The 115,343-nt window shown below is 62.5% G+C and carries 90 protein-coding genes and 1 tRNA gene (2 of these 91 cut by a window edge); 48 read left to right on the forward strand and 43 right to left on the reverse strand.

Annotated features, from left to right (window positions below; all coding sequences use genetic code 11):
• Window positions 1-1,725 carry the 5' portion of a DNA mismatch repair endonuclease MutL gene (gene mutL / locus ACWYRN_RS12415; RefSeq protein ID WP_488692684.1) on the reverse strand. It extends 195 nt beyond the left edge of the window, so 1,725 of the gene's 1,920 nt are visible here — the first part of the coding sequence; its start codon is at window positions 1,723-1,725; its stop codon lies beyond the left edge, outside the window.
• 46 nt (window positions 1,726-1,771) lie between these two features.
• On the reverse strand, window positions 1,772-2,704 hold the full coding sequence (locus ACWYRN_RS12420) for a peptidylprolyl isomerase (RefSeq protein ID WP_488692685.1): 933 nt from the start codon (window positions 2,702-2,704) through the stop codon (window positions 1,772-1,774).
• A gap of 168 nt (window positions 2,705-2,872) precedes the next feature.
• Here ACWYRN_RS12420 and ACWYRN_RS12425 point away from each other — a divergent pair, with 168 nt between their 5' ends.
• Both ACWYRN_RS12425 and ACWYRN_RS12430 read left to right on the forward strand, forming a co-directional pair.
• Complete coding sequence (locus ACWYRN_RS12425) at window positions 2,873-3,517, forward strand: VTT domain-containing protein (protein ID WP_488692686.1); 645 nt, start codon at window positions 2,873-2,875, stop codon at window positions 3,515-3,517.
• A gap of 187 nt (window positions 3,518-3,704) precedes the next feature.
• Window positions 3,705-4,886 (forward strand): carbonic anhydrase, encoded by a 1,182-nt coding sequence (locus ACWYRN_RS12430; RefSeq protein WP_488692687.1) that lies wholly within the window; start codon window positions 3,705-3,707, stop codon window positions 4,884-4,886.
• Window positions 4,887-4,991: 105 nt separating this feature from the next.
• On the opposite strand, the gene ACWYRN_RS12435 is transcribed toward ACWYRN_RS12430, so the two are convergent.
• On the reverse strand, window positions 4,992-5,786 hold the full coding sequence (locus tag ACWYRN_RS12435) for a D-hexose-6-phosphate mutarotase (protein WP_488692688.1): 795 nt from the start codon (window positions 5,784-5,786) through the stop codon (window positions 4,992-4,994).
• Window positions 5,787-5,881: 95 nt separating this feature from the next.
• On the opposite strand from ACWYRN_RS12435, the gene ACWYRN_RS12440 reads away from it, so the two are divergent.
• The gene (locus tag ACWYRN_RS12440) at window positions 5,882-6,394 is read left to right on the forward strand and encodes a hypothetical protein (RefSeq protein WP_488692689.1); all 513 of its coding nucleotides are present in this window, start codon (window positions 5,882-5,884) and stop codon (window positions 6,392-6,394) included.
• A gap of 18 nt (window positions 6,395-6,412) precedes the next feature.
• Here the strand turns inward: ACWYRN_RS12440 and ACWYRN_RS12445 are convergent, their stop codons facing one another.
• Together ACWYRN_RS12445 and tsaE are read right to left on the reverse strand one after the other, a co-directional pair.
• Window positions 6,413-7,801 carry an N-acetylmuramoyl-L-alanine amidase gene (locus tag ACWYRN_RS12445; protein ID WP_488692690.1) on the reverse strand — a complete coding sequence of 463 codons (1,389 nt, stop codon included), beginning with the start codon at window positions 7,799-7,801 and terminating at the stop codon, window positions 6,413-6,415.
• Window positions 7,768-8,250 (reverse strand): tRNA (adenosine(37)-N6)-threonylcarbamoyltransferase complex ATPase subunit type 1 TsaE, encoded by a 483-nt coding sequence (gene tsaE, locus ACWYRN_RS12450; protein WP_488692691.1) that lies wholly within the window; start codon window positions 8,248-8,250, stop codon window positions 7,768-7,770. The genes ACWYRN_RS12445 and tsaE overlap by 34 nt, the downstream gene beginning before the upstream one ends.
• 57 nt (window positions 8,251-8,307) lie before the next feature.
• On the opposite strand from tsaE, the gene queG reads away from it, so the two are divergent.
• A complete protein-coding gene (gene queG, locus ACWYRN_RS12455; RefSeq protein WP_488692692.1) occupies window positions 8,308-9,402 on the forward strand; it encodes a tRNA epoxyqueuosine(34) reductase QueG in 1,095 nt (364 codons plus the stop codon).
• Between the two features lie 6 nt (window positions 9,403-9,408).
• Here the strand turns inward: queG and ACWYRN_RS12460 are convergent, their stop codons facing one another.
• The 3 genes from ACWYRN_RS12460 to ACWYRN_RS12470 form a co-directional block, all read right to left on the reverse strand.
• Window positions 9,409-9,762: a DUF3052 family protein gene (locus tag ACWYRN_RS12460; RefSeq protein ID WP_488692693.1), complete on the reverse strand. Its 354-nt coding sequence runs from the start codon at window positions 9,760-9,762 to the stop codon at window positions 9,409-9,411.
• Window positions 9,763-10,165: 403 nt separating this feature from the next.
• Complete coding sequence (locus tag ACWYRN_RS12465) at window positions 10,166-10,747, reverse strand: response regulator transcription factor (RefSeq protein WP_488692694.1); 582 nt, start codon at window positions 10,745-10,747, stop codon at window positions 10,166-10,168.
• Between the two features lie 19 nt (window positions 10,748-10,766).
• Window positions 10,767-12,782, reverse strand: a complete 2,016-nt coding sequence (locus ACWYRN_RS12470) for a PAS domain-containing sensor histidine kinase (protein WP_488692695.1) — start codon at window positions 12,780-12,782, stop codon at window positions 10,767-10,769.
• 125 nt (window positions 12,783-12,907) lie between these two features.
• Here ACWYRN_RS12470 and ACWYRN_RS12475 point away from each other — a divergent pair, with 125 nt between their 5' ends.
• From ACWYRN_RS12475 to ACWYRN_RS12485, 3 genes are all read left to right on the forward strand, one after another.
• On the forward strand, window positions 12,908-13,900 hold the full coding sequence (locus ACWYRN_RS12475) for a TRAP transporter substrate-binding protein (RefSeq protein WP_488692696.1): 993 nt from the start codon (window positions 12,908-12,910) through the stop codon (window positions 13,898-13,900).
• A 77-nt stretch (window positions 13,901-13,977) separates the two neighbouring features.
• A complete protein-coding gene (locus ACWYRN_RS12480) occupies window positions 13,978-14,547 on the forward strand; it encodes a TRAP transporter small permease (RefSeq protein WP_488692697.1) in 570 nt (189 codons plus the stop codon).
• On the forward strand, window positions 14,544-15,824 hold the full coding sequence (locus tag ACWYRN_RS12485) for a TRAP transporter large permease (RefSeq protein ID WP_488692698.1): 1,281 nt from the start codon (window positions 14,544-14,546) through the stop codon (window positions 15,822-15,824). The genes ACWYRN_RS12480 and ACWYRN_RS12485 overlap by 4 nt, the downstream gene beginning before the upstream one ends.
• A 465-nt stretch (window positions 15,825-16,289) precedes the next feature.
• Here ACWYRN_RS12485 and ACWYRN_RS12490 read toward each other — a convergent pair whose 3' ends face one another.
• The gene (locus tag ACWYRN_RS12490; RefSeq protein WP_488692699.1) at window positions 16,290-19,184 is read right to left on the reverse strand and encodes an EAL domain-containing protein; all 2,895 of its coding nucleotides are present in this window, start codon (window positions 19,182-19,184) and stop codon (window positions 16,290-16,292) included.
• Between the two features lie 124 nt (window positions 19,185-19,308).
• On the opposite strand from ACWYRN_RS12490, the gene ACWYRN_RS12495 reads away from it, so the two are divergent.
• The 3 genes from ACWYRN_RS12495 to ACWYRN_RS12505 all read left to right on the forward strand — a co-directional run bounded on the left by ACWYRN_RS12495 (window position 19,309) and on the right by ACWYRN_RS12505 (window position 20,980).
• Entirely contained in the window at window positions 19,309-19,833 is a 525-nt protein-coding gene (locus ACWYRN_RS12495) for a methylated-DNA--[protein]-cysteine S-methyltransferase (RefSeq protein WP_488692700.1), read from the forward strand.
• Window positions 19,806-20,708, forward strand: a complete 903-nt coding sequence (gene xerD / locus ACWYRN_RS12500) for a site-specific tyrosine recombinase XerD (RefSeq protein ID WP_488692701.1) — start codon at window positions 19,806-19,808, stop codon at window positions 20,706-20,708. The genes ACWYRN_RS12495 and xerD overlap by 28 nt, the downstream gene beginning before the upstream one ends.
• 92 nt (window positions 20,709-20,800) lie before the next feature.
• Window positions 20,801-20,980 carry a hypothetical protein gene (locus ACWYRN_RS12505; protein WP_488692702.1) on the forward strand — a complete coding sequence of 60 codons (180 nt, stop codon included), beginning with the start codon at window positions 20,801-20,803 and terminating at the stop codon, window positions 20,978-20,980.
• Between the two features lie 248 nt (window positions 20,981-21,228).
• On the opposite strand, the gene ACWYRN_RS12510 is transcribed toward ACWYRN_RS12505, so the two are convergent.
• From ACWYRN_RS12510 to ACWYRN_RS12520, 3 genes are all read right to left on the reverse strand, one after another.
• Entirely contained in the window at window positions 21,229-24,348 is a 3,120-nt protein-coding gene (locus ACWYRN_RS12510; protein ID WP_488692703.1) for an efflux RND transporter permease subunit, read from the reverse strand.
• Between the two features lie 3 nt (window positions 24,349-24,351).
• A complete protein-coding gene (locus ACWYRN_RS12515; protein ID WP_488692704.1) occupies window positions 24,352-25,581 on the reverse strand; it encodes an efflux RND transporter periplasmic adaptor subunit in 1,230 nt (409 codons plus the stop codon).
• A 575-nt stretch (window positions 25,582-26,156) separates the two neighbouring features.
• Window positions 26,157-27,131, reverse strand: coding sequence for an endonuclease/exonuclease/phosphatase family protein (locus ACWYRN_RS12520; RefSeq protein WP_488692813.1), 975 nt, complete (start codon window positions 27,129-27,131; stop codon window positions 26,157-26,159).
• 51 nt (window positions 27,132-27,182) lie between these two features.
• Here ACWYRN_RS12520 and ACWYRN_RS12525 point away from each other — a divergent pair, with 51 nt between their 5' ends.
• The 3 genes from ACWYRN_RS12525 (at window position 27,183) to ACWYRN_RS12535 (ending at window position 29,112) form a co-directional block, all read left to right on the forward strand.
• Complete coding sequence (locus tag ACWYRN_RS12525; RefSeq protein ID WP_229437243.1) at window positions 27,183-27,674, forward strand: aminoacyl-tRNA deacylase; 492 nt, start codon at window positions 27,183-27,185, stop codon at window positions 27,672-27,674.
• A 69-nt stretch (window positions 27,675-27,743) separates the two neighbouring features.
• The gene (gene plsY / locus ACWYRN_RS12530) at window positions 27,744-28,364 is read left to right on the forward strand and encodes a glycerol-3-phosphate 1-O-acyltransferase PlsY (RefSeq protein WP_488692705.1); all 621 of its coding nucleotides are present in this window, start codon (window positions 27,744-27,746) and stop codon (window positions 28,362-28,364) included.
• An 85-nt stretch (window positions 28,365-28,449) separates the two neighbouring features.
• Window positions 28,450-29,112, forward strand: coding sequence for a DsbA family oxidoreductase (locus tag ACWYRN_RS12535; protein ID WP_488692706.1), 663 nt, complete (start codon window positions 28,450-28,452; stop codon window positions 29,110-29,112).
• A 240-nt stretch (window positions 29,113-29,352) separates the two neighbouring features.
• Here ACWYRN_RS12535 and ACWYRN_RS12540 read toward each other — a convergent pair whose 3' ends face one another.
• From ACWYRN_RS12540 to ACWYRN_RS12550, 3 genes are all read right to left on the reverse strand, one after another.
• Window positions 29,353-30,195 carry an endonuclease/exonuclease/phosphatase family protein gene (locus ACWYRN_RS12540; RefSeq protein WP_488692707.1) on the reverse strand — a complete coding sequence of 281 codons (843 nt, stop codon included), beginning with the start codon at window positions 30,193-30,195 and terminating at the stop codon, window positions 29,353-29,355.
• 121 nt (window positions 30,196-30,316) lie between these two features.
• The gene (tsaD, locus tag ACWYRN_RS12545; RefSeq protein ID WP_488692708.1) at window positions 30,317-31,357 is read right to left on the reverse strand and encodes a tRNA (adenosine(37)-N6)-threonylcarbamoyltransferase complex transferase subunit TsaD; all 1,041 of its coding nucleotides are present in this window, start codon (window positions 31,355-31,357) and stop codon (window positions 30,317-30,319) included.
• Window positions 31,358-31,631: 274 nt separating this feature from the next.
• Complete coding sequence (locus tag ACWYRN_RS12550) at window positions 31,632-32,693, reverse strand: 3-deoxy-7-phosphoheptulonate synthase (RefSeq protein ID WP_229437238.1); 1,062 nt, start codon at window positions 32,691-32,693, stop codon at window positions 31,632-31,634.
• A 109-nt stretch (window positions 32,694-32,802) separates the two neighbouring features.
• On the opposite strand from ACWYRN_RS12550, the gene ybiB reads away from it, so the two are divergent.
• The 9 genes from ybiB (at window position 32,803) to ACWYRN_RS12595 (ending at window position 42,673) form a co-directional block, all read left to right on the forward strand.
• The gene (gene ybiB / locus ACWYRN_RS12555) at window positions 32,803-33,762 is read left to right on the forward strand and encodes a DNA-binding protein YbiB (RefSeq protein WP_488692709.1); all 960 of its coding nucleotides are present in this window, start codon (window positions 32,803-32,805) and stop codon (window positions 33,760-33,762) included.
• A 128-nt stretch (window positions 33,763-33,890) separates the two neighbouring features.
• On the forward strand, window positions 33,891-35,099 hold the full coding sequence (locus ACWYRN_RS12560; protein WP_488692710.1) for a BaiN/RdsA family NAD(P)/FAD-dependent oxidoreductase: 1,209 nt from the start codon (window positions 33,891-33,893) through the stop codon (window positions 35,097-35,099).
• Between the two features lie 272 nt (window positions 35,100-35,371).
• Window positions 35,372-35,584: a 30S ribosomal protein S21 gene (gene rpsU / locus ACWYRN_RS12565; RefSeq protein ID WP_005665410.1), complete on the forward strand. Its 213-nt coding sequence runs from the start codon at window positions 35,372-35,374 to the stop codon at window positions 35,582-35,584.
• A gap of 133 nt (window positions 35,585-35,717) precedes the next feature.
• Window positions 35,718-36,167: a GatB/YqeY domain-containing protein gene (locus ACWYRN_RS12570; RefSeq protein WP_229437235.1), complete on the forward strand. Its 450-nt coding sequence runs from the start codon at window positions 35,718-35,720 to the stop codon at window positions 36,165-36,167.
• A gap of 101 nt (window positions 36,168-36,268) precedes the next feature.
• Window positions 36,269-38,065: a DNA primase gene (gene dnaG, locus ACWYRN_RS12575; protein WP_488692711.1), complete on the forward strand. Its 1,797-nt coding sequence runs from the start codon at window positions 36,269-36,271 to the stop codon at window positions 38,063-38,065.
• A 267-nt stretch (window positions 38,066-38,332) separates the two neighbouring features.
• Window positions 38,333-40,561, forward strand: coding sequence for an RNA polymerase sigma factor RpoD (rpoD, locus tag ACWYRN_RS12580; RefSeq protein ID WP_488692712.1), 2,229 nt, complete (start codon window positions 38,333-38,335; stop codon window positions 40,559-40,561).
• Window positions 40,562-40,692: 131 nt separating this feature from the next.
• A tRNA-Ile gene (locus ACWYRN_RS12585) sits at window positions 40,693-40,771 on the forward strand.
• 106 nt (window positions 40,772-40,877) lie between these two features.
• Window positions 40,878-41,951: an integrase gene (locus ACWYRN_RS12590; RefSeq protein WP_488692713.1), complete on the forward strand. Its 1,074-nt coding sequence runs from the start codon at window positions 40,878-40,880 to the stop codon at window positions 41,949-41,951.
• Window positions 41,952-42,127: 176 nt separating this feature from the next.
• The gene (locus ACWYRN_RS12595; RefSeq protein WP_488692714.1) at window positions 42,128-42,673 is read left to right on the forward strand and encodes a hypothetical protein; all 546 of its coding nucleotides are present in this window, start codon (window positions 42,128-42,130) and stop codon (window positions 42,671-42,673) included.
• Between the two features lie 883 nt (window positions 42,674-43,556).
• Here the strand turns inward: ACWYRN_RS12595 and ACWYRN_RS12600 are convergent.
• Window positions 43,557-44,537: a MarR family transcriptional regulator gene (locus ACWYRN_RS12600; protein ID WP_488692715.1), complete on the reverse strand. Its 981-nt coding sequence runs from the start codon at window positions 44,535-44,537 to the stop codon at window positions 43,557-43,559.
• 88 nt (window positions 44,538-44,625) lie between these two features.
• Here ACWYRN_RS12600 and ACWYRN_RS12605 point away from each other — a divergent pair, with 88 nt between their 5' ends.
• From ACWYRN_RS12605 to ACWYRN_RS12660, 12 genes are all read left to right on the forward strand, one after another.
• A complete protein-coding gene (locus tag ACWYRN_RS12605) occupies window positions 44,626-44,847 on the forward strand; it encodes a DNA-binding protein (protein WP_488692716.1) in 222 nt (73 codons plus the stop codon).
• A gap of 17 nt (window positions 44,848-44,864) precedes the next feature.
• The gene (gene trfA / locus ACWYRN_RS12610) at window positions 44,865-45,749 is read left to right on the forward strand and encodes a plasmid replication initiator TrfA (RefSeq protein WP_488692717.1); all 885 of its coding nucleotides are present in this window, start codon (window positions 44,865-44,867) and stop codon (window positions 45,747-45,749) included.
• Window positions 45,750-46,216: 467 nt separating this feature from the next.
• A complete protein-coding gene (locus ACWYRN_RS12615) occupies window positions 46,217-46,507 on the forward strand; it encodes a hypothetical protein (protein ID WP_488692718.1) in 291 nt (96 codons plus the stop codon).
• Window positions 46,508-47,704: 1,197 nt separating this feature from the next.
• Entirely contained in the window at window positions 47,705-48,043 is a 339-nt protein-coding gene (locus ACWYRN_RS12620; protein ID WP_488692719.1) for a hypothetical protein, read from the forward strand.
• Window positions 48,044-48,247: 204 nt separating this feature from the next.
• Complete coding sequence (locus tag ACWYRN_RS12625) at window positions 48,248-48,559, forward strand: AAA family ATPase (protein WP_488692720.1); 312 nt, start codon at window positions 48,248-48,250, stop codon at window positions 48,557-48,559.
• 157 nt (window positions 48,560-48,716) lie between these two features.
• The gene (locus tag ACWYRN_RS12630) at window positions 48,717-49,520 is read left to right on the forward strand and encodes a hypothetical protein (RefSeq protein WP_488692721.1); all 804 of its coding nucleotides are present in this window, start codon (window positions 48,717-48,719) and stop codon (window positions 49,518-49,520) included.
• Between the two features lie 1,025 nt (window positions 49,521-50,545).
• Window positions 50,546-50,635 carry a hypothetical protein gene (locus ACWYRN_RS12635; protein WP_488692722.1) on the forward strand — a complete coding sequence of 30 codons (90 nt, stop codon included), beginning with the start codon at window positions 50,546-50,548 and terminating at the stop codon, window positions 50,633-50,635.
• 16 nt (window positions 50,636-50,651) lie between these two features.
• Complete coding sequence (locus ACWYRN_RS12640) at window positions 50,652-51,617, forward strand: ABC-three component system protein (RefSeq protein ID WP_488692723.1); 966 nt, start codon at window positions 50,652-50,654, stop codon at window positions 51,615-51,617.
• On the forward strand, window positions 51,601-51,849 hold the full coding sequence (locus ACWYRN_RS12645) for an ABC-three component system middle component 8 (RefSeq protein WP_488692724.1): 249 nt from the start codon (window positions 51,601-51,603) through the stop codon (window positions 51,847-51,849). Before ACWYRN_RS12640 ends, ACWYRN_RS12645 begins: the two co-directional genes overlap by 17 nt.
• A complete protein-coding gene (locus ACWYRN_RS12650; RefSeq protein WP_488692725.1) occupies window positions 51,836-53,632 on the forward strand; it encodes a DUF2326 domain-containing protein in 1,797 nt (598 codons plus the stop codon). Before ACWYRN_RS12645 ends, ACWYRN_RS12650 begins: the two co-directional genes overlap by 14 nt.
• Window positions 53,633-53,942: 310 nt before the next feature.
• Window positions 53,943-55,211: an AAA family ATPase gene (locus tag ACWYRN_RS12655; protein ID WP_488692726.1), complete on the forward strand. Its 1,269-nt coding sequence runs from the start codon at window positions 53,943-53,945 to the stop codon at window positions 55,209-55,211.
• Window positions 55,201-55,818 (forward strand): hypothetical protein, encoded by a 618-nt coding sequence (locus ACWYRN_RS12660; protein ID WP_488692727.1) that lies wholly within the window; start codon window positions 55,201-55,203, stop codon window positions 55,816-55,818. The genes ACWYRN_RS12655 and ACWYRN_RS12660 overlap by 11 nt, the downstream gene beginning before the upstream one ends.
• Before the next feature lie 704 nt (window positions 55,819-56,522).
• Here the strand turns inward: ACWYRN_RS12660 and ACWYRN_RS12665 are convergent.
• The 9 genes from ACWYRN_RS12665 to ACWYRN_RS12705 form a co-directional block, all read right to left on the reverse strand.
• Entirely contained in the window at window positions 56,523-56,789 is a 267-nt protein-coding gene (locus ACWYRN_RS12665; protein WP_488692728.1) for a PAAR domain-containing protein, read from the reverse strand.
• Window positions 56,790-56,792: 3 nt separating this feature from the next.
• A complete protein-coding gene (locus ACWYRN_RS12670; protein ID WP_488692729.1) occupies window positions 56,793-57,785 on the reverse strand; it encodes a T6SS immunity protein Tli4 family protein in 993 nt (330 codons plus the stop codon).
• A 62-nt stretch (window positions 57,786-57,847) separates the two neighbouring features.
• Window positions 57,848-58,998, reverse strand: a protein-coding gene (locus ACWYRN_RS12675) for an IS3 family transposase (RefSeq protein ID WP_488690169.1) whose coding sequence is annotated in 2 segments (ribosomal slippage) — window positions 57,848-58,758 and window positions 58,758-58,998 — 1,152 coding nt in all. Because the reading frame shifts where the segments join, the coding sequence is not laid out codon by codon here.
• Between the two features lie 28 nt (window positions 58,999-59,026).
• Window positions 59,027-59,512, reverse strand: coding sequence for a hypothetical protein (locus ACWYRN_RS12680; RefSeq protein WP_488692730.1), 486 nt, complete (start codon window positions 59,510-59,512; stop codon window positions 59,027-59,029).
• Window positions 59,513-59,525: 13 nt separating this feature from the next.
• Window positions 59,526-61,271, reverse strand: a complete 1,746-nt coding sequence (locus tag ACWYRN_RS12685; protein ID WP_488692731.1) for an esterase/lipase family protein — start codon at window positions 61,269-61,271, stop codon at window positions 59,526-59,528.
• Window positions 61,272-61,316: 45 nt separating this feature from the next.
• Window positions 61,317-64,067 carry a type VI secretion system Vgr family protein gene (locus ACWYRN_RS12690; protein ID WP_488692732.1) on the reverse strand — a complete coding sequence of 917 codons (2,751 nt, stop codon included), beginning with the start codon at window positions 64,065-64,067 and terminating at the stop codon, window positions 61,317-61,319.
• Between the two features lie 275 nt (window positions 64,068-64,342).
• Entirely contained in the window at window positions 64,343-64,975 is a 633-nt protein-coding gene (locus tag ACWYRN_RS12695; RefSeq protein ID WP_488692733.1) for a hypothetical protein, read from the reverse strand.
• A gap of 32 nt (window positions 64,976-65,007) precedes the next feature.
• Complete coding sequence (locus ACWYRN_RS12700; protein ID WP_488692734.1) at window positions 65,008-65,643, reverse strand: hypothetical protein; 636 nt, start codon at window positions 65,641-65,643, stop codon at window positions 65,008-65,010.
• A complete protein-coding gene (locus tag ACWYRN_RS12705; protein WP_488692735.1) occupies window positions 65,640-70,829 on the reverse strand; it encodes an RHS repeat-associated core domain-containing protein in 5,190 nt (1,729 codons plus the stop codon). The genes ACWYRN_RS12700 and ACWYRN_RS12705 overlap by 4 nt, the downstream gene beginning before the upstream one ends.
• 397 nt (window positions 70,830-71,226) lie before the next feature.
• Between ACWYRN_RS12705 and ACWYRN_RS12710 the strand changes: the two genes are divergently transcribed.
• Window positions 71,227-74,118, forward strand: a complete 2,892-nt coding sequence (locus ACWYRN_RS12710; protein ID WP_488692736.1) for a trypsin-like serine peptidase — start codon at window positions 71,227-71,229, stop codon at window positions 74,116-74,118.
• Between the two features lie 210 nt (window positions 74,119-74,328).
• Window positions 74,329-76,956, forward strand: a complete 2,628-nt coding sequence (locus tag ACWYRN_RS12715; RefSeq protein WP_488692737.1) for an EAL domain-containing protein — start codon at window positions 74,329-74,331, stop codon at window positions 76,954-76,956.
• Here ACWYRN_RS12715 and ACWYRN_RS12720 read toward each other — a convergent pair.
• Entirely contained in the window at window positions 76,953-77,930 is a 978-nt protein-coding gene (locus tag ACWYRN_RS12720) for a ribonuclease Z (protein ID WP_488692738.1), read from the reverse strand. The genes ACWYRN_RS12715 and ACWYRN_RS12720 overlap by 4 nt on opposite strands.
• A 106-nt stretch (window positions 77,931-78,036) precedes the next feature.
• Here ACWYRN_RS12720 and ACWYRN_RS12725 point away from each other — a divergent pair, with 106 nt between their 5' ends.
• A complete protein-coding gene (locus ACWYRN_RS12725) occupies window positions 78,037-78,408 on the forward strand; it encodes a hypothetical protein (protein WP_488692739.1) in 372 nt (123 codons plus the stop codon).
• Between the two features lie 27 nt (window positions 78,409-78,435).
• On the opposite strand, the gene ACWYRN_RS12730 is transcribed toward ACWYRN_RS12725, so the two are convergent.
• Window positions 78,436-78,807 (reverse strand): YbaN family protein, encoded by a 372-nt coding sequence (locus tag ACWYRN_RS12730; protein ID WP_488692740.1) that lies wholly within the window; start codon window positions 78,805-78,807, stop codon window positions 78,436-78,438.
• Window positions 78,808-79,038: 231 nt separating this feature from the next.
• Here ACWYRN_RS12730 and ACWYRN_RS12735 point away from each other — a divergent pair, with 231 nt between their 5' ends.
• On the forward strand, window positions 79,039-80,931 hold the full coding sequence (locus tag ACWYRN_RS12735) for a diguanylate cyclase domain-containing protein (protein WP_488692741.1): 1,893 nt from the start codon (window positions 79,039-79,041) through the stop codon (window positions 80,929-80,931).
• Between the two features lie 90 nt (window positions 80,932-81,021).
• Here ACWYRN_RS12735 and ACWYRN_RS12740 read toward each other — a convergent pair whose 3' ends face one another.
• Entirely contained in the window at window positions 81,022-82,305 is a 1,284-nt protein-coding gene (locus tag ACWYRN_RS12740; RefSeq protein ID WP_488692742.1) for a cytochrome P450, read from the reverse strand.
• A gap of 435 nt (window positions 82,306-82,740) precedes the next feature.
• Here ACWYRN_RS12740 and ACWYRN_RS12745 point away from each other — a divergent pair, with 435 nt between their 5' ends.
• A complete protein-coding gene (locus tag ACWYRN_RS12745) occupies window positions 82,741-83,733 on the forward strand; it encodes a homocysteine S-methyltransferase family protein (RefSeq protein ID WP_488692743.1) in 993 nt (330 codons plus the stop codon).
• Window positions 83,734-83,843: 110 nt separating this feature from the next.
• Here ACWYRN_RS12745 and ACWYRN_RS12750 read toward each other — a convergent pair whose 3' ends face one another.
• Window positions 83,844-86,120, reverse strand: a complete 2,277-nt coding sequence (locus ACWYRN_RS12750) for a CHASE domain-containing protein (RefSeq protein ID WP_488692744.1) — start codon at window positions 86,118-86,120, stop codon at window positions 83,844-83,846.
• A gap of 210 nt (window positions 86,121-86,330) precedes the next feature.
• Between ACWYRN_RS12750 and ACWYRN_RS12755 the strand changes: the two genes are divergently transcribed.
• From ACWYRN_RS12755 to ACWYRN_RS12770, 4 genes are all read left to right on the forward strand, one after another.
• Window positions 86,331-86,795 carry a cupredoxin domain-containing protein gene (locus tag ACWYRN_RS12755; protein WP_488692745.1) on the forward strand — a complete coding sequence of 155 codons (465 nt, stop codon included), beginning with the start codon at window positions 86,331-86,333 and terminating at the stop codon, window positions 86,793-86,795.
• 78 nt (window positions 86,796-86,873) lie between these two features.
• On the forward strand, window positions 86,874-87,494 hold the full coding sequence (locus ACWYRN_RS12760; protein WP_488692746.1) for an LON peptidase substrate-binding domain-containing protein: 621 nt from the start codon (window positions 86,874-86,876) through the stop codon (window positions 87,492-87,494).
• Window positions 87,495-87,501: 7 nt separating this feature from the next.
• Complete coding sequence (locus ACWYRN_RS12765) at window positions 87,502-88,239, forward strand: anti-sigma factor family protein (protein ID WP_488692747.1); 738 nt, start codon at window positions 87,502-87,504, stop codon at window positions 88,237-88,239.
• A 23-nt stretch (window positions 88,240-88,262) separates the two neighbouring features.
• The gene (locus ACWYRN_RS12770) at window positions 88,263-88,481 is read left to right on the forward strand and encodes a hypothetical protein (RefSeq protein WP_488692748.1); all 219 of its coding nucleotides are present in this window, start codon (window positions 88,263-88,265) and stop codon (window positions 88,479-88,481) included.
• A gap of 87 nt (window positions 88,482-88,568) precedes the next feature.
• On the opposite strand, the gene ACWYRN_RS12775 is transcribed toward ACWYRN_RS12770, so the two are convergent.
• Window positions 88,569-89,228 (reverse strand): hypothetical protein, encoded by a 660-nt coding sequence (locus ACWYRN_RS12775; protein ID WP_488692749.1) that lies wholly within the window; start codon window positions 89,226-89,228, stop codon window positions 88,569-88,571.
• Between the two features lie 371 nt (window positions 89,229-89,599).
• On the opposite strand from ACWYRN_RS12775, the gene ACWYRN_RS12780 reads away from it, so the two are divergent.
• Window positions 89,600-91,096, forward strand: a complete 1,497-nt coding sequence (locus ACWYRN_RS12780; protein ID WP_488692750.1) for a DEAD/DEAH box helicase — start codon at window positions 89,600-89,602, stop codon at window positions 91,094-91,096.
• A 41-nt stretch (window positions 91,097-91,137) separates the two neighbouring features.
• On the opposite strand, the gene rfbA is transcribed toward ACWYRN_RS12780, so the two are convergent.
• The 9 genes from rfbA to ACWYRN_RS12825 all read right to left on the reverse strand — a co-directional run bounded on the left by rfbA (window position 91,138) and on the right by ACWYRN_RS12825 (window position 105,266).
• A complete protein-coding gene (gene rfbA, locus ACWYRN_RS12785; RefSeq protein ID WP_488692751.1) occupies window positions 91,138-92,028 on the reverse strand; it encodes a glucose-1-phosphate thymidylyltransferase RfbA in 891 nt (296 codons plus the stop codon).
• Window positions 92,025-93,068, reverse strand: coding sequence for a dTDP-glucose 4,6-dehydratase (gene rfbB / locus ACWYRN_RS12790; protein ID WP_488692752.1), 1,044 nt, complete (start codon window positions 93,066-93,068; stop codon window positions 92,025-92,027). The genes rfbA and rfbB overlap by 4 nt, the downstream gene beginning before the upstream one ends.
• Before the next feature lie 140 nt (window positions 93,069-93,208).
• On the reverse strand, window positions 93,209-94,888 hold the full coding sequence (locus ACWYRN_RS12795) for a histidine kinase famiy protein (protein ID WP_488692753.1): 1,680 nt from the start codon (window positions 94,886-94,888) through the stop codon (window positions 93,209-93,211).
• A gap of 171 nt (window positions 94,889-95,059) precedes the next feature.
• Complete coding sequence (locus tag ACWYRN_RS12800) at window positions 95,060-95,347, reverse strand: hypothetical protein (RefSeq protein WP_488692754.1); 288 nt, start codon at window positions 95,345-95,347, stop codon at window positions 95,060-95,062.
• Between the two features lie 67 nt (window positions 95,348-95,414).
• Window positions 95,415-97,475, reverse strand: a complete 2,061-nt coding sequence (locus ACWYRN_RS12805) for an ArnT family glycosyltransferase (RefSeq protein WP_488692755.1) — start codon at window positions 97,473-97,475, stop codon at window positions 95,415-95,417.
• Between the two features lie 71 nt (window positions 97,476-97,546).
• On the reverse strand, window positions 97,547-101,326 hold the full coding sequence (locus ACWYRN_RS12810; RefSeq protein WP_488692756.1) for a glycosyltransferase: 3,780 nt from the start codon (window positions 101,324-101,326) through the stop codon (window positions 97,547-97,549).
• A 3-nt stretch (window positions 101,327-101,329) separates the two neighbouring features.
• Window positions 101,330-103,147, reverse strand: coding sequence for a class I SAM-dependent methyltransferase (locus tag ACWYRN_RS12815; RefSeq protein WP_488687808.1), 1,818 nt, complete (start codon window positions 103,145-103,147; stop codon window positions 101,330-101,332).
• Window positions 103,148-103,245: 98 nt separating this feature from the next.
• On the reverse strand, window positions 103,246-104,466 hold the full coding sequence (locus ACWYRN_RS12820; RefSeq protein WP_488687809.1) for an ABC transporter ATP-binding protein: 1,221 nt from the start codon (window positions 104,464-104,466) through the stop codon (window positions 103,246-103,248).
• Complete coding sequence (locus ACWYRN_RS12825; RefSeq protein ID WP_488687811.1) at window positions 104,466-105,266, reverse strand: ABC transporter permease; 801 nt, start codon at window positions 105,264-105,266, stop codon at window positions 104,466-104,468. The genes ACWYRN_RS12820 and ACWYRN_RS12825 overlap by 1 nt, the downstream gene beginning before the upstream one ends.
• A 469-nt stretch (window positions 105,267-105,735) precedes the next feature.
• On the opposite strand from ACWYRN_RS12825, the gene ACWYRN_RS12830 reads away from it, so the two are divergent.
• Window positions 105,736-106,728, forward strand: coding sequence for a glycosyltransferase family 2 protein (locus ACWYRN_RS12830; protein ID WP_488687813.1), 993 nt, complete (start codon window positions 105,736-105,738; stop codon window positions 106,726-106,728).
• A 33-nt stretch (window positions 106,729-106,761) separates the two neighbouring features.
• Here ACWYRN_RS12830 and ACWYRN_RS12835 read toward each other — a convergent pair whose 3' ends face one another.
• The 3 genes from ACWYRN_RS12835 to ACWYRN_RS12845 are packed head-to-tail and all read right to left on the reverse strand — an operon-like array spanning window position 106,762 to window position 110,906.
• Window positions 106,762-109,722 (reverse strand): glycosyltransferase, encoded by a 2,961-nt coding sequence (locus ACWYRN_RS12835; RefSeq protein ID WP_488687815.1) that lies wholly within the window; start codon window positions 109,720-109,722, stop codon window positions 106,762-106,764.
• A 9-nt stretch (window positions 109,723-109,731) separates the two neighbouring features.
• Window positions 109,732-109,992 carry a hypothetical protein gene (locus ACWYRN_RS12840; RefSeq protein ID WP_488687816.1) on the reverse strand — a complete coding sequence of 87 codons (261 nt, stop codon included), beginning with the start codon at window positions 109,990-109,992 and terminating at the stop codon, window positions 109,732-109,734.
• Window positions 109,993-110,015: 23 nt separating this feature from the next.
• Window positions 110,016-110,906 (reverse strand): sulfurtransferase, encoded by an 891-nt coding sequence (locus ACWYRN_RS12845; protein WP_488687818.1) that lies wholly within the window; start codon window positions 110,904-110,906, stop codon window positions 110,016-110,018.
• Between the two features lie 229 nt (window positions 110,907-111,135).
• Here ACWYRN_RS12845 and ACWYRN_RS12850 point away from each other — a divergent pair, with 229 nt between their 5' ends.
• Window positions 111,136-111,510: a GtrA family protein gene (locus ACWYRN_RS12850; protein ID WP_488687819.1), complete on the forward strand. Its 375-nt coding sequence runs from the start codon at window positions 111,136-111,138 to the stop codon at window positions 111,508-111,510.
• A gap of 6 nt (window positions 111,511-111,516) precedes the next feature.
• On the opposite strand, the gene ACWYRN_RS12855 is transcribed toward ACWYRN_RS12850, so the two are convergent.
• Complete coding sequence (locus ACWYRN_RS12855; RefSeq protein ID WP_488687820.1) at window positions 111,517-113,757, reverse strand: glycosyltransferase family 4 protein; 2,241 nt, start codon at window positions 113,755-113,757, stop codon at window positions 111,517-111,519.
• Window positions 113,758-114,031: 274 nt separating this feature from the next.
• Between ACWYRN_RS12855 and ACWYRN_RS12860 the strand changes: the two genes are divergently transcribed.
• Together ACWYRN_RS12860 and dnaE are read left to right on the forward strand one after the other, a co-directional pair.
• The gene (locus ACWYRN_RS12860; protein ID WP_488687822.1) at window positions 114,032-114,784 is read left to right on the forward strand and encodes a PEP-CTERM sorting domain-containing protein; all 753 of its coding nucleotides are present in this window, start codon (window positions 114,032-114,034) and stop codon (window positions 114,782-114,784) included.
• A 170-nt stretch (window positions 114,785-114,954) separates the two neighbouring features.
• Window positions 114,955-115,343, forward strand: partial view of a DNA polymerase III subunit alpha gene (dnaE, locus tag ACWYRN_RS12865; protein ID WP_488687824.1) — the start only. 3,109 nt of this gene lie beyond the right edge of the window; only the first 389 of its 3,498 coding nucleotides appear in the window; the start codon lies at window positions 114,955-114,957; its stop codon lies beyond the right edge, outside the window.

Below are 115,343 nucleotides of genomic sequence, written 5' to 3' on the forward strand. Positions count from 1 at the left end.
GCGCTCGATCAGCACGCGCGAGCCGCCGAATTCGCGCACGTCGCGCAGCACGTCGCGCGCCAGCGTCTGCGCATCGGCGTTCTTCAGCAGCGTCGGCACCGCGCGCACGGCGAGCGTGGTCGGCGACAGGGCGGCGATGTCGAAGCCGAGCGCCTTCAGCGTGTCCTGGTGGTCGTTGGCGGTGGCCACCTCGATCGCATCGGCAAAGAAGGTCACCGGAATCAGCAGCGACTGCACCCCCATATCCTGGCCTTCGACCTGGGCGTCGAGCGCGTTCTTCAGTTGCTCGTACAGGATGCGCTCGTGCGCCGCGTGCATGTCCACCAGCACCAGGCCGCGCGTGTTCTGGGCCAGGATGTAGATGCCGTGCAGCTGGGCCAGGGCGAAGCCGAGCGGGAAATCGTCGTTGCTCGGCGCGCTAGACACGGCCGGCATCGGCGCCACCTGCAGCGGCGCCGATGGTGCCGAGGACGCCGCTGCGCCAGTGCGTTCGTTATCGGCAAACAGCGCGCCGTAGTTGGCCGTGGTTTGCGCCACGCCCTGCGTCGCCGGGGCATCCCAGCGGCTGCCCGGCGGATACGGCGACGGCGAGAAGGTCGGCGCCAGTTGCGCGCCGAACGAGGTCTGCTCGTGCGGACGGCGCCAGTTGGCGCTAGCGTTCGAGGCCGTCGGCGTGATCTCGGCGGCGGTGAGCGGCGCCGGCACGCTGCCGTGCGCCGTGGCCGAGGTTTGCGCCAGCGCGCGCTGTACCGCGTGGAACACGAACTGGTGCACGGCGCGGCTGTCGCGGAAGCGCACTTCGGTCTTCGACGGGTGCACGTTGACGTCGACCAGGGCCGGATCGAGGTCGAGCGCCAGCACGTACGACGGGAAGCGGTCGCCGTGCAGCACGTCCTGGTAGGCGGCGCGCACCGCGTGCACCAGCACCTTGTCGCGCACAAAACGCCCGTTCACGTAGAAGAACTGGCCGTCGGCGCGCGCCTTGGAAGCGGTCGGCAAACCGGCATAGCCGAACAGGCGCAAGGGGCCGGCGACTTCGTCGATGGCAATGCGCGCCTCGGCGAAATCATTGCCCAGGATCTGGCTGCTGCGCCGGGCCATCTCGCCCACGGCCCAGTGGTCGATCGTGCGGCCGTTATGCGTGAGGCTGAACGAGACGTCGGGCCGCGCCAGCGCGATGCGGCGCACAACCTCGGCGCAGTGGCCGTACTCGGTCTGTTCGGATTTCAGGAATTTGCGGCGCGCCGGCGTATTGAAATACAAATCCTGCACGTCGATGGTGGTGCCGAGCGGGCCGGAAGAGGGCACAACCTGGCCCAGGTGCGAGCCGACGATTTCCCAGGCATGCGGCGCGTCCTTCGTGCGCGAGGTGATCGACACCGCCGCCACCGAGGCAATCGAGGCCAGCGCCTCGCCACGGAAACCCAGGGTGGCCACGTTCTCGAGGTCGGTCAGCGAGGCGATCTTGGACGTGGCATGGCGCGCCAGGGCGAGCGGCATCTGGTCGGGCTCGATGCCGCGGCCGTTGTCGGTGATGGCAATGCGCTTGACGCCGCCTTCTTCCAGGCGGACAGTGATCTGGGTGGCGCCGGCGTCCAGCGCGTTTTCCAGCAGCTCCTTGACGACGGCCGAGGGCCGCTCGACGACCTCGCCAGCGGCGATCTGCGAGATCAGCTGGTCGGGAAGTTGCTGGATGGGGCGGTGGGTAGGGACGGGCGCGTTCATCGCTCAGATTATATCGCGCGCCGAAATCGCCGGTCCCCGTGTTGTCTTATTTTTGCTCGCCGCTTTTTTCACGCACCGGGATCGGCGCATTGCACAGATCGACGTGCCCGGCCGCCACCACGTTCCACGGGCCGCCGCGGTTGCGCTGGGCTTCCACCACTTTCTGGTACGTGGCGCTGTCGGTGCGCATCACCTCGAAGTGGCTGCGCTCTTCCTGCGGCACGTCCGCCGCCACGCGCAGGGACTTGATCGGCACCTGCATCTCCGGCTTGTCGTAGAAGCCCATCGGCGCCGGGCCGCGCGGCATCGAGGACAGGAGCGGCATGCCGGACACGACACGCCCGACCACGGTGATGTTGCGGTCCAGATGGCGCGGCGCCTGGCCGGTGACCACGTACAGCGCGGTGCCGCCGCCGCTGTCGGCCTCGTTGTCGCGGCCCACGCCGACCATGGCGTAGCAGTGGGCGAGCCAGGTTTCGCCTTTCTTCGGGTCGCGCCCGACCGGGAAGCCGTTCGAGTGGCCGACTTGCGGCGCGTAGCCGTCGACGTCCTTCAGGCGCGTGAAGTGGCGGTCGTTCTTGATGGGGGCGGTGAACTCGGCCTTCAGCTTCATCTTCGCGTCTTTCACGGGACGCGGATTCTTTTCGTCCGGGTCGCCCCACTGGACCACGAAGTTGTCTTGCGAACGCAGGACGACCAGGCCGTCGAAATAATGCTCGCGCGCCAGGGCCTTGATGTTGGCGGCATGGTTCGGCGCGAAGGGCGGAGCCAGTTCGATGACCACGCGGCCGCCCGGCAAGTCCATGTAAATCGTATTGTCGAGATCCAGCGGGCGCCAGTCGGACGCCTTCGATTCCTTGACGATCTCGCCCACGCTCGCCTTGGGCGGCAAGGGTTTTGGATCGGCTGCCAGTGCTGCCGTGCTTCCCAGGACGCCCGCCAACACCAGCGCGCCAATGGTCATCGTTCCAGCATTCATCTCCACCACCTTTGTTGTTTATATAAGGTAATTGTAGACCTGAACCTGAATGTTTCGGAAACTTAACACTGCCTTAAAAATGGTTGGCGGCGACAAGTCCCCTTGTCCGGCCAGAGGTTTTGGCGGGCTCACTAATGGTATGATGCGTCGTTACCGTTTAGGAAAATTATGGATCTGATGCAATTTTTCGACATGATTCTTCATGTCGATAAGACGTTGGGCGTCCTGCTGGCCCAGTACGGCGTGTATGTCTACATCGTCCTGTTTGCCATCGTGTTCTGCGAGACCGGTCTCGTGGTCCTGTTTTTCTTCCCGGGCGACACCCTGCTCTTCATCGCCGGCGCCTTCTGCGCTACCGGCGAAATGAGTTACCCGCTGCTGATGGCGCTGTTGATCATTGCCGCCGTCACAGGTAATACCCTGAATTACTACATCGGCGAAGCCGTCGGCCAGCGCATGTTCACCCATGACTACCGCTGGATCAATAAGGACGCCTTGCACCGCACCCACGACTTCTTCGAGAAGCACGGCGGCAAGACCATCATCCTGGCGCGCTTCGTGCCGGTGGTGCGTACCTTTGCCCCATTCGTGGCCGGCGTGTCGGACATGACCCATACCCGTTTCCAGTTGTACAACATCACCGGCGCCGTGCTGTGGGTGGCCAGCCTGGTAACTGCCGGCTACTTCTTCGGCAATATTCCAATCATCCGCGACCACCTGACCGAGATCGTGCTGGTGGGCGTGAGCGCGGCCCTCGTGCCGCTGATGCTGGGCGGCTTGTGGAAGTTCGGCCGCAGGATGTTGAGCCGATAAGCTGGATCGGCAACTTCCTTGTTCGAATGATCAAAGCGCCGGATTTGTCCGGCGCTTTTCTTTTGGCGCGACGCTTAAATCGGCAAAATCGCTCAAGTTTCCATGCGGAAGCGTCGTTAAAGAAGGGTAGATAACTTCCACCCACCCCATGCGCCACTTCATCGCCCTGTTCGCTTGCAGCCTCGTCATGCTCAACGCAAGCGCCAACGAACCGCCTGCCCACGCCGCCAAGCCGGAAGCGGACGCGGCCAAGAAGCTCGCGGCCGACATCGCCAAGCCGGCCAGCGCCAGGCCCGCAGCCGACAAGGCCGCGCCCGCCGCCGACAAAGCCGCCGCCGACAAGGCCGCCGCCGACAAAGCCGCGGCGCTGGCGATTGCACGGGCGGCCGACAAGACGGTGGCCGACAAGGCCGCTGCCGACAAGGAGCCGAAGGGCAAGGAAGCGGCTGACAAGCCGGGCAAGACCAGTGCCGCCAGCGCCGACAAGGCGGCTTCGGCCATCTCGGCCGCCAGCGAGGAAGATGCCGAAGTCGACCTGTCGGTGCGCATCGCCGAGCGCCTGGCCGAGATGCGCGCCAAGCAGGCCGCGCGCATGGCCGCCGCCGCCAAGGCGAAAAAGGCTGCCGAAGCCAAGCGCAAGAAGGAGGCCGCCGCAGCCGCCGCCGTGGCCGTGGCCGCCGCCGCGCCGAAGATCAGCAACCACTGGGACTACGAAGGCGAGTTCGGCCCCGAGAACTGGGGCAAGATCAACCCGGCCTGGTCGCAGTGCGGCGCCGGCAAGCGCCAGTCGCCGATCGACATCCGCGACGGCATGAAGCTCAACCTGGATGAGATCGACTTCAATTACCGTTATTCGGACTACACCGAAGTCGACAACGGCAAGACCGTGCAGGTCAACGTCGGCCGTGGCAACTTCATGACGATCGGGAACCAGAGCTACGAACTGGTGCAGTTCCACTTCCACCGTCCGTCGGAAGAAAAGATCAACGGCAAGGGCACCGAGATGGTGATCCATCTCGAACACCGCGGCCCCGGCGGCAAATTGGCCATCGTCGCCGTGCTGCTCGAGCGCGGCAAGGCGAATGACACCATCCAGACCGTGTGGAACAACATCCCGCTGGAGAAGAACCAGCAGGTGGCGTCCAGCGAGCCGCTCGACCCGCTGGAACTGCTGCCGGAACGCCGCGAGTATTACACCTACATGGGTTCGCAAACCACGCCGCCGTGCACCGAGAACGTGCTGTGGCTGGTGATGAAGCAGCCGATGACGGCCTCGCCGGCGCAGATGGCCCTGTTCTCGCGCCTGTATCCGCTCAATGCCCGTCCGGTGCAGGAAAGCGAAGGGCGGATGGTGAAGGAATCGAATTAAAAGAAAGCCGGCGCGAGCCGGCTTTTTTGTTTGGGCATTCGTGCATCCGCTCGATCAACGAACGTTGGCATGCGTAGGGTGGACGGGAAACCCGTCCACCCTACGTCAACTGACGTGGTACTCACCCACCCAGCGCTCGCCTGGCTGCAGCGTCGGCCCGTTCAGCAAGGCCGGCTCGACGCACACGAAGCGCCGGTATTCCTCGTCCGCCATGTCCGACAGCGCCGCCGCATCGTCCGCGCCCGGATTCCACACCACCGCATCGGTGAACCCCTCCTGGCGCACGGTCAGCATCACGCCACCATCGATCAGCGCCAGCGGCGGCGTGACGCCTTCATACACATGATCGAACTTGCCCGTGATGGCCAGTTCCTCGCGCTCGACGCCGTTGATGCGCACGGTCCCGATATCGCCCACCAGGTGATAGGTGTGCAGGGCCGCCGCGAACGCAAACGCATCCTGGCCGGCATTGCGCACTTCAAAGCGCATCCTCAGTTCGTTGGCATGGATGGCCACCCGCAGCGCCAGCGCAAAGCCGTGCGGCCAGGCGGCGGCGTATTCCGGCGCCAGGTCCTGCGGCTCCAGCGCCAGCACGGTAAAGGCCCAGCCGTTCTCCACGCCGGTATCCGCCACGCGCCAGTTGCTCACGCGCGCAAAGCCATGGCGCATGCCTTCGCCACGCTCCGCGAACTGCGGAAAGATCACCGGCACGCCGCCACGGATCGCGCGGCTGCCATCGAGCGCCGACTGGGCGCTGCAGAACAGGCGCTCGCGCCCATCGGCGCCGCGCCAAGAAATCAGGTGGGCGCCGTACAGAGTGACGCAGGCTTGGGCGCCGTCGGGCGCGGTGAGGAGCAGGGCCGGCAGCTGGCCGTAGGTGGTCTGGATCGCGGCTTCCATATCGATGGCTTGTCGATTCGTTACGTGGGCGGGTAGTATGCCATGTCCATCGGCCCGATGCGTCGATACAAGAACCATGCTGTCAAAGGATGCTCATGCTCGCCTTAAGCGATCCCCGCTGGAATGAACTGAACGATGCCTATGGCAAGGCAAGTGCGATTCCCGCACTGCTGGCGCAATTGGCGCGGCAACCGGCCGACGATGGCGATGCCGAGCCGTGGTACAGCCTGTGGAGTGCACTGGCGCACCAGGGCGACGTGTACCCGGCTTCGTTCGCGGCGGTACCGCACGTGGTCGAAGCCCTGGCGGCATCGCCCGAGACGGCCAGTGCCGTCTATTTTCACTTTCCGGCATGGGTCGAGATCTGCCGGCACAGGAACGCGCTTGCGGTGCCAGCCAACCTGGAAACGGCCTACCACGAGGCGCTGGCGCGCTTGCCCGCGCTGGTAGCCGAGGTGGCCGAAAAAGAATGGGATGCGGCCTTCAGCGCGTGCGCGCTGTCGGCAACGGCGGCCGCCAAAGGCCAGTACCAGCTCGCGCAGGCGCTGCTGGAACTGGCTTCACCCGAAGCCGTGGGCGAGTTCATGAATTGGATGGATGTGCGCTAGTAGCGCCCATCACCATGCTCAGGTCGTGCGGCTCTTGGCCATCGGCGGATTCGCCGAGAAGTAGCGCTTGATGCCCTTGGCAATCGCATTCGCCAGCTGGTCCTGATAGCCGTAGTCCTTCAGCTTGGCTTCTTCTTCCGGATTCGAGATGAAGGCCGTCTCGACCAGGATGGATGGAATATCCGGCGCTTTGAGCACCGCAAAGCCGGCCTGCTCGACGGCCGCCTTGTGCAGGCGGTTGATGCCGCCGATCTCGCCCAGCACGGCCTTGCCGAGCTTCAGGCTGTCGTTGATCTGGGCCGTGGTCGAGAGGTCGAACAGCACGCTGGCGAGCTGCTTGTCGTGCCGGGCGAGATTGACGCCGCCGATCATGTCGGCCTTGTTCTGGTCGTTCGCCAGCCAGCGTGCGGCGGTCGAGGTCGCGCCTTTTTCCGACAGCACGAACACCGAGGAACCACGCGCGGTCGGCACCGTAAAGGCGTCGGCGTGGATCGACACGAACAGATCGGCCTGCACCTTGCGCGCTTTTTCCACGCGCGTGCCGAGCGGGACGAAGTAATCGCCGTCGCGGGTCAGCATCACGCGCGTGTTCGGCAGCGCTTCGAGTTTCGTTTTCAGGCGCTTGGCCACCGCGAGCACGATGTCCTTTTCGCGCGTGCCGGTGGCGCCGATCGCGCCCGGGTCTTCGCCGCCATGGCCGGGGTCGAGGGCAATCGTCACCATGCGCACCACGTTGCTGACCGGGGGCTTGGGCTTGATCAGGGATTTGCCCGGCGCCGGCGGTGGCGCCACCGGCGGGGTGCCGTTCATGGCGGCGATCTCGGCCTCGATGCGGGCGACCGGATCGGGCGTCGGCTGCTGCACCGGCGTCGGTTCGGCCGGCACCGCGGTCGGCGTGCCGTCGCCGGGCGACCATTCGCCTTTGGCGATCAGGGCGGCAATCGGGTCCGCCTCGCGCACCGGATACAAGTCGAAGATCAGGCGGTGCTTGTACGTGCCGACCGGGGCCAGCGTGAACACCTGCGGCTTGATCTCTTCCTTCAGGTCGAACACCAGGCGCACGACTTTCGGCCGGTTCTGGCCGACGCGCACCTGCTTGATGTAGGGATCGTTCGGCTCGACCTTGGCCACCAGGCTTTTCAGCGTGTTGTTCAGGTCGAGGCCGTCGATGTCGACCACCAGGCGCGGCGGATCGGGCACCAGGAAGTGCTCGGTTTTCAGGTCGCTGTCGTTTTCCAGCGTCACGCGGGTGTAGTCGTCGGCCGGCCAGACGCGCACGGCCAGGATCTGGGCGGCGCTTGCCGGCAGGGGCGCGACGACAGACAGCAGCAGGGTGCCGCCGGCTTTCAGCAGGGTACGGCGCGCGCCGGACGTCACGGGGGAGGGAAGGAGAGACGGTCGAGGCATAGCAGGCCTAATTCGGACAACGCCTGCAATTCTACAGTACGCCCGAGGCCGCTTACCTTAAGCAAGACTTTAACGTCGGGCAATGGCAACACTGGCTCACCCTTTTCCGGCCATTCGACGATGCAGATATTCTTGCCGTCGAAGTCTTCGCGGAAGCCCGCATCGAGGAATTCTTCCGGGCTCGACATGCGGTACAAATCGTAGTGGATGATGTTCGCCGGCTGGCCGCCCAGCTGCACGCGGTAGGGTTCCGACAGGGTATAGGTCGGGCTCTTGACGTTGCCTTTGTGGCCGGCCGCCTGGATCAGGGAACGGGTGAGCGCGGTCTTGCCGGCGCCGAGGTCGCCGTGCAGGTAGATGACCAGGCCGGGAGCGAGGGCGCGCGCCAGGGCGGCGCCCAGGGCGGCGGTGGCCGCTTCGTCCGGCAGGTAGGCTGTGAAGTGCTGCATCAATTAAAATGGTAGGTTTCGCGGCGCGCCGGCGCCGCCAGTGTGATTCTTCTTGTCATGATTCCAGCTTCCCCCGACCTGCACGAACTCGCGCGCGCCATCAAGGCGTGGGGGCGGGAACTCGGCTTTGCCGACGTGCGCATTGCCGACGTCGACCTCGCGCATGCCGAGGAAGGCTTGCAGGCCTGGCTGGCGGCCGGGCACCATGGCGAGATGGATTATATGGCAAGCCACGGCATGAAGCGCGCCCGTCCGGCCGAACTGGTGCCGGGCACGGTGCGCGCCATCGTGGCGCGCATGGATTATCTGCCGAAGAATAATGAGCCGGGGTCGGCTTGGCGCGCCCGCGAGACAGCGCGACAAGCCGACCCCGGAGCGGCCGTGGTGTCGGTGTATGCGCGCGGCCGCGACTACCACAAGGTGCTGCGCAACCGCCTGGCCCAGCTGGCCGAACGGGTCAAGCGCGAGATCGGCGAGTACGGCTACCGCGTGTTCACCGATTCGGCGCCGGTGATGGAACTGCCGCTGGCGGCCAAGGCCGGCCTGGGCTGGCGCGGCAAGCACACGCTGCTATTGTCGCGCGAGGCCGGCTCCACCTTCTTCATCGGCGAGATCCTGGTCGATTTGCCGCTGCCGGTTGACGAGGCGACCAGCGGCCATTGCGGCCAGTGCAGCAACTGCATTGATCTCTGCCCGACGCAGGCCATCCTCGGCCCGGGGCGGCTGGATGCGCGGCGCTGCATTTCCTATCTGACCATCGAGCTGAAGGGCAGTATTCCGCTGGAGCTGCGTCCGCTGATCGGGAACCGCATCTATGGCTGCGACGATTGCCAATTGGCTTGCCCGTGGAACAAGTTTGCCCAGCGTGCGGTGTTGCCGGACTTCGACGAGCGCAACGGCCTGGGCGATGCTTCGCTCGTGGAACTGTTTGCCTGGGAAGAAGAGGAATTCAATCGCCGCACCGAGGGCAGTCCGATCCGGCGCATCGGCCACGAGCGCTGGCTGCGCAACCTGGCCGTGGGGCTGGGCAATGCGGCATCAAGCCGCGCCGGCGATCCGGCTATCGTGGCGGCCTTGCGTGCGCGTGCCGAGCACCCGTCCGCGCTGGTGCGCGAGCACGTGCGCTGGGCGTTGGAGCGGCACGGAGCCTGACGGGCGTCATGCCTCGATGCGTTTCGCGCGCAGGGCCGACCAGTCGCCGTCGATCGAGATCATGGCTACCGAAGTGATGCCCTGTTCCTTGAGGTAGGCGCTGATGGAGTCGCGGTTGATGTCGGTGGCTTTCGAGGCGGTCTGCTTCAGGTAGGCAATCCAGAGCGAGCCCTTGTCGCCCAGGCGTTCCTTGGCCAGCGGCACGGCCGCTTCCAGCTCCTTGCGGTTCAGGCAAAAGGCCATGATCACGTCGAAGGGGCCGTCGCCTTCTTGCATGAGTTCTTGCGGAAACTGCGCCACGACCGATGGGTGGGTGTTGCCGTTGATGACCTGCATCGATTTCGCGTTTCGCAAAAACATCCTGTCTGCAACTGTCTTTTCGTTCATCTGCTTTTCCTAAAAGAAGTTGGCGTCGCGTGGCGGGAAGGGGCGACGCGTTCAAATTGATTTTACAAGCGATTGGGGAATGGCGAAGATGGACGGGTGTCCGGTGCGCGCCGGGTGTGACCGGGCGTTGTGGCTGGGTTGGGGAAGGTTTCTTGGCGGACGTGGCGTTGTTGCGTGTTGGGTTATTGGTATGCGTAATCCGCGTGGGCACCAGTGCCCACCCTACGGTCACCGTTATCAGCGAGATCATACGCAACCCGGATACGCAGCGTGTCCTGTAGGGTGGGCTCTCGAGCCCACGCGGATTCAAGACACCACGAACGGCGCACGCAACAGCGCCACGTCCCGTTGCAAACCACCTTTTGCGCGGCAAAAACTACTTCAACAACCCCGCCAGCTCCACCGCCGTCTTCACCTGCATCTTGTCGAAGATATGCGCCCGGTGCACCTCCACCGTGCGCATGCTGATGCCCAGTTCGTCCGCGACGACCTTGTTCATCTTCCCCGCCAAAATCAGGTCCAGCACCTCGCGCTCGCGCGCCGACAAGGTCGCCAGCCGCATGCGCACCTGGTCCGATGCCGCTGCCGCGCGCGAAGCGGCCAGGGCCTGGTCGACCCGGTCCATCAGCTGGTTGTCGTTGAACGGCTTCTCGAAGAAATCGAAGGCCCCGCGCTTGAGCGAGTCGACCGCCATCGGCACGTCGCCATGCCCGGTCAGGAAAATCACCGGCAGGCGCGGCAGCAGCCCGCGGCCGATCAGCTGGTCGAACACGGCCACGCCGTTCATGTCGGGCATGCGCACGTCGAGCAGCACGCAGTCGCCCTCGAGGTCGGGTTCGCCCACGCTGTCGAGGAAGGCTTGGCCGCCCGCATAGCCGCGCGCCGCCAGCCCGCGCGACTGTGCCAGCCAGGCGAGTGCGTCACGGATGACTTCTTCGTCGTCGACGATGTGCAGCATGCGATACCTCCTCAATGCACTATTTTAGCTCAGGCGCACCCGTTGCAGATGCCGCCGCCGCCGCATCGCGGCGCGGCAGGCTGAAGGTAAACACCGTGCCGCCGCCCGGATTCGGCGCATGGGTCAGCGTACCGCCGTGGAATTCGATCGCCGTGCGGCAGATCGACAGGCCCATGCCCATGCCCTCGGCCTTGGTCGAGAAGAAGGGCGAGAACAGGCGCTCGGCCACGTCGGGCGGGATGCCGTGGCCATTGTCGATCACCGACACCGACACCTGGGCCGCATCGGCATCGGCGGCAATGCGCAGCAAGCGCCGTTCGGGCGGCACCTCGGCCATGGCCTCGATGCCGTTGCGGGTGAGGTTCAGCAGCACCTGTTCCAGCATCAGGCGGTCGGCCAGCACCGTGGGCAGCTGGGCCGGCAGCTCGAACTGCAGCGCCACGTAGGCCTTGCGCGCCTGTAGCTCGACCAGGGCGCGCACGCCGTCGACCACGCTCTTGATCGCCACTTCCTCGCGCTGCGGTTCGCTCTTCTTCACGAACTCGTGCACGCTCTTGATGATCTGGCCGGCGCGCTGGGCCTGCTGGCGCGCCTGCTCCAGCGCGCGCCGCAGCAGGCTGGGCTCGACCGGCACGCCCTTGTCGGCCCGTTCCAGCACGTTCAGGGCGCCGGCCGTATAACTGGAAATCGCCGCCAGCGGCTGGTTCAGCTCGTGCGCCAGCATCGACGAGATTTCGCCCATGGTCGCCAGGCGCGCGCTCGCTTCCAGCTTTTCCTGCTGCTGGCGGTTCAGTTCCTCGGCCTTCTTGCGGTCGGTGATGTCGAGGATGGAACTCATCCAGCCGGTCTGCTTGCCGCGACTGTCGACCAGCGGCGCCTCGAACACCAGCACCGGCACGCGCACGCCATCGGTGCGCTGGAATACGGTTTCGAACTGCGGCGTGGCGGTGCCGGCCAGGATTCTGGCGAAGCGCTCTTCGTAGTCGGTGGTCGCTTCCGGCGCCCAGTAGGGCATGGGCGGCTTTTTCCCGATCAGTTCTTCCGCCGGCAAGCCGACGATCTGGCAAAAGGCCTTGTTCACATACGTGACGCGCCCCTCCAGGTCACGCGCGCGCAGGCCGGTGAGCAGCGAGTTTTCCATCGCGGTGCGGAAGGCCATCTGCTGGCGCAGCGCGCTTTCGGCGGCCAGGGTGCGCGAGATGTGGCGCCACAGGCTCATCAGGCTGATCAACAGGCCGAGCGCCAGCACGATCACCGAACCGACCAGCAAATTCGGCAGCAGGCGCGGCGAGCCCTTCACGCTGTCGGTGGCCAGCACGATCGAGCTGCCCGGCAGGTCGAGCGCGCGGCGGTGGGTGTAGACGCCGCGTCCCGGCCCGCCGTCGGCGCGCGCGGCCACGGGCTCGTCGTCGCGGTCGAGCAGGGCCAGGGCGTTGTCCTGGGCGAACCACCAGGGCACGGTTTCGTCGAGCAGGACCTTCAGGCTGTAGGTGGCCACCAAAGCGCCGGCGTACTCGCCGCGCCGGAACAGCGGCAGGTAGTAGTCGATCATGCCGGGCGCGTGGGCGCTGGCGCCGTAGGGCTCGGTGTAGCGGCCGGCGCGGGTCAGGCGCGCCATTTCCATGGCCTCGGCGCCGACCGCGTGCAGGCCGCCCGGCGGCAGTTCCAGGCCGTGGTGGGCCAGGGTCGTGCCGTCGGCCCCGAGCCACAGCACGCGGCGCAGCTCGTGGCCGTTCTTGAACATCTGGTCCAGGCGCGCCTGCAGCTGCTCGGGCGCGGGCGGCTTGGCCAGCAGGTCGGCGCCGAGTACGGACAAGGCTTCCTCGCTGCGCGCCAGCTCGAAGCGCAGGGTCTGCTCGACCCAGAGCGTATCGGCGATCAGCTGCTCCTGGCGCTCGTTGGCCTCCATCTGGCGCGCCTGCCAGGGCAGCCAGATCAGCACCGCCAGGAATAGCAGCACCAGCAGCAGCGGCACCAGCCAGCGCCAGGGACGGGACAGGCTGGCGCGGCGCGGCAGGCGGATGGGATTTTTCATGCGGGACCGTACAAGTTTGCGTCGAGTGATGTTATTGTGGAATTCCACAAATGCAATGCAAAATGCAGCAGAGCAGAATGGTTCGAGCCGTCGTTCAAAAATAATCGAGACACCGAGGAGACACCATGCAGATCAAAGCCCTGGCCGCGGCCTTTGCCGTCGTCCTGTCCATGAATTCCGCCTGGGCCCAGGCGCCCATCGTCATCAAGTTCAGCCATGTGGTCGCGACCGATACGCCGAAGGGCCAGGCCGCCGAGCGCTTCAAGGAACAGGCCGAAAAGCTGACGAAAGGCCGGGTCAAGGTCGAAGTGTATCCGAACAGCCAGCTGTACAAGGACAAGGAGGAACTCGAAGCCCTGCAGCTGGGCGCGGTGCAGATGCTGGCGCCCTCGCTGGCCAAGTTCGGCCCGCTCGGCGTGAAGGAATTCGAAGCCTTCGACCTGCCGTACATCTTCCCCTCGAAGGCGGCGCTGTACGCCGTTACCGAAGGCCCGATCGGCAGGGGCCTGCTGAAGAAACTCGAACCGAAAGGCATCACCGGCCTCGCCTACTGGGACAACGGCTTCAAGATCATGTCGGCCAACAAACCGCTGCATGCCCCAGGCGATTTCCGCGGCCTGAAGATGCGCATCCAGTCCTCGAAGGTGCTGGACGCGCAGATGCGTGCGCTCGGCGCCAACCCGCAGGTGCTGGCCTTCTCGGAAGTGTACCAAGCCTTGCAGACCGGCGTGGTGGACGGCACCGAGAACCCGCCGTCGAACATGTACACGCAAAAGATGCACGAGGTGCAGAAGCACCTGACGGTGTCGAACCACGGCTACCTGGGCTATGCCGTCATCGTCAACAAGAAGTTCTGGGACGGGCTGCCGGCCGACATCCGCTCCCAGCTCGAGCAGGCCATGCGCGACGCCACCACCTTCGAAAAAGCCATCGCCCAGCGCGACAACGACCTGGCGCTGGAAGCCATCCGCAAGGCGGGCAAGACCACCATCTACAACCTGACGCCGCAGGAACAGGCGGCCTGGCGCACGGCCCTGCAGCCGGTGCAGCGCCAGATGGAAAGCCGGATCGGCAAGGATCTCATCCAGTCGATCACCCGCGAAACCGCGAAGAAGTAAGGCAGCATCGAGCGTAGTGAAGCTTGCAGGGACGGCATGCGCCGTGCCTGCGCACGCCTGTTCTCCTGAAAGACACCATGAAATTCCTCGATCGACTCGAAGAATGGATCATCGCGACCCTGATGGCGGCAGCCACCATCGTCATCTTCATCGCGGTGGTGCATCGCTACCTATCCGGGCTGCCGATTCCGGCGCTGCAGGACTACCTCATCCAGATCAACACCAGCTGGGCCCAGGAACTGTGCATCTACATGTTCGTGTGGATGGCCAAGTTCGGCGCGGCCTATGGCGTGCGCACCGGCATCCACGTCGGCGTCGACGTGATCGTGAATCGCCTGAACCCGCGCTGGCGTTCGATATTCATCGTCTTCGGTCTGCTGGCCGGCGCCGTCTTCACCGGGATTGTCGGCACCCTCGGCGCCAACTTCGTCTGGCACATGGCGGAAACCGACCAGACCTCGGCCGACCTCGAATGGCCGATGTGGATCGTCTACCTGGCGGTGCCGCTCGGTTCCTACCTGATGTGCTTGCGCTTCCTGCAGGTGATGGTGACCTTCATCCGCACCGGCGAAGTGCCGCACCATGACCCGGCCCAGGTCGAAGGCCTGGACGACGAAGACCTGCCGATCTCGAAGGGTGCCGCATGAACGCCGCCATCATCTTCATCCTGCTGCTGCTCCTGATGCTGACCGGGATGCCGATCTCGATCTCGCTCGGCCTGACGGTACTCACCTTCCTGTTCACCATGACCACGGTGCCGATCGAATCGGTGGCGCTGAAGCTCTTCACCGGCATCGAGAAGTTCGAGATCATGGCGATTCCCTTCTTCATTTTGGCCGGGAATTTCCTGACCCACGGCGGGGTGGCGCGGCGCATGATCCGCTTTGCCACCTCGATGGTCGGGCACTGGCACGGCGGCCTGGCCCTGGCCGGCGTGGTGGCCTGCGCGCTGTTTGCGGCCGTGTCGGGTTCGAGCCCGGCGACCGTGGTGGCGATCGGCTCGATCATCCTGCCGGCGATGGTCAAGCAGGGCTATCCGAAGCGCTTCGGCGCCGGCGTGATCACGACTTCCGGCGCGCTCGGCATCCTGATTCCGCCGTCGATCGTGATGGTGATGTATTCGGTGACCACCAATACCTCGGTCGGCAAGCTGTTCATGGCCGGCGTGGTGCCGGGGCTGATGCTGGCCTTTTTGCTGGGCCTGACGACCTGGGTGCTGGCCAAAAAGCACGGCTATCCGCGCATGGCGAAAGCCAGCTGGGGCGAGCGCTGGCAGGCCTTCCGCAAGAGCGCCTGGGGCCTGTTCCTGATCGTGATCGTGATGGGCGGCATCTATACCGGCATGTTCACGCCGACCGAGGCTGCGGCGATCGCCGCCGTGTACGCCTTCATCATCGCCGTGTTCGTCTACAAGGACCTGCGCCTGGACCAGGTAGGGCGGGTGCTGCTGGACTCGGCTTCGCTGTCGGCCATGCTGCTGTACATCATCACCAACGCGGTGCTGTTCTCGTTCCTGATGACCAGCGAAAACATCCCGCAGCAGATGGCGGCCTGGCTCACCGGTCAGGGCCTGGGCGTGGTCAGCTTCCTGCTGGTGGTGAACATCTTGCTGTTGCTGGCCGGGAACGTCATGGAGCCGTCGTCGATCGTGCTGATCATGGCGCCGATCCTGTTCCCGGTGGCGGTGGCGCTGGGGATCGACCCGATCCACTTCGGCATCCTGATCGTGGTGAACATGGAAGTGGGCATGTGCCACCCGCCGGTGGGGCTGAACCTGTACGTGGCCTCGGGGATTACCAAGATGGGGATTTCGGAATTGACGGTGGCCGTACTGCCCTGGCTGCTGACCATGCTGGGTTTCCTGTTGCTGGTGACCTACGTGCCAGCGATTTCACTGTGGCTGCCCAACCTCGTCTACGGCTGATCGGTGCATATCGTTATAAAAAAATATTCTTTTGCCGACATAGTTGCGTTATCATGGAGCGCTGCCGGCACCAATGTGGTGCTGAATGCACCGGACACAAGTCTTGGGGAGTGAAGAAAAACCCGGTAGTCCATACCGGAGATCATGTGAGGAGACACACGTTCGACAGAAGCCGCGGGTACGCCTAGTGGCCGGGACGTGACCATGATTCAGAGCGCACCGAATGGTGCGCTTTTTTTTGGGTTTTTTCGTGGCCGTTTGCGGGTCGTACGAGCGATCGTTTGCGGCCGCAGGCCAAAGGATGGGCACGTAACCGCGTGGGCACGGAGTGCCCACCGTACGTATGCGTGCACCTTTGGCCGATGCCATTGTAGGGTGGGCACTCCGTGCCCACGCGGTACGTACGTCTCACTGCGGACACGTACGGTGACGCGTCGCTCGCACCGCATGCAACTGGCGCAAACGCTATGCCGCCAATTCCTCCAGCGTCCGCGCATCCACCGGCCTGCTGAACAGGAAGCCCTGCCAGTTCTCGCACCCGATCTCGGCCAGGAACGAGCGCTGCGCCTCGGTTTCCACGCCCTCCGCAATGATTCCCAGCCCGAGCGATTTACCCAGCGCCACCACGCTGCGCGCGATCGAGGCGTCGTTCGGGTCGTCCAGCACGTCGCGTACGAAGCTCTGGTCGATCTTCAGCTGGTCCAGCGGCAGGCGCTTCAGGTAGCTCAGCGACGAATACCCGGTGCCGAAGTCGTCGAGCGAGAAGCAGATGCCGTGCTCGCGCAGGGCGCGCATTTTCTCGATGGTTTCCTCGACCCCTTCGATCATCAGGGTTTCGGTCAGCTCCAGCTTCAGGCGCGTCGGGTCGGCCCCGGTGTCGAGCAGGATGGCCAGCGTCTCCTCGACGAAATCGTCCTGCAGGAACTGGCGCACGCTGACATTGACCGCCAGCGTCAGGTGGGCGGTGCCGGGCGTGATGGCCCAGGCAGCCAGTTGCGCGCAGGCCGTGCGCAGCACCCAGCGCCCGAGCGGCACGATCAGGCCCGAGGTTTCTGCAATCGCAATGAAACCGGCCGGCCCGATCAGGCCGCGGTGCGGATGCTGCCAGCGCACCAGGGCCTCGGCCCCGGTCAGCAGGCCGTCGCCGTCGACCTGGCCCTGGTAGTGCAGCACGAACTGCGATTCGCGCAGGGCTTCGCGCAGCTCGGTCTCGATGGCGGTGCGGTAGGTGACTTCCTGCTCCATCGAGGTGTGGAAGAAGCGCAGCGTGTTGCGGCCCTGGCGCTTGGCTTCGTACATGGCGAGGTCGCCGCGCCGCATCAGGTCGTCGAGCTGCTGCTCGTGGCCGCCGCACAGGGTGACGCCGATGCTGCAGCTGGCGTGGTGCACGGCGCCGCCGACCTCGAACGGGTCGCGCAGCGCGCTCAGGATCTTGTGGCCGACCGTCTCGGCATGCTGGCGTGCTTCTTCCTCGCTGGCGCCGACCGCTTCCAGCAGGATCACGAATTCGTCGCCACCCAGGCGCGCCACGGTATCGCTGTCGCGTGCGCACTGCAGCAGGCGCGCCGCCACCTGCTGCAGCAGGTGGTCGCCCACCACGTGGCCGCGGCTATCGTTCAGGTCCTTGAAATTGTCCATGTCGAGGAACAGCAGGGCGCCGACGCGGTGGTTGCGCCCGTGCCGGCCCACGCAATGGTCGAGCCGCTCGTAGAGCAGGCGCCGGTTCGGCAGGCCGGTGAGCGGATCGTAGAAGGCCAGCTGGACGATCTTCTCGTCGGCCTGCTTGCGGTCGCTGATGTCGGACTGGGTGCAGACGAAGTTGGTCAGTACGCCGGCCTCGTCGCGCACCGCGCTCACCGTCAGCCAGGCCGGATACGGCTGGCCGTTGCCGCGCCGGGTCCAGACTTCGCCCTGCCAGGCCTGCCCACGCCGCACCATGTCCCACATGCGCTCGCGGTCGTCGTCGCCGTCGTGCTCCAGCGAGAACGGCGGGAAGGTCGTGCCGGGCAGCTCGGCGGCGGGCGTGCCGACCAGGATGCCCCAGGCCTCGTTGGCCTCGATCATCACGGCGTCGGGATTCAGCACGCACATGCCTTCGCCCGACTGGAACACGATGGCGGCGATGCGCAGCGATTCCTCGGCCTGCTTGTTGGGCGTGATGTCGGTGGTGACACCGCACAGCCCATACACTTCGCCGTCGCGCGCCAGCGGCATCTTGGTGGTCAGGTAGATGTTTCCGAACAGGCGCTCCTCGGCTTCGTAGCGCCGGTGCTCGGTGAGCACGGCATGGTCGCCGGCGCGCGCCATGCGTGCCTGCACCACGCCGAACAGGGCTTCGTCGTCCTGGCCGATGATGGCCGCCGCCGGACGCTCCAGCATGCGGCACATGGCGCCGTTCACGTACTGGTAGCGCGACTGCGTATCCTTGATGTAGATGAGGCTTTCCACGCTGTCGAGGATGGTGGTGAGCTTTTCCTCGTTCTCGCGCAGCTCGCGGGTGCGCGCCGCCACTTCGGTGCGCAGCCAGCTGGCCACCGCCAGGCTCGACAGCAGCAGCCCGACCGCCGCCGCCAGCGCCCACCACAGGTTGGAGGGCACGGTGCGCACGGCGCCATCGGTCTGCCACTGGCGCAGCGTGGCGAAGTACACCGAGTTCGGATCGGCGCGCCAGGCTGTCAGGTGACGGTCGATGGCGTCGAGCACGGCCTGCTGGCGGCCGGGCAGGGCGGCGTAGTACACGCGGCTGGGGTTGAACACGACGCCGGTTGCCACCAGGTCCTGGCGCACGGCCTCGTGGTCGCCGAAGAAATGGTTGGCGGCGACGGCGTCGGCCTCGCCATCGGCGACCAGGACAAAGGCGCGTTCCAGCGACGCCGAAGGCATCAGCACGGCCGGCGCGCCGTAGCCGGCCAGGATGCCGGGCAGGGTCTGGGCCTGGATCGAGCTGGACAGCACCGCGATGCGCTTGCCCTTCAGGTCGGGCAGGGCGCGGATGCCGCTGCCGGAGCGGGCATACACCTGCGACCAGCTGTGCACGGCGGGCACGCGGTGGAAGGCAAACACGCGCGCGCGCTCTTCGGACCAGGCGACGTCGGGCAGCAGGTCGATGCGCCCCTCGGCCAGCAGGTCGACGCAGGCGGTCCATTCGCAGGGCACGAATTCCAGCGTCCAGCGTTCGGCGCTGGCGATCTCGCGCAGCAAGGCGATCTGGATGCCATCGGCCTGGCCCTGCTGGTTGATGAACAGGTTCGGTGCATTATTCGGCACGCCGACCCGCAGCGGCGCAGACACCTGGGCGCCGGCCTGGCCCAGGCAGCCAAGCAGTGAAACGAAAACCAGTAAGCGGAGTACGCGCGGCATATTCGTCGGGTGTCGGTATGTGTTTTTAGAATAGTCGTTTTTGCAATAAACCGACGCCAGATACGAGAAATTGCTCGATCGAAAAAGTTGGTGGAGCGGGGGCGCGAGGAGTAAACTACGCGTCATGAATACTCCCCAAGGCAGCGAGCTGTTTTCCGCCATCGTGCCGGCGCCGTTCGGCGCCATCGGCATCCGTACCGAAGGCGAGCGCGTGCGCGAACTGGTCTACCTCGAGCCGCGTTTCGGCGACAAGGCGGCGCAGGACGCCACGGCCGAGCTGGCCGCGCGCCAGGTCGAACAGTACCTGCGCGATCCCGATTTCGTTTTCGATTTGCCGCTGATGGAAGCGGGCAGCGATTTCCAGCGCCGCGTGTGGGGTGCGATCAGCGCCATTCCGCGCGGCAGCGTGCGCACCTACGGCATCCTGGCCAAGGAACTCGGCTCGGCGCCGCGCGCGGTGGGCCAGGCCTGCGGCGCCAACTGGTTCCCGCTGGTCATTCCCTGCCACCGCGTGACGGCCGCGCGCGGCCTGGGCGGCTTTGCCAGCCACGACGAAGAGAACGGCTTCCATTTGTCCGTCAAGCGCTGGCTGTTGCGCCACGAAGGCGCCACCGCATCGCCATGGCAGCAGCAGTCGATCTGGGACTGATCGACGAGTTCTGCGACACGCTGTGGCTGGAACACGGCCTGGCGAAGAACTCGCTCGACGCCTACCGGCGCGACCTGCGCCTGTTTGCGGGGTGGCTGGACAGCAAGCGCCCGGGACGCGGCCTGCTGGGCGCGCAACCCGGGGACCTGGCTGCCTACTTTGCCGAGCGCCACGCCGACACCAAGCCGAGCACGGCCAACCGGCGGCTATCGGTCCTGAAACGCTTTTACCAGCTGGCGCTGCGGCGCAACCAGGTGGCGGAGGACCCCTGCGTGAAGATGGCCACGGCGCGCCAGCCGCTGCGCTTCGTGCACACCCTCACCGAAGAGCAGGTCGAGGCGCTGCTGGACGCGCCCGACGTGGGCACGCCGCTGGGCCTGCGCGAACGCACCATGCTGGAGCTGATGTATGCGAGCGGGCTGCGGGTGTCGGAACTGGTGGCGCTGAAACTGGTCGAACTGAGCCTGAACGATGGCGTGCTGCGCATTACCGGCAAGGGCAGCAAGACGCGCCTGGTGCCGTTCGGCGAGGAAGCCCGGGCCTGGGTCGAGCGCTACCTGAAGGATGCGCGCGGGATCATCCTGAATGGGCAGATCGACGACGCCCTGTTCGTGACCGGGCGCGGCGGGCCGATGACGCGGCAGATGTTCTGGATACTCATCAAGAAGCATGCGCTGAAGGCGGGCATCCGCGCGCCCCTGTCGCCGCACACGCTGCGCCACGCGTTTGCGACGCACCTGCTGAACCACGGCGCCGACTTGCGTGTGGTGCAACTCCTGCTGGGACATTCGGATATTTCTACCACACAGATTTATACCCATGTTGCGCGCGAGCGTCTGAAGCACCTGCATGCACGGCATCACCCACGGGGCTAGTTCAAAACTGGTCAAGTTCGTGCCGCTTAACTGGCGCATAATGGTTCGGGTTCGGCACCATTCTTTCATGTCAGCTTGCATACGAGGAAATCATGGCAAGGACCAACTTCCAATACGAAAAGCGGCAACGGGAACTGGAAAAGAAGCGCAAGGCGGAGGAAAAGGCCAAGCGCAAGCTGGAGGCGAAGAACAGTCCGAAGGCGGAAGGTTCGGAGGGAGAGGCGGGGGAAGGGGTAGAGTCCGAGGTAACGGAAACCCAAGAGCAGTCGTAACGTTTCCGTACGGTGGGCACTCTGTGCCCACGCGGAACGTGACTCATTGTTAGCTGAATTATTTCGCCGCCATTTGAGCGAATGCGCGGCGTCCCAATGCACATCCGTGGCTTCGATTGCGTTTAGCGGTTCGCCCAGGAACCGCTAACTTCATGCATGCATTTCGTCACAAACACTGGTAACACTGCGGCGCGTTCCGCGTGGGCACAGAGTGCCCACCGTACGGTCGGCGCCGCAGACTTCGGTTGTTACGCCGATTCCTTGGCGATCACAGGTACGACCTCGCCCACTTCCTCATGCCCCTTGGCAAACCATCGCTTCGCACGCTTGCCGATATTGTCGAGGTAACTGTACGCCACCGGCACTACCACCAGCGTCAGCAGCGTCGAGGTAATCACCCCGCCAATCACCGCCCGCCCCATCGGCGCCTGGGTTTCGCCGCCATCCCCGGCGCCGATCGCCATCGGCAGCATGCCGAAGATCATCGCCAGCGTCGTCATCAGGATCGGACGCAGGCGCACCTGGCCCGCTTCGAGGATCGCCGCAAACTGTTGCTGTCCCGCGCGCTGGGCGTGGTTCGCAAAGTCCACTAGCAGGATCGCATTCTTGGTCACCAGCCCCATCAGCATCACCACGCCGATTACCGAGAACACGTTCAGCGTGCTGCCCGTCACCAAGAGGGCCACCAGCACCCCGATGAGCGACATCGGCAGCGACATCATGATGGCGATCGGCTGCAGGAAGCTGCCGAACTGCGAGGCCAGCACCAGGTAGATGAAGATGATCGCAATCACGATCGCCGACAGGAAGTTGCCCATCGTTTCAGCCATCTGCTGGGCATCGCCGCCGACGTCGAAGCGCACGCCTTCCGGCAATTCGATTTCCTTCATCGCCTTGTCGATGTCGCCGTTCACGTCGCCCGACGGACGGCCTTCGACACCGGCGTAGATCGCCACGCGCCGCTCCAGCGCCTGGCGCTTGAGCACCTGCGGGCTGAACGAGGGCACGAACTCGACCACCTGGCGCAGCGGCACCATGATCGGGTTGCCTGAAGCATCGACACGCGAGGAAGCGAGCGACAGGTCGGCCAAATCCGCCACCTTCTGGCGGCCGCTACGCGGCAGCTGCACGTTCACCTGGTAGTTCTGGCCGTCCGGCGCCAGCCACTGGCTGATCTCGTCGCCGGCCACGAACGGACGCAGCGCCGCGCCCACCTGCTGCACCGACAGCCCGAGGTCGCTGGCCAGCTCGTTGTTGATGCGGATGACGGTGGCCGGGTTCGCGCCTTCCTGGCTGTACTCCATGTCAGCCACGCCCTTGATCGCACGCATCTTGTCCATCAGCTTGTGCGCCACGGCATCGAGCTTGGCTTCGTCGCGGCCCAGGATGGCAATGAAGATCGGCTTGTTACCGACCGACATCGTGATGCCGGCAATCGAGGACAGGCGTTCGCGGATCACCGATTCCATGGTTTCCTGCGAGCGGCGCCCGGTCTTCTTGACGTCGGTCAGCTTCAGCACGACCTGCGCGCTGTTATGGCCTTCGTAGACGCCGATGGCGCTGCTGACCGCATCGACTTCTTTGTACTCGCGCAGGATGTCCTCGACCTGCTTCACCTTTGCGTCCGTGTAGGCCAGGCTGGAGCCGACCGGTGTCTTGAACTGCATGTAGATGAAGCCGTTATCGGTTTTTGGTGCGAACTCGCCGCCGATCATCGGTACCAGCGCCAGGCTGCCGACGAACACCGCCAGCGCCACGGCCAGGGTCGATTTGCGCCAGCGCAGGGCCAGCGCCAGCGCCTTGCCGTACCAGGCGTGCACGTGCTCGATGCCGTGCTCGATGCGCGCCATGATGCGGCCCAGCCACGGGACGTACTTGAAGCGGTCCTTCACCGGGTCGGGCCATACCGACGACAGCATCGGGTCGAGCGTGAAGCTCACGAACAGCGACACCATCACGGCCACCGCCACCGTCACGCCGAACTGCAGGAAGAAGCGCCCGATGATGCCGTCCATGAAGGCGATCGGCACGAACACGGCGACGATCGCAAAGGTGGTCGCCATCACGGCCAGGCCGATCTCGTTGGTGCCGTCTTCGGCGGCGCGCATGTGCGACTTGCCCATGCCCAGGTGACGCACGATGTTCTCGCGCACGACGATCGCATCGTCGATCAAGAGGCCAATGCACAGCGACAGCGCCATCAGCGTCAGGAAGTTCAGCGTGAAGCCGAAGTAGCGCATCGCGATGAACGAGGCCAGCACCGAGATCGGCAGCGTCAGGCCGGTGATCACGGTACTGCGCCAGGAATGCAGGAACAGGAACACGATCACCATCGTCAGGATCGCGCCTTCGATGATGGTGCGTTTCACGTTGTCGAGCTGCTGCTGGACCGTGGTCGACTGGTCGTCCATCACGCGGAAGTGGACGTCGGCGGGCAGGGTCTTGCGCATTTCCTCGACCATCTTGATGATGCCGGTGCCCACCTGCACGGTGTTCGCATCCTGCACCTTGGTGATGTCGACCGAAATGGCGCGCTGGCCGTTCACGCGCGAGATCGAGGTTTCTTCACGCTCGCCGTCGATTACCTCGGCCACCTGCGACAGGTAGACCGGCCCGCTGGCGCGGCGCGCCACGATGATGTTGTTGAACTCGCGCGCGTCGCGCATCTTGCCTTCCACGCGCACCAGGCGCTCGGCGGCGCCGTACTGCAGGTTGCCGGCCGGGAGATTCGCATTCGTGGCCTGGATCGCGCGCAGCACTTCGTCGATGCCGATGTTCTGGCTGCGCAGCTGCTCGGGCTTGACGTGCACCAGGATCTGGCGCGTTGCCACGCCGCCGGTACGCACTTCGCCGACGCCGGCCACGCTTTGCAGGCGCTTGACGATCACCTGTTCGGCCAGCAGCGACAGGGCGCGCATGTCGCGCTCGGTCGAACTCACCGACAGGCGCACCACCGGCTGCTGGTTCTCGCCGTCGGCGCGGATGATGAAGGGTTCCTTCACCTCTTTCGGGAAGCCGGGGCGCACGCGCGCCACCTTGTCGCGCAAGTCCTGCATCGCCTTGTCGGTATTGGTGGCGATGTGGAACTCGACCGAGACGCCGCTGCGGCCTTCCCAGGAATTACTGCGGATGGTCTTCACACCGCTGACGGTGTTGATGACTTCCTCGATCGGCCGCGTAACGTCGTTTTCCACCTGTTCCGGCGAGGCGCCCGGGTACTGGGTCTCGACCCAGGCGAACGGCAGATCGACGTTCGGCATGCTCTCCACGCCCAGGGTGCGGTAGGAGAACAGGCCGAGCACCATCAGGCCGACCATGACCATGGTGGCGAATACGGGGTGGCGGATGCTGACTTTGGTGATCCACATGGCTCAGTCCTTTTTCGCGACGACGACGGCTTTATCAACGGACTTCGCATCCGGTTTCGCCGTCGCGGCGCCTGCCAGCTTCACCTGCGCACCCGGCTTCACCCCATCGAGCGGCACGTTCAGCAGCACGGCGCCGGCATCGATGCCGTGGGTGACTTCGGCCATGCCTTCGTCCTGGTTGCGCATGCCGAGCTGCACCGGCTGTGCCACGACCTTGCCGTCGGCGACGCGGTAGACCACGTCGCGCTCGCCGTCCTTGCGCAGGGCGGCCAGCGGCACGATCGGACGCGTTTCGGACTTGTCGGTGGTGATCTGGCCTTTTGCGAACATGCCGGCGCGCAGCAGCCCGTCGGTATTGGCCACGCTGATATACACCAGCATCGCGCGCGAACCGGCCTCGGTGGCCGGATTGATGCGCGCCACCTTGCCGGTGAAGTCGCGCGCATCGAAACCGTCGACGCGGAAGTGCACGTCCTGGCCGACCTGGATGCGCGGGATGTCGGAGGCCGGCACCTGGGCGTCGAGCGTCAGGTGCTGCAAGTCGACGATGGCCATCACCGGGCTGTCCGGCGACAGCTTTTCGCCTGCCTGCACGAAGCGCTTGGAGACCACGCCCGACAGCGGCGCGCGGATCACGGTGTCGTTCAGGGCGATGCGCGCGAGATCCAGCTGGGCGCGCGCGGCGTCCACCGCCGCCTGGGCCAATTCGACGCTGTTGCGCGTGGTGTCGAAGGAATTCTGCGAGATGTAGTTCTGCTTGAGCAGGGCCTGGCTGTTGGCTTCGTTCTTGGTGGCCAGCGCCAGGCGCGCATTGGCCTCCTTCAGCGCTGCCGCGTACTGGGCCACGCGGGCGCGCGCGTCGGCGTCGTCCAGGCGCGCGATGACCTGGCCGGCGCTCACGTTCATGCCTTCGCGCAGGCCGGTTTCCAGCACCACGCCCGAGACCTTCGATTTCACCGTGGCCTGGGCCAGCGGCGCCAGCGAACCGGATAGCGGCAGGCGACGCGCCAGTTCGCGCGCCTCGACCGTGACCACGTCGCTGTGCGACAGCTCGAAGACCGTGGGCTTGGCTTCGGCCTTCGGCGCAGGGGCGGGTGGCGCCGATTTGCCCTGGAATGCAAACCAGCCGCCAGCTACAAGCGCCGCCAGTGCCAGCGCGATCGCCGGTTTGCGCCAGCGGCGCTTGGTGGAAAGGGGGATCGCGGGCGTAAGCGGCAAGGTCTCGATTTTCATGGCGGCCGTTGTTGGTATTGTTGGAAAGCGGATGAGTGGTAGCGCCCGTGCTCCACCTTTCCCTTGGAAGACGGAGCTACTTGCGCATGGTCGAGACTATAGAAATTGGCAACATTGACCGCCATCGGAATGCGACAAGCAGCCGAATACGGACGATGAAATGCAAAAAAGCGGGACGGAACGCGGCGTTCCGGGGTCTATCCGATTGAATGCTGGCCGGCGTTGGCGTGGCCTGTAAGGTGGATGATCGTAGGGTGGGCCGGGCCGCGCTAGGCACCCCGTGCCCACGCGGAACGCGCCGCAGTGTTAGCTGGTTTCCATCGTTGCTCTCCGCTCCGATGAGCGATATCCCGGAGCATATCGGTGGCTCAAAGCCTGCCCGAGCGTGGCTGTAACGATGTGCTCCCAGATACCTTGCCTCAACGCGTAGCGCCGGGCTGGAATGCTGCCAACACTGAAGCGCGTTCCGCGTGGGCACGGTGTGCCCACCGTACGAGAAATATCGCAGGAATGCGCGCACCACGAATGAACAGGCCATCCAACGTAGTCGAATGCGCGCACCACGAATGTAATACTCACATCCCCGCGTCGCGCAGCCCGTGGCTTTCGTCGAACAGGCGGATGCGCGCCAGCACCTGGCCGTGGTCCGAGGCTTCGGGCAGGGCCAGGTCGAGGTGGTCGTTCAGGTAGAGCACTTCGACCACTTCGCCGATGGCATCCGGCAGGGCGGCATTGAATTCTTCCGACACCAGGATGTGGTCGATGGTCGAGTAATGGCCCTCATGCACGCACGAGAAACCGATGTGACGCGCATGGTCGACGCGGCGCTGCACCTCGTTGGCGTCGTAGAGGCGGTCGGCCATCGGCGCGCCGGCGCCGAGCACGATGCCGGTGGTGACCGAATCGGCGACGTCGTTGAAGTCACCCAGCACCACGCGCGGGCGGTGGTTGGCGCGGCCCATTTCGGTGAGCAGCACGCGCAGGGCCGCCGCCTCGGTGCCGCGCCGGATGAGCGAACGCAGGCAGGCGAGGGCGTACAGGGCCGGGTCTTCGCCGGTGTCGCCGGTGCGGTAGTCGGGGCGGCGCGACTTCAGGTGCACCACCACCACGTCGACCGATACATCGGGCGAGACCTGGACGATGGCATGCAGCGGCGCGCGGGTGAAGCGGGCGGCGTCGCGGCTGCCCTGGGGCAGCTCGATCCCGCGCGGGAAGTCGCGCAGGGGCTGGGCCGGCACCACCAGCGGCAGGCGCGAGACCAGGGCCACGCTCGGGGTCAGGCGCATGGCGGCCGGGTCGGGGTCGAAGCCGGCATGGAAGGCTTCGCGGTAGCGCCGCGTGCGCGCCAGCACTTCGCGCAAGGTGGCCTGCGAGAAGATTTCCTGGAAGCCGATGACGTCGGCATCGAGCAGGTCGATCTGGTGCGCCGTCCAGTCCAGCTTGGCTTCGTATTCTTCCTGGGTCGTCGGCAGCAGATTGTCGTAGAGCTTCACGCCCGGCGGCGCCAGGTTGCAGACGTTGAACGTCGCAAAACGTAGCTCTTGCTGTATCAGTTGCTGCATAATAGAAACCCCTTTATTCCAGTGATTAGCGTATCACGCATGGCCAAGAAAGAGCACGTCTCAGAAACGCCCGCCACCGCCTGGCTGCGCAAGCACGCCGTGGTATTTTCCGAGCATCCCTACGCCTATGAGGAACACGGCGGCACGGCGGTATCCTCGCGCGAGCTGGGCGTGCCCGAACACGACGTGGTCAAGACCCTGGTGATGCAGGACGAAGCGGCGCGTCCGCTGATCGTGCTGATGCACGGCGACCGCAAGGTCTCGACCAAGAACCTGGCGCGCGCGATCGGCTGCAAGGCGGTCGAACCCTGCAAACCCGAGGTGGCCCAGCGCCATTCGGGCTTCCTGGTGGGCGGCACCTCGCCCTTCGGCACGAAAAAGGCGATGCCGGTCTACGTGGAAGAGAGCATCCTGGCGCTGGGAAAAATCTACATCAACGGCGGCCGGCGCGGCTACCTGGTCGGGATTGCGCCGCAGGTACTGGTCGATGTGCTCGGCGCGAAGCCGGTGCAGTGTGCGCTGGCCGACTGACTATCGCCGCCCGGCCGGCTAGTGTATATTCACGCTCGCTTTACATGTGAGAAATATTAGAAAGACAACATGAATACACTGATCGCTGTCGTTGCCGCCTACCTGATCGGCTCGATTTCCTTTGCCGTGGTGATGAGCCGCGTGTTCGGCCTGTCCGACCCGCGCACCTATGGCTCGAAAAACCCCGGCGCCACCAATGTGCTGCGCAGCGGCAGTAAAAAGGCGGCGATCGCCACCCTGATCGGCGACGGCGCCAAGGGCTGGCTGGCCGTGTTCCTGGCGGTGCATTTCGGCGCCGACTTCGGCATCGACGAGACCGGCATTGCACTGGTGTCGATCGCGGTCTTCCTCGGCCACCTGTGGCCGGTGTTCTTCCGCTTCGTCGGCGGCAAGGGCGTGGCGACTGCCCTCGGCGTGCTGCTCGGCCTGAACGTCTGGCTGGGCCTGGCGACCCTGGTTACCTGGCTGGTGGTAGCCTATGCCTTCCGCTATTCCTCGCTGGCGGCGCTGATCGCCTCCGTCTTTGCGCCGTTCTACTATGGCCTGCTGTTCGGCGTCGATGCCATCCTGTTCGCGGTAGTCGCCATGAGCTCGCTGCTGCTGTACCGCCATAGCACCAACATCGGCAACCTGATCGCCGGCAAGGAGTCGCGCATCGGCAGCAAGGCGGCGGGGGCCAAGAAGAAGTAAAGCTTGATTCTCTCGCAAGCATGCCCATATGGGTGGACAGCCGGCGCATCCTGCGCCGGTATTCATTTCAGGAAGGCGGTGTCGCGTGAGCAAGCAATTGAGGATTGATTTCGTATCGGACGTGTCGTGCCCGTGGTGCGCGATCGGCCTCAAGTCGCTGGAGCAGGCCATCGAGCGCGTGGCGCCGGATGTCACCATCGACCTGCATTTCCAGCCCTTCGAGTTGAACCCGGACATGGGTCCCGAGGGCCAGGACATCGTCGAGCACATCACCGAGAAGTATGGCGCCCCGCTCGAGCAGCAGATCCAGTCGCGCGAACAGATCCGCCAGCGCGGCGAAGCGGTCGGCTTCCAGTTCGACATGGCGCGCCGCGGCCGCATCTACAACACCTTCGACGCCCACCGCCTCCTGCACTGGGCCGAAGAGCAGGGCCGCCAGCACGCGCTCAAATTGGCGCTGTTCGAAGCTTATTTCACCCACTGCGAAGACCCGAGCTCGCGCGAGCTGCTGGTGCGCGTGGCGGGGCAGGTCGGGCTGGATACGGCCGAAGCCCAGCGCGTGCTGGAATCGGGCGAGTATGCCGACGAGGTGCGCGAGACCGAACACTTCTTCCAGAAGGCGGGGATTCGTTCGGTGCCGGCGATTATCATCAACCAGCGGCATTTGATTTCGGGTGGGCAGCCGCCGGACGTGTTCGAGCGGGCGCTGCGCGAGATTTCGGCGCAGGGGGAGCAGGCGCTGGGGTGATGTTCGACTGATCTACTGGATGCGCTGCGGGGCGGTTGGCAGCGGGATTCAAACAGGGCCAACACGGCGGTGCGTTCCGCGTGGGCACGGGGTGCCCACCCTACGTGTGCAAATTGTGTTGGCTAGACATCGTAGGGTGGGCACCCCGTGCCCACGCGAACGCCTGCATCGTGTTGCCGCTTCACGCGATCGAACCGCCGGCATCTTGCCACCGCATCCAGAAGATCACCCACAACCGCTTCACACCAGATCAAGCACAATCGGCTGATGATCCGACACCGCCGTCTCCGACTGCACCTCCACCTCCCCAATCCTCGGCAGTAAATCCTCGGTCACAAAGAAATAGTCATAGCAATCCGGCTTCTCCGGCCACGCAAACCCATGCAGCCCCGCCGTCGGCGCCCGCGCATGGTCCGGATGCCGCGCCCGCCACGCATCCACCAGCGCCAATTCCCCGGATAAGGGCGGCGCCAGCAGCGCCTCGTATTCCTCCGATCCCGGCTGCAAATTGAAATCCCCACAATAAATCGCCGACGCCGGCAATTCGCCCAGCTGGAACGGTGCATCCATCTCCGGATTCGGCTGGAAAGCGCGCGCCCGCGAACAGGCCTGCGCATGCAGTTCGCGCAGCCGCCCTACCTGGGCCCCGCGCTGCAACTGCGAATAATATTCAAGGTGGGTGGTCACCACCCGCAGCTTGCCGCGCGGCGTATCGAGCACGACTTCGATCGCCCCACGCGGCATGCCCGGCGATACAGGGTCAAACGGCCAGGGCAGCGAATGCCGGTGGGCCTGGGTGATGCGGTACTTGGAAAGAATCAGGTTGCCGAACAGGCGGGGAACATTGTTGCGGTAGATTTCGCTCGGGGCATAATCGATGGCATGGTAGCCGCCAAACGCGCCGGCCAGTTGCTTGAACTGGTTCGCGGTCGCGCTTCCTTCGAGCTCAGGATGATTGGCAGCTACTTCCTGCAGGCAGATGACGTCTGGATTAAGCTTGCGCAGCACATCGATGATCGCGTGGATACGGATGCGCCCGTCCCTTCCACAGCCCCAATGGATGTTCCAACTCACAACGCGCATGTAGGACCTCCGAAAACTGAACCGTCAGAGTGTGCCATTCTTTGGCGCACGGCGGTCACACGGTAGGATCGGTGTCAGCGTTGCAAGTTCATTACCGGCAGGGCGCCTTGGGAGCCCCGCCTCAGGCCGCTTCCAGCTCGTCCAGCGGCCAGCGCGGGCGGACGTTGAACGCGTAGTCGCGCACGGCCAGCGCCGGGTTCTTTTCCAGGCGCATGGCGCCGGCAAAGGCGATCATCGCGCCATTATCGGTGCAGAATTCCAGCTCCGGATAAAACACGCGGAACTTGCGCTTGGCCGCGGCCGCGTTCAAGGCCTCGCGCAGCTGCTTGTTGGCGCCCACGCCGCCGGCAATCACCAGGCGCTTCAGGCCGGTATGGCGCAGCGCGTTCACGCACTTGGCCACCAGCACGTCGACGATCGCATCGACGAAGCCGCGCGCGATGTTCGCCTTGTCCTGCTCGCAGATATTCGCGATCACCTTTTCCTCGTGGTTCTTCACCACGGTGAGCACCGCCGTCTTCAGGCCCGAGAAGCTGAAATTGAAATCCTTCGAGTGCAGCATCGGGCGCGGCAGGGTGTAGGCAGCCGGATCGCCGAATTCCGCCAGGCGCGAAATCGCCGGCCCGCCCGGGTAACCCAGGCCGAGCAGCTTGGCCGACTTGTCAAAGGCTTCGCCGGCGGCATCGTCCAGGGTTTCGCCCAGCAGCGTGTAGCGGCCGACGCCGTCGACGCGCATCAGCTGGGTGTGGCCGCCCGATACCAGCAGGGCGATGAAGGGAAAATCCGGACGCTCGCTCGCCAGCAGCGGCGACAGCAGGTGGCCTTCGAGGTGGTGCACGCCGAGCACGGGTTTATCCAGCGCCAGGGCCAGGCTGCAGGCCACCGAGGAGCCGACCAGCAGCGCACCGGCCAGGCCGGGGCCCTGGGTGTAGGCGATGGCGTCGATGTCGTTCTTGGCGATGCCGGCCTTTGTCAGCGTCTGTTCGAGCAGGGGCAGGGCGCGGCGGATATGGTCGCGCGAGGCCAGTTCCGGCACCACGCCGCCGTATTCTTCGTGCATGGCCACCTGCGAATGCAGGGCATGGGACAGCAGGCCGCGCTCGGTATCGTACAGAGCCAGGCCGGTTTCATCGCAGGAGGATTCGACGCCGAGAACAATCATGGGAACAGAGGGGAGGGGAAAGCGGAATCCGGTATTGTAAAGCACCCGGACTGCTGGCGCTGCGGGGGACGTTGGGCAAATACCTGACGACGCCGGTGTTACGGCCTGCGACCGACGCATTGGCGTAGGGTGGACACCTGTGTCCACGCTGTCTCACGGCGTTCGGCCCTGCGGCCCTGGCGCGTATATGCGAACGGTGAAACCGCGTGGACACAGGTGTCCACCCTACCAAAGCGGCGCCATTATCCAGCGCCGCAATCCTGCAAGTTACCGATCAAGGACGCTGCAGCAGCTCCTTGTGCGCGCTACGCAGCATCGCCACCGTATCGTCCCAGCCAATACAGCCATCCGTCACCGAGCACCCATACTTCAGTTGCGACAAATCCGACGGAATCGGCTGGTTCCCCGCCACGATATTCGACTCGATCATCACGCCCACCAGCGAGCGGTTGCCGTGCTTGATCTGCTGGATCACGTCCGACATCACCAGCGGCTGCAGTTCCGGCTTTTTATAGCTGTTCGCATGCGAGCAATCGACCACCAGGTTGGCCGGCAGCTTGGCCTTGGTCAGCGCCTGCTCGGCAATCGTCACCGACACCGAATCGTAGTTCGGCCGGTCGCCGCCCCCGCGCAGTACCACGTGCCCATAGGCGTTGCCGCGGGTACGCACGATCGATACCGTGCCCTTGTCGTTGATACCCAGGAACGCATGCGGATTGGCCGACGACAGCACCGCATTGATCGCGATGCTCACGTCGCCATCGGTGCCATTCTTGAATCCGACCGGCGTCGACAGACCCGATGACATTTCGCGGTGCGTCTGCGATTCGGTGGTCCTGGCCCCAATGGCGGTCCAGGCAATCAAGTCGCCCAGGTATTGCGGCGAAATCGGATCGAGCGCCTCGGTGGCGGTCGGCAAACCGAGTTCGCACACGTCCAGCAGGAATTGGCGCGCACGCTCCATGCCGACGTCGACCTGGAAGGAATCGTCCATGAAGGGATCGTTGATATAGCCCTTCCAGCCGGTAGTGGTGCGCGGTTTTTCGAAATACACCCGCATCACCAGCAGCATCGTATCGGCCACTTCTTCCTGCAGGGCTTTCAGGCGCCGCGCATAATCGAGGCCCGCTTCCGGATCGTGGATCGAGCAGGGGCCGACGACCACGAACAGGCGCTTGTCCTTGCGGTCGAGGATGTCGCGCAAGGCGGCGCGGCCTTCCATGACGGTGGAGAAAGCGCGCTCGGTCAGCGGCAGCTTGGCGTGCAGCTCGGTCGGGGTAGGCATGCGCCCGAACGAGGTAACGTTGGTATTTTCGATATCTGGTGTGATCTGCATGATGCGTCCGTGGGGCAAAAGTCGGATCGGCCAGTGTAGCGCCAAAAATGCATTGGTGCACCAAACAGCGCAAAAGCCGGCCGTCCACACATCGGTGTAAAGTAACGCGATGCAAACTCACAACGACCAATTCCCCGCCGCCCGCTTCATCAAGGAGATCGGCCGCGGCGTCAAAGGCGCGCGCAGCATGTCGCGCGAAGACGCAGCCCAGTTATATGGCGCCATGCTGGAAAACCGCGTGTCGGACCTCGAACTCGGCGGCATTTTGCTTGCCATGCGCATCAAGGGCGAATCCGTCGAGGAGCTGGCCGGCTTCATGGACGCCGCCGAGCGCTCCTTTGCGCCGCTGCCCAGCCCCGCTGGAGAATACGCGCCGGTGCTCATCCCCAGCTACAACGGCGCGCGCAAGCTGGCCAACCTGACGCCGCTGCTGGCGCTGTTGCTGGCGCGCGAGGGCGTGCCGACGCTGGTGCACGGCGTGCGCACCGACCCGGGCCGCGTAACCACCGCCGAAATCCTGGGCGAGATGGGCCTGGCCGAGGCCGGCTCCAGCGCCGAGCTGCAGGACGCCTTTGCCGCGCGCCGCCCGGCCTTCATGCCCATCGAGACCCTGGCGCCGGCACTGGCCCACCAATTGTCGCTGCGCCGCATCCTGGGCGTGCGCAACTCGACCCACACGGTCGTCAAGATCCTGCAGCCTTTCGAAGGCCCGGCGCTGCGCCTGGTCTCCTACACCCATCCCGAATACCTGGAAACGCTGGGCGAATACTTCACCACGGCCGCCCCACACGAGCGCGGCGATGCCTTCCTGATGCGCGGTACCGAAGGCGAAACGGTGGCGAACCCGCATCGCGCCCAGCAGATCGACTGGTTCCACGCCGGCACCCGCACCCTGCTGGTCGAACGCGATGCGCCGACCGACGATTTGTCCGCCGTACCGGAAGCGCGCGATGCCGCCGCCACGGCCAGCTGGATCGCGGCTGCCCTGCGCGGCGAGGTGCCGGTGCCGCGTTCGATCCTGAACCAGGTGGCGGAATGCGTGCGCGCTGCCCGCGCTTTGCGCAGCTAAGTTGGTCATGATGCCTTGACAAGAACGTCGCATCGCCGCGGCGTTTTTGATGCCTGCCCTCGGAATTGCTTGCGCGAAGCGGTAAAATGGCCGGTTTGGCGATTCGGTTCGAAGGGCACGGCAGCAGCATGGCAAAACAATTCGATGTAGCGGTAATCGGCGCAGGCGCGGCCGGGATGATGGCTGCGGCCGTGGCGGGGCAGCGCGGCAAGCGCGTGGTGCTGATCGACCACGCCGAGAAACTCGCGGAAAAGATCCGCATTTCCGGCGGCGGGCGCTGCAATTTCACCAACGTGAATGCCTCGCACCAGAACTACCTGTCCGAGAATCCGCACTTCTGCAAAAGTGCGCTATCGCGCTATACGGCCCAGGATTTCGTCGCGCTGGTAAAACGATACCGCATTGCCCACCACGAAAAGCATCGCGGCCAGCTGTTCTGCACCGAATCGGCCGAGCAGATCATCGACATGCTGAAGTCGGAATGCCTGAAAGGCGAAGTCGCCTGGCGCATGCCGTGCAAGATCGAATCGATCGAGAAATTCGAAGACGGCTTTTTCATCGCCACCGACCATGGCGATATCGAAGCGGCCAGCGTCGTGATTGCCACCGGCGGCCTGTCGATCCCGAAAATCGGCGCCACCGATTTTGGCTACCGCATCGCCACCCAGTTCGACCTGAAGGTCATCGAGCCGCGTCCCGGCCTGGTGCCGCTGACTTTCGACGGCCCGAGCTGGGCGCCATTCGCACCGCTGGCCGGCATCGCGCTGGAAGTGGAAGTGTCGACCGGTTCCGGCAAAGGGAAGGGGGCCAAAAAGGGCCACTTCCGCGAAGACCTGCTGTTCACCCACCGCGGCCTGTCCGGCCCGGCGATCCTGCAGATTTCCAGCTACTGGCAACCCGGCACGCCGATCGTGCTGAACCTGCTGCCGGAAATGGACGTCGCCGAAGAACTGATCGGCTCGAAAACCACGGTGAAAAAACAGCTCGGCAACGTCCTGTCGCAATGGCTGCCCGCGCGCCTGGCCGAAGGCCTGCTGCTGGCCAACGGCTTCGCCCCCGACGCCCGCCTGGCCGACATGGCCGATGCCAAACTGCGCAAGCTCGGCGACGCCATCAACCGCTGGGCCATCGTCCCGACCGGCTCGGAAGGCTACCGCAAGGCCGAGGTCACCCTGGGCGGCGTCGACACCCGCGAACTGTCCCAGCAAACCATGATGGCCAACAAAGTGCCTGGCCTGTACTTCATCGGCGAATCCGTCGACGTTACCGGCTGGCTCGGCGGCTACAATTTCCAATGGGCCTGGGCCTCCGGCTTCGTCGCCGGCCAGAGCGTCTAAGTAGCAGGATAGGTTTTCGTTATCGAAGTCGGCGGCGCATCTCGTAGGGTGGGCATGTGTGGTGCTGGCATTTAGCCAGCCCCACTGCCCACGCGGATCAAACATACCGATAACAGAGCAGGCAACAGCCCCGACAACGCACGCATACCCTACGGAAGAGCAGCCCATCCATACGATGTAGCAAATTCAGCACAAGAAGGTAAACTCTTCCCCAACTTGTCAAAACCTGCTAGACTTTCGTTCTTCCCTAAATCCAACGGTTTGATTTTTACATGACCACTATCCGCCTTAAAGAAAACGAGCCGTTCGAAGTCGCTATGCGTCGCTTCAAGCGCACTATCGAAAAAACCGGTCTGCTGACGGAACTGCGCGCACGCGAGTTCTACGAAAAGCCAACTGCAGAGCGCAAGCGCAAGCTGGCAGCTGCCGTGAAGCGTCACTACAAGCGCATCCGCAGCCAGCAACTGCCTAAGAAGCTGTACTAAGACTCTCCAGCTGGCCATGATCCGGCGACGTGGGCAATGCCCGTCCCGGTAGCCGCGAGAAGTCTCTTGAACCCGCCCTGGTTGTGACCGCGGCGGGTTTTGTTGTTTGCACCGCACACTATTCGGAGATCCCATGAGCCTGAAAGAACAAATCACCAACGACATGAAAGCCGCGATGCGCGCCAAGGAAGCCGGCAAGCTGGCCACCATCCGCCTGATCCTGGCCGAAATCAAGCGCAAGGAAGTCGACGAGCAGATCGAAGTGAACGAACAGCAAACCGTCGCCATCGTCGAAAAGATGATCAAGCAGCGCAAGGATTCGATCACCCAGTTCGAAGCCGGCAACCGCCCCGACCTGGCCGACATCGAAAAGGCCGAACTCGAAGTGCTGGTCGCCTATATGCCGGCCGGCCTGTCGGACGACGAAATCGCCGCCGAAGTCGCCGCCGCCGTGGCTGCCTCGGGCGCCGCCGGGCCGCAGGACATGGGCAAGGTCATGGGCATCGTCAAGCCAAAGCTGGCTGGCCGCGCCGACATGACTGTTGTATCGAACCTCGTCAAAAAAGCGCTGTCCGGCGCCTGATGTACCACAAAGGGGTCTTGTGCGGCCCCTGCTTGTTGCAAATCAATTTGTGGCGAGCGCTGCGGTATAGTCTGACCTGAGACAAACACTGTGACCACCAAGTGATCCCGCAATCATTCATTACCGATCTGCTCAACCGTGTCGACATCGTCGATGTGGTTGGGCGCTACGTCCAGCTGAAAAAGGGCGGCGCCAATTTCATGGGGCTGTGTCCTTTTCATAGCGAAAAATCCCCCAGCTTTACCGTCAGCCCGACCAAGCAGTTCTACCATTGCTTCGGCTGCGGCGCCCACGGCACCGCCATCGGCTTCCTGATCGAATACTCGGGCATGGGTTTCGTCGATGCTGTGAAAGACCTGGCCCAGAACGTCGGCATGATTGTGCCCGAAGCCGACGACAAGATTCCGCCGATGCAACGCGCCGCCCAGCAGGCACAATCGCTGGCGATGACCGACGCCCTGACGCAAGCCTGTGACTATTACCGCGCGCAATTGCGCAACGCGCCGAACGCGATCAATTACCTGAAGAACCGCGGCCTGACCGGTGAAGTTGCCGCCCGCTTCGGCATGGGCTATGCCCCGTCCGGCTGGGATAGCCTTCGCAGCGTGTTCCAGGATTACGACGCGCTGGCCCTGGTCGAGTCCGGACTGGTCATCGATAAAGTCGATGAAGACGGCAGCAACAAGAAACGCTACGACCGCTTCCGCGAGCGCATCATGTTCCCGATCCGAAACACCAAGGGGCAGGTGATCGGCTTCGGCGGCCGCGTGCTCGACGGCGGTGAACCGAAATACCTGAACTCGCCGGAAACCCCGCTGTTCCAGAAAGGCCTGGAACTGTACGGCCTGTTCGAGGCTCGGCAAGCGATCCGCGATGCCGGCTACGTACTGGTAACGGAAGGCTACATGGACGTCGTCGCCCTGGCCCAGCTCGGCTTCCCGCAAGCCGTGGCCACGCTCGGCACGGCCTGCACCAGTACCCACGTGCAAAAGCTGCTGCGCCAGACCGACAACGTCATCTTCAGTTTCGACGGCGATAAGGCCGGCCGCCGCGCCGCCCGGCGCGCGCTGGAAGCCTGCCTGCCGCAAGTGAGCGACAACAAAACCATCCAGTTCCTGTTCCTGCCGCAAGAACACGACCCGGACAGCTATGTGCGCGAATTCGGCGCCGACGCCTTTGCCCAGGAAATCAACGAAGCGATGCCGCTGTCGCAGTTCCTGATCCGCGAGGTCACGGGCGAGCACGACCTGAGCACGCCGGAAGGCCGCGCCAAGACCCAGTTCGACGCGAAGCCGATGCTGCAGGCCATGACGCCCTCCAGCCTGCGCCTGCAGATCGTGCGCATGCTGGCCAGCCTCACGGAATCGACGCCAGCCGAGATCGAAGCACTGTTCGAATTGTCCAAGCCGGTATCGGTGGTGCGCAAGGCGCCGCCGCGCCAGGGGCGTCCGGAGCCGGTGGGCCTGGAATTGCAGATGCTGCGCATCCTGGTCGCGCACCCATCGCTGTCGCTGTACCTCGACGAAAGCGCCTTGCAGGCCTTCGACTATTTTGGCCCGGAAAGCGCCGACGCCCTGCGCCACCTGGTAGGCATGGCCCAGGCATTGGGCGAGTACGGCACCTTTGCCGCTTTGTCCCAGCAGCTGAAAGAATTGACGAGCGAGTACGACCGTATCATCGCGGAAATCGCGTCGGAACCCGAGACGGATAGCGAAGCGGACCGTGTCTGGCTGGTAAGTGCTGTGAGGCAAATCAAGATGGATGCCCTGAAACAGGAGTTGAACCAGTTGTTTTCTTCCGGCTTGACCCCAGATCAGGTAAGTGCTCGCTATCGCGAAATCACAGCCCAGCAGCACCTCTTGGCCAAGGAGGCGGAAGCAGCGATGTCGCCGCGCTGACCCCGTCGGGCCTGCGTCGGACTGTTGCCTTGATGGCACGGTTTGTATCTGGAAAAATAAGGGGTGCGTGCTATAATAAAACGCTAACTATTGCAACCTTTGAAACGATTTTCGTGTCAAAAGGCGCGTGGAGTTTCCGTTAGCGAAGCAGTGTTGTACGCTGTTTGCAGGGTGTTGTAAGGTAATAAAACTTTATCTTTAACCATCGTAAAGTTCGTCGTTGTGACATCGAAAGCGCCTGTGCCAACCAAGAAACCCGAACCCCAAGTGGCTGCCAAAACCACCAGAGCGTCCGCCAAGGCGGACAACGCGCAAGACAAGGCGGAAGTTCGCACGAGTGCCGCGCCTGTCGTCAGCCAGACCACCGATGCCGCCACCCTGGCCGCCATCGACACGTCGGGCTACGTGCTGCCGACCGTTAAGGTCCCCGGGCGGCGCGGACGCAAGCCGAAGGAATTCACGCCTGAGAACGATGAGGTCGCCGCGCTGAACGCCGTCGAACGCGCCGAAATGAAGGCCGTCGACAAGGCCAAGGCCAAGGACCGCAAGGCGAAAGAAAAAGCCTTGCTGAAAGACGCGTTCTCCTCCGACACCGAAGCGAGCGAAGAAGAGCTCGAGATCCGCCGCCAGAAACTCAAGGCGCTGATCAAGTCCGGCAAGGAACGCGGCTTCCTGACCTACTCGGAAATCAACGATCACCTGCCCGACAACATCGTCGACCCGGAAGCGATCGAAGGCATCATCGGCACGTTCAACGACATGGGCATTGCCGTGTACGAACACGCGCCCGATGCCGAAACGCTGCTGCTGTCCGATAACGTCGCCACCGTCACCAGCGACGACGAAGCCGAGGCTGCCGCCGAAGCGGCGCTCTCGACCGTCGACTCCGACTTCGGCCGCACCACCGACCCGGTCCGCATGTACATGCGCGAAATGGGTTCGGTCGAGCTGCTGACGCGCGAAGGCGAAATCGAAATCGCCAAGCGCATCGAAGACGGCCTGCGCGACATGATCCAGGCCATTTCCGCCTGCCCGGTGACGATCGCCGAAATCATCTCCGCCGCCAACCGCATCGAAGCCGACGAGATCAAGATTGACGAAATCGTCGATGGCATGGTCGACCCGGAAGATCCGGAAGAAACCTCGCCTAGCGCCGTCGGTCCGAGCTCGAGCGACAGCGACGAGGACGAGGAAGAAGACGCCGAGGAAGAAGAAGAGGAAGAGGAAGAAGAGGCTGCCGCCAGCACCGGCGCGGCCGGCTATTCCGCCGAGCAGCTCGAAGCCCTGAAAGCCTCGGCCCTCGAGAAATTCGGCACCATCGAGCAACAGTTCGACAAGATGCGCAAGGCCTTTGAGAAGGATGGCTACAACTCCAAGGCCTACGTCAAGGCGCAGGAAGCCATCTCGAACGAACTGCTGGGCATCCGCTTCACGGCGAAAGTTGTGGAAAAGCTGTGCGACACCCTGCGCGGCCAGGTCGACGAAGTGCGCCACATCGAGAAGCAGATCCTGGACGTCGCCGTGAACCGCTGCGGCATGCCGCGCGCGCACTTTATTAAAGTGTTCCCGGGCAACGAGACGAACCTGGAATGGGTCGATGGCGAAGTGAACGCCGGCCACGCCTACAGCGCCATCCTCGGCCGCAATATCCCGACGATCAAGGAACTGCAGCAACGTCTTATCGACCTGCAAGCACGCGTCGTGCTGCCGCTGCCGGACCTGCGCAACATCAACCGCCAGATGGCGGCCGGTGAAATGAAGGCCCGCAAGGCCAAGCGCGAAATGACCGAGGCGAACTTGCGCCTGGTGATTTCGATTGCGAAGAAGTACACGAACCGCGGCCTGCAATTCCTCGACCTGATCCAGGAAGGCAACATTGGCCTGATGAAGGCGGTGGACAAGTTCGAATACCGCCGCGGTTATAAATTCTCGACGTATGCGACGTGGTGGATCCGCCAGGCCATCACCCGCTCGATCGCCGACCAGGCGCGCACCATCCGTATTCCGGTGCACATGATCGAGACCATCAACAAGATGAACCGCATCTCGCGCCAAATCCTGCAGGAAACCGGCGCCGAGCCGGACCCGGCAACGCTCGCGATCAAGATGGAAATGCCGGAAGACAAAATCCGGAAGATCATGAAGATCGCGAAAGAGCCGATTTCGATGGAAACGCCGATCGGCGACGACGACGATTCGCATCTGGGCGACTTCATCGAGGACAACAACACGCTGGCGCCGTCGGATGCGGCCCTGCATGCCTCGATGCGCGGTGTGGTGAAGGATGTGTTGGACTCGCTGACCCCGCGCGAAGCCAAGGTGCTGCGCATGCGCTTCGGTATCGAGATGTCGACCGACCACACGCTGGAAGAGGTTGGTAAGCAATTCGACGTGACGCGTGAGCGGATTCGCCAGATCGAGGCGAAGGCGCTGCGCAAGCTGCGGCATCCGTCGCGCTCGGACAAGCTGAAGAGCTTCCTGGAGGGGAGCAGCTGATTCTGGCTGCCGGCTTCTTTAAAGCTTGACGGCTCTAGTGTAAAAGCAATATCCTCTCGCCACTCTGCTCCACGGTTCCGCGCCGCTGGAGCAGGTGGCGAGATTTTCTTTCAGCCACTGTCCCGATTTCTGGGCCTCTAGCTCATGCCTGGTTAGAGCAGCGGACTCATAATCCGTTGGTGCCGTGTTCGACTCACGGGAGGCCTACCAATAAAAACAAGGACTTAGGTGAAAACCTAGGTCCTTTTTTTGTTTCCGGTGGGCATATCGGTACAATTTCGGTACAGTAAGCGAATTCGATAGCACTGGAGAGCATGTGGCGACGATCGTTAAAACCCCCTCGGGAAGCTGGAAAGCAGTCATTCGTAAGGCCGGCTGGCCGACTACGATTAAAACGTTCCGGCTGAAAAGGGATGCGGATGATTGGTCACGTCGGACTGAGGACGAGATGGTGCGCGGACTGTTCATTCAGCGTGGACCATCGGAGCGAATGACCTTCGAGGCGGCCATGAAGCGGTATTTGGCTGACGTAACGCCTACCAAACGGCCACTGACCCAAAATGCGGAGAGAAACCGGTCTCGCTCGCTTGTAGCGTTTTTTGGAAAGTACTCGTTAGCGGCGATCACTACGGAGCTAATCGCTGAATATCGTGACACTCGTCTCGCCGGTGAAGATCGCCCAAAGGATGGCAAACCGCAGCCTCGTGCAGCCAACACCGTTAGGCTCGACCTTGCGCTAATAGGGCATCTGTTTACGGTTGCTGTGAAAGAGTGGGGACTCGGACTCCCATACAACCCTGTGTTGAATTTGCGCCGTCCGTCCCCTGGGCCTGGTCGTAATCGACGCCTGAACTCGGACGAAGAGACGCGCCTGCTAGCAGCAGTTGATGCTCATTCCAACCCTATGCTTGGATGGATCGTTCGTATAGCCATCGAGACCGGCATGCGCTCGTCCGAAATTGCAACGTTGCAATGTTCTCAGGTCGACCTGGATCGTCGCATTGTGCGGCTGATCGAAACAAAAAATACACTACCACGCACAGTGCCGCTTTCTAAGTCAGCAACAGAAAACTTTAGGCTGGCACTGAATAACCCGGCCCGCGTTGGGGAAACAAACCTCATCTTCTTCGGCGAACCGGGCAAGGATAGAAAACGCCGGCCCTACAACTTCAATAAAGTTTGGGGGGATATCAAGAAAGACCTAGGTGTCGCTGACTTCAAATTTCATGACCTCCGCCACGAGGCGGTAAGCCGTTTGGTGGAGGCAGGGCTGAGCGACCAGGAAGTAGCGTCTATCAGCGGTCACAAGTCAATGCAAATGCTGCGGAGATACACCCACCTTCGCGCCGAGGACTTGGTCGTAAAACTCGACAACTTGGGGAAAGGGTAGTGTCAAATGTTTGCCAGCTCCTCTTGGGTTCACCTACCCTAACAGGGCGGCAGAGGTTTTGCGAGACGATAATGCCGGAGTGGCCCAAGGCACAATTCGCCTTTCGATCTTTCCATCTAATGCCATGGTTTGCCTTGGGAGTTTTGCTTCATAATGGCTTCAAAAGAGGGGGCGATATGTCAAAAAGTCTGGAAGAATTAATACTTGGCGCGGAAAGCCAAGCGGCTGCATCAGCTGCGGTTCGCCGCGCTGCAGAGCGGGCAGACGCCGCTGGTTTGCCACCCGCCTACCTTAACGAAGCCGGAGAGTTCGCCTGGTTGCCAAAAGATCCCGCAAAGCTCCTGGAACTACGTCGAGCTGCACGCCAGGAAAAAAAGCGACAGGACGACGAACACCGCGAGCGTCACCGCCAGATATTGAAGCTCATGGAAGGGCCGCAGGGCGAATGGATACGCCAGAAAGCCCACGAACAGATCGACAAATGGGAGCGCAACCAACTCTGCCTTCCGCGCTACTGGGTCATGTGGCGGGAGTGGTTGGCGATGCCGGCGCCCTACCTGGAGGCAGCAGTCTTGCGAGAGGACGACTTAGGCGTTTCGATGCGCCAGAATTCCCCGTTCTGTCATTCGTTTAGCCAGGTCGAGCCGAAATTTAACAGCGGGGTTCAAATGCCTATAAGCACTGAGGAGTTGATGTTTGGGGCCGAGAATAACGCCTGGTAGCGAAAGCGGTCTAGCAAGCCGTGGCCAGGGCCGAAGCTGCAGGGTTGCCACGCGCTTGCAAGGAACTATCGTCAGAGGTGCCGGCCCCAACAATTCAGGCGCCGAAAGAATGAGTTAGCCAGGTGGGCCAAGATCGCGCCTGGCCTGCTCGGCAATCTCAGAGTTCATTCTTCAAGGCAGCTCGCAGGGCGTTCAAAATCCGGCCGGGTCTTCCGGCCAGATTCCATAGACCGGCCTGCAGATGGTCAGATATCAAATCAAGCGCCTGCAAACGAGCAATCTCTCGTGGCAGCGTCCTACATCCTCGAAGTCATTGCGGGCTTGGATCTCGTGCAGCCCGGCGCGGATCAATTTGCGTTTGCAGAGCTTGAGTCGATACCTCGTCATTCCCCCTTACCCACCCAACTCGACGCCAGGTCATCCATAAGCCCTTCAAATTCTCATTCTCTAGTCGAGCCTGCTGCCCCGGTGCTTAGGAAAGCCGGGAATCGGCAGTATAAGCGCGATAGGGGCCCGGATGAGCCGAGTGTCAATCAATCGGTTAAACGCGTCTCCTACAGCCGCCCCATCGCTCCTAGCTGCATGTGCAGTCGAGCCATAATACCTCGTGTTGGCCGAAGGAACTCTTTTTTGGCGTCAAACATTGCTGACGTCGATCATTGCCGTCGAGGTCATAGTTCCTCCAGGCTGCACTCCATTTCCGGCAGATCCGTCTGGCGGGATAGTACTGCTTGAGGAACTGGTTAGCTGCAGATTACCGGTCTTAAGTCATGCGCCTTCGCGCGTTCTAAGCCCACTAACGAGCCGTTCACAGAGGGAACAGGGAGCCAATTTGAGCGAGGAAACCCTAAAGGAGTACCCCAGCCCAAGCCGCGCCTTGCTTTCAAAGATTCTCATCAATACGAGCTAATTTTCGCTTGAGTGCGGCAGATACAGCTTGGCGATTTATGCCAAGACGGCGGGCAATTTCTGATTGGTTGGAGATACCATGCTCTGTCAAGTAGTCAACCCAACGCACGGGCTCTTTCATCTTCCAGATTCGATCATGTGCCGCACGAGCTACCTCATAATAGTCAGCAATTGACTTCGTTCCAGACGAAGATTTTGGACTTGCATTCGCGGCCATAGGTAAGGCGCAATATCCATCAAGTATCCGAGTTGGTGATTTCATTAGTCTAAGTTGATGGTAAGCTGCGTGTCGAACTAAGGCGTGGTCGTCAAGGTTCCATGCTCTGATATAGCCGGCATACTGCGCCCAGATTTCGCCGATTAATTCTGCATATTCCGCAGCGAATCTACGATCACGTTGATAGGCGCGGCGCGCGTCCTCACTGCGCCCCGGATAATGTAGATCGCAATACAACTTGCTCGGCCGCTGTGCTCCTTTATAGATGCCCGGGAGTCGTGTGGCTCCGGGTATGTCACCGTGCTTTGCCCATTCAATCAACAACGCGCGGCGCTCGACTTGATCGCGGAAGGTCTCGACGCAACGAAATTTTCCTCCCATTTCCCTAAGATTACAGTGCTCTAAGAGCAAAGCTTGAAGAGAGGGCGATCCTGTATCGCCTAATAGTGCTTGCTGAAAATTTTTGACCAGACTGTCCGCAATACGTTGCGCGTTAGCCCTCATTGTTGGAGTAACTCGCACCGCCTTGGCAGCCCCATTTTTAAGTCGCTTAAAAACCGTAACGGCTTCGAGCGCCACCGCGTATTCAGTTTGCCGGCCACACAGTTTACAAAAACACCAATGATAAGGTTGTCTGCTGTTGACGCTGTCAGCCGTGATGACAGGCTGCTGCACAATGGTCCCAAACTCAGACCCCGGAAGTTGACTTGCGACAGTAATGGACTTTTGGCGTGGCATCTGTCAATCAAACTCTAATAGATTCACGACATAGTATCGCCTTCTCCCGGCATCCTACAAGTGTAAACAACGTAAAGGATGCCGAATCATGATGACAATCGAAGAGAACCTTGTAGAGCGCTACGGGCCCCTCATGCCTCTGGCAGGACTCGCTACCCTGCTCGATCGCTCGCCCGAGGCAGTCCGTATGTATCTGCGCTCGGGGAGTGAGCTTGCCCAGCAAATCAATACGGCGAAGTTGAAAGTCGGGCGGCGACTCTACTTCAGAACCATGGACGTCGCGCGCGTTTTAAACGGCAAAAACGCTTGACGGTCAGACTCTAACCTATGAGCTTACGTTCCATTGGTCGTATCTTGCCAGCCAGCAGTAATGACCTGCTTGCACTCGTTCAGGGGATGGAAGAGAGAGCCAAAAGCCGGCCGCGACCACTCGAAGCAGCTGCTGGCCCGATCACTCTTCAATTGCCCTTGTGGAGAGACGAGGTTCGCTGCATGCCGAACGAGATTCTGCGTTCGGCGCTGTTCAATGCAAAAAACCGGAATCAGACGAGACGCTACTTCAAAAATGAAGAAATAGCGGTGATCGGGCAGTCAGTACGGATCACTTACACAGGAGAAGAGCTACGTCAAAACGATGAGTCGGTTTGGCTGCAGTTAATCCACCTAGCGAAATCGATCCCGATTGGCAGTCCTGTTGAGTTCACTGCCTACAACGTGGTCCAGGCTCTGCGGCTTACAAAGTCAAAGCCTAATCCTCAGCATGTGATCCGTCTATGTGACAGCTTGCGCCGTATGCAGGCGACGTCCCTTTCAGTCTATTCTAAGCGATTGGGCCGTGGCATTAATCTATCCATGATTCCGAAATTTGAATGGCGCGACGAAGCAACTGGCTCGCGCTTGCCCAAGTGGCGTGTATGCATATCGCCGGAGCTTCTAGACCTCTTTGGCAGCGTGCACTTTACGCACCTGCAATGGGCGCAACGACTTGCGCTGCCAATAGGGCTTGCAACCTGGATGCACGGCTACCTTGCGTCGCATCGGGACCCAATGCCCATCAAGCTCAGCACTCTGTATAAGGGGGCCGGGTGCACGACTGAAACACCACGAAAGTTCAAACAACTTGTGTCTACTGCGCTCCGAGAATTGGAGAAGGTCGAGTTCCTCAAGGGGTGGGAGATACGGGGTGAACTCGTACATGTATGTCGGCGATAAGTTACTGACTTTATGAAGCACAAAGTACCGATCTATGAGGTACGCGCCGTCGATCTATGAGGTACAGAATGACGACTTATGCGGTACGCACAGTCGCCCGATGAGGTACGCAGTGACCGACCTATGAGGTACAAGAAAACAGAAGAAAGCCTTATGCAACAACGGGCTACGCATTTTTTTTGTTCTGCTAACCCGATTTAACCATTTACTTAACCGTCCGTAACACCAAATCGGTACAGCATCTTCTGACTGCTTTGGCTCTAAGTCAACAGAAGCTAGATCGCGATGTTGCGCACAGAAGGCATCGGTGACGTCGATCAGTGAAAACGGAAAGTTCATGTAGTAAGTGCTGTTAGCCAGGTCCCAAACGTTAAGATCAAGCTCAAGCAAGCGCACTGAATCAAGCACTTAACGTAACAGTTAAACAACATCGCCAAACGGCTGGCTAATTTTGATTAGGAAAGTGCATGAAGAAAACACATCGTATTGAGGGATTTAGTGTCGAAGTTATGGAATCTGTTCGTGATGGCCGAGTATGGTTTACGGCTCGAATCGTTGACTTAAATATTAGCGGGAGCCGTTCTGCCACGTCGGAACAAGCATTTTCTACCCTTTCCTTAAAATGGGAATTAGTAAAGGCCGCGTATAAAAATTCCAATCTTCCAGTCCCGAAGGCAGAGCGTAGTCAAGGAAACAAACGGATTCTTGCCAAACTGCGAAAGCTAGCGAGCCGACCATTTCCTACTTCAGTAATTTGAAGCGGATCGTAATTTGTACGAAAAATATAATTAAATGTTAAAAGTGAGTGCAAGCGTGTCGTAAGTTGGATACATTCATAATGAGAATCGATTACATGCAGATTACATATAGTTTACTTAAGGATCACCCATGGTTTACATGCGGATTACACATCGATTACACGAGGGTTACAAATCGGTTACATCATCGCAATCGAATCAAAAAACTGTTCGGTGGGCCGTGATATGTGGCTTTCGGTTGGCAAGCTCATCCAGCGTGTCTAGAAGCACTTAGGTGGCATTGGAAGTAGTTGTGCTCTTCTGCAGTGTAAGTTGCCCGGGTCTTTGGTTGCAATTTTGGCATATATATAGACGGCTGGCAGGAAGTATCCATCTCTACTCGCTGTTAGGCGGTTGCATAGCATTTGCATTGCACAGCCCCGCCCGAAATTTCTTAGTGGAACATAAAGGGGGTATTACGCTCCGGCGTCGTTTTTTTCGGATTTACCATGCAGCATGCGGCGTTTCTGCGTATTGCATTTTTTAGGATAGTGTTGCGAACGCAACACGTACTTGTAATGCGAATTTGGGGGTATCGATGGCGGCAAAGCGAACATATTCAGTGCGTTTAGAGGAGGACCAGCGTCGGCAGCTAGAGGAGCGGTCCAACGGAATCGGGTTGCCGGTTGGGCATCTCATCCGTGGTGCCATTAATGACTTTTTGCGACAACAGGATGAAAAGGATTATTTGTCCGAAGTAGAAATGAGAATTGCTACGGCAATCAATCGGTTAGGTCGCCAAGTAGAAAAGGACCGTGCTGAACAGCAGCTGGTCGTAGGTATGCTTGACGGACTTCGTGAGTGGTTGGCGTTTACATTGCCGACTCCGCCTGACCGAGTCGCAGCGCACGAACTCATGGTGGAACGGAACAAGAGGTTCTTGGAGCAGCTACCGCAGCTATTCGTTTCGCAAAGTAAAGCGAAGGTAACGGCGTATATGGATTCTAATCACTTGCTTGCAAAGGCCTGTCCGAAATGTGGTACAGGCCAACTCAAATGCAAGGAAGGACTAGAAGGATTATTCTGGTATTGTACGAATTGGAACGCGACACCTAAATGCACCGTCGCTTTTCGAGATGATGGAGGCAAGCCACTTTTATCAAGCGGCGAGGGCAGGCAGGGAATAAATTCATAACGCACAAACGAGCGAAATTGACGATGAGCCAAAACAATACTGAACTCAATGCGGCAATGATGACGATGACTCATGCAATGTCTATTCGACATGTGTTTGACGGGACTCTGCGGGATCGTGGAGCCGGGGTGCTGCAATACGCCTTGGTAGTTAGCGTCAAGTGCTATTTGGTGTGGCACGACGATGACGCTGACGAGATGGTGGTTTCCCCGGTTGGACTTTGGAGTGCGGAGAACGTGGCGGATATAGTCGATGCAACGCTGCCGATATGGTTTTTTACTAAAGGAGATAAGCCTGGTTGCGCGGAGATTTCTAGATCCGTGCAATTGAGAGCGGAAACGGCTCGTCTCAACGTGGGATAAACGCCTACTACGAGATGCGCTTGACGACAGCTGTATGTTGATCTTTAACAAGTGCAGCGTGAGGGGCGCGGGGCACAAAACTAAATTGCGCTTTGGTTTCTTGTCTTTTTGTTATTCGCTCGAGTATCCTGTGGGAAACGGCTTCCGAAATGGCGGAAGCTGGGCGCCGGACTGCGCTGTTGGTCCCATCATCTGCAAGGGCACATGCAAATCAAGAAGATCGAGGTCAAGAATTTCCGGCTGCTGAAGGATGTGGAGCTATTTCTTGAGACGCGAACGACCGTGATAGTTGGCCGCAACAACAGCGGCAAGACATCGCTTGCGGAATTGTTCCGCAGGCTTCTGTTGGAAAATTCGGCCAACTTCCGCCTTGACATGGGTAAGCCCGCGAGCGAGACCACCTCAGCGCCCAGAGGTCACAACCGCCAGCCGGGTCTGACATCGCATCGTCGACTTCTTCATTACTGTCGCGCGAACACACCCTGGACATGGCTAGAATTTCTTGTTAATCTATAATCAGCGTCTTAGCGTTCCTCTCAGGAGCGCGGGCAAAGCGAGCGTGGCTGGCGACGGGCTGTCGGGTAAAACGTGGAAATTTTGTAGTGTCGTGAATACCAGCATTGAGCTTCTATGCCGATATTCAGCCCCTTTGATCAGCAATTACGGAGCTAACATGCCCCAACTCAGTAAATACTGGCGCGATCGCGCCTTTGAAATCCACAGTAGTATTAAAGAACGCGGAATTGCAATCTCACGCGATTATCCAGCAGAGATGCTGGGTGCATTTCTGACCTACTTCACGCGCCAAGAACTGCTCGAGTCCGAGCATGGCGACGGCCTGATGAATTTGCTGCAGGACGAGTTTGTTCCCAAGCCGTATGTAATCCTCGATGAGGCGCTCGGCACCAAGCGGATCGCTACTCTGTTGAACCTTACAACCGCCGCCGCCGCGCCCCTCGTGCCGCTGTTCCTGGAGGCTTTCGAAGCATTCGCGCCGGGCCACGTTTTCCGCGACGAAGACCAGTTCGTGACCGAACTCGTCCTCCCGCGCGTCAAACAGACACTCCAGACGGCATCCGATTTTGCTGCTGCCTTTTCGGCGATGGAGTCGGATCGCTTTGTCCTGAAGGCGGACCGTTACGAAGACAGCGACTACCTCTACCACGACCTGCCCACCGGCGTCCCAACCGACCGTCCGGCGGTAGACGTACTCCGTAGTCTGCGCGAGGACAAGGGCGACACCTGGCTCTTCCGCGGCGTGTTCGATGTGCATCCGGCCGATGCCACTGGCAATATCGTGCACAAATATATCGGTTGGTGCGACGTCAGCATCCACTTCCGCAAGCTCGATCGAGCCATCATCGCGGCCGGCGAGTACTCGGCCGAGATCTACGGCAGCGTCGCACGCGCCTGGTCGGGCGGTGGCCCGTTCGACCAGGTGTCGAGCCCGAATTTCGATATGACAATTGCCTTCTGATTGAAGCATCCCAAAGCCCTGCCGAAGTTGGCAGGGCTTTTTCATGTACGCTCAGCATGAGCGGACTCATGTGGGTGGAGGTCCCGCCACAAGCTGACCACCGCCAGCGAAGCAAAGCGCAATTGCGGAAGGGCGATCGATCGTAGAGAGGAAGCGTGGAGCGAAACTGCGAGCCGATGAACAAGGATCGGATACAAAGCGCTGCCGAGCAGAGCAGGTGGGCATGAAACCGCCAAGCTCTTATGGTCAAGGCGAAGTGGCATAAATACGGCGGATGGTTGGTGACGTACCGGTTCCTGCTTTTGGGTAGCCGCTTGCCTGTGTTGGTGCCTTGCCAGTTCCTCGTTTTGAGTAGCTGTCGCAAGCGTCTGGCAGTGAATAAAACTGCGAGTCGTACCCAAGTTTGGCGCTCCCTAGCCCTACCTCTTCCCCTGGCAGCGCAGCTGCTTATCCGTTCTTTGAGTAACTACCTGCCTGCGTCGTTGCGATGCTGGTTCCTCGTTTTGAGCAGCACTTCTACGTGGACACCATAGTGTTGACATCAGTCTATGCCTTTAGACCAGAAATTGGTGGTATGGGGCTTATGAGCTACCAGCCGAGCAGTCACGGACCCATAATGTTCAGAAAACAGTGATTTTTCAGACGGTTTGACGTAAGACCACTCCCGCTGGCTGATGCCCTCGCTGAGTGTTAAAATTCTTGTCTACTTCTCTATGTTTGAAAACGTATGGAAAGTTGATTTTGGGCTGAGCCAGTGTATGGGCGAGGATCAAACAACCGCATTGCAGGCGGACGCTTTGCCTTGAACAAGCTGTCATACCGCAAGTGGGAAGTCTGATGTGGCCGTCCGCAGCAGAGGAGTGCTTGCCGACTTGTGCGAGAGTGACACCCTTGTCGTTTGACGACCGGATCGGCTCCGATGAAGCTTCCCCCTGACCTCGTACGCATCGTCACAGCATTGGTCGAGAGGGGGCGTTGAGTCGCTGACAGAGAGGATCGAAATAACGAATGCATCGGGCAAGTTGATGTTTCATCTTTTCGCTGCACTAGCTGAGTTTGAGCGGAATCTGATCCGGAAGCGACGATCTATAAGGAATGCGGTGTTAGCTAGCTGAGACAAATGGGAGCCCAATGAAATTTGCATACGAAGACATGAGTGACGGTCAGTTCGAGACCTTGATCGTTCTTTTGTGTCAGCGGTTGCTTGGAGCTGCGGTTCAAGGCTTTGCAAAAGGGCCTGACGGTGGACGCGATGCCAAATTTATTGGGACGGCAGAACTGCATCCGAGCAAATCGGCGCCGTGGGTCGGTATCGCCATTGTCCAAGCCAAGCACACCAACGGATACAACCGAAATTTTTCCGAATCTGACTTTTTCAGCACTACAGCCGCAAACACCGTGCTGGGAAAAGAAATTCCCCGCGTCAAAAAACTGCGCGAGGCTAAGCAACTTGATCACTACATGCTGTTCGCTAATCGCCGTCTTGCCGGCAATGCTGAAACAGAAATACGCGACTACATTTCATCTCAGTGCGACCTTTCCGCCTCTTCAATCTACATCTGCGGACTGGAGCAACTAGAAATCTGGCTGAAACGCTTTCCAGAGGTTGCAAGGGAAGCAGACCTTGATCCGGTCGATTCTCCGTTGATCGTCAGCCCCGATGACCTGGCTGAAGTAGTGCAAGCACTGGCTCGACAGAAAGATGGTGTGGTGGCGCTGCTTGACGATCCACCGACTCAACGGGTGACCTACGAGCAAAAGAACGCAATCAATAACATGAGTGCCGATTACGCCAAGGTGCAACGGCGGAAGTACCTGAAAGAGACTGCTCAAATTCGGGCTTTCCTGGCGGCACCGGAAAACCTAGACCTACTGCGCATGTACGAGTCAGTGGTCGATGAGTTTCAACTCAAGATCATTGCAAGGCGCAAGGACTACCAGACCTTCGACGAGGTTATGGAGTATTTGGTAGACCTGTTATTCAGCCGTGATCCTGTATTGCGGCAGCACGCTCACAAGCGCTTGACGCGCGCTATGCTGTTCTACATGTACTGGAACTGCGATATCGGGGAGGTGGGTGATGTTGCGGCCGACTAAGCACTCTCATCCTGATCGCACTGTCATCAACGTCTCATTGCTGCTGCTTGCTCGTCTAAAGGCCCGGCGCGTGGATGAGTACGACGTGCTGCGTAAGTTTGCGAAAAAAAGTGTCGTCGGCGGGGACGTACTGTTCTTGCCCGCACTGAATTTTCTGTATCTCATGGGCCTGATCGAATATCGCCCCAAGACCGATGCCGTGGAGTACGTGGGGTCAAATGAAGCTGTCTAAAGTTTATTCCAACAAGCCTGACTTGTTTGAGCCCGTGGAGTTTGCACAGGGCTTGAACGTCGTAATGGCTGAAATTCGTCTACCCGAAAACCGAAGCAAAGATACTCATAACCTTGGCAAGACCACTCTTGGGCGCTTGCTCGACTTCGGATTACTAGCAAAGCGCGATCCTAAATTTTTTCTTTTCAAACACGCCGAATTGTTCCAATCGTTCATCTTTTTCCTGGAGATCGAGCTGGAAGATGCTTCTTTCGTAACGCTCCGGCGCGGCGTGGAAGAAGCTACTAAGATTAGCTTCAAGCGCCATGAGGCCGGGCATCAGGACTTGTCGGGGTTGCCGCAGGCGGAGTGGGATCACCAAGACGTGCCCTTCGAGCGGGCGCGTGACCTGTTGGATGGATTGCTAGACTGGCGCGCTCTCAAGCCTTGGGGGTTCCGCAAAGGCTTGGGCTATCTGCTGCGCTCGCAGGATGATTTCCGCGATGTGTTTCATCTGCGCAAATTCGCGGCTGCGCACTCGGATTGGAAGCCTTTTCTGGCTCACGTTCTTGGCTTTGACGCTCGACTCGTGGCACAGCACTACGAGAAGGAAGAGCAACTCGCGGAGAGGCAGTCCACCGCACAGACAATTAAGAATGAGCTGGGCGGCTCCATCGAGGACATCAGCAAGATCGAGGGTATCCTGCTGCTCAAGCAGAAAGAAGCTGAGAAGAAGCAGAAACTGCTCGACGCTTTCGACTTCCGCGCTCAAGACAAGGACAGCACCAAGCAGTTGGTCGATGACATCGACGAACGCATCGCGTCGCTCAACGCTGAACGTTACTCGCTCAACCAGAACAAGAAGAAGATCATCACCTCGCTGGAGGAGGATCAGATTCTCTTTAGCCCAGACGAAGCGCAGCGCCTGTTTGAGGAAGCTGGCGTCCTATTCGGGGGGCAGATCAAAAAGGATTTCGAGCAGTTGATTGCCTTCAATCGGGCGATTACCGACGAGCGCCGGGGCTATCTGCAGGAAGAACGAGTAGAGGTCGAGGCTGAGCTTAAACGCATCAATGTAGAACTCAATACCTTAGGCAAAAAGCGCTCGGAGACGCTTTCATTCCTGAGCGGTACCGATATATTTGGTAAGTACAAGCAGGTCTCGGATGAGATGGTAACGCTGCGCGCCGACATTACTTCGCTGGCGCGTCAACGTGGTTTCTTGCATCGTCTGCAGGAATTGAGAACCGAGATCAGAGCGTTGACCGAAGAGCGTGGACATCTACAAACCCAGATCGAGGCGGATGTCGAAAAGCAAAACTCTGATCAGAACAGCTTGTTCTCGGCAATCCGCGTATTTTTTAGTGAGATTGTGGAAGAGGTAATCGACCGGAAGGCGCTGCTGAGCGTATCACCGAACCAAGCAGGGCACTTGGAATTCAAGGCTGAAATTCTAGATGAGTCAGGCAACGCAACCAGTGCTGACCTTGGGCACACATACAGGAAATTACTGTGCATCGCCTTTGACTTGGCTATCTTGCGAGCCCACTTGGACGATAAGTTCCCGCGTTTCGTTTACCACGACGGCGTGTTCGAGTCCTTGGATGATCGAAAGAAGGAGAATCTGGTGACGGTCATTCGTAGGTATGCCGAACTGGGACTGCAGCCAGTTATTACGCTCATCGACTCGGACTTGCCAGCGCGAGCTGTCGACGATGAACCGGCATTTTCACGTGATGAAATTGTGATCGCGTTTCACGATGAAGGACAGCAAGGGCGGCTCTTCAAAATGAGGGCTTGGTAATAGTAAAGCCACAGCGGGAGAGCGGTATTTTCTATACCAGCGGGCTTTGTGCAAGAATAGGTTGAGTGCGTAATATTTTAGCCTTTAGCGGATTTTATGGAATGGTCACCATCTCTGCTTGCCAACTCGTGTAAAGCGATTGAGAGTGGCGACACGCTCCTGCAGCTCTGCAAATTGACGGTCGAGGCCGCGTGTCGTCAATCGTTCGTCGAGCAGCTTGAAGTAACGCATTTCGGTTTTAACAACGCCGCGATTTAAATTAACTTGTGATCGTTTTGAAAGACGGCGCAAAGGAAAAAGTGGGTACTATATGAAATTAATTCTCGAAAATCTAGGTCCGATTGGTCCGCCGATATCGATTGATCTTGGTGGGTTAATTGTGATTGCCGGAGAAAATGATTGTGGCAAGAGTACAATTGGGAAGGTTATTTTTTCTATAGTTCAGGCCTTTTCAAATTATCCAATAGCCTTAAAGAGGCAGCAAAGATTAAAATATAGAAATATGTTTGATTCTATCGCAATGAATATTCGTCATCGCGTAGATTTTGCTAAATATCCGGAGCTGCGAGCTTTACTTCGCTACCCTCGTGGAGGAGCTGACTTGGCAGATGCTCCGTTTGCTGAAATCGTCGATCAGCTGCATCGAATTGCTGACGTGGAGCCCGCGCATCAGATCTTAGTCGACAGGCAAATACAAAAAATTATGAAAATTCAAGAGGAGCTTAGCGAGCCAGTCTCAGCTGAGGCCATCATTTCTCAATCTATATTTGAGACGCTTCGATCTGAATTTTCTGGAGAAATAGTCAATAAACAAACCGGAGGTGATGCGCGGGTGTCTATTGTCGATGGTGAGACCAAAGTTCTTGAGGTAACACTTAACGATGAGAAGATAACCAGCTTTCAGGGAGGCGATCCAATTGGTTTTAATGATGCGACTTTTGTAGAGGGGCCAGCAATTTTTCAATATCGGCATACTCTAAGCTTTTATGATAGTGTCGGTGCAGCTGTGTTTCCATCTAAAAGGCAGATTCCTTTTCGTACAATCGATCTTTCAAATAAATTGCAAGGGATTGGTTATGGGACTTCGAACATCGAGGAAACAATTGCGCATGACGTTGAAAAGGTATACCAAGGAAAAATATATTATGACCAAGAGGAAGAAGAGTTTTTCTTGGACAAAGGTGATTTTAAGGTGGCGGCAGCCAATGCAGCTTCAGGTGTCAAAGCAATGGCAGTTCTTGATCTACTGCTGAAGCATGACTATGTTAGAGAAGACACTTTGTTAATACTTGATGAGCCAGAAACGAATCTGCATCCTAAATGGCAAGTCCAATACGCAAAAGCAATCTGCAAGCTCACAGCTGCTGGAGCTAAAATTATTGTCACTAGTCATAGCCCGTATATAGTCGAATCTATGAAGGCCTACAGTTCGCACGAAAATTCAAGGTTTTATCTCGCAACCAGAGATTCGAATCAGCAAGTAAATTTCTTTAATACACTTGGGGATATTTCGCCAGTCATTGAGGCGTTGTCGCAACCACTGATCGATATGATGGGTGATATTGCCGATGAATTCTAAGGCGACGCTGATATATAATGCCCTCTTGGCGGATTTTCCAGAGTCAATGAAGCCTATTACAGAGCTTAGTCAGAATACGGCGCAGGGTGCTGGTAAATTTCGAGATTTTATTATTTGCCATCAACAGGCATTTAATTTCGACAACTTAAAGAACCAGCGTCCAGGAATAAAGCAGCATAAAGAGCAAACGCCTGATGCTTTATTTCTCCATAACGACAAGTTATATTTTGTTGAGTTTAAAGAAGGGAAAAACGTTGATAAAACCGATATAAGGCAAAAAATACATGAGGGTCTTATAACTCTTTATCAATATTGCGCTGCACGTAATCTGGTGACACGGCAGGAATTTTTAGATTTAAGAATTCGCTATGCAGTTATCCATAGGCAACCGTTTGGAGGTGCGCCTCCAAAAACTGTTTTGACTACTTTGCAACAAACTCAAGTTTACTTCAATCTTCAAAATATCGAGGGATTGCTTGTAGAGAAGACTATGACCAACTTTTTAGGAGATCATATTTTCAAGTTTTTACAAAAAGTAAGCGATGGTCATGTTAAGCGTATAGCAATAATGGATCAAGCGCAGCAATTTGCTGAATTTTATCAATGAGAAATGGCCTGGCAGGTGGCGGCCATCCCAACCTATGCAATCTTCCGACCTTAGAAAGTCTTCGAAATTCTAGTGTGTGGCAGAGCAGGCGGAAGATCGATCCCTGAGGGCGGGTCTCTGTCTCCCTATTCTGAGTAGATGCTTGCAGGAGCTGAGTTCCTACGGTACGCCAGCGGTACACTCGTACATTTGCCTAGCGTTACGTAAATTTTGCTAACTCATTGATTCGTTGTATACTATTGCCTTCACTAACCTACGCTTACCTGACCTCGATTTACCTACGGACCTGGCTTTGCTGGCAAACTCATAATCCGTTGGTGCCCGGTTCGACTCCGGGGAGGCCTACCAATAAAATCAACGACTTGGCCCAGCCGATTTGGTTGGGCTTTGTTGTATTTAGACAGCAGGGCTGGATTTCTCGGGCATGCGGTAGCCGGCGCCAGCATTCGTGCCAGACGTTCAATCATTATAGGTTTGATGGAGGCCGCGAAGAGCAAAGGTAGAAACGCGGTCAAGTTCGTCGCTTGCGACATCCCAAAAGCAAATGGCCGGACCATTCGCATCATGGCAGCGTTCGCCGAGCACGAAGTCAAGCGAATCAGCGAGCGAACTAAAGAACGCACTAAAGGAAGCTACGGCCCTTGGCGGTCGTCTCGGCGCGGCAGGTTCTGCCAGAGCAGATCAGTCGGAACTATATGCTTGAACTATTGCCCACCAAAGTTCCCTACGGTGGCGATCAAGGTTGCGCCACAAGTGGTCTTGTGCCCATCGTAGGCGACGGCAACCCCGTCAATGACGTGGTCTGGGTCTCCTTCGTCAATGGTGCATTTGTCATGTCCTTTGATGGGGCAACTGCATATATCCCCAACGCGAGCGACTGGAATGCCATCAACCGTAAAATGATCTGCGCCGGCACTCTCGACTTTGCCGCCGTGAGATGTGGGGTCGCCAAGACGAATCACATTTCGCACGGATTAACCTTTTGTTTGCGGCGAGGTTTGGTCGTTTCGACTTCTTTCGGTTGTGTTGTCACTAGCGTTTTTGGCAGCAACGTTATCAGGAGAACCTTGTGCGATTGTCTGCGTCTCCTCGATTGTGTCGACGTGAACTGGTGCGTCGTCATAGCTGACTAGTTTCCACATCGTCGCCGTGCGGTAAGTAGGCCTTTCTCCCTTCAGCTTTTGCCATATGGACGGTTCGCCGAGCGATATCACATGCGGCATGCGCTCGCCTGCCTTGATGTGCTGTCGCCGGTCACCCTGAGTATCTTTCGGCTCATCAGGCACCCACCAGCCCGTTTGCGGGCACGCGCGGCCAGTTGCCGCAAGCTCGCCGAGTGGACGCTTGGAGCCAGAGTCCGTTTCGGCCGTCTTGTCCGCTGCGGGGCCGGTTGGACGCACGCGGATAGTGCTGGTGATCTTGTCCCAAACCGCGATGGCTTCTTCGTCAGTCAGGCTAGCTTTAGTTGCGCCGGCGACGTTGTCGGCAACGCCAGTCTGCATTTGTATTTCTACATAAGGTTTCAGCGGGTCCGACGGCACGCCTCTAAAATCCATGGCGAAATCATGGATCGAGTGTATTTCCGCCTGTTCTGGGGTACGCGACAGGGCCTCAAAGCCGTTTAGCCACCCGTGGATCTGCCGCTCCCCTCTGCGCAAGTCTTTGGTTTTTATCAGCGGATTGTTGGGATCCTGGGCTTTCTGGTTCTTCTCGAGCTGAGTGAGCCGCCACTCCAGCGAGTGGCTCTCTTCGTAATGGGGATTTGACGGTCCGACAAAAACCGAGAGGTGCGTGTCAGGAAACTCCTTCAACCGAAAACCGATACGAATGAGTTCTACAGGCAGTTCCTCGCCTGGAGCCGGGTTGTCAGGGAGGAAGGCATGTTCGATACAATTGCCGGGCTCAACTGGAATGTCGTTTTCAGAACGTTGCTTCAGGCGCCGGGCGATGCTCCTGATGAGTGACACGGTTCCATCTCTGTCGTTCCTTAAAGGGCGTGCATTGATGACAATGAATCGCCACGAGTTTTCTAGACACTCGCGAGCCGTTGGAAATACTGCTTTTCATATTCAACCGGCGACAAGTCATTGCTGAAGCTGTGCCGGCGCTTCGGATTGTAAAACATCTCGATGTAATCGAAGACATCCTGCTTTGCTTCTTCCCGAGTGCCGTAGATCTTGCGCCTGATTCGCTCCCGTTTCAGGAGCTGGAAGAAGCTCTCGGCCACGGCGTTGTCATGGCAGTTTCCGCGCCGGCTCATGCTCTGCTGCAGGTTGTGCTCATCCAAGAAGTCGCGCCAGTCGTAGCTGCTAAATTGGCTACCCTGATCCGAGTGCACCATCACCGCATTCTTGGGCTGCCGACGCCAGACGGCCATCAAGAGCGCATTCATCGCCAGTTCGCGATCGATGCGTGAACTCATCGACCAGCCAACAACCTGGCGCGAGAACAGATCAAGCACCACGGCCAAATACAGCCAGCCCTCATAGGTGCGGATGTAGGTGATGTCCGTGACCCAGACGCGATTGGGTTCCTGCACATCGAACTGGCGCTGCAGATGATTGGGCGCTACCAGCGATGGCGCGCCGCCTCGTTTGTACTTGCGCTTGGCGTAACCGGTTTGGGAACGAATCCCAGCGGACCTCATGAGGCGGTGGACACGATTGACACCGCATTGTTCACCGAGTTCGCGCAGATCGTCGCTGACCTTGCGGTAGCCGTACACGCTGCCGCTTTCCAGCCATGACTCCTTGATCGGGACGAGTAGACGCTTGTCTTCCCTGGTGCGCTTGCTTTCAGGATTCAGCCGCCAGGCATAGAAGCCGCTCGGATGCACCTCAAGCACTTTGCACAGCCGGCGCACCGGGAACTGGTCCTGTAACTGAGCAATTAAGGTGTACCTTACCCGGACGTCTTGGCAAAGTACACCGCGGCCTTTTTCAATATGTCACGCTCCTCCGTGACGCGCTTGAGCTCGGCCTTCAGGCGCCGCATCTCGTCAGACTGGGCATCGACAGCCTTGCGCTCCGCCTCGGGCACGCCATAGCGCTTCGTCCAGGCGTACAAGCTATGGATGCTTACCCCAAGCCGCGACGCCACTTCGGTCGCCGGGTAACCACCCTGCGACACCTGCTTGACCGCAGCAATCTTGAATTCCTCTGTGTACCGCTTACCGCTCATATCTTCTCCTTGTGCCCGATATTATGGCTCAGGAGTGTCTACGATAGTCGTAGCGATTCACAATGCCGTCATTATTCAGCCTGAAATACCCGTTGATCTTGAGCCCGTTGATGGCCTGAAAATCTTCGTAACCAATAACGATTTTTCCTTTGGGCTCGGGCACATGTTCTACCGACAGTAGCAAGGGGACGTCATCGTGGTTGATGGCTTTCTCGCTGTTGAGTTCATCGATGAATTTTTGCGCCAGGTTCTCCGCTTCATCTACGCCGTTTGGGAGTACGCTTATACCGAGTGACACATCCGTTTCCCCCCATGCTACGGTTGCCGAGGATGGCAAATCGATCATGAATCTTCCAAAGCAGACGGTCTTGGTTTGCTGGAACACGGCCTGGAGGCGGGGTGTAAGTGCGGTCATATTAGGGGTCTTCCATTCTTTTGAAGTGCGATCGCAGGCAACAAGCATCAAGAGCACGGCGGTAAGAGGAACAATGTGAAAACGTGTTAATAGGCGCATATAAATGTCCTTTTCAGCATTTCCATGTAGCCGTCTGAGCGATGCGCATAATGCTGTACAACGTCGATGCGATTGCCCGAGGATTTTTGTAACTTGCTTGGTGTTCGTAACCGGTCTGGCGGAACACGCCCTTGAACATTCCACTCTTCAGCTGATGGTCGGCAGATTTCGCTGGAACGGTCTGGTCGCCTGGCGCCGAAGGCGGAAGGATAGTGGCATATATCGGCTTAGGTACCTCAAAATCGACAATCTTGAAGGCCTTGCTGCTTAGAGGGTCCCATCGAACGAGTTCTATCCGCCCTTGCTTGGTGTCTCCAAGGATGGGCCAATTTTGCCAGCCTGTCGGGTCAGCGCAGCTCTTGTCGATTTCCCATATGACTTCGCCGAAGCTCCGCCGTGCTTGGTCAGCACCATAATGCGCATAACTGTTGGGATGAAACGTCTGATCGATCTGTCGATGAAAGCCCTGGGCCTTATCAAGATATTCGCACGTCCGCTCGAAACTGCCACCGCCTAGTCTCGAAGGCAGTCCAGACGGATTGATCCATTTTTCCAGAAACAGTGAATACCACTTGCCTCGTACCTTGTAGATCTCATTGTACGGATCGCCTTGTTTCGGCCACGCCTCCAGGTCGCGTCCATTGTGGGTTACGCGCAACCAGCGATTGCCATAGGACGCGGTCGGTAATAATTCCAATCCCCCTGGTGCATTCGCCAAAACTGCTGTCACCTCGTCGCCATAATTGCCGGCCACCTTGGCGCCAAGACTGTTTTCCGGGCCAAACATCATGCCGGAATCCTCGAACCCGGCCCTCATGCGCCTGTAGGCGGCTGGGGCGCCAATGGCGGGCATGACACCATGGACGATGCCCAGCACCTTGTCCTGCAGATTTCCGTACTTCGGATGGACCAGTGCCCGGCCGACCAGCCCGCCCATGGAGTGGGTTACGACGATCACTTGGTTGCACTCATAGCCTGACTGGTTGAGATCGTCCATCAACTGGTTGATGCGCTTTGCGATGATTCTGGCGCTATCCCCATTGGACTGCAGCCAGTTGTATCCGAACGCGTACACAGCAAACCAGCAGCCCGTAGCGAGTTTCTTGAGTTCGCCTTCCGTTAATGCCGACTGCTGCAAGCTGGGATCGCTTCCCCAGACACGAGGATCAATGCCCACGACATCGCACCATTCCTGCCGCAGCTTACCTTCTGAGAATGTATTGTTGAGGCGTGATTCGAGATGCTGTAACAGCTCTCCATAGCTTTTGAAAAAGACCTCACCCCAGCCTCGCGCCCGGGCCTTTTGTACGGCGGTACGCGGGTTTTTCGCGGTTGGTGGGTCATCCGTTAGCAATGGCGAGCGAAAGTTCTTGTCGAGTGCCACATTGCCATGCCGACCATCTCCACTGATGTCCATCGGACCGGCGGGATCATAAATGTCCACCGTGGTTTGCATCGGATCGAGCCTCAGTTGTCGGTCTCTTGGACTGTCATTGGAGGCACTGCTTATGTTCGTTGCCCCGAGAATATCTGGCCGCCATGCAATGTTGTCCTTTTTATGTAGTTCCCTTTGCCGCTGTGTGCTCATTCGCAAGTTCGATCCCATAATCCCGGGCAGAAAAACGATTGGCAACACCCGCTTGGGGAGGAACCTGGCGCACTGCAGCTTCTTGTCCTGCTTCGGTGTCGCAAAGCCTTCAGCCTTCCGAGCGGCACCATCGTTTTGTTGTGCGGGTAACACGTATTCTGCGGTCGTCATCGTGCTCTTCAGCCTCGTTTATCGTCTTGACTGCGATTACCGGTGTCAGTCGTCGAGCGCTTCGACCGTGTACTGTCCAAAAGGGATGGCACTCGTAAATCGCTCGGTCAGCCCGGTTGCATCGGTGCGCCCCTCGAACGTGCGGCCGTCCTGTGTCGTGATGCGATAGCGTTGATTCTTCATCGGCTCGTCTGTTCCAATCCAACGCAGAACAGTTTGCTGATCGTGCGCCAGCTCGCTCTTGGGCAATGTCACGTCAGGTGGGCTGCCGCTTCCCGGTTTGATATGAGCAAACTTCGACGATTTGATGGTGTGATCGCCACTGCTTTGCTGCGTGATGGTGCCGCCACCAAGATCCACTTGAGCACCTTGCGCGACGAAGCGCAGTTTGGGCGCTTGCAGCACGATTTCGTCGGCTGCAGTCAACACGATGCGTTTGGCGGACGTGACCTCGATGTCGTCACCATGAGTTTGCATTTCCAGCTTGCCGCTGGCGGCGATGAGTTTTATGCCTAGCCTATGCGCGAACAGGCTGATACTCTCCGATACGCGGGCGAGCAATTTCTTGCCGACGGAAAGCTGAGTATTGCCGATACTGACCATGTCGATATGCGTTTGCGAGCCAATCGCAATATTGTCCTGGCTCGTCACTGCTACACCGGCAGGCGCGGACAGTGCCACGACGGGTTGAGCACCGGCTCCCGGGCTGCCGACTTCGGTGTTGCTGCCGGCTTCCCACCGCTTCAGGTGAGCGATCAGTTGAGTGAGTTCTTTGTCGTCGGTGCCGTCCGCATGATGCGTCGTCGACAGTTCGGACAGGTACTGCTGCACGCCTTGCAGCGCATCTATCAAGCCAATCAATTCATTACGGTCGAGTTGCTTGCCGCTGGCTTGCTGGCGTGCGGCGGCAGTGATGAGTACACCTTGTGCGCCGCGTACCGCAACAGCGCAATCACTACGCAACTCTGCCCCTTCGCCTCGCGCCTCGCCCTTGCCGTCACTTCGGGGATGAGTGAGCCATCCTAAATTCAGTTCGCTATGCCCGTGCTGGGAGGCCAGCTGAGCATTGATTTGCCCTGGTGTGTCATCCAGCCGTAGCTGGTTGTAACGGGTACCTTGCACTTCCTTGCTTTTGATGCCCGCCAGGTACTTGTTCCCGGGTAGTGCGCCGATATGGCTGAATGAAGGTGGCTTGGTTGTGCCGCCGTAGACCTGCGCCACAATAATGGGCTTGTCAGGGTCGCCTCCTAAAAAATCGACAATGACCTCATCGCCCACACGGGGAAGGGTAATTGTTCCCCAGTGATTGCTGGCCCAAGTGCTGGCGACACGTACCCAAGCGGAATCCAAGTCGCTATCGCTAGCGCCGGCCCCTTGCGCATGGCTGTGGTCTTCCGGTTTGGTACTGGGAAAACGCACTTTGACTCGGCCATATTCGTCGCAATGCACTTCTTGGCTGGCCGGACCGACCACAATTACGCTTTGCAGCTGTGGACGCGGCAAATCCGAACGGGGGTCGAATTCGGGAACAATTGGAATACCACGACGCACGCAAGAAAAGCGATTGGTGTAACGCATGCCGCGCTCTTCGCTGGCTTGCTGTAGAGCGTTGCTGTACGGTGTTTCGTCCCAGCGGTTGAGGGCAAACAGACGCTTTACCTGCTCGTCGATGGTCTTCGGAAGGTTGTTTTCTGCATCAATATCCAGGCGCGTGACAATGAACTCCCGCTCTTTCGGCGGATGCGTGTCGATTTCTCGATGACCGGTCAGGGCAATCCACTCCCCGACACGCAAGGCGCGCACACTGCTTTCGCCATAAAAGCACTTGGATTCGTACTCATGACGCCTCATGCGCATTTCGCCGAGTTGCCGGTAGTCGTTGTAGTCATTCCCTGCGTGCGGCACATCGACCAAGTAATCATCGAGGCTGACCGCGAACTGGTTGCCCATCGTTCCCTGATTTATACGGGAGGGCGCGTTAATGATCATGGAGCGGGTTGGCTTGTAATCCCAGCTCTGGCGAGAAAGATTGCCCGGTTTGAGTGTGCGCACCGGACTCCATGCGGTAACGGTGTCTGAGTCCTCCGTGCTGCCATCACGGTGATAGCGCACGGTGCCAGCGGCATTTTTCGGCAGGGTGTATGCGTCGTCGAAAAGCACTAGGGCATGGCCGGGGATCTTCTGACTTTGTGACTGGCTAGTTTGACTGGGTCGTATGAACCACGCGATGCCACGCCGTTTCCATAACCGTCGAAGAAAGGCGGCGTCGGACTCGTTGTGCTGCATCGTGAATTCTCGAGTGGGATACGCCCCTTTTATATGCGACCAGTCCACATCAAAGGCTTTGGCCAGTACCGAATTTTTCTGGCGCCACTCACGCAGAATGACTTGAGTGATATCCAATTCATTTTTATTGCGGAAGACGCGGGTATTGGTGCGATACTCCATCAGAGCTAATGAATCGCGTACCACCAGTTCGTAGGTCGCCAGAGCGCCATCACTCTGGCCGGCAGCCACTTGCGCTATGATTCCGCACGCGGCGCGCACGTCCCCGCGGTCCGTCATGAACTGGAGCTCGACCGGCAGTGCGATGAATTCCTTTAAAGGCAAATCAGAACGTGTCGATATGCATAGAAGCCGGTATTCCAGTCCGCCGCATAGTGTTTCACTTCCCGTAACGCGTTTGACCAGCAAGACATCGTCTAGCACCTGCGTTCCTTGCAATAGCCGCAAACGGATGGGGCGCTTCGCCTCAGACAAGCCGGCGAACGCCTGTATCAAATCCTTCAAGTCCATTACAAGCTTCCTGTCTGGAGTGTTGGCGCTATTCCAGCTGGCTGTGTAGTGAGCGGTAGTACAGCGCGGACAATGACCGATGGTAAGACGTGGAGTCACCGTGACGTTGACACACTTCAAGTCTCTACTTTTCTGGCATGTACTGCGGTTGTGATTCTGTAGTTTGGGGCGGCAATACGGCAGTAAGCGTTGTAATTAACCGTCCGGAAAACAACATGCTGATTACCGTAAGCACAAATTACTGCCCAGCGCTTGCTATCACACTCGTTGTTTTACTATTCGTGGCAAGGCTTCGCAAAAGCCGAATAAAAATACCGCAGCACGGCATCGCGCGTTACCTCATCGCTTTTCCTGAAGGTGCCAACCGCATCGTCCCAGCGGTACACCGAGTTGTACTGCTGGCAGCCCTTACCCATGTCGCGTGTCCCGTCATCCGAGCCGCCCGCATACAGTCCCAGCACAAAGGGCGCGCCTCCCTGCCTTGGAAACACCAGCCGGATATCGGTCAGGTCGACACGGAAGGTCGGCCAGGTGTCGTGGTCTTCCAGCTGCCATCCCTTCTTGCCGTTGAAAACAGGCTTCCAGCCGCGCGCCTGACCCAACACCATCAATTCATCCAGTTCATAGGCATTCATGTTGGAATTCAGAGGGTAATGGACGCCCAGGGCGTAATCGCACCAGCCGTCGCCATTGAAATCAGCTGTGATTCGTGTCGGTAGATCGTGCCTGGCATCCACGCCGAGCGTGGGAAGTTTTGCGCGCGGCATTGCGCATGATGGCGTATCGGGCCGCAAATCGGGTAAAGGCGGCTTGGCGGCAAGCACACTCGAGAACGCCGGCATGGTCAGGCCGATAGCGACGGCCAGGCGAGCCACATGTCCCATGTGCATAGGAATGCGGCGATGCATGCATGCGATCCTGGCCGCCATGCGCAACAAGCCTATTTCCGCGCCTCGCAAGGCTTGTCGATCACGGTGTAAAAATACTTCAGAACAAAATCACGCGTTGCATCATCGCTCTTCTTGAACGCCCCGACCGTATCGTCCCAGCGGTGTACCGATTGATACTGATAGCACCCTGTCCCCATATTGCGTTTTCCGTCGTCCGGGTCTCCCGCATACAGCCCCAGGACAAATGGCGCGCCTCCCTGCTTGGGAAACACCAGCCGGATATCGTTCAGGTCGACCCGAAACGTCGGCCAGGTCTGGTGGTCATAACCTTTCGCCTCCAGCTCCCACGCTTTCCTGCCATTCAAAACCGGCTTCCACCCGCTGGCCTGCCCGAGCACCATCAACTGGTTCAGGCCGTACCCGTTCATCTGGGAGTTGCGCGGATACGGCACGCCCAATGCATAGTCGCACCAGCCATCGCCATTGAAATCAGCCTTGATCTCGGTCGGCATGTCGTTCGCTCTATCCACCCCAAGCTTGGGCGGTTTCGCCCTGGGCGTCTTGCATGCAGGCGCGTCGGGCCGCAGTTCGATGCCGGCCGATGGCGCAGCAGCGGCCCAGGCGCAAACCGGCAGCAACATCCCCATGGCGGCACACAGCGTCGAAAAAAGCTTCATGGTCGTCATCTCAGGTTCAGGTTATTAAGTTGCAGGCCCTTGGTATCGCCCAGCTCATCGGAACAGCGCAGCGAACGCCAGTCGCCGCGGCCGGCTACGCGCGTGAATTCGTTCGCGTAGTCCTGCACGTACTGGGGCACGCTGATGTTCACCGAGGTGCCGCCGCTGCCGCGATTATGGGTAATCGCGGTGCGCACCGCCAGATCGTTCTCGATGGCGCGCTGGCGGGTCCGGTAGGCCTCGGTTCCCGGCGTTTCATTGTTGACGAAACGCGCGCGGATCGCCGGCGTATTCATGATGGTTTCGAGATTGCTCTTCAAGAAGCGCTTCGAGACGAAGTTGTACGGGTCCTGGCTCTGGTACAGCCACATCAGCCAGTCGCCGAAGCTGGTGGCGCCGTTGCCGTCGAGGAGGCGCCGGGCCGCCTCGGAGCCGAAGGCGTTCAGGCCCTCGTTCTCGGTGCGGGCCCGGCCGCTCGGCACGTAGGCGAGCATGTCGATGAACTCCGTCATCCCGAAACCGGTATCGCGTGTGAAGTTGGCGCGCTGCGCGGCGCTCAGGCTGTTCCATGCGGCGGTTGCCTGTGCCGTGGTGCGTCCTGTGCCGAAACGGTCGCGGAAATTGCGGTAGGCGTTGCCGGCAGCCGTTGCACGGCGCTGGGCGAGTTCAGCCATGTCCGCCATGGTGCCCATGCTGCCGTTGGGCAGCCGTACCTGGGTGTTAAGGCGCAGATGGGCCAGTTCGGCGGGCGTCAGCTGCGGGACCAGGTCGTTCAGGGTGCGCAGGAAGGTTTCGCTCACGAACTGGGTACGCCCGTAGCTGGCGTAATACGAATGCCCGTTCAGCGTGATGTCGGTTGCGCTACGGCAGCCGTTGTTGGTGCTGCAGTCGCGGTAGATGGCCGACGGCGCGGGCGACTCCTGCATTTCGGCCGCGGCTTCGAACTTCATCACGCGCCGGCGCTCCTCGTCGTTGGCATAGGTAACCGGCACCGTGGTCGGGCGGTTGCAGTTGAGGATACGCTGCACATTGGCCTGGTTGCCCGTCGTCCCGGCCACGGCGGGTTCCACCTGGCGCGTGACGTTGATGTCGGCCTCGCCCGGGGCGAAGCGGATCGGGGGCAGCAGGGAATTGCGGGCGGGACAGACATTGCCGAACAGGCGGGTGCGGTCGGCGGTGATGTAGGTTGCGATCAGCTTGGCAGCCTTGTCGTCATCCATCTCGACCGTGAACTCGGCAAGGCTGATCAGGTTGTTGCCGTAATGGCTGAGGAAGGCGCTTTCCTGCCCGGCGCCATTCCAGGTTTGCGCCGGGTTGGCCGGATTGAAGTTGCCGCCCACGTCGACCAGCAGGGCCGTGTGGTTGGCCGCATAGGTGTTGCGCGCCTGGCCCAGCGGATTGAGGCCGGGGCCGGCGGCGACGTTGTCGACGATGAATGCCCAGCGCGCCCTGGTGAAGCCCTGGTTGGTGCCGAGCGCCTGGCCGTTGGCGCCGGTGGTAATGGCGAAGTAGCGGATGCGCGCCGCACCGTCGGGGTCGAAGTAGTCGTCCGGCTGGCCGCCGGCGTAGGCGTACAGGTCGAGCAGCAGCGGCGTTGCCAGGCCGCTCAAGGCGTCGCCCACGCCGACCGGGTCGGGGCTGAGGAAGCGCCCGCTGGCCGGGTCGAAGTAACGCGCGCCGTGGTAGACCAGGCCGCTGTCGTCGTCGTGGTACTGGCCCACGTAGCGCAGCGGCTGGTGCTGTTCGCTGCGGGTCTGCAGCGCCACCTGCATCATGCCGCCCACGGGGCGTGTCTCCTGCCAGACCGTCTTGCCGTGCTCCGACATGCTCAGCACCTTGCCGACGCGGTCGGTATGCAGGGCGCGCGCCGGTGCGCCGAACAGCCAGGTCTTGAAGCGCTGCCACAGCGACGCCGTTCCCAGTTCGAACTGGGCGAGGGGCCGCCAGCCGAGCCAGGCGTAGGCGTAGCGCATGGCGCCGTTGGCGTCGGCCTCGGCCACCAGGCGGTTGGCGTCGTAGAACGAAAGCGTGGCGCGCGTCTTGCCCTGCGCATCCGTGACCAGCTTCGCCACGCGCTGGCCGAGCGCGTCGTACACGTAGCTGCTGCTGCCCGCGGCCCGGGTGCTGCGGGCCAGTTGGCCGGCGGCGTTCCAGGACAGGCGCTGCGGTCCCTGGATGGTATCGATGCTGGCGGGCAGGCCGGCCGCATCGGCGCCGTCGCCTGGCGTGCCCGTCAAGCCGTGGGTTTCTCCCACCGCTTCGTTCGCCCCATTGCCTATTACCGCCACCTGGCGCAACGGGCTGGCCGCTTGCGGCAAACCAGCCTCCTGCGGCGGCGCATCGAAATGGTCGGCGCTGCCGTCGCCGTGCACGATGGCGGTGGCGAACTGCTGCTGCCAGCTTACGCTGCCGATCACGCTGTTGCTGCCGCCCAGGCTGGCGGGCAGGGCGCCAGCCGTGGAAAGGCCGACGGGCATGCCCTTCTTGTCGAGCTGCTGCAGCAGTTCCAGCCGTTTGCCCTGGTGGTCCGTGACGGCCTGGGCGATCACGCGGCCCTGGCCGTCATGGCGCCAGCTTTGCGTCATGCCGACCGGCGCCGGCAAGGCAAGTGCCAGTTTTCCGGCCGGCTCGATGCGCAGGGTGCGGCTGACCATCAGGCCGCGGCCGTCGTAGGCCGTCAGCGTGACGCGCCGGCCATCGGCATCCTCGATGCGCTGCTCGATCGGGCGCATGCCCTGGTAGCGGTAGGCCAATGTCTGCTCGGGCGCCGCGGCGCCGGGCAGGAAGCGTTGCAGCGATGCCAGGCGCCCGGCGCTGTCCCAGCCGGCCTTTTGCACGGCGCCGCGCGGGTCGCGCAGTTCGACGATGCGTCCGGCGGCGTCGTAGCGGGCGATCTGCCAGCCCTGGCCCGGGTTGCGGATGGCGGTGACGCGGCCGAAGTCGTCCACCAGGCGCAGCGCCTGGGCCCCGTTGGCGCTGAACGCCTGGATCATCGATTCGGCGGCGGTGCCGATTGGTCCCCAGGCAGCGTCCAGGGCGCGCGCCCCTCCGGCATCGGTCCAGGCGACGGGGCGGTTCAGGCTGTCGGTCTCGACGCGCCCTGCACGCAAGGCCGCCGGCAGCGCAGTTCCTTCGGCCGATTCGTTGACTGCTGTCTTGGCCGGCGTGCTGGCCAGCGCAGCGGATTCGGCGGCAGATGGCACAACCGTGCTGCCGTCGGGCCGGATCATCGCGGTCAAGCCTCCGCCGAGGTCGAAGCGGTAGCCGGTGACCTGGGTCAGCGCCGTGGCGCCGCTCCCGTGCACGGCGCGGACTTCCTGTGGCTGGCCGCGCCAGTCGTAGCGTACCGTCGTGGTGCGCACCAGCGTGCCGTCGTTCGTGCGCACGACGGTCGGGCGCAGCGCGGCGTCCCGTTCCAGCACCTCGGTCCGCATGTTGCCCGGCAGCGTGGTACGTACCGGCAGCTTGGTTTTCGGGTCGTACTCGGTAAGCGTGATGTCGCTGTTGGCAGGGCCGGCGCCGCGCGCGGCATTCGGCAGCGGGCCGTCGGCCAGGGTTGGCTGGCCATACGCGTTGTAGCGGTAGGACATGGTGCGGGCGATCGTCACGAAACCGGCCGCATCGGGCGACGGCGCGAAGCCGCGCTCCGTGACCTCGATTGGCATGCCGGCAGCGGCGCCGCTGTCGGCATAGCGCACCAGGGTCAGGTGTTCCTTGCCTGGTATTACGCTGGGGCGGCCGATCAGCGCCGGCCGGGTGCTGGCGCCCACGTATTCGAAACGGCGCTGCCAGTGCGAGGACACCCGCTTGCCGTTGCGGTAGAAAACGCGGGTCAGGCGCAGTGTGCGTCCGAGCTGGTCGAGCACGGCTTCGGTCGCGGCGAGGGGCTGTCCGTTCGCGTCGAGCGTGGTGGTGCCGGTCAGGCGGCCGTCGCGGTCGTAGTCGTAGCGGACGTTCGTTTCGCCGCAGTCGGCGCAGCCGGGGCCGCGCACCTCGAGCAGGCGATACCCGGCCGCGGTGACGGTGTGGCGGAATACGGTCTGCTGGCCGCGCTCGTTGGTGACCACCGTGGCGCCCGGGCGGCTATGGTCCAGGGTGACCTGGTCCAGGCCGGTGCCCACGGCCAGCCTGGCCGGCAAGCCCCTGACGGAGAGATTGCCTTTGCCGTTGGCGTCGTATCCGTAGGTGGCGATGCGCTGCCAGCGCGCCGGCGCGGCGCCGCCGCCGCCCAGTTCGCTGATGCCGGTGAGCAGCGTGGGAAAGCGCGCGTCTTCGTAGTGATAGGTCCTGGCGCCCGTCGGGAACGTGACCATGCGCAGGTTGGCGCGCAGCAGGGCAGGGTCGTCGCCCGCTCCCTGCGGCAGTGGGCTGCCATAACTGTAGGCGAAGCGGCCGACCGGGCTGTCGATGGCCTGCAGGCCGCGGAAGTTGCCGCTCGTATCGCGCTTGCCGGCGTAATGCAGGCGCAGGCTGCGCCCCTGCGGATCGGTCACGGTGCGCAGCAAGCCCTGGGCGTCGTATTGCAGGGTCACGAATTGCCCGCCGGGCGCCAGGATCTGCACCAGCTTGCCCTTGGCATCGAAGCTGAGTTCGCGGCCATTGGTCCAGCGCCAGACGTACTCCTTGCCGCGGCCGGTCTGCACTTCGGTCAGGTGGCCGTCCGCCGGGTTCCGGCTGGCGCACAGCGCCGGATTGTCCGGGTCGCGCTCGAAGATGATGCGGGCGCCGTCGGCCTGGATGACCTGGAACGCGTTGCCGGTCACGTGCAGTTGCGTTTCATACGACAGCTTCCAGCCGCGGCCGACCAGGTTGGTGGAATGGTTGGGACGGCTGAAGGTGCTGTTGTAATGGCGGACGATTTCCAGGCCCAGGGTGCCGGGCAGCGCCGCCATGTCGGTTTCGCGCTGGTACTTGTTGCCGTTGATGATATTGATCGGGTTGCCGGCGCCGATGTTCAGGCCGCCGGAGCTGTCGGCCGAGGCGGGACCCTCGGCGCCGCAGGTCGATCCGCCATTGCCCGGCCCGCAGGTTCCTGGCGGCGCCGGGGGCAGGGTGGGAGGAATGCCTGGAGCGCAACTGGAGTTCGGCGGACAGGCGGGCGGCAATTCGAAACCGGGGATCTGGGCATGGACAGCTGTGCTCAGGAATAAAGTTCCGAGGAAGAAGCGGCTCGTTCTAGAGATTAACTGTTTCATGTGGGCAGACTCGGCTTTCGACAGGAAGAACACACTGGCTTGCAGCCGAGCCAATATACCCCGCGAAAGTTGCCCGAAAATTCACACTTTGTCACAAAACAAGTAACAATTTTGTAATGGCATGTAGCGGAGCGCCTGACACCGACTCAATCTATCAGGATTGGGTTCCCGCACTGCAAGCATGCTTTCCTGGACGGGATGCATATAGCCCAAATTACAACGCACGACCTTGCCCCATCTCACGCATCTGCTAGACTAATCCCACCCTCCATATGCGCAACGCATAAAGACGAGCGCACGCCCCGGCGTAGCACCGCGCGATGACCTGAAACCGACGAGCCCTGTGCCGGCCCAGGTCCCCTGTTGTTTGCAGCAGCAATCACGAAGGAGGGGAATCATGATGAATCACATGGAAAGGGTCAGCCGGGTGCGCACGATGCTGCGTCAGGTGTCGCCCGGCGACGATCTCGACTCGCTACCCATCCCGCCACCCGACCGGGCCGGCGACCTGCAGCCGATGAGCGCGGCCGGCGATCACCGCCCCAGCGCCGTGCCGCAGTTCGGCTACAACGATGCCGTCGAGGGCATCCGCAAGCTGAAGGAGCAGCGCGACGACCAGGTCAGCCCTGCCGAATTGTTCGGCGTCGAGGCAATCGTGCTGGCCCACGACCGGCCGGCCGTGTTCGTGCGCGGCGGCACCTACGACCAGCTGGGCGGCGTCTGGAGCCAGCTCGATACGATGGAGATGCGCAACCGCATTAATCCGTTGCTGGGGGCGATCGGCCGCATCGAGTTGCCGAACATGGTCACGGTGCCGTATGGCGGCACCGGCTTCCTGGTCGGCCCGCAACTCCTGATGACCAACCGCCACGTGGCGCGCCTGTTTGCCGAGGGCCTGGGCGTCGAGGGCTTGTTCTACCGGACGGGCGACGCCCTGGTCGACTTCGAATGCCAGGTCGACAGCGACCCGGCCCAGGCCACGTTCATCACGGTCGAGCGCGTGCTGATGATCCATCCCTACTGGGACATGGCCCTGCTGCAAGTGAGCGGGTTGCCGCCATCGGCCCAGCCCCTGACGCTGTCGGTGCGCGCCCCCGAAGACCTGCTCAACCGCGACATGGTGGCGGTCGGCTATCCGGCACGCGACGACCGCAACGACCTAGCCTTGCAGGACCGTATTTTCAGCGGAGTCTACAACGTCAAGCGCCTGCAGCCGGGCAAGGTGCGGCGCCGCACGCGCGTGCGCAGCTTCGAAAACGATGTGCAGGCCATGGTGCACGACAGCTCGACCCTGGGCGGCAGTTCGGGCTCGTCCGTGATCGACGTGTCCACCGGCCACGTGATCGGCCTGCATTTTGCCGGAGAATATTTGAAGGCGAACTATGCGGTGCCGAGCTACGAGCTGGCGCGCGATGCCCGCGTGCTCGATGCCGGCGTGCAGTTTGACGGCCGCATCGGCGTGACCGATCTCTGGCAGCCGGCCTGGATCTTCGCCGATGGCCGGCAGTCGGCGGGCCGGATGTTCGAAACCTCGCAAGGGCAGGGGGCGGCGCGCCCGGCAGCGTTGGGCGTCCAGCCGGCGGCAGGCGACACCGGCGCGCTGCAGATCCCGATCAACCTGCGCATCACGGTCGACGTGGAGGGCTTGCCGCAGGTCGATATCGGCCGGCCCGAGGAACGTGCGCGGCCCGGCGCCAGGCCGGCGGTGCGCGGGCGCGGGCGCGTGTCGATGCGCGAATTGACCGACATGATGCGCGACCCCGGCATTGACGAAGCCGAGCTGCGTCCCTACTTCAAGGGTGCGCCCGAGCTGGCGAAGCCCTTCTCGCCGGGCATCATCCCGAACCCGGAACTGGTCGACATCGCTCCGCCGCGCGACAACGTCGAGGGGGCGATGGCCATGTCCTGGGCGAATGGCCTGAGCCGCATGCGGCGCCAGGCGGCCTTCCAGGCGCGCATCGCCAGCGGCGACCGCAAGCCGGTGCTGGTGTCCGAAGGGGATTCCTGGTTCCAGTTCCCGGTACTCCTGTCCGACGTGATCGATGGGTTGAGCGGCGACTACAACGTGTGGAGCGTCGATTCCGCCGGCGACACGCTGCAGAACATGGTCTTCGACTCCGCCGAGTACATGCAGGCGCTGCGCCGCAATGCCGGCAACGTGAAGGCTTTCCTGTTCTCCGGCGGCGGCAACGACATCATCGGCGAGGATGGACGCGGCAAGTCGGTGGTCACGCAGATCCTCAAGCGCTTCCAGTCCGGGCAGCCGGCCGGCTGGTATCTCGGCACGCCGGCGCTGGAGCAGAAGCTGCGCTTCATCGAGGATTGCTACCGGCGCGTGCTCGACAACGTGGCGCGCGAGTTTCCCGACCTGCCGGTGGTCTGCCACGGCTACGATTACGCGCTGCCGAGCGGCGGGCCGGGCGAAACGCGCAACCCGAGCTGGGCGGCGGTCGACAAATGGCTGGGGCGGCCGATGCGCGAGGAGCTCGGCATCGAGGACCCGGCGCTGCAGCGCGCCATCGTGCACGAGCTGATCGACCGCCTGAACCTGGTCTTGCAGCGCCTGTGCGGGGCCAGCTATCCGACCGGCCTGTTCCGGAATGCCTGGCACCTCGACGTGCGCGGCACCGTCGGCGCACGCTGGGCCGACGAGCTGCATCCGACCGACGCCGGCTTTGCCACGGTGAGCGGGCTGTTCGACGGCACGCTGCGCAAGGCCCTGCGCATGCCGCAGGAGGGCGTCGCGCCGGAGCTGCGCGAAGAAGTGCCCACGCCGAACATCGGTGACGATGTCGGCGAGATGGCGCCGGGGACAGATGTTGAATTGGCGCCGCTGTCGTCTTCCTACATCGACTCGGCCCGGCCGTGGCGCCTGGCGCGGGCGATCACGGCCTTGCGCGAGGAGGTCAACCGCCAGGCGCCGAACCGCAGCAAGGCGAGCGACGGCACCATCGGCGACGCCGCCCACCGCTCGCGCGACTCGGACCACAATCCCTGGATCGAGGACGGCAACACCGGCGTGGTGTCGGCGGTCGACATCACCCACGATGCGGCGGGCGGCTGCAGTGCCGAAACGCTGGCGCAGTCGCTGCAGTCGGGGCGCGATCCGCGGGTGAAATACGTGATCTGGAACCGGCGCATCATGAGTTCGTATGCGCAAGGCGGCACCGCGCCCTGGGTCTGGCGCAGCTACAGCGGCTCGAATCCGCACACGAAGCACGTCCACATTTCGCTCAATGCCGACAAGAGCGATTACGATTCGACGGCGCCGTGGCGGATTTCGGTTTAGGGTAGGGTGGACGGCTGTGCCGTCCACGCGTTCACGCAAAAGCTGCACCGTGGGGGCGCGTATTGTAGTTGGACGCGTGGACGGGCAACCCGTCCACCTTACGTGCTTATCGGAAATATTTTGATCTGCCTCAAGAACTGATCCGTTTATCTGCGTCATCCTTGCGTTCGCTCAATGAATGCAAGCTGCGTCCCGCCGACGCCCCCACCGATGACCAGAAAAAAATTCGACGTCGACGCCATGACCGACCTCATGGCGCCGGACTCCGCCACTTCCGCCGAATACCGCGCCTACCTCGAATTCACCGAACACGACGCCGGGCTGCTGCGTGACGTCCACCCCTACCTGCGGGCCCACCAGAGCGGCATCGTGCTGGCCTTCTACGAACACCTGCTGCGCTTTCCGCGCCTGCGCCAGTTGCTCGACGACCGCTGCGCCTTTGCCCGCCTCAAGCACTTGCAGGCGGAGTATTTCCACAGCCTGACGGCGGGCGACTACGACAACAATTACGAGCGCAACCGCGTGCGCGTGGGCCTGGTGCACCAGCATATCGGCCTGGAAATCCGCTGGTACATTGGCGCCTACCGCAAGTACCTGGCCGAACTGGCGCCGGTCCTGCACGCCGCCCTGGCCGCCACGCCCGAGCGCTACCAGCCGACCTACGACGCGCTGCTGAAACTCATGTGCCTGGACATGAGCCTGGCTCTCGACACCTACGAACAGGCCGGCCGCCTGGAACTGTCGGGCCTCAAGAATTACGCCGAACAGGTGCTCACCAGCCTGCCGTCCGGCGTGATGGTGATCGATACCGCGCGCCAGGTGCGCACCATCAATCCGGCGATGTGCGCGATGCTGGGCGTGCCGGCGCCGGCCGGGGATACCGACGTCGGCGACTTCCTGCACCTGCCCGAGCTGTGCGAGCGCATCGACGTCGGCCTGCGCGCGCCCGACTACAGCGAGGAACTGATGCTGACCCTGCCGACCGGGCTGCCCATGCTGGAGCCGCGCTACCTGCGCTGCGCCCTGTCGCGCGCCTGGCTCGATGGCGAAAACCTGCTGCTCCTGATCGCCGAGGACCTGACCGTGCCGATGCGCGCCAAGGCCGCCCTGCGCGACAGCGAAGAACGCTTCCGCATCGCCTTCGACCACGCGGCAGTCGGCCTGGCCCAGGCCGCGCGCGACGGGCGCTGGCTGCGCGCCAACCGCAAGTTCCAGGACATCGTCGGCTACAGCGAGGAAGAATTGCAAACCATGAGTTTCCGCGACATGTCGCTGGAAGGGGAAATGCTGGCCAGCGAAGCCTCGCTGCGGCTGTTGCTGGCGGGCGAGATCCCAAGCTATGCCATCGAGAAGCGCTACGTGCGCAAGGATGGCGCGCCGGTGTGGGTGAACGTGGCAGTGTCGCGCATGGTGGCGAGCGATGCCGAGGTCAATCTCATGATCGTGGTCGAGGATATTTCGCGGCGCAAGCAGTACGAGCACGAGCTGCGCCACATGGCCAGCCACGACGTGCTCACCGGCCTGGCCAACCGCAGCCTGCTGATGGACCGCCTCGACCAGGCGCTGGCGCTGGCGCACCGCTCGCAGCACCAGGTGGCGATATTGTTCATCGACCTCGACCGCTTCAAGACCATCAATGACAGCCTCGGCCACGAGGCGGGCGACCACGTCATCGTCGAAGCCGGGCGGCGCCTGGCCGGCATCGTGCGCGAGGGCGACACGGTGGCGCGCCTGGGCGGCGACGAATTCGTGGTCCTGATGCCGGATATCCCGGAATGCAGCGCCGCCGCCGTGCTGTCGGCGAAGTTGCTGGAAGCCTTGCTGCTGCCGATGAACGTGCTCGGCCACGAATTCTCGCCGGTGGGCAGCATCGGCATCAGCATCTACCCGCGCGACGGCGTCGACAGCAATGCCCTGCTGAAGAATGCCGACGCCGCCATGTACCGCGCCAAGGAACTGGGCCGCGGCAATTTCCAGTTTTATACCGAAGAAATGAATGCGCGCACCCTGGACCGCCTGCGCATGGAAAGCGGCCTGCGTCGTGCGATCGAGCGCCACGAATTCGTGCTGTATTACCAGCCGCAGATCGACCTCGCCAGCGGCGTGCAGGTCGGCGTCGAAGCGCTGCTGCGCTGGTGTCCGCCGGGCGGCGAGCCGGTGGCGCCCGCCGAGTTCATTCCGATTGCCGAGGAGACCGGGCTGATTGTCGAGATCGGCGCCTGGGTGCTGCGCGCCGCCTGCGAGCAGCTGGTGGCCTGGCGCGAGGCCGGCCTGCCGCCGCTGACCGTTGCCGTGAACCTGTCCGCGCGCCAGTTCCACCAGCAAAACCTGGTCCAGCTGGTGGGCCAGATCCTGGCCGAAACCGGCTGCGACGCCGCCCAGCTTGAACTGGAAATCACGGAAAGCGTGGTCATGGCCGACCCGGCCGGCGCCACCGCCACCCTGCAGGAACTGGCCGACATGGGCGTCAGCCTGTCGATCGACGACTTCGGCACCGGCCACTCCAGCCTGAGCTACCTGAAGCGCTTCCCGATCCACGCCCTGAAAATAGACCGCTCGTTTGTGCGCGACCTGACCACCGATGCCGACGACGCCGCCATCGTTTGCGCGGTGATCGCGCTGGCGCACACCATGCAATTGAAGGTGATTGCCGAGGGCGTGGAAACCGAGGAACAGCTGAACTTCCTGCGCGAGCACGATTGCGACCAGTTCCAGGGCTTTTTCTACAGCCCGCCGGTCAGCGCCGAACGCCTGCGCGATGCGATGGAAGGGCGCAGCCGCGCCCACCTGCGCACCTTTGTCGGTCCGTCGACGCGGCTGCGGCTGGCCGGCAATTAACGCGGCGATGCCTGCGGGCTGGCCGGCGGTGTAGCCGGCACCGGCGCCAGTTCGCCATGCCGGTCGAGCGCATAACGCTCCAGGTCGCGCGCCAGGAACAGCCGGCCGGCGTAGGCCGCGCGCGCTTCGTGTTCGATCTCGCCCAGCTCGTGGTAGCGCGGGCTGAAGTGGGTCAGCACCAGGTTCGGCAGCTGCACTTCGCGCGCGAAGTCGGCCACCCTTTTCGCCGAGCTGTGCATCGGGGCGGGGCCGACCTTGTCCAGGATGGCCTCGGTATAGGTGGCTTCGTGGACCAGCACGTCGGCGCCGCCTGCCGCATCCGCCAACAGCGAGGGCGTGTCGTTGTCGCCGGCGACAATGAGCTTGCGCGGCTTCCTCGGCTGCTGGACGTAGTCGGCGCTGCGCACCGGGGTTCCATCGGGCAGCACGATGTCCTGGCCCGCCTGGAGCTGCCCCCAGCCGGGGCCGGACGGAATGCCGTCGCGGCGCAATTTGTCGATGTCGAGCCGGCGCTCGACCTGCTTTTCGGTGAAGCTGTAGGCAAAGGTCGGCACCCGGTGCGACAGTTCGGTGGTGCGCACCGCCAGCTCGGGCAGGGCGTCGATGTCCATCGCTTCCTCGACGTCGATGAAGTCGATCGCGTACGGCAGGGCCAGCTCGGTGGTCTCGCGCACGGCGTTCACGAAGCGCCGCACCGAGGGCGGGCCGACGATTAGCAGCGGCGCCGTGCGGTTCAGCAGGCCGGCGCTGGCCAGCAGGCCGGGCAGGCCGTAGCAGTGGTCGCCGTGGATGTGGGTGATGAAGACCGCCGTCAGGCTCATCAGGGAGTAGCCGGTGCGCAGGATGCGGTGCTGGGTGCCCTCGCCGCAGTCGACCAGGACCCAGGACCTGGCCCCGGTGCGCAGGGCCAGGCCGGTGACGTTGCGGGCCCGCGTCGGGGTGCCGGCCGAGGTGCCGAGAAACTGGAATTCCATTGCCGCTCGCTGTTCGTGGATATCGCTTACGATTATCAAGCAAAACCGGCGGCACGGTTTGGCACGCCTGACTTGCCACGGCAACCCGCGACAGCGAAAGGAATCCATGCATCTACGCAACAATGAACTCGACGAGGCCTGCATGGCGCTGGCGCGCCTCCTGCTGGCGCGCCACAACAGCGTATCGCACGACATCCTCGATACCGTCGCCACCCGGCTGCTGCAGGATGCGGCCCGGCATGCCGACTACGTGCAGCAGCTGGGGCGCGACCCGAACATGGTCACGCGTGCCGTGCTCTACCTGAACGATACCCATGCCCATCCCGACCTGGGCAGCGATACGGCCTGGTTCCGGCCGATGCTGGCGTGTTTGCTGGAACTGGCGGCGCCCAGCCTGGCCTTGTCGAACGCCGGCGCGGCTTTCCTGCGCGATGTGGAAGAAGGCGTGGCGCAGTCGATTGCCGACAACGACGCTTAGTTCAGCGCTGACCCGGCTCAGCCCAGCTTAGCTGCGCCTGGTGCGCAGGGTCGGCAGGTAGCGCCATAGGTAGAGGCTGACGCTGGCGCCGATCAGCACCAGCGCCAGGCGCAGGCCCAGGTGCTCGAAGCGCACGATGGCCACCAGCAGCGAGCTCCACATCATTACCGAGGCCACGATCTTGGCGCGCAGCGGGATGCCGTTGCCGGCCTCGAAGTTGCGCAGGTAGACGCCGAACACGCGGTGGTTCAGCAGCCAGCCGTGCAGGCGATCCGAGCCGCGCGCGAAGCAGGCCGAGGCCAGCAGCAGGAAGGGCGTGGTCGGCAGCAGCGGCAGGAACAGGCCCAGGATGCCGAGCAGCACGGCTAGCACGCCGATGATATTGAAGAGCAGTTTCATGGTGGGCGAGAGTGTTGGCCCCATTATGCATGACCCGGCAGCGATGAAATAATATTTCGTCAAATGCGGAAGTTTGAAAGAAAATTTCACCCGATCCACATGATTTCCGGGTGTGAACATCCGCAAACACGGTGTTTTGCTTGCCGAAAAGATACTTTAGCTATAAAATTTGCATGGTATTTTTCGTAACTCTCGTCCAGCAGCCTTCAGCTTGCCGGGGCGCACCCGGCCATGTCCCACCAGTTCGACACCTCGCTGCGTTTTGTCCGCGCCGCGCGCGCCTATTTCCATGGCCGCGTGTTGCTGCGTCTCGCCGTGTTCCTGGCGCTCGCGCTGCCGCTGGCCTGGCTGGCGATCCATCGCGCCCAGGTCGAGCTGCGCGACACCGCGCACGAGGAAAGCAGCCGCAACGTCCAGAATTTGTCGCATGCCTTTGCCGAGGAAGTGCGCTCGACCGTGACCTCGATCGACCTGTCGCTCAGCCAGCTGCGCCTGAGCTGGCTGCGCAATCCGGCCCAGTTCGGGGCCATCGTCGCCGAGCTGAATACCCATTTGCAGGGCCAGCTGCTGGTCAACGTGGTCGTCACCGACGCACGCGGCATGGCCGTGTTCTCGAGCGCCGGCAAGCTCACCACCCCGGTCGACCTGAGCGACCGCGACTACGTGCGCGCCGCCCTGGACAGCGGCGGGCGCGACCAGCTCGCCATCGGCCAGCCGCGCAAGGGCCGCGTCACCGGCCTGTGGTCGGTGCAGTTCTCGCGGCCCATCGTGCGTGCCGACGGCAGCCTGGCCGGCGTCATCGTCGCCGGTGTGGCGCCGAATTATTTCTCGCGCTTCTACGACAGCATCGACCTCGGCACCGATGCCTCGATTACGCTGGTGCGCAGGGACGGCATCGTGGTCGCGCGCACCACGCGCAACCCGCATGCCCAGGACAGCGGCCGCCGGCTGACGGGCGCGCCGTATGCGCCGGGCAGCGGCCCCTACGGCAGTTTCCACCGCGTCAGCCGCCTGGACGGCATCGAACGCTACTACGGCTGGCGCACCCTGCCCGAATACGGGCTGGTGGTCACGGTCGGCCAGGCGGTGAAGGATGCCCAGGCGCGCTACGCCGGCCAGCGCACCTTGCTGCTGCGCGTCGGCACCGCCGTGTCGCTGCTGCTGGTGCTGGGCGGCTGGATCGCGCTGACGGCTTCCGACAGCCGGCGCCGCGCGGTGACGGCCCTGGCCGCGGCCGAGGCGCGCTGGCAGCTGGCGCTGAACGCGGCCGGGGAGGGCGTCTGGGACTTCAGCTTTGCCAGCGGCATGATCACGCTCTCGCCCAGCGCCCAGGGCATCGTCGACGCGCCCGGCGTGCTGCTGCCGTTCGACCGCGGCGCCTTCCGGCGCATGGCCCATCCCGACGATACCGAAGGCGTGCTGCGCGGGCTCGACGAGCATCTGCAGGGCGCCACGCCGCACTACGCCGGCCAGTACCGTACCCGGCTCGGCAACGGCAACTGGCGCTGGATCCTGGTGCGCGGGCGCGTGGCCGAGCGCGCACCAGGCGGGCAGCCGCTGCGCATCGTCGGCACCGTGGCCGACATCGACGCCCGCAAGCTGCAGGAAGACGAGATCCGCCACCAGGCCCACCACGACATGCTGACCGGCCTGCCGAACCGCCTGCTGTTCAACGACCGCCTGCGCCAGGCGCTGCTGGCTGCCCAGCGCGAAGGCAACAAGCTGGCGGTGCTCTTCTTTGACCTCGATAAATTCAAGCCGGTGAACGATACCCATGGCCACGCGGTCGGCGACTTGCTGCTGCAACAGGTGGCCACGCGCGTACGCGGCGCCCTGCGTGCTTCCGACACCCTGGCGCGCATCGGCGGCGACGAATTCGTGGTGCTGCTGCCGCGCATCGGCGCCGCGCCGGATGCGCGCCGCGTGGCCGAGGAGATCCTGGCGGAACTCAACCGCCCCTTCGTCAGCGAAGGCCGGACGCTGGAGATTTCCGGCAGCATCGGCGTGGCGGTGTATCCGGACAGCGGCGCCAGTGCCGACGAGCTGATGCGCAGCGCCGACGGGGCGATGTACGATGCCAAGCTGCAGGGCCGCGCCTGCGTTGCCGAACGCACGCGCGCCTGATGCGCGCGTAACTCAGAATGTGATGCGGGAATGTGATGCGGGGACGTGAATCCAGGCCGTGGTTCGCGGCCTGATTCAGCGGCGGCGGACTCAGCGCGCCGGCCGCAGCGCTTCCATAACGAAGCCGCTGTTCGGTAGCGTCGGCATGCGCGCCAGGTTGATGTCCAGGTCTTGCGGCGGCACCTCGTAGGCGATCTCGGCGGCCAGCAGGCGCAATGTCGCCTTCGTGATTTCCACCGTTACCATTTCTCCCGGGCAGCGATGGCCATGTGCATAATCGCCGCCGCCCTGGGCCACCAGGTTGTAGCCGTTTTCCGCGCCGCCCTCGAAGCGTTCCGGGCGGAAGACTTCGCCGTCGCTCCAGCTGCCCGGGTGGCGGTTGGTGCCGTAGATGTCCAGCAGCACCCAGTCGCTCTTTGCGAAATGCAGGCCTTCCCAGTCGAAGGCTTGCAGCACGCGCCCGCCGATGGCCGGGAAGAAGGGGTAGAAGCGCCGCACTTCCTGCACGAACATGTGCAGGGCCGCATCGTCGCCGCTCGCCAGGCGCGTGCGCCATTCGGGGAACTGGTGCAGGGCCAGGGCGCCGAAGACGATGTAGCGCGCCACCGCCACCACCGGACGCAGGATGTTGATCAGCTCGACCGCCGCATGCTCGGTGGACAGGACTTCGCCGTCGGCATCGACGTGGAAGGCGATTGCCGCCACCGGGCTGTCGGGGTCGACCGGCGCGCCCAGGCGGATCGCCTTGATGTGTTCGCAGGCCCATTGCTCGGTATGGCGGCGCAGGGCCTGGCCCATCCAGTTGCGCGGACCCACGGCGCCGGCGCCGTCGATCATGGCCGAGAATTCGGCGGTGCGCAGCACCATGTCGTCGGCGCTGTGCAGGGGCACGCCAGCCCAGGAGCAGGCCGCGCGGCACAGCACGGCCTGCGCTTCCTGGATCAGCACCACCTGGCGCGTACGCGCCCAGCGCCAGAACTGGGCGCGCCATTCGGCTTCGACGATCTCCACCAGGCGCGCGCGCTGCTCGGGCGACTGCAGGCGCATCATCAGCGCCTTGCGTACGCGGTGCGCCTCGCCGTCCAGCCCCTGGGTGCCGCCCTTGTCCTGCAGCAGCGCCAGCGCGGTGGGCGGAATCGCCCCTTTGCGCGTGAAGCGGCCGGGCTGGTAGAACATGCGCGCAGCCGGCTCGCCGCGCACGCAGACCACGCGTTTGAGCATCAGGCGGGTACTGAAGATATCGGATTCCAGCGCGTCGCAGCGGTTGCCGATGAAACGGTAGCCCTCGCTCAGGAGGGCGTAGGTATTGTCGAAGCCCTCTGCCTGGGGGATGGCGCGGTGGACCGGCAGGGCAGGCTGACTGAGCTCGTGCATGGCATTCTCCTTTGACGCCGAGTGTGCCAGAGCACGAGCGCGCGCAATGTGCGCCAGCGCCCTTATGGCCGGGATTGACGGGTCAACGCAACGGTTTCGCGGGGCTTTTGTGTGCCGGTGGACATGGCAAATGCTGCGGCGAAAGGGTTAATGGCCTGCCTGAACACGCTATTGATCGGTGCAAGGTAGGGTGGGCACTTGTGCCCACGCGGTATGGCACCGGCGCACGTCGAAACGCTTGCGACGGCCCGTGCGCCGGATCGATGGCGCGTTTATGCGGACGATGAAACCGCGTGGGCACAAGTGCCCACCCTACGCAGGTCATATCGCGTATCAGCCACCTTGCGCAATGTCATCCGTGCTCCACACCGTTGCGGGAACTGCGCAAGCACGCGCGCATTCCAAGCATGAAGCACTTCTTCTCCAGGAGACCCCATGAGCCGCTACCGCAAGCGCCTGCCCCAGCTCGGCGGGCGGCTGTTCCTGTCCGATGCCGGGCTGGAAACGATGCTGAGCTTCCAGCAAGGGTACACGCTGCCTTCGTTCGCTTCCTTCGTGCTGCTGCGCGAGGCGCGCGGACGCCAGGCCCTGCACGACTACTTCGCGCTGTTCGCGCGCATGGCCCACGAGCATGGCCTGGGCGCGGTGCTGGAAACGCCCACCTGGCGCGCCAACCGCGACTGGGCGCGTACCCTGGGCTACAACGCGCTCGAACTGGCCGAGGCCAACCGCGCCGCGGTCGCCCTGCTGGCCGAGGTGCGCGAAGAGTGGGACAGCCCGTCCACCCCGATCGTTATCAGCGGCAACATCGGCCCGCGCGGCGACGGCTACCGCGCCGACCGCCGCATGCCCGCCGGCGATGCGCGCGACTACCACCTGGCCCAGGTCGCCACCTTCGCCGGCACCGAGGCCGACATGCTCGGCGCCTTTACCATCACCTATCCCGAGGAAGCGATCGGCGTGGTCGACGCCGCCGCGGCGTGCGACATGCCGATCGCCATTTCCTTCACCCTCGAGACCGATGGCCGCCTGCCGTCGGGCGACGCCTTGTCCGACGCCATCCTGCGCACCGACGCCGAAACCGGCGACTACCCCGTCTATTACATGATCAATTGCGCCCATCCCAGCCACGTCGAACCCGCGCTGGCGGAAGATGGCCCCTGGCGCGAGCGTATCCATGGCCTGCGCGCGAACGCCTCGCGCCGCAGCCATGCCGAGCTCGACGAAGCTTTGGAACTGGACGACGGCGACCCGGAGGAACTGGGCGAGGAATACCTGGAACTGCGCACGCTCCTGCCGCAGATGAATGTGGTGGGCGGCTGCTGCGGCACCGACGAGCGCCACGTCGAGGCGATCGCGCGCAGCCTGGCGCGTACCGCGCCTCAACCGGTGCCGGGCGGGCGCCAGCCAGGGGCGCCGCGGCTGTGAAGTGGCAATAAGAAAGCGGCTGTAAAGAAGCGGCGAGGAAGTGATTATGAAGAAGCGGCCATGAATAAGCGGCGACGAAGCGGCTGTGCTGCGGCTGTGATGCGGCAGGCTCAGGCGCCGGGCGCGCCCTCAGCCGCGCCGTCCCCGTCCACGCAGCGCGGCAGGTAGATGCTGACCGTCGTGCCTTCACCCGGCACGCTCGCCAGCCGGATGTGCCCGCCGCTCTGCTTGACGAAGCCGTGCGCCATCGACAGGCCGAGCCCGGTGCCCTTGCCCTCGGGCTTGGTCGTGAAGAAGGGCTCGAAGGCGCGCTCCATCACCTCGGGCGGCATGCCCTGGCCGGTGTCGGACACTGCCACCAACACATAGTCGCCGGGCAGGATTTCCGGGTCGGGGCCGGCGCCGTCGATTGTGGTGTTCTCGAGCCGGATCGTCACCCGGCCGCGGCCCTCCATGGCGTCGCGCGCATTGATGACCAGGTTCAGCAGCACGTTTTCCAGCTGGTTCGGGTCGACCAGGGTCGGCCACAGCGCCTCGCCACCGCCGCTGCGCGCAATCGCCACCGCCTCGCCGGCGGCGCGGTGCAGCAGGCTGTCCATGCGGTCGAGCAGGCGGTCGACCTGGACCAGGCTCGGATGCAGCGGCTGGCGCCGCGCAAAGGCCAGCAGCTGCGCCGCCAGTTTGCCGCCGCGCTCGACCGCATCGAGGATGCCGTGCAGGCGCTTCTCGCTGTTGTTGCCGGTCTTGAGCATCAGCTGGACGTTGGCGCTGATGATGTGCAGGATATTGTTGAAGTCGTGGGCCACGCCGCCGGTCAGCTTGCCCACCGCTTCCAGTTTCTGCGAGCGCGCCAGCGCCGTGCGCGCTTCGTCCAGGCGCAGCTGGCGCAGCCGCTCGCGTTCTTCGGCTGCCTTGCGCGGGCGCAGGTCGCGGACGAAAGCGCTCGCGCCCTTGCCGACCTCGAGCGGCAGCAGCGCCACCACGATCTCCACCGGAAGAATGGCGCCGTCGCGCGCCCGGGTGTTCAGCTCGGCTGGCTGGCCGGGCACGATGGGTTCGCCGTCGGCGGCGCGGAACTGGGCGAAGCCCTGGCTGCCCGGCAGGCGCGCCTGCGGCGGCAGCAGCAGGGCGCCGGCATCCTGGCCGATGGCTTCCTGCGCGCTCCAGCCGAACAGGGCGGCGGCCTGGGCATTCCAGTCGGTGATGCGGCCGTCGGCGTCGAGCGCGACAAAGGCATCGTAGGCATTCTGCAGGATCACGTGCATGCGCGCCTGCTCGGCTTCGATGCGTTCGTAGGACTGGCGCAGTTCCAGCGTCATGGCGCGCGCCAGGTGCACCGCGCGCCGGCGCGAGCTGGCCAGCAGCCAGACCACCAGCCCCAGCAGGAAAGCCAGGCCGATGCCGGTGACGGCGATCACGCGCGGGCGGCGGGTGTCGAGCCGGGCTTCGAAGGCGGGCGCCGAGGCGATTTCCAGCGTCCATGGGCGGCCGGAAATCGTCGCCTGCATCGTGCGCCGCAGCAGCGGGGTGCGCCAGGCGGCCGGGGCCTGGGTACGGAACAGCAGGTTCGCCGGCGCCGCCTGCGCGCCGTCGTAGATCGCCACCTCCAGGTCGGCGGCATGGGCGCCGCCGACGCCGCGCATCAGGTCGTTCATGCGAAAGGGCGCATATACCCAGGCGACGATGGCGGCGCGGCGCTCATCCACGGTCGCGGCCGGCATGCCTGCGCGGTAGACCGGCAGGTACATCAGCACGCCGGCCTGCGGGTTGCTCGCTTCCTGCACCAGCACCACCTTGCCCGACAGCGCCGCCAGGCCGCTGTCGCGCGCGGCGGCCATGGCATGCCGGCGCACCGGTTCGCTGTACATGTCGTAGCCGAAGGCGCGCAGGTTGCGTCCAGTAAAAGGTTCGATGTGGGTGATCGAGCTCAGCACCGGGCGGGGCCCCTCGGGGTGCACGGCATAGCCGGGAAACCCCTGGCCGCGCATGGCCGCCTCGTGGGCCGCCAGCCTGGCCGACGGCACGATGGTGGCGATGCCGAGCGCTTCGATGCCAGGGAAATGTTCCTGCAGGTTTTGCAGGCGGAAGTAATCGGCGAACGCCCCCCGGTCGACCTCGGCGCTGCCGCGCATGAAGCCGCGCGCGCCGCGCAGCACCTGTTCATAGACCGCCATGCGGCGCACCGTGGCGGTGACGAGGTCGTGCGCGCGGTAGTCGAACTGGGCCGCCAGGTCGGCCGCCGTGTCGCGCCGCGCGCCGCTCCAGGCGGCCCAGGTCACCAGCAGCGACAGCGCGAACACCAGCCCGGCCAGCATCAGGGGCCCCCATCCCCGGCGCACCGGTGCGCGAGGGATGGGGTTGGGCTGGTCGGGGTCTGGACGCTGCATGTAGTGGCTGGCCGTGCGTCCGTCTGGACGAGTGAATGAGGTTTCCGGGTGCCGCCAGCATACGCAGGTCGGGGGCGCCGGGGCGCACGGAAGCAGGGCAGCCGGGCATGCCGGCGGGGGCTTCCGCGCGCGCTGGATTTTACAGGAATCAATATTCTCGGTATAAAATCGATCGCTGCATGTCGCCGGCATGCTGTCCATGAGGAACCGATGCATTCCGTTTTTCGCCGCCATGCGCCGCTCTGGGCGCTTGCCGCCTGCGTGCTGCTGGCGCTGCTGTGGGGCGCGCTGGCGCCGCTGCGCTACCCCAGCCACGAACGCCTGTTCGAGATTCCCCCGCATGCGCTCGATCCGGCCGCGCAGCCCGGTGCGCGCCGCGCCGCGCTGCCGCGCGTCATGCACCTCACGCTCGGCGTGCAGGACGTGCTGCTGCTGCGCAACCGCGACCGCGTCGCCCACGTTTTCGGGCCGCTGCACCTGCGTCCGGGCCAGGAATTCCGCCTGCCTTTCGGGCAGCTCGGCGACTACGTGTATGCCTGCCCGGCCGTTGCCGGCGGAGAACTGCTGGTGCGCGTGGTGCGCCTGCCCGACCCTGGCTGGGAGCGCCTGCGCTGGCGCATCGCGGCGCTCGGCCAGACCCTGCGCCACCTGCCGCTGGTGGCGCCGCAGGGCTGATCCGGGGCCACGCCGGCCGCGCTCTGGCTGGCCGGCAATCGTGCAGCGGTCCGGGGAGCGATTCTGTCATCATGGGGCATGGCCACGATTTCCCTTCCCCTGTTCCCGCTCAGCACGGTGCTGTTCCCGGACGGCGTGCTGCCGCTGCAGGTCTTCGAGGCGCGCTACCTCGACATGATCAGCCGCTGCCTGACCGAGGACACGCCCTTCGGCGTGGTGCTCCTGACCCAGGGGCATGAAGTGCGCCAGCGCGGCGGCCAGCCCGAACGCTTTGCCGAAAGCGGCACCCTGGCCACCGTCTGCGACACCACCGCCACCACGCCCGGCCTGCTGCAGGTGGTCTGCCGCGGCGGCGCACGCTTCGAAGTCAAATCGTCGCAACAACGATTGAACGGATTATGGATGGCGGAGGTCGAACTCGTCGAGGGCGACCATGCGGTGCCCATCCCCGCCGAACTGCAGGGCGCGGCCGATGCGCTCGACCGGGTGCTGGGTTCGCTGCAAGACGTGCCCCAGGAACGCTGGCCGGTACAGCCGCCGTTCCGGCTCGACGATTGCGGCTGGGTAGCGAACCGCTGGTGCGAGCTGCTGCCCTTGCCGAATGGCGGGAAACAGAATCTGCTCATGCTCGACAACCCGGTGATCCGGCTCGAGCTCTTGCACGATGTGCTGGACGAACATGGCTTGATTACATCCTAGCGCTGCCATGAAATTTTCTGACGAACTCTTACTTGCATTCGTCAACGGCGAGCTGGCCGAGGCGGAGCGCGCCGCCGTCGAACGCGCCATCCGCGCCGACCCGGCGATCGCGGCGCGCGTGGCCCAGCACCGGGCCCGGCGCAGCCGCGTGTATGGCGTCGTTGCCGGCGGGCGCGAGGGCGGCGGCCATGCCCATGCCGGCGGGCATCATGGCGGCGCCAAGGTGGTCCAGCTCGACACCATTCGCGCCGCCCGCCTGGGTCCGCTCGCCACGCCGCCGCCGGCGCCGGCCTGGACCCGCCGCCACCTGGGCGCCGTGGCCGCCGCGCTGGCGCTCGGCCTGGTGGCTGGCGGCGCCGGCTGGCATGCCTTCCAGGGCGATGCCGCGCTCGCTTCGCTGAATGCCGGCAGCGGCGCCCTGGTGGCCCAGGGCAGCCTGGCCGAAGCCTTGAGCGCCCAGCTGGCCAGCCCCGGACCCTCGGGCCGGGTGCGCATCGGCATCAGTTTCCTGGGCAAGGACGGGCGCTACTGCCGCAGCTTCGTGATGGACACCACCGCCGGCCTGGCCTGCCGCGACGGCGCGCAATGGAAGATGCCGGTGCTGGTGCAGGGCGCCGCCGGCGCGGCCTGGATGGATGGAAGCGTGCTGCCGCCGGCGGTGCTGGCCGCCATCGACGCCCGCATCGACGGCACGCCGCTCAGCTCGGCTGCCGAGCGCACCGTGCAGGCGCGCGGTTGGCGGTAGGGTGGTCGGCTCCACCCGGATGTGTGCAAACCCGCAGCGCTGGCGCCGCCCACGCGTTCAGCGCACGGGTGCAAGGCGCTGAAAACAAACAGCAGGAAAGCGGCGCTGGCGCCGCCCACGCGTTCAACGCACGGGTGCAAGGCGCTGAAAACAAACAGCAGGAAAGCGGCGCTGGCGCCGCCCACGCGTTCAACGCACGGTGCATGGCGCTGGAAGCAAACAGCAGGAAAGCGGCGTCGTGATTGCTTGCAATCGTGCGAACCCTGGTTGAACGCGTGGACGGCGCGAGCGCCGCGTGGTGATGGCGTTCCCGGAAGTAGCCGTCCACCCTACGCCATGATGTCCAGGCCCGGCTCGCTGTCCTGCGGGTTGTAAGCCTGCTGCACTTCCTGCGCACGCGAACGTTCCGCAGGTGGGGCGGCTTGCGGGTCCTGGGTGCTCTTTTCGGCCTGGGCTGCCAGCTTCTTCTCGTAGGCGGCGCGCTCTTCGTCGCTGACCTTGCGGTCGCTGTTGGTATCGGCTTCGGCAATGTAGTCGCTCGATTCGCTGCTGCCCGACGATGCAGCGCCGGCGCCGCCCGCACCGCCGGCCATGCCCGCCCCACCGGCCGCCTGCGACGTGGTGCCGGCCGATCCGGCCGATTCAGCCGATTCAGCCGATTCCACCGATCCAGCCGATTCGGTATCCGCCGATGCCGAGGCGGTTGCCTCGCCCGTGCCGGCGGCCTCGGCAGCGTCTTGCGCGCCGCCCGCCTGGCGCAGGCGCGACGCATCGGCCTGGGCCTCGAGCTGACTGCCCAGGCGGTCGGTCGCGCTCGACAGGGCACTGCGCGTCACGGGAGCGGCCGGGCTGTCCGCCTCGCCGCCGGTGGCTGCGCTGGCGGTTGCCGTGCCCTGGGCACCCGCAGCCTGGACTTCCTGGCTGGCGCGGCTCGCGGCACGCGCCGGCAGCGATTGCGCCAGGGTCGATCCGCCGATACTTGAAACCATTTTTTTCCTCTGCAAAGATTGTCCTATCTCCATTTACGGCGCGCGGAAGCCGAAACACAGGGCAGGGAATGTAAAGCCGGGTAAAGCCCGGGATTGCAAAAACGGCAAGCAGGGCAGGGGCGGACAGGCCGCATCGACACAGGATTCCATATACACCCTCGAGGTTTTGAGGTAACCTTGAGGATGCTACTTAGTGTCTCTACGTTCGCGCCGGCGGTTTCTGCCTGCGGGGCGTGCCTACCGAGCCGGCCACGGGCCGCGCACCAGTTGGCGGCAAGCCCGCCCATCCAGCGTTTTGCGCGTCGACATGCGTCCGGGGCGAGGCAGCGAAGCGGCCGTAGAGCGGAACGATTACATGCCTGGAAAGAATAATGTCTGAAACACCGATGAACAACGAGGCTGCCACGGCAGAGGTGCGCTTTGCCGATTTCGGCCTCGCGCCCGAAATCCTGCGCGCCCTCGCCGACCAGGGCTACGTCCATCCGACCCCGATCCAGGCCCAGGCCATCCCGGTCGTGCTGCAGGGCCGCGACGTCATGGGCGCCGCCCAGACCGGCACCGGCAAGACCGCCGGCTTCTCGCTGCCGATCATCCAGCTGCTGCTGGCCCACGCCAACAGCAGCATGTCGCCGGCGCGCCACCCGGTGCGCGCGCTGATCCTCACGCCTACCCGCGAGCTCGCCGTGCAGGTGGCCGACAACGTCAAGGCCTACGCCCAGCACACGCCGCTGCGCTCGGCCGTGGTGTTCGGCGGCATGGACATGAAGGGCCAGACCGTGATCCTGAAGGGCGGCGTCGAAATCGTCATCGCCACCCCGGGCCGCCTGCTCGACCACATCGAACAGAAGAATGTCAGCCTGGGCCAGGTGCAGATGCTGGTCATGGACGAAGCCGACCGCATGCTCGACATGGGCTTCCTGCCCGACCTGCAGCGCATCATCAATTTGCTGCCGAAGAAGCGCCAGAACCTGATGTTCTCGGCCACCTTCTCGCCGGAAATCAAGAAGCTGGCCAACAGCTTCCTCGACCAGCCTGTCCTGATCGAAGTGGCGCGCAGCAATGCCACCGCCGAAAAGGTCACGCAGGTGGTCTACAAGGTCGACGAAGAGCAGAAGCGCGACGTGGTCGAATTCCTGATCCGCCAGCGCGCGCTGAAGCAGGTGATCGTGTTCTCGAACACCAAGATCGGCGCCTCGCGCCTGTCGCGCCACCTCGAGCAGTGCGGCATCAAGGCCTCGGCCATCCACGGTGATAAAACCCAGCAGGAACGCATGGCGGCGCTGGAAGCCTTTAAGAAAGGCGAGATCGAGGTGCTGGTCGCGACCGACGTCGCCGCGCGTGGCCTCGACATTTCCGACCTGCCTTGCGTAATCAACTTCGACCTGCCCTACAACGCCGAGGACTACGTGCACCGCATCGGCCGCACTGGCCGCGCCGGCGCCTCGGGCGATGCGATCTCGGTCTACTCGGATAAGGACGAACGCCTGCTGGCCGACATCGAGAAACTGATCAAGCAAACCGTCCAGCGCGGCGAGCTGAGCAACTTCACGCCGCGCGCCCGCAGCCGCGACCGCGACGGCGAACGCAGCGAGCGCCGTCCGCGCAGCGGCAGCCCGGACGCGGGCCGCAGCGAACGCAGCAGCGAAGTCCGTAGCGACCGCGGCGGCGAGCGGGGCGAACGCGGGCCGCGCAGCTATGGCGCCGGCTCGATGCCGCGCCGCGACAAGATCGATCCGTGGTTCCTGAAGCCTTACGAGCCTTCAAGCGCGCCGCGCCGCGACACGGTCCAGGCCGTCGCGGGCACGCAGGCCAAGCCGAAGCAGAAGCTGGCGGTCCTGCTCGGCGGCTTGCCGAAGCCGCAGGCCTGAGTTACAGGCCTGAGCCACCCCAGCCGGCGCCGCAGCGCCGCTCACTCCCTGTCGTGCACCAGCCGCAGCAGGTATTCCCCATACCCGCTGCGCGCCAGCGGCTCTGCCAGGTGCAGCAGCTGGGCGCTGTCGATATAGCCCATGCGCCAGGCAATCTCCTCGGGGCACGCAACCTTCAGCCCCTGGCGCTTCTGGATCGCCGCGATGAACTGGCTGGCGTCGAGCAGCGAATCGTGGGTGCCGGTGTCGAGCCAGGCGGTGCCGCGGCCCAGGATCTCGACGTTCAGCGCACCGCGCGCCAGGTAATGGCTGTTGACATCGGTGATTTCGAGTTCGCCGCGGCGCGAGGGTGTCAGGCTGGCCGCGATGTCGCAGACCTGGTTGTCGTAGAAATACAGGCCGGTGACGGCGTAGGGCGATTTCGGCCGCAGCGGCTTTTCTTCCAGGCTCAGCGGGCGGCGCGCCGCGTCGAATTCGACGACGCCGTAGCGCTCGGGATCGGTGACGTGGTAGGCGAACACGGTGGCGCCGCTGCCGCGCGCAGAGGCCGCCTGCAGCCTGAACACCAGGTCATTGCCGTAGTGGATGTTATCGCCGAGGATCAGCGCCGACGCGGCGTCTCCGAGGAAATCGCGGCCCAGGATGAAGGCCTGGGCCAGGCCGTCGGGCGAGGGCTGGGCGACGTAGGCGAGTTCGAGCCCCCACTGGCTGCCGTCGCCGAACAGCGCCTGGAAGCGCGGCATGTCCTCGGGCGTGGAAATGATCAGGATCTGGCGCAGGCCTGCCAGCATCAGCGTGCTGAGCGGGTAATAGATCATCGGCTTGTCGTACACCGGCAGCAACTGCTTCGACACACTGGTGGTAATCGGGTACAAGCGCGTGCCGGCGCCGCCTGCCAGGATGATGCCCTTGCGCGCCGGGGTGGTGCTCATGGGCGGCCTGCCTGATTGGCGTGGCTGGCCTGCAGCGCATCGAGCCAGTCCTCGTGCGCCAGGTACCACGCGACGGTCTTGCGGATGCCGCTGGCGAAGCGCTCGGCCGGCGTCCAGTCCAGTTCGCGTGCTATCTTGCCGGCGTCGATGGCATAGCGGCGGTCGTGCCCCAGGCGGTCCGTGACGTGCTCGATCCGGGCCGCATGGCTGCCTTGCGCCGCCGGCGCCAGTTCATCCAGGATGCCGCACACGATCCGCACCACGTCGAGGTTCGCCATCTCGTCGCTGCCGCCGATGTTGTAGGTCTCGCCGGGGCGTCCGGCCTCGAGCACGCGGCGCAGCGCCGCGCAATGGTCGGCAACGTAGAGCCAGTCGCGCACCTGCTGGCCGTCGCCGTACACGGGCAGGGGCTTGCCGGCGCGTGCCTGCGCGATCATGTGCGGAATTAGCTTCTCGGGAAACTGATACGGTCCGTAATTGTTGGAGCAGTTGGTCGTCAGGGTTGGCAAGCCATAGGTGCGGTGCCAGGCGCGCACCAGGTGGTCGGATGCGGCTTTCGAGGCGGCATACGGATTGTTCGGCGCGTAGGGCGTGGTTTCGCTGAACGCCGCTTCGCCGGGCTGCAGGGTGCCATACACCTCGTCGGTCGAGACATGCAGGAAGCGGAAGCGTGCGCGCGCCGCGCCGTCTTGCGCCTGCCACCAGGCGCGCACGGTCTCGAGCAGCGCGAAGGTGGCGTCGATGTTGGTCGCGATGAAATTGCCGGCGCCTGCAATGGCGCGGTCGACATGGGTCTCGGCGGCAAAGTTGAGGATGGCGCGCGGCTGGTGGCGTGCCAGCAGGCCCGCCACCAGCTCCCTGTCGCCGATATCGCCGTGGACGAACAGGTGGCGCGGGTCGTTGGCGCACGAGGCCAGGTTGGCAAGGTTGCCGGCATAGGTCAGCTTGTCGAGGTTCACGACCGGCTCGTCGCTGTGTGCCAGCCAGTCGAGAACGAAATTGGAGCCGATGAAGCCTGCTCCGCCTGTTACTAGAATCATGCGAATGTTGTCTTGGTCGCACCGGATGCCGGGCTTGCGCCGCGTCCGGCGATTGAAGGGCACGCGGGCTGGACGGCAACGCGAGGCAACGCGCTGCCTGGCCCGTGTATGAGCCCGGGTATTGTACGCTGCGCGATGGATTACAGGGCGGTGCGTGCCGGCAGGATGGCGCGCACCCGCGACAGCAGTTCTTCCTGCCGATAAGGCTTGCTGAGCACGTCGAGCGGCTGGGCGCGCGGGGTGGCCGAGGGCAGTTCGTCCATGTAGCCGGTGGTGATCAGGATCGGCGTTTCCGGCTGGCGCGCGCGTACCTGCTCGGCCAGCTGCAAGCCGTTCATGCCTCCCGGCATGATCACATCGGTGAACAGCAGGTCGAAGTTCTGTTCTTCTTCCAGCAGTTCCAGCGCGCGCTCGCCGCTGGCCGCCGACACCACCGCATAACCGGCCGCGCCGAGCATGCTTTCCGCCAGTTCGCGCACGTCCTCGTTGTCTTCGACCACGAGGATGCGCGGCCTGGTCTCGTCTTCCGGCGCCGCCGGATCGTCTTCAGCGGCGGCATCCGGTGCAGGGCCGCCTGCCGCCACCTCGCCGTCGGCGAGCGGGAAGATCATGCGCACCGTGGTGCCCTGGCCGGGCGTGCTGTCGATTTCCAGCCGTCCGTGCGACTGCTGGACGAAGCCGTGCACCATCGCCAGCCCGAGCCCGGTGCCCGGTCCCTTGGTGGTGAAGAAGGGCTCGGTTGCGCGCCGCATGACTTCCGGCGTCATGCCTTCGCCCGCGTCGGCCACGCAGATCAGCACCTGGTTGCCGGGCGCCAGCGCCGTGGCGACCTTCACCTCGCCGCCGTTCGGCATGGCGTCGCGTGCGTTGATCAGGACGTTCAGCAGCGCCATTTCCAGGTGGGTCGGATCGAGCGTGCAGGCGGGCAGGCCGGGCTTCAGGTCCAGGTGCAGCTCGACCTTGTCGCCGAGGGTGCGCACCAGCAGTTCCGAAAATTCCACCAGCAAGGCATTCAGGTTGACCCGGCGCGGCTCGAGGCGCTGCTTGCGTGCGAAAGTGAGCAGTTGCTGGGTCAGCTTGCCGGCCTTCATGGCCGAGCGCTGGGCGCGGCGGATCGATTCGCCGGCCGTGCTGTTGCCGGTGCCCAGGGTCAGCAGCGCCAGTTCCAGGTTGCCGTTGATGACCTGAAGCAGGTTGTTGAAGTCGTGCGCCATGCCGGCCGTCAGTTGGCCGATCGCTTCCATCTTCTGCGCCTGCAGCGAGGATTGCTCGGTGGCGCGGCGTTCGGTCACGTCCATCTGCGAGGCGAAGAAGTAGAGCAGCTGGCCTTCGTGGTCGAAGATCGGGCCCAGGTAGAGCGCGTTCCAGAACGGCGTGCCGTCGGCCTTGTAGTTCAGGATGTCGAGCGCCACCGCGCGCTCGTCGGCAATTGCGTTGCGGATCTCGGTGACGGTGGCAGGGTCGGTCTGCGGGCCCTGCAGGAAGCGGCAGTTGCGGCCGACGGCCTCGGCTTCCTCGTACAGGGTGAGGTCGAGGAAGGCGCGGTTGACGAACACGATCGGGTTGTCGGGCTGGCGCGGGTCGGTGACGACCATCGGCATGCGCGTCATCTCGACGGCGGCGAAGAAGATGTTGCCGCGGTCCTCGATGCCTTCGCGGTCGATGTAGCTGGCCTGCCAGTGCTTCATGCCCGGGTTGCCGAGCGGATTGTAGGACGAACCTTCGAGCTCGCCGTCGGCGGGCACACCAACGCTCTGGCCGCCGCCCTGCGTGTCGAGGTCTTTGGTGTCGTCGTCTTCGCGGTCGGAGCCGGTTGCCATGGTGAGCCTGTGGTGTGTACTTCGGTCCTGCAAGTAGTGGGGCGCAGTGGTCGTGTGAGCGCGGTCACGATCATGGTAGGGCAGGAGCTCGATGCCGACTGTGCGCGGGTTCACGCAAGCGCTTCAAGAAGACAATGCCGGCGCACGCTCACGGTAATGCTTGGCTCTGCGTCAGTCTGGAAGGATGGCAAGGCCTTGCATGGCCATGTGGCGCGCAAACGCCTTGGCGAACAGGACCGGGAGCGCGTTCACCTGCAGCGCCTGCGCACACTGGCGCAGGTCCGGTTGGCAGGCTTTCTGGTCGGGCGGTAGGCCATGGTCGAACAGCGCGACGAGGACCGGTTCGAGCGGTCTGGCCTGGACCCAGTGGCGGACACAATGCTCGGCGCTGGCCGAGGTTGCGCCGACGATGACAATACGCTGCCGCGGGCACGAAGGGTGCAAGTCGTCGCGTTCCACGCATCGCTGCCGCCGTATCGGCGACCACGATGCGTGGACTCAGGCTCATCCCTTCGTTGGATTGCCCTTAGGGCGCTGCATTCCCGGTTTCGATATGCAATGCGGTGAAGCCGATTCCCAACGTACGTTCGTCTTCGCTCATGCCGAGCGACTTGGGAGACGTCGGCTTGGGTACATTGATGAGAATCGTCCTTTGCGTACCGTCGGTTTCAAACGGCAAGCTGACGCTTTTCTTTGCGCGTTCCAGTCTCGTGTTTTGCGTCTGTTGACCTATCTGTACAAGGATATCTTCATCGGCATTCGGACCAAAGGCTTCCGCAACCAGGGTCAGGACGAAACGGCGCGGGAGCGGTGTCGAAAAGTGTAATTCCACCGTCTTCTGATCGGACCAGCGCCCCCAGGATTCAACGCCCGATACGCCTACAAGACGCTCGATGATGCCATTCGGCCCTTCCGAGAAATTGTAGTCAAATCGCTCAGGTAACAGGGCGTTGAGCTGCAAAATGGAAAACTCGGGGTTACTCAGGCGTACGGCAGCAGAAGCAGGAACTGGATAGTTGCCCAGAACCAGTAACCAGGAGGTCGCCGCAGGCTTGTCGCGGAGATTGATGGGTTCGCCTTGCGGGGCCATGAGCTGCCATACCTGACGGTTATCGACATGGAATTGAGCGCGGAAAATACCGCTTGCGTCGGAACCGACGATACCGAGTTGCGCGCGCTGGGAATCGTTCAGGAAGTTGCGAGCGACGATGCCGGCACGATCAAATACCGTTTCGCTGCCGCCTTGACGAACTTCCTTGTTGATTGCATAGCCGGCGCACACCGTAAACAAAGGCATAAAAATTCCGAGAAACACGCGGGCTCCCAGACGCTGGCTGAAGATCCAGTAGAAAAGGCTAATGCAGGCAATCGCACTCAACAAGTAGAACGCTTTGATGTTGCTGGTCATCCCCTGGAACTCGGGGCTATCTACCATGCTCGGCGTGTAAGGTTTCCATTGAGTAAAAGCGCCGTACAGAACGACCAAGCCAACTACGCCGGCAACGATGACAGCATAGGTGCGCGGAAGCTGTACATTATCTTCACGGATTTTGGCCGCGGCGCACATGATCAACAACGGGAACAAGAAGTTGTAATACCGCATGTGCAGCCGGACATTCGTTTCATGCCCATTTCCGGCAACGTGAGCAGTGAAACCGACTGTGGTTGCCAGTAACGCCAGCAGAACCAGCACCGTATAGATCGCCAGGACGCGATCGCGATGAGCGCTCGTGCCGCTGCGGTAACCGGCAAATCCGCCCAGCAGGATGGCAAACGGTACGGCAAAGAGCAACATCAAACCGATCACATGGCCCTGCAGATTGAACAGGGCCGGCTTGATGATATGGAGGATCGACACACTGCTTGCCGCTGAATTCGCCGCCTGTGCTCCATAGAGGGAACCGAAGAGACTCAGACCATTGCGCCCTGCGCAAAGATAGCCAAAACCGAAGCGGATGACCGCGGCGGTCGAAACCGCAATCGCGACCAGGATGAATGCGTCACGCAGCCGTTTATCGGCGGCACCCGATACCGACCAGATACTGTAGAGCATGAACAAAACCAGGCTCGGAAACAGGAAGAGTGCATGCACTTTCGTCAGGGCCAGGGCGCCAAGTACGGCGCCTAGTTGAGCTGCGCGCGCAGCGGCTGGCTTTTCATTGAACCGAAAAGCCGTCCAGGAAAGCAGCCAGAACATGAAGTAATACATCGACTCCGGCATGAAATACGCCGTGTAGCTGTTAAATGGCCCCAACGCTGCCAGCAGCGCGACGATGCTCGCAAGCTTGGGACTCATGAACCGGCGCGCCGTCAGGTAGATAAACGGCGAGGCAGCCAGGAAGAAGATGACGTTGATAATCCGTGCGCACTCGAGGGCCCCGGCACCACAGGCAAGGGTGCCCTTTGAAACGATCAGGTAGAGATAGGAGGGAATCGCCACCTCGCTGAGAGGAAACAAACGGGAAAAGCTGCTGTAGTACCACTCGTCGGCCATGACGATCGGTTGCATACCCGCATTCCTGAGCATGAGATACGCAAATACCGAAAGGAGGCCTGCAAACCAGGCTGTCTTGAGCTTGGAGCTCATGTTCAAATTATTATCGTGCATAGACGTTACGATAGGAGCAGAAGGTTACTTGGATAAGTTGTGTCGCTGGATCACGAAAGCTGCTTGTTTTCGAAAGTAACGCAAGCATGCCATTTGTCTGAAGAGATCACCCGAATTAATTGTTGAGCACTCTCATGCCACTTCAGCCAAGGCATGGAAGTCGATTCGATCACCCTGCCGCTTGCGTGGAGGCTGAGCCATTCGGCCAGGCGAGCCGCTAACATCTCGGGTGCCGTACCGTTGAAATAAAAAGCATGTTCTCCGGCGACTTCCTTGAAAACATCGAGATCGCGTGCAATGATCGGTAAGCCATGCTGCGCGGCTTCAATCAAAGGAAGACCAAATCCTTCTCCTTCCGACGCTGCCAGCAAGGCTGTTGCAGCTGCATAAATACGCAGCAGAAGAGCATCGTTTGCCCCTTCGATCCAGAATAGACGCCGTCCCTTTTCAGGATGGTTGCGCAAGCGTTCGACCAACGCTTCTACCATCCATCCCTGTTTTCCTACGATAACAAGATTAACGGCAGTGCCTTCCGCCCATAAGCGTTCGAAAGCGGCCAGCGCCTGTGCATGCGCTTTACGTGGTTCGATCGTGCCAACCATGAGGATGCTTGGTGCGCCGAGCATGGCGGACAACACCTCGTTTGGTTGATCGTCTCCATCGCGATTCGATGAAGTCGCCGGAATATCGGCACCAAGGTGGAAATAGCCGACTTTGAGCGGTGCTTGCCGTCGTGTCTCACGCTGTTCCAACCATGTGACAAGCTCATCGGCAACGGCGCGTGAAATGCAGATCACGCCGTCAGCGAGCGTCGTGACCGCATCCAGCCAGCGTCCGAAATTGACGTCGGCCTCCGGTACGAACACGTCGGGACGCAGGACCGGCAGCAGGTCGTAGACGACAAAGAAGACGTCGACTCCGCGGTTTCGGAAGTCCTGATATATCCCGGCATTCTGCGGCACGATGTGCGGCAGCAGGTCGAGTCCGAGATAGCGGTCGCCACAGGCGGTTTCGAGCAGGCTATCCTGCAGTGGCATATCGGGCATTCCCAATATGTCGCAAGCAAACCGGCGCGCGTACCAGTATTGCCCGCCCGATTCATATACGGGCTCGACCCGGTAACCCGGAGGCGGTTCGTTGAGCAGGGCTTCAAGGATGTTACGAACGACGCGCTGGATGCCCGATTTCGAATCGCGCTGGACCAGTTCCGATACGTCGACAAGCAACTGGCGCGGACCAAACGGTGGAGCCTGGTTCAAGGCGACGCTGCGGGCGACTGCCGCCCAATCGTCGATAGCCGGCGTGGCGCTGGCCTCCAGCCGTCCGATGCCGCCGAGTAGCCTGCGCCGGTTAGCAGAAGGGCTGCTCATGCAGAACTGTTCGATTGCATCACGGTATTTCCGCCCAACGCGGTGCGGGTGATGCTGGGTCGCAAGGTAGTTGCGCGCCTGTCCCGAGTAGTCCCGCGCATGCCCAGGCTCCTTGTAGAGCTTGGTAAGCGCATCGCTCAACATGGCCTGCGTGAATTCGTCGTCGATCTTCAACAATACCGTGTCCGGCAACTCGGCAGCCGAGCCATTGGCGTTGATGACGGTCGGTACGCCATAGGCCAGGCAGTCCATGATGGCGGCCGACGTTTCGCCCCGGGACTTGCCGCGCAACTGGACGGCGGAGTCGGTGGCCGACAAGTAATCCAGATAGAGTTCGCGTGATGCGAACCCGGTAATCCTGATTTGCTTCGCGTGGCCGCTTTTGGCAATCGCCTCCTTCAACGCCTGGCCATATGGACCGGGTTCGTTTTCGCCAACGAAGACAAGCTGGCAGCGAGGGTCCTTCGCCATTGGTGTCTGCAACCAGGCTTCCAGCAGTTTGTCGTTCAGTTTCGTCGGGCCGAGCAGGCCAAAGCTGCATGTCAGGAAGACTTCATCGTCCAGCCCCAGCCGCTTGCGGGCGCCTTGCCGGTCCGGCTGGCCAAGCGCGCGCGGGAAAGGCATGACTACCCAATCCTTGCCTGCCTCGGCGCCATACCAGGCTTGTGCGAGTTGCTGCGCATAGCGCGAGTGCACGATGACGCCTGCGGCATCGTTGAGTACCTGATAGTTGCACGGATAGCCCCAGATCGAGGCCAGCCGTCCTTCGCGCTGCTGCGCGATCAACGCAGCGTAGCCGTGGGAATCATAAAGGGCATGTACCAGTGCGTGCGGGGCCAGGCCGATATGGTCGATATGGTTGACGATCCCGCTAAGGAAAAAGTCATGCAGCACCACGACGCCAGGGAAACGTGCCAGCAGCCCGAACATATGCTCGTGGAACGAAGAGTTACCAAAGTGGTAAATGATTCGGTCGAAACTGTCACCGTGCTGTTCGAACCAATTGATGGAGCGGATGCGGCAATTGGCGAGGATCCAGGGGTCGGTAACTTGCGACTGTGCGATCACGTCGATGTCGTAATCGCCGATCAGTTCGGCAATGAGGTCGGCGCTGTAGTCGGCAATGCCGGACTTGTCGGGAGGAAGCGGCGAGAGAAATGCCAGGCGCGGACGTGCCGGCGTGCCCGCAAGGCGCACGCTCGGGATCATCGATGCATGTGCCGTGCGGCTGGCGTGCAATTGCTCGAAACCAGACAACGCACGCTCGGCACTGGCATCCCAGGAGAACTGACGCGCCTGCACCAGGCCGTGGGCGCGCAAGCTGGTGCGGAACCCTTCGTCCACGAGAACCTGTTCGATCTTCGCGCTCATGGCCGCCTTGTCGGTCGGATCGAAGAGGGCATCCGCACGGCCGATTACCTCGGGAATGCTGCTCGCATCCGAGCCGATTACCGGGGTTCCGCATGCCATCGCCTCGAGCGCCGGCAAACCGAACCCTTCGTGCAGAGATGGGAATACGAACGCTGTTGCCAAGTTGTAGAGCGATACCAGGTCATCATCTGGAACATAGCCGGTCAGCACCAGCGCGTCATGTCCCAGGCCGCAGCGTCCTGCGAGTGTCACGAGGCGCTCGCGGTCGGCATCGCCCACATTGCATACGATTGCCAACTGATGGTTCTTGCTGACCGTGCCCGGCAATCCTGCGAATGCCTCGATCAGCCCTTCGATATTCTTGCGGTAGTCGATACCGCCCGTGTACATCAGGAATGGCCGGGTCAGGCCGTAACGGTGGCGTAATGCATTGGCCGCATCGCTCGTCAGCATGCGCGGCCCGAAGGTCGAATCGATCGCGGACGAAATATTGACGACGCGTTCGGCTGGCAGATGCAGTTCGGAAATCGCTTCATCCCGGCTATAACCGGAAATCGCCAGCAGCAGGTCGGCACTCTTGAGCGACTGCAGTTTGCGATAGTACCAGTCGCGCATGCGCGGATTGGAAAGATAGGCTTCCTGGCGCACCAGTGGAATCAGGTCATACAGGGTAACGGCACTGGCGCCGGACCCCGCCGGGCCATGGGCGATCGAGCTGACAGCGTCGTCGCCCCAACCCTCGAACAGACTGGCAACGTGCACGATATCAGGTCGCAGGTCGGCCAGGTAATGTTCGCGCACGCGCTCGGCAGCGCGTGTGCGCCAGTCATTTGCCGGATCGGCGCCAGCGATATGCGCCGGAACGTCAAAGACAGTGATGTGCTCGTGCGGCACGAGGCCGTCGAAGGCATGCCGAATCGCGTCGATACTGTCCGGGAACCGGTTGTTGAGCACGATGCGCACATCGTGGTTGCGGCCGGGGCCGCCGGCGAGTTGCGCGATATGGATGGCAAGCGACATGGCGTAGCGGCCAATTCCGCGCGCGCGGTTACTGGCCTGGCAGGCCTGAAGGTCAAGTACGAGGCGCATCGATCAGATTTCTGTGTGGTCGTCGGAAAGGACACGGCGCTGCAACTGGGCAAAAACGTTCTGCGCAGAGCGTGACATGAGAGGGGCTGGAGCGATCGGCGGCTGTCCGGGAAGTTCGAGGTGCGCCGGTGCCGCCGCGACGGGAAGCAGAGCCGGGGCGGGCGGAAGCGCTGCGATTTCGCGGGAACGCTGGGCCAGCGAACGCAGCCGTTTGTCGAGCGCAGGGAAATGCGCTAGCGCGCGCACGGCAAATGCGCGTACGGCAGGGCGACGGACCAGGGTGCGCACAAGCGGCATCAGCAGGTTGCCGGCACGCGCCTTCTCGCGGGCTTCGACCATGCGGGCGACATCTGCCTTGCCCAGGGGACGGCGCAACAGGGTCATCGCCGCGCGTGCCGGACGCGTCATCCGCCACGACGAGCTGGCAAATACATCGCGCACCTGTTGTTCAGTGGCCAACAGGCGCACGGTCATTTCGTTCAGCTGCCATTGCAAATGCTGGGCATGGGTATCGGCAACGACGTGGGCCTGCGCGCTGTTGTCGGCATAGCGTTTCAGCTCGGCCAACTGCTGCTCGGTCCGAAGCAGTTGTTCCTTCGCCTCCTGTTCCCCTCGTTGCGCCTCCAGCAGAAGGCGATCGGCGCGCCGTTCTACCTGTTGCTGCACTTCCTGCACGCGCCGCTCCACTTGCTGCCGCGCCTCTTGCACCCGTTGTTCGGCTTGCTGTTCCGCCTGCCGCACCGACTCGACGATTTTCTGCTCGAACTCCTGCGCGAACTGGTTCGCCATGGCTTCGGCCTGGCGTGCCTGCTCCTCGATCAGTTGGCGTACCTCGTCGGCGCGGCGCTCTGCCAGGGCAGCGTTTTCCGCAGCCAGGTGCTCCGCTTCCAGGGCGCGCTGGTCCGCATGCAGGGCACGTGCGCCGGCTTCCTGCGCCTGGCTCAGGTAACTGGCGGCGCGCGCTTCCGCTTCGCGAAGGGCCTGCGCATGGGCCGAGGCTTCGAGCGCGCGTTCGCGCTGCTGGGCGCTGTAGAGTTCGGCCTGGACGAGTTTTGTGGCGGCCTGCGCCTCGCTGATCGTTTCCAGCGTGCGCTGGAACAAACCGCTGGCATTCATTTCGGCGGCGGCCACGCGGTCGGCCAGATGGGCCAGGGCAGTCTCGGTTTCACGGCGCTGGCCGTCGCGCTGGGACTGGTAGCGCTGCGCGAGGGTGTACAGGTCGAGCCCGTAGTCCGCAGCAAATGCGGTATCGAATGGCGCGGTGACCGTCAGTTCCGCTGCCTTTTGCGCCACCACGCTATAGTCGGGACTGACGCCGTTAAGTACGTTCATCAATTCAAGTGGCGCGGTACCGTGCAACTGCGGCGATTCCTGCAAGCGCACGACCCGATGACGCGCAAAGCCGCCGAATTCGACCACGAACTCGAGCAACTGCGGCGGTATCGGACGCAGGTGCGAAGGGTCCATGTAGAACCCCGAGGTCGCTACCACCAGGTTCTCGGGATTCGGCGTTTCCATGACCAGCAAGCCGCCGGGTTCCAGGACGCGCAATGCTTCGGCGATGAGTTCCTGGACCGCTTCGAAGGGAATATGCTCCACGAGGTGGAAGGCCGACACGAGGCTCAAGCTGGCATCGGGCTGGGCGCGCAGGCTGGCGAGCGCATCCTGGGTCGTCACGTTCAGGCCGCGTTCGCGGCAGGCTTCCAGCATGCCCTCGTCGAGGTCGACGCCACGGGCGACAAAGCCGGTTTCGCCAAGGAGTTCGAGCCATTCGCCGCGGCCGCAGCCGAGATCAAGCGCCGAAGGCGTGCGCGATGCCATCAGCGGTACGAGGAAGGGAAGGTAAGCAGTCAGGCGTGACTTGATCAGCTCGCGCGAACCGCGGTGACGGTCTTCAAATGCGCGATAAAATGCAGTGCTCATCGGTTGATCTCTACGGTTGGTTCAAGCCAGCTGGTGCCGACGAACACCTTCCGGTTCATGTTCATCACAATGAACAGGAAGGCCAGGTCGCGCCACTCGTAATTATGGGCAAGGTGGGTATCGCTGCTGGTCAGCGCGGTCGTGATGGAATAACTGCCCGGGCCCAGGTTGAGGGGGAAACGGAACAGATAATCGACCGTCTCGCCGGCGCGCAGGTTTTCCAGCGGTGCTTCCATGTGATGGGTATTGGTACCGAACATCTGCTGGCCGAGGCGGTCCTTGATCATGTAGCCGAGCACAAGGCGCGGTATGTCGGCATTCAGCTTGACCCGCACCCGAAGGGTCACGGGCACGCCGACATTCACCACTTCCAGAGGAGCACCGTGTTCGTCTTCGAGCGTGATGTCCGTGACGCTTGCTTCGCCGGTACCGGAAGTGGTCTGGACCCGCCCTTCGGCGGTGACCACCTGTTCGACGCTCGAGTTCTCGCGCTCGGCAATCATCGCGTTGTAATAGTCCATGACTTCTTCCGGCGAACCCTGCTTGGCAATGCCGCCGCGGTCGAGCAGGATAGCCCGGTCGCAGATCGACTGGATTGCGGCGCGGTCATGGCTGACGATGAGCAGGGTCGTGCCCAGCTTCTGGAATTCCCGGATACGGTCGAAGCTCTTGTGCTGAAAATAGGCATCGCCGACCGACAGCGCCTCGTCGACGATCAGGACGTCGGGGCGCTTCGCTGTGGCGACGCTGAAGGCCAGGCGCATCTGCATGCCGGAGGAATACACGCGTACCGGCTGGTCGATGTACTCGCCAATGTCCGCAAACGCTTCGATCTCCGGCATCAGGGCCGTGATCTCGTCGATTGCGAGGCCGATCAGCTGGCCTGCCATGTAGGCATTTTGCCGTCCGGTGAAATCCGGGTGGAAACCCATCCCCAGTTCAAGCAGCGCAGCGACGCGGCCGGTCATGGTCACACTGCCGGTCGTCGGTTGCGAAGTGCCGGTGATCATCTTCAGCAAGGTACTCTTGCCGGCACCATTCATGCCGATGATGCCCACCGCTTCACCCGGTGCAAGCTGGAAACTGATGTCCTGTAATACCCATTTAAGCCGATGGCGAATCGTGCCATCCGGAATGAGCCACTCGGCCAGCCGGCTCCAACGGTTTTCGTATTGCTTGTAGGCCTTGCCCAGTTTGTTAACGCGAATGCTACCCATCAGAGTTCGTCCACCATTTCACCCGCACGCTTGCGGAACAATTGCAGGCCTATCAAGCAGCAGGCCACGCCAAGTACGGTTGCCGGCATCAGCGCCGCCCAGTCCGGGGCCTGGGCGTGTACCAGGATGTTCTGGTACGCGCCGATCACGCCGGCCATCGGGTTCCAGGACAGCCAGTCGCGCACCCCGGGCGGCAGTGCGGCTACGGGATAGACGACCGGGGTGAACCAGAACCAGAACTGCAAAAGAATGGTGAAGAACTGGCCGACGTCACGGAAAAAGACATTGAGAACGCCAAGAATCATGCCGATTCCGATTGCCAGCACGATCTGCACCAGTAATACCGGAAAAATGGCGAAATATATCCAGCCAGGGAAATTCGATGAAAGCGCCAGGAACAGGCTGAACAAACCAAAGATGATGGCGAAATTAATGCCGGCATTGAGAACGACGATGACGGGCAGGCACAGCCGGGGAAACTGGAGCTTTTTTATCAAGCTTGCATTTTCGATAAATACCGTCTGGCTGCGTGTCGTGATCTCGGCAAACAGCCCCCAGGTGAGGACGCCTGCGCACAGGTAAATGCTGTAAGCAAAACTGCCGGCCGCTCCAGGCAGGCGCGTCCCCATCACCTGTGAAAAAATCATGGTGTAAACCAGGATCATCGATAGAGGACTGAGGATCGTCCAGGCAGCGCCCAGTAGCGAGTTACGGTACTTGATCTGGAATTCGCGCTTGATGCTACCTCCAATGAACCCGCGGTAGCGCCAGACGCTGGCGAACATGGGAAGTGTGATCATGTTTTTTTCGACTGATTGCAAGTGAACACCCCGCCATGAGGCGCGGCGGGGGAAAGACGGGAACAGGTCATAGGTGAAGTGAGTAGGTGGCTGCTTACTGTGCACGCCAATCTCCGGACGCGACGAGCGTCCCGGACGGTAGCAAAGCGCGTAAAGGATAGATGAATAAATAATTATATCATCGCAACATTCTGTTCAAAGCAACGGAGACGTGACGATCAAAGGGCCCCGGGTGGAGAGGGAGAACACGTTCGTCGCCGGCGCGCGTTGGCTGGACGAATGTCGTCTGATCGGTTGCCAATCCAACCGGACGAAAGAGCGCATCATTATATGCGGCTCTCAGCCATTACAGGCTGCGGGTTGTGCGAAGCGTGCAGGATTTTTGTTTGCTAGCAGCCGGGCAATTCTTTCGAATTGGCATTTCGACTGTATTCAGCAATAATAGCGCCTTCCTTTGTTGAGCATAGACATGAGCACGATTCACCACGACGCCATCGCTGTTGTCATCCCGAGTTACCGCGTTACCCGACATATCCTGGGTGTTATTGCTGGCATCGGTTCCGAGGTTTCGCGAATTTACGTCGTTGATGATAAGTGCCCGGATGGCTCGGGTGCCCTTGTACGCAACAGCTGTAGCGATCCGCGCGTGGTCGTGATCATGCATGAGGAGAACCAGGGGGTCGGTGGGGCGGTCATGACAGGCTATCGGGCCGCAATCGCCGATGGCATGAGCGTCATTGTCAAGGTGGACGGCGACGGACAAATGGATGCGCGGCTGATCCCGCTTTTTGCAGCGCCCATTTTGCGGGGCGAGGCCGACTACACCAAAGGCAACCGCTTCTTCGACCTCGAGCAGATCGGCGCGATGCCGCCGATGCGCCTGTTCGGCAATGCGGTGCTGTCGCTCATGACCAAGCTCTCTTCCGGCTATTGGGATCTGTTCGATCCGACCAACGGTTTCACCGCGATTCATGTCGACGCGGCGCGCCACCTGCCATTCAACAAGATCAGCCGCCGCTACTTCTTCGAGACCGACATGCTGTTCCGCCTGAATACCCTGCAGGCAGTGGTGGCCGATGTGCCGATGGACGCCAGTTATGGCGACGAGGTGAGCAACCTGAAGATATCGAAGATCGTCACCGAATTCCTGCTCAAGCACGTACGCAATTTCGGCAAGCGCATCTTCTACAACTACTATTTGCGTAACATGTCGCTGGCGTCGATCGAGTTGCCGTTGGGCCTGGTCTTGTTCTTCTCGGGACTGACCTACGGTGCGGTGCACTGGATCGAGTCCTCGCGCGCCGGTGTGGAAACGCCAGCGGGCACCGTCATGCTGGCGGCGTTGCCGATACTGATGGGCGTGCAACTGGTGCTGGCCTTCCTTTCGAACGATATTTCCTCGGTGCCGAAGCGGCCGCTACACAAGAAAACGCGCCCGTGGCGCCTGCCCATGGCCGACTGAAGCCGCCAGGCCAGGGACGCCTTGGGGCCGCCCTCAGGCCCGTGCTCCTGGCGCAACCTGGTCCGGCAACATGTCCAGCCATCGGCCGAGGCCGGACACGCCATCGGCCGTTTCCAGCCCGAAGCGGCAGCCCAGCACACCACGCGCCAGCCACTTTGGAGGCACGGCAAGCGCGCTGCCGTCGAACGCGGCGAGCACGTCGCCCGCCTTTGCATCCACCACTGTATCCTCGAACTGCAGGTCCGCACGCCCGATCAGGTCGAGCGTGAAGCGGCGCGCATAGCGGTAGCGCGTGCCGTCGTGGCGCACCGGTTCGATGCGCCAGCCGTCCGGCGCCTGCCCAAGCAGGGATGCAAGCAGCCTGGCCTGCGGCGTCCCGCCGTCCTGCTCCAGGGCGCCGATATCGAGAAGCAGCCGACGCGGGCCGCTGCGCGGGCGGTTGGCGGCGATCGCCGCCGCCGTCTGCAGCAGGTCGGCATTGGGGGCGTCGGTATCGAGCGCGGCAATCGCGGCCAGCAGGTCCTGCTCGGCCTGGCCCCGGCTGTCGCGCGCGAAATGTTCGATGGCGTCACGGTAGAGCGCTGCCGCGCGCGGCAGCGCATGGGTGGCCCCCATGTAGGCCGCCGCTTCGTTTCCGAGGGAGGCGCGCAGCGCCGCGTCGCCGCGCAGGCGTTCGAGCGCCGCACCCAGGGCGGCGCCGCTGAAGCTGTCCTCCAGGCGCAGGCAGACATGTTCGGGCAGCTCCGCCGCTGAGCCATGGGCGTTCACGACCGTCGGCAGGCCATGCGACAGGCAATCGAATACCGCGGCCGAGGTTTCGCCGCGCGAGTGTTGCCTCAGCTGGACCGCGACGTCGGCGGCCTTCAGGTAATTGCGGTACAGCGCGGTGCTGGCGTAGCCGGTGACGCGGATGCGCGGGTGCGCGGCGATGCGGTCGCGCAGGGCAATGCCGAAGCGTCCCGGGGCAATCTCGCCCACGAACACGAGATGGCAGTGCGGATCGTGCGCCAGCGCGCTGCCGATCCAGGCCTCGACCAGGCGGTCGTTGCACTTCGGCGCGGACAGGATGCCGAAAGAGCAGACCACGATGTCGCCGTCGGCAAAGCCGAGCTCGGTCCGGAGGGCGGCCCTGGCCGCCGCGTCCGGTTGCGGCGGTTCCAGGCAGGCCAGCGGCACCACGCGCCAGGCATCGGCGAAGCCGGCGCCATACCAGCGGTTCGCCAGCCCGGCCGCGTAGGCGGAATGCACGATCACGCCAAGGGCGCGGTCGAGCACGGCCTTGTTGCAGGGGTAGGTCATGACCGAGGCCGTGCGTCCCTCGGCCTTTTCCTCCAACAGCGGCCCGTAGCCATGGGCCTGGTACAGCGACAGGCAGTAATTGTTCGGCAGGCGGTGCTCGGCCTCGGCATGGCTGATCACGCCGCTCAGGAAGAAGTCGTGCAGCACGACCACACCGGGATGGCGCTCCAGCAGGTCGAACATGTGGGTATGGAAGGCCGAGTTGCCGAAGTGGTAAACGATCCTGTCGTAGACATGGGCGTTGGCGTCGAACCAGGCGATCGAGCGCCGCGCATAGCTCTCGGCCAGGACCGGGTCCTCGACCTCGTCCTGCGCGAGCACCAGGTCGATCTCGTAGTGCCGGGCCAGCGCGGGCAGGAGGTCGGCGCTATAGGCGGCGATCCCGGAACGTGCCGGCGGCAGTGGCGAGAGGTAGGCCAGGCGCGGCCTGCGCTCCGCGGCGGCGGAAACGGCGACAAGTTCGCGCGTGGTACGGCGGCGCGCGTGTGCGTCCTCGAACGCGTCGATGGCGCGCCGCGCGCTGGCATCCCAGGAAAAGCGCCGTGCCTGCGTCAGGCCATGGGCGCGCAGGTCGGCCTGGCGCGCCGGATCGGCGAGTACGCCAGCCATGGCGGCGCCGATCGCATCGATGTCGGCCGGGTCGAACATCGCATCGGCGCGGCCGATCACCTCCGGAATGCTGCTCGTGTTCGAGCCGATCACCGGCGCGCCGCAGGCCATGGCTTCCAGCGCCGGCAGGCCGAATCCCTCGTGCAGGGAAGGGAACACGAACAGCGCGGTGCAGTTGTACAGCGACACCAGGTCGTCGTCGGAAACGAAGCCGGTCAGCACCAGGTCGTCCTTCGCCAGTCCGAACCGGGCCGCGAGCCGCTCGAGGCGGAAGCGGTCGGGATCGCGGATGCTGCAGACTACGGCCAGCTGGTACTGGCGGCGCAGGCGCACCGGGAGCCTGGCGTACGCTTCGACGAGGCCTTCGATGTTCTTGCGATAGTCGATGCCGCCGGTGTACATGATGAATTCGCGCCGCAAGCCATGGCGCGCCAGCAGCGCGCTGCGCTCGTCCGGCTCCAGCGCGCGCGGACGGAAGATGCTGTCCACGGCCGACGAGATGTTGACCACGCGTTCGGGCGGCAGCTGGAGCAGCTCGATGCCCTCCTCGCGTGCCGAACCGGAAATGGCCAGCAGCAGTTCGGCGTTCTTCAGGCTTTCGAGCTTGCGGTAATACCAGGCCGCCATGTTCGGATCGGCAAGGTAGCGCTCCTTGCGCATCAGCGGGATCAGGTCGTACAGCGTAACGGCGGTGTCGAAGCGGCCTTCGCCGTGCAGCAGCGAGACCACCGAATTGTCGCCCAGGCCCTCGAACAGGCTGGCGACATGGACGACGTCCGGACGCAGGCTGGCCAGGTAGTGCTCGCGCACGCGCTCGGCGGCGCGCACGCGCCAGCCGTTGCGCGGATCGACTTCGCCTGCCGGCACCGGCGTGACGAAGGTGCCGATGTGCGACTGGGGCAGCAGGCCGTCGAAGGCCTGCCTGATCGCGGCCACGCTGTCCGGATAGTCTTCGTTCAGCACGATGCGCAGCTCATGTCCGCTGCTGTTGCGCGCCATGGCCAGTGCCAGCGCCATCGAATAACGGCCTATGCCGCGGTGCATGCTGGAAGCCTGGCATGCCTGCAGGTCGAGAATGATGCGCATCGGGGAATCTTATGGGGTACGGGTGCGGTCGATGGCGCGGCGCAGGTCCTGCAGGACCTGGCGCGCGTCGCCGGTAAGCTCGGCTTCGTCGGAAAGCAGGACCGGCAGGCTTTGCCAGTCGGCGCGGCGCGAATGCGCCACGGCCGCGCGCACGCGTCCGGCGAGCCGGGGAAAACGGTAGATCTGGCGCCGCAGGAAGTCGTCCAGTCGCGGACGCGCCACGATAAAGGCGACCGCGCGCAGCGCGGCCTTCTTGACGAGTCCGCGCACCAGGGAAGCGCCGCGCGCCATCCTCAGGCAGCCACGCTCTTGTCCGCGCAATGCGGGCACGACACGCCGTACACGTACTGCGGCGAGAGCTGCTCGCGCGGCGTGACCACGGCGCGGCAGGCGAAGCACTGGGTGGTGACGGTCGGTTCCAGCTTGGGGTTGAGCGCGGTACGGTAGTCGAACACGAAGCAGTCGCCGGTGTAGTGGGCGCCGCCGACGTCCTCGAAGTACTTGAGGATGCCGCCTTCCAGCTGGTAGACGTTATCGTAGCCGATGTTCTGCATGTGGATCGCCGCCTTTTCGCAGCGGATGCCGCCGGTGCAGAAGGTGACCACGGTCTTGCCGGCGAAATCGTCCTTGTGCGCGGCAATCACTTCGGGGAACTCGGTGAACTTGGCGATGCGGTAGTCGACCGTGTTCTCGAAGGTGCCGACGTCGACCTCGAAGTCGTTGCGGGTGTCGACCATCACCACCGGCTTGCCGTTGTCGTCATGCCCCTGGTCGAGCCAGCGCTTGAGCGTGGCCGCTTCCACCGAGGGCGCGCGCCCGAGTTCCGGCTTGATGAGCGGCATGCGCATGGTGATGATCTCCTTCTTGATCTTCACCAGCATGCGCTTGTGCGACTGTTCTTCCGAGTAGCTGTACTTGACTTCGATGTCGGCGAAGCGCGCATCCGAACGCAGCCAGGACAGGTAGTGGTCGATGTCGGCCGGCAGGCCGGACAGGAACATGTTGATGCCTTCCGGCGTCAGCAGGATGGTGCCGCGCAGGTTCAGTTGCTGGCACAGGGCCTGGAACTGCGGGCGCATGGCTTCAGTGTCGTCGAAGCTGATGAATTTGTAGGCGGCGATGTTGACGTAGCGCCCGGTCGCGGCGGAGGTGCCGGCTGGCGCCGTCTGGGTGGTGGTGGTCATGATGTCAAGGAGCAAAAAATCTGGTCAACCGTTATTATAGAGCGATGCCGAGCCTGCGCTGTTGTCCTTGCTGCGGCGATTGTGGCGCTTGTGGCTGCAAATGAACGGGTCAGCCATTTTTCCAGTCGATCATGTCCAATTTTAAAAATATACTGCTTCACCGCATTTACCCCATGCCCGAGACGCCTGCATGCGCGCCTGCCATCGTTTCACAAGGCAGGAGAGCATAGTGCGCCAGTTCCTGCCTTCTTCTCAATTCGTCATCTATGTCGCGGGAGGTTTGCTGTGCGCGGCGATCGACGTCGGCCTGATGCAAGGGCTGATCGTTTACGGCACCGGCCCCTTGCTGGCGGCCAGCGCCGGCTTCATCGTCAGTCTCATCGTGAATTACTGCTTTCACGCGCGCGTGACGTTCAAGAACGTCGCGTCCACGGCCAGCTTCTACCGCTACCTGTGCGTCGTCTTCCTGAATTACCTGATCACCCTGGCGATCGTTGCGGCTTCGACCGCCTGGCTGGACATGCCGATGGCAGGAAAGATCGTTTCCCTTCCGTTGATCGCCATTAACGGATTCATTCTTGGAAAACGCTGGATCTTCGCATGAGCGACGCTATTGACCTAGCAGGCGCTTGAGCTCGGCCGCCACCGCTTCGGTCTCGCACAGCAGCACGTCGGTGTGCGGCGCAAGTTGCCGTAGCTGCGGTTGCAACTCGCTGTCGGGAGGGAGTTCCCCGGGCGATGCCGCGCGCACCGGGAGCACGATCCTGGCCCCGCGGGTACGGAGGTCCGCCAGCGTGCCGTCTGCTGCGGCCTCGATGAGGGCAGGCGTGATCCCTGCAGCTGCATAGAAGACATCGCCGCGGGCGATGTCCACCATTGGCTCTTCCATCCGGTGCCCTTGCAGCTCCAGCAGCTGCGCGCCCATCTTGCGCGCATAGCGATAATGACGCGCACCCTGTTCCTGCGCCAGACAGACAGGTTCGACCCGGACATCGCTGTGCTCCTGCGCCAGCAATGCGCGCAGTTGCGAGCAGGCGTGGGCGTCCGGCAGGCCTTGCGCCTGCGTGCGGTCGCCGGGGTCGACCAGCAACTGGCGCCGCGGCGTCCTGGCCTGCGTGCCCGCCGGCGACCTGGCCAGCGCGCCAGCCAACGTTTCCAGGCTTGCGCTGTCGCTGCCACTGCCGCCGTGCGCCACCAGCGCTGCGCGTAGCGCAGCATCCTGCGCCAGCTCGTCGGCATACGCGCGGTCGAGCGTGGCGCGGTACTGGGCCGCGCACTGCGCCGGGCGGAAGCTGGCGTCGAGCAGGGCCACCGCGCGCCGGCCCATGGCGTGGCGGCGCGTGTCGTCCGTGCGCAGGGTTTCCAGCGCGGCGCCGAGTTCGGCCACCGTGAAGCCGTCCGGCAGCTGCCACAGGGCGTCGGGCGGGAATTCGGCCATCGAGCCGTTCGCGTTGACGATCGTCGCCAGGCCGTAGTTCAGGCAATCGAGCACCGCGCCCGAGCTCTCGCCGTGGGCATTGGCGCGCAGCTGCACGCCGGCGTCGGCCGCCTGCAGCCAGGTGCGGTACAGCGCGTCGTCGCACCAGCCTGCGATGCGGATGCCCGCTTCAGGCCCCGCGCCGCGCACGATCTCGTCGACGCGCACGCCGTAGGGGCTGTCGTGGTTGGCGCCGACCAGCACCAGGACGCAGCGCGGGTCGCGCGCCAGGCTGGACCCCAGCCAGGCCTCCAGCAGTTCGTGCACCAGCTTGTTCGGCGCCACGAAACCGAAGCTGCAGACCAGGAAGACGTCGCCGCCGATACCGAGGGCGGCGCGCGCGGCGGTGCGGTCGTGTACGGCGGGCGGCTTGCGCGGATGCGGGATGACGTCGATGTGCGAGACCGCCTGCGGCCCGTACCAGTCTTGCGCCAGCCGGCGCGCGTGCTGCGAATGGACGATCGTGCGCGTGGCGCCGTCCAGCACGCCCAGGCTGGCGGGCCAGGCCTTGTGCACCTGGACGCCGGCGGCTTCGTCGGCGGCGCAGCGGCGCATGCCGGCATAGCCGTGCGCGTGGAACAGGGCGTCCTGCCAGGCGTTCGGCATGGCGCCGCTCATCTGGGCATGGGCCAGCACGCCGCCCAGGAAGAAGTCGTGCAGCACCACCACGCCCGGATGGCGGGCCAGCAGGGCGAACATGTGGCTGTGGAAGGGGCTGTTGCCGAACTGGTAGAGCACCTGGTCGTACTGCGCGCCGTGTTCGGCGAACCAGGCGGCCTGGCGTACCGGCAGCCCGGCCAGCGCCGCCGGCAAACTGACTTCCGGCTGGTCGACCACCAGCTCGATGTCGAAGGCATCCATCAGCTCGGGCAGGAGTTCGACGGCATAGCTGGCGATACCCGTGCGCTGCGGCGGCATCGGGCAGACAAAGGCCAGTTTACGCCGCGCGCCGGGAGCGACCGGCGCATGCGGCGCCGCCCCTATCCGCTGCAGCCGACGGTAGATGCGCTGGCCACGCGGCGACAGCGAGGCCGGTGCGCCTTCGGACGTACCCGTTGCCGCGCCGTTCCCGCCGCCCTGCAGCAGCATGCGATAGGCGCGCGCGTACAGGCCGGGGAAGCGTTTCAGGATGCGCAGCACCAGCTGGCGCACGCGCGGGCGGCGCAGCACCGCGCGCGCGGCCAGCATCAGGGGCGCGGCGAGGTGCCCGCGCGCAGGCGTACCAGCGGCTGCAGCGACTGTTGCTGCGGTCTCGGCGGGCGGCAAGGCCTGGTCCGGCAGGACGGTGATTGTGGGGCCGTTGCCGGGTGCAGGTTCGGGCGGCGCGAGCAGTAGCGCGGCCAGGGCAGCACCTTCGCACTGAGGCCGCTTCATCGGAAAATAGCCGGCAGATGGTCGGCGGCTGGGTGGGGGCAGGAATACATGAGGCGCGAGCAGAAAGCCTGGGTAAGGTGAGCAGTATTATAAACGGGCGACTTTACTGACGAGCGGTAGAGGTATTGATTGTCGGAAAACTTTACATCGCGCAATTAGTTTTAGAGAGGAAATAAAATAAGTTGCTGTTTCAAATGGGAATTTTTATTTAGGCATGATTCGTGCTTATAGAGCAACGGTTACTTTTATTTCTTCCTTATTGTTTCTTCATACCATGAAAAAGTTCACGCTCCTCGCCGCTTCCTTCCTGATTGCTTCCAGCGCCAACGCCGGCATCGTCGTCGCCCATGACAACTTCGACGGCACCAGCGCCGGCTTCAGCGCAGGCTGGGCTACCGACATCACCAGCGCCAAGAACAAGCCTTCGCTTACCAACACGGATGGCAACAAGTCGCTGACCTTCGGCAGCAACAACGACCGTGCAGCCTACTGGAAGCTGGCCGAGACCCAGAGCGGCGGCATCATCGTCGACTTCAGCTTCTCGTACACCGGCACGCTGGGCAACAACGACTTCATGGGCCTGTGGCTGGGCGACAAGGACGGCCCGAGCATCGGCCTGAAGTCCAATTGCGGTAACGGCAGCTGCACCAACGACCTGTATGTGCGCACCGTCGGCACCGATGGCCCCTGGCTGCTGGGCAGCGACCTGGTCGCCGGCCAGAGCTACCACCTGCTGGGCTACCTGTCGAAGACCGACGACTCCGAGTTCTACAACAGCTTCGCTGCCTGGATGAACCCGACCGCCTATGAAATGACCTCGCTGACCGGCGCCGACAAGGTTGCCACCGGTGCCAGCAAGATCAAGTCGGTGTCGGAAATCGGCATCCGCACCGTCAACATCGACAACAAGGTGAAAGTCAGCATCGACAACCTGCGCGTGAGCGAAGTGCCGGAACCGGCATCGCTGTCGCTGTTCGGCCTGGCGCTGGCCGGCCTGGGCCTGGCCAGCCGCCGCAAGCGCGGCTGAGCGGCTACCGCTCCATTCGAAACCCGGCTGCGGCCGGGTTTTTCTTTTCGGGAATGCCTGTATATTGTTGTGAATCTGCAACTTCCCACTGCGGGGCGGCGGCCTCGGAGGCAGCGCCAAAACCGGACCCGGCCTCACCCCGGCAGCGCCTGCCGAGGTAAAATGACGGGATGACTTCCCCGACTTTCACCCATCTCCGCGTCCACTCCGAATACTCGATCGCCGACGGCCTGGTGCGCATCGACGACCTGGTTGGCGCAGCCGCCAAGGACCAGCAGCCGGCGCTGGCCGTCACCGACCTGGCCAACATGTTCTGCATGGTGCGCTTCTACAAGGCGGCGCGCGGCAAGGGGATCAAGCCGATCGTCGGGGTCGACGCCTGGATCACCAACGACGACAACCGCGACAAGCCGCACCGCCTGCTGATCCTGGCGAAGAACCGCAGCGGCTACCTGCAGCTGTGCGACCTGCTGTCGAAGGCCTGGCTCACCAACCAGTACAAGGGCCGCGCCGAGATCCGCGTCGAGTGGCTGGAAGCGCTGGCCACAAGCGTTTCCAC

The sequence above is a fragment of the Massilia sp. BAP21 genome, assembly GCF_057801335.1.

Excerpts from the sequence above, each read along its gene's own strand:
- ACWYRN_RS12420 (WP_488692685.1), bottom strand. The coding sequence starts at position 2,704 with ATGAATGCTGGAACGATGACCATTGGCGCGCTGGTGTTGGCGGGCGTC.
- ACWYRN_RS12425 (WP_488692686.1), top strand. The coding sequence starts at position 2,873 with ATGGATCTGATGCAATTTTTCGACATGATTCTTCATGTCGATAAGACG.
- ACWYRN_RS12430 (WP_488692687.1), top strand. The coding sequence starts at position 3,705 with ATGCTCAACGCAAGCGCCAACGAACCGCCTGCCCACGCCGCCAAGCCG.
- ACWYRN_RS12435 (WP_488692688.1), bottom strand. The coding sequence starts at position 5,786 with ATGGAAGCCGCGATCCAGACCACCTACGGCCAGCTGCCGGCCCTGCTC.
- ACWYRN_RS12440 (WP_488692689.1), top strand. The coding sequence starts at position 5,882 with ATGCTCGCCTTAAGCGATCCCCGCTGGAATGAACTGAACGATGCCTAT.
- ACWYRN_RS12445 (WP_488692690.1), bottom strand. The coding sequence starts at position 7,801 with ATGCCTCGACCGTCTCTCCTTCCCTCCCCCGTGACGTCCGGCGCGCGC.
- tsaE (WP_488692691.1), bottom strand. The coding sequence starts at position 8,250 with ATGCAGCACTTCACAGCCTACCTGCCGGACGAAGCGGCCACCGCCGCC.
- queG (WP_488692692.1), top strand. The coding sequence starts at position 8,308 with ATGATTCCAGCTTCCCCCGACCTGCACGAACTCGCGCGCGCCATCAAG.
- ACWYRN_RS12460 (WP_488692693.1), bottom strand. The coding sequence starts at position 9,762 with ATGTTTTTGCGAAACGCGAAATCGATGCAGGTCATCAACGGCAACACC.
- ACWYRN_RS12465 (WP_488692694.1), bottom strand. The coding sequence starts at position 10,747 with ATGCTGCACATCGTCGACGACGAAGAAGTCATCCGTGACGCACTCGCC.
- ACWYRN_RS12470 (WP_488692695.1), bottom strand. The coding sequence starts at position 12,782 with ATGAAAAATCCCATCCGCCTGCCGCGCCGCGCCAGCCTGTCCCGTCCC.
- ACWYRN_RS12475 (WP_488692696.1), top strand. The coding sequence starts at position 12,908 with ATGCAGATCAAAGCCCTGGCCGCGGCCTTTGCCGTCGTCCTGTCCATG.
- ACWYRN_RS12480 (WP_488692697.1), top strand. The coding sequence starts at position 13,978 with ATGAAATTCCTCGATCGACTCGAAGAATGGATCATCGCGACCCTGATG.
- ACWYRN_RS12485 (WP_488692698.1), top strand. The coding sequence starts at position 14,544 with ATGAACGCCGCCATCATCTTCATCCTGCTGCTGCTCCTGATGCTGACC.
- ACWYRN_RS12490 (WP_488692699.1), bottom strand. The coding sequence starts at position 19,184 with ATGCCGCGCGTACTCCGCTTACTGGTTTTCGTTTCACTGCTTGGCTGC.
- ACWYRN_RS12495 (WP_488692700.1), top strand. The coding sequence starts at position 19,309 with ATGAATACTCCCCAAGGCAGCGAGCTGTTTTCCGCCATCGTGCCGGCG.
- xerD (WP_488692701.1), top strand. The coding sequence starts at position 19,806 with ATGGCAGCAGCAGTCGATCTGGGACTGATCGACGAGTTCTGCGACACG.
- ACWYRN_RS12505 (WP_488692702.1), top strand. The coding sequence starts at position 20,801 with ATGGCAAGGACCAACTTCCAATACGAAAAGCGGCAACGGGAACTGGAA.
- ACWYRN_RS12510 (WP_488692703.1), bottom strand. The coding sequence starts at position 24,348 with ATGTGGATCACCAAAGTCAGCATCCGCCACCCCGTATTCGCCACCATG.
- ACWYRN_RS12515 (WP_488692704.1), bottom strand. The coding sequence starts at position 25,581 with ATGAAAATCGAGACCTTGCCGCTTACGCCCGCGATCCCCCTTTCCACC.
- ACWYRN_RS12525 (WP_229437243.1), top strand. The coding sequence starts at position 27,183 with ATGGCCAAGAAAGAGCACGTCTCAGAAACGCCCGCCACCGCCTGGCTG.
- plsY (WP_488692705.1), top strand. The coding sequence starts at position 27,744 with ATGAATACACTGATCGCTGTCGTTGCCGCCTACCTGATCGGCTCGATT.
- ACWYRN_RS12540 (WP_488692707.1), bottom strand. The coding sequence starts at position 30,195 with ATGCGCGTTGTGAGTTGGAACATCCATTGGGGCTGTGGAAGGGACGGG.
- tsaD (WP_488692708.1), bottom strand. The coding sequence starts at position 31,357 with ATGATTGTTCTCGGCGTCGAATCCTCCTGCGATGAAACCGGCCTGGCT.
- ACWYRN_RS12550 (WP_229437238.1), bottom strand. The coding sequence starts at position 32,693 with ATGCAGATCACACCAGATATCGAAAATACCAACGTTACCTCGTTCGGG.
- ybiB (WP_488692709.1), top strand. The coding sequence starts at position 32,803 with ATGCAAACTCACAACGACCAATTCCCCGCCGCCCGCTTCATCAAGGAG.
- ACWYRN_RS12560 (WP_488692710.1), top strand. The coding sequence starts at position 33,891 with ATGGCAAAACAATTCGATGTAGCGGTAATCGGCGCAGGCGCGGCCGGG.
- rpsU (WP_005665410.1), top strand. The coding sequence starts at position 35,372 with ATGACCACTATCCGCCTTAAAGAAAACGAGCCGTTCGAAGTCGCTATG.
- ACWYRN_RS12570 (WP_229437235.1), top strand. The coding sequence starts at position 35,718 with ATGAGCCTGAAAGAACAAATCACCAACGACATGAAAGCCGCGATGCGC.
- ACWYRN_RS12595 (WP_488692714.1), top strand. The coding sequence starts at position 42,128 with ATGTCAAAAAGTCTGGAAGAATTAATACTTGGCGCGGAAAGCCAAGCG.
- ACWYRN_RS12600 (WP_488692715.1), bottom strand. The coding sequence starts at position 44,537 with ATGCCACGCCAAAAGTCCATTACTGTCGCAAGTCAACTTCCGGGGTCT.
- ACWYRN_RS12605 (WP_488692716.1), top strand. The coding sequence starts at position 44,626 with ATGATGACAATCGAAGAGAACCTTGTAGAGCGCTACGGGCCCCTCATG.
- trfA (WP_488692717.1), top strand. The coding sequence starts at position 44,865 with ATGAGCTTACGTTCCATTGGTCGTATCTTGCCAGCCAGCAGTAATGAC.
- ACWYRN_RS12615 (WP_488692718.1), top strand. The coding sequence starts at position 46,217 with ATGAAGAAAACACATCGTATTGAGGGATTTAGTGTCGAAGTTATGGAA.
- ACWYRN_RS12620 (WP_488692719.1), top strand. The coding sequence starts at position 47,705 with ATGAGCCAAAACAATACTGAACTCAATGCGGCAATGATGACGATGACT.
- ACWYRN_RS12625 (WP_488692720.1), top strand. The coding sequence starts at position 48,248 with ATGCAAATCAAGAAGATCGAGGTCAAGAATTTCCGGCTGCTGAAGGAT.
- ACWYRN_RS12630 (WP_488692721.1), top strand. The coding sequence starts at position 48,717 with ATGCCCCAACTCAGTAAATACTGGCGCGATCGCGCCTTTGAAATCCAC.
- ACWYRN_RS12635 (WP_488692722.1), top strand. The coding sequence starts at position 50,546 with ATGTTTCATCTTTTCGCTGCACTAGCTGAGTTTGAGCGGAATCTGATC.
- ACWYRN_RS12640 (WP_488692723.1), top strand. The coding sequence starts at position 50,652 with ATGAAATTTGCATACGAAGACATGAGTGACGGTCAGTTCGAGACCTTG.
- ACWYRN_RS12645 (WP_488692724.1), top strand. The coding sequence starts at position 51,601 with ATGTTGCGGCCGACTAAGCACTCTCATCCTGATCGCACTGTCATCAAC.
- ACWYRN_RS12650 (WP_488692725.1), top strand. The coding sequence starts at position 51,836 with ATGAAGCTGTCTAAAGTTTATTCCAACAAGCCTGACTTGTTTGAGCCC.
- ACWYRN_RS12655 (WP_488692726.1), top strand. The coding sequence starts at position 53,943 with ATGAAATTAATTCTCGAAAATCTAGGTCCGATTGGTCCGCCGATATCG.
- ACWYRN_RS12660 (WP_488692727.1), top strand. The coding sequence starts at position 55,201 with ATGAATTCTAAGGCGACGCTGATATATAATGCCCTCTTGGCGGATTTT.
- ACWYRN_RS12680 (WP_488692730.1), bottom strand. The coding sequence starts at position 59,512 with ATGCGCCTATTAACACGTTTTCACATTGTTCCTCTTACCGCCGTGCTC.
- ACWYRN_RS12685 (WP_488692731.1), bottom strand. The coding sequence starts at position 61,271 with ATGACGACCGCAGAATACGTGTTACCCGCACAACAAAACGATGGTGCC.
- ACWYRN_RS12690 (WP_488692732.1), bottom strand. The coding sequence starts at position 64,067 with ATGGACTTGAAGGATTTGATACAGGCGTTCGCCGGCTTGTCTGAGGCG.
- ACWYRN_RS12695 (WP_488692733.1), bottom strand. The coding sequence starts at position 64,975 with ATGCATCGCCGCATTCCTATGCACATGGGACATGTGGCTCGCCTGGCC.
- ACWYRN_RS12700 (WP_488692734.1), bottom strand. The coding sequence starts at position 65,643 with ATGACGACCATGAAGCTTTTTTCGACGCTGTGTGCCGCCATGGGGATG.
- ACWYRN_RS12705 (WP_488692735.1), bottom strand. The coding sequence starts at position 70,829 with ATGAAACAGTTAATCTCTAGAACGAGCCGCTTCTTCCTCGGAACTTTA.
- ACWYRN_RS12710 (WP_488692736.1), top strand. The coding sequence starts at position 71,227 with ATGATGAATCACATGGAAAGGGTCAGCCGGGTGCGCACGATGCTGCGT.
- ACWYRN_RS12715 (WP_488692737.1), top strand. The coding sequence starts at position 74,329 with ATGACCAGAAAAAAATTCGACGTCGACGCCATGACCGACCTCATGGCG.
- ACWYRN_RS12720 (WP_488692738.1), bottom strand. The coding sequence starts at position 77,930 with ATGGAATTCCAGTTTCTCGGCACCTCGGCCGGCACCCCGACGCGGGCC.
- ACWYRN_RS12725 (WP_488692739.1), top strand. The coding sequence starts at position 78,037 with ATGCATCTACGCAACAATGAACTCGACGAGGCCTGCATGGCGCTGGCG.
- ACWYRN_RS12730 (WP_488692740.1), bottom strand. The coding sequence starts at position 78,807 with ATGAAACTGCTCTTCAATATCATCGGCGTGCTAGCCGTGCTGCTCGGC.
- ACWYRN_RS12735 (WP_488692741.1), top strand. The coding sequence starts at position 79,039 with ATGTCCCACCAGTTCGACACCTCGCTGCGTTTTGTCCGCGCCGCGCGC.
- ACWYRN_RS12740 (WP_488692742.1), bottom strand. The coding sequence starts at position 82,305 with ATGCACGAGCTCAGTCAGCCTGCCCTGCCGGTCCACCGCGCCATCCCC.
- ACWYRN_RS12745 (WP_488692743.1), top strand. The coding sequence starts at position 82,741 with ATGAGCCGCTACCGCAAGCGCCTGCCCCAGCTCGGCGGGCGGCTGTTC.
- ACWYRN_RS12750 (WP_488692744.1), bottom strand. The coding sequence starts at position 86,120 with ATGCAGCGTCCAGACCCCGACCAGCCCAACCCCATCCCTCGCGCACCG.
- ACWYRN_RS12755 (WP_488692745.1), top strand. The coding sequence starts at position 86,331 with ATGCATTCCGTTTTTCGCCGCCATGCGCCGCTCTGGGCGCTTGCCGCC.
- ACWYRN_RS12760 (WP_488692746.1), top strand. The coding sequence starts at position 86,874 with ATGGCCACGATTTCCCTTCCCCTGTTCCCGCTCAGCACGGTGCTGTTC.
- ACWYRN_RS12765 (WP_488692747.1), top strand. The coding sequence starts at position 87,502 with ATGAAATTTTCTGACGAACTCTTACTTGCATTCGTCAACGGCGAGCTG.
- ACWYRN_RS12775 (WP_488692749.1), bottom strand. The coding sequence starts at position 89,228 with ATGGTTTCAAGTATCGGCGGATCGACCCTGGCGCAATCGCTGCCGGCG.
- ACWYRN_RS12780 (WP_488692750.1), top strand. The coding sequence starts at position 89,600 with ATGTCTGAAACACCGATGAACAACGAGGCTGCCACGGCAGAGGTGCGC.
- rfbA (WP_488692751.1), bottom strand. The coding sequence starts at position 92,028 with ATGAGCACCACCCCGGCGCGCAAGGGCATCATCCTGGCAGGCGGCGCC.
- rfbB (WP_488692752.1), bottom strand. The coding sequence starts at position 93,068 with ATGATTCTAGTAACAGGCGGAGCAGGCTTCATCGGCTCCAATTTCGTT.
- ACWYRN_RS12795 (WP_488692753.1), bottom strand. The coding sequence starts at position 94,888 with ATGGCAACCGGCTCCGACCGCGAAGACGACGACACCAAAGACCTCGAC.
- ACWYRN_RS12805 (WP_488692755.1), bottom strand. The coding sequence starts at position 97,475 with ATGAGCTCCAAGCTCAAGACAGCCTGGTTTGCAGGCCTCCTTTCGGTA.
- ACWYRN_RS12810 (WP_488692756.1), bottom strand. The coding sequence starts at position 101,326 with ATGCGCCTCGTACTTGACCTTCAGGCCTGCCAGGCCAGTAACCGCGCG.
- ACWYRN_RS12815 (WP_488687808.1), bottom strand. The coding sequence starts at position 103,147 with ATGGCATCGCGCACGCCTTCGGCGCTTGATCTCGGCTGCGGCCGCGGC.
- ACWYRN_RS12820 (WP_488687809.1), bottom strand. The coding sequence starts at position 104,466 with ATGGGTAGCATTCGCGTTAACAAACTGGGCAAGGCCTACAAGCAATAC.
- ACWYRN_RS12825 (WP_488687811.1), bottom strand. The coding sequence starts at position 105,266 with ATGATCACACTTCCCATGTTCGCCAGCGTCTGGCGCTACCGCGGGTTC.
- ACWYRN_RS12830 (WP_488687813.1), top strand. The coding sequence starts at position 105,736 with ATGAGCACGATTCACCACGACGCCATCGCTGTTGTCATCCCGAGTTAC.
- ACWYRN_RS12835 (WP_488687815.1), bottom strand. The coding sequence starts at position 109,722 with ATGCGCATCATTCTCGACCTGCAGGCATGCCAGGCTTCCAGCATGCAC.
- ACWYRN_RS12845 (WP_488687818.1), bottom strand. The coding sequence starts at position 110,906 with ATGACCACCACCACCCAGACGGCGCCAGCCGGCACCTCCGCCGCGACC.
- ACWYRN_RS12855 (WP_488687820.1), bottom strand. The coding sequence starts at position 113,757 with ATGAAGCGGCCTCAGTGCGAAGGTGCTGCCCTGGCCGCGCTACTGCTC.
- ACWYRN_RS12860 (WP_488687822.1), top strand. The coding sequence starts at position 114,032 with ATGAAAAAGTTCACGCTCCTCGCCGCTTCCTTCCTGATTGCTTCCAGC.